This is a genomic window from Edwardsiella sp. A.80236, from assembly GCF_044540725.1.
In the GTDB taxonomy this organism is placed as follows: domain Bacteria; phylum Pseudomonadota; class Gammaproteobacteria; order Enterobacterales; family Enterobacteriaceae; genus Edwardsiella; species Edwardsiella tarda.
The window spans coordinates 230687-346029 of record NZ_JBIUCY010000002.1; the positions used below are offsets into that span (position 1 = coordinate 230687).

95 protein-coding genes, 1 tRNA gene, 2 pseudogenes and 1 riboswitch (2 of these 99 running past the window's edge) are annotated in these 115343 nt (G+C 56.0%); of the genes and pseudogenes, 57 read left to right on the forward strand and 41 right to left on the reverse strand.

Going from position 1 to position 115343, the window contains the following annotated elements; genetic code table 11:
- Positions 1–467: the 3' portion of an envelope stress response activation lipoprotein NlpE gene (gene nlpE / locus ACEQFP_RS03210; RefSeq protein ID WP_005283000.1), read on the forward strand. The gene continues 211 nt to the left of window position 1, outside the view; only the last 467 of its 678 coding nucleotides appear in the window; the start codon falls outside the window, past its left edge; the stop codon is at positions 465–467.
- Positions 468–495: 28 nt separating this feature from the next.
- On the opposite strand, the gene ACEQFP_RS03215 is transcribed toward nlpE, so the two are convergent.
- Both ACEQFP_RS03215 and ACEQFP_RS03220 read right to left on the reverse strand, forming a co-directional pair.
- Positions 496–756 carry a YfhL family 4Fe-4S dicluster ferredoxin gene (locus tag ACEQFP_RS03215; protein ID WP_005283002.1) on the reverse strand — a complete coding sequence of 87 codons (261 nt, stop codon included), beginning with the start codon at positions 754–756 and terminating at the stop codon, positions 496–498.
- A gap of 130 nt (positions 757–886) precedes the next feature.
- Complete coding sequence (locus ACEQFP_RS03220; RefSeq protein ID WP_005283004.1) at positions 887–1738, reverse strand: MurR/RpiR family transcriptional regulator; 852 nt, start codon at positions 1736–1738, stop codon at positions 887–889.
- Between the two features lie 133 nt (positions 1739–1871).
- Between ACEQFP_RS03220 and yfhb the strand changes: the two genes are divergently transcribed.
- Positions 1872–2516, forward strand: a complete 645-nt coding sequence (yfhb, locus tag ACEQFP_RS03225; RefSeq protein WP_068871846.1) for a phosphatidylglycerophosphatase C — start codon at positions 1872–1874, stop codon at positions 2514–2516.
- Positions 2517–2557: 41 nt separating this feature from the next.
- Here yfhb and yiaY read toward each other — a convergent pair whose 3' ends face one another.
- Positions 2558–3709: an L-threonine dehydrogenase gene (yiaY, locus tag ACEQFP_RS03230; protein WP_047060357.1), complete on the reverse strand. Its 1152-nt coding sequence runs from the start codon at positions 3707–3709 to the stop codon at positions 2558–2560.
- Positions 3710–3967: 258 nt separating this feature from the next.
- On the reverse strand, positions 3968–4306 hold the full coding sequence (pspE, locus tag ACEQFP_RS03235; RefSeq protein WP_035598968.1) for a thiosulfate sulfurtransferase PspE: 339 nt from the start codon (positions 4304–4306) through the stop codon (positions 3968–3970).
- Between the two features lie 207 nt (positions 4307–4513).
- On the opposite strand from pspE, the gene tadA reads away from it, so the two are divergent.
- The gene (gene tadA / locus ACEQFP_RS03240) at positions 4514–5032 is read left to right on the forward strand and encodes a tRNA adenosine(34) deaminase TadA (protein ID WP_005294991.1); all 519 of its coding nucleotides are present in this window, start codon (positions 4514–4516) and stop codon (positions 5030–5032) included.
- 7 nt (positions 5033–5039) lie between these two features.
- Here tadA and mltF read toward each other — a convergent pair whose 3' ends face one another.
- Positions 5040–6506, reverse strand: a complete 1467-nt coding sequence (gene mltF, locus ACEQFP_RS03245) for a membrane-bound lytic murein transglycosylase MltF (RefSeq protein ID WP_035598971.1) — start codon at positions 6504–6506, stop codon at positions 5040–5042.
- A 279-nt stretch (positions 6507–6785) separates the two neighbouring features.
- Between mltF and purL the strand changes: the two genes are divergently transcribed.
- The 8 genes from purL to ACEQFP_RS03285 all read left to right on the forward strand — a co-directional run bounded on the left by purL (position 6786) and on the right by ACEQFP_RS03285 (position 18408).
- A complete protein-coding gene (gene purL / locus ACEQFP_RS03250) occupies positions 6786–10676 on the forward strand; it encodes a phosphoribosylformylglycinamidine synthase (RefSeq protein ID WP_098143390.1) in 3891 nt (1296 codons plus the stop codon).
- A 469-nt stretch (positions 10677–11145) separates the two neighbouring features.
- Positions 11146–12561 carry a sensor histidine kinase KdpD gene (locus tag ACEQFP_RS03255; protein WP_005283031.1) on the forward strand — a complete coding sequence of 472 codons (1416 nt, stop codon included), beginning with the start codon at positions 11146–11148 and terminating at the stop codon, positions 12559–12561.
- Between the two features lie 8 nt (positions 12562–12569).
- Positions 12570–13280: a two-component system QseEF-associated lipoprotein QseG gene (qseG, locus tag ACEQFP_RS03260; protein ID WP_074428758.1), complete on the forward strand. Its 711-nt coding sequence runs from the start codon at positions 12570–12572 to the stop codon at positions 13278–13280.
- 3 nt (positions 13281–13283) lie between these two features.
- On the forward strand, positions 13284–14624 hold the full coding sequence (gene glrR, locus ACEQFP_RS03265) for a two-component system response regulator GlrR (protein WP_005283041.1): 1341 nt from the start codon (positions 13284–13286) through the stop codon (positions 14622–14624).
- A 163-nt stretch (positions 14625–14787) separates the two neighbouring features.
- Complete coding sequence (locus ACEQFP_RS03270; protein WP_035598978.1) at positions 14788–16410, forward strand: NAD+ synthase; 1623 nt, start codon at positions 14788–14790, stop codon at positions 16408–16410.
- A gap of 13 nt (positions 16411–16423) precedes the next feature.
- A complete protein-coding gene (glnB, locus tag ACEQFP_RS03275) occupies positions 16424–16762 on the forward strand; it encodes a nitrogen regulatory protein P-II (protein WP_005283058.1) in 339 nt (112 codons plus the stop codon).
- A gap of 249 nt (positions 16763–17011) precedes the next feature.
- On the forward strand, positions 17012–17590 hold the full coding sequence (lpcA, locus tag ACEQFP_RS03280; protein WP_005283062.1) for a D-sedoheptulose 7-phosphate isomerase: 579 nt from the start codon (positions 17012–17014) through the stop codon (positions 17588–17590).
- A 50-nt stretch (positions 17591–17640) separates the two neighbouring features.
- Positions 17641–18408, forward strand: coding sequence for a class II glutamine amidotransferase (locus ACEQFP_RS03285; RefSeq protein WP_005295002.1), 768 nt, complete (start codon positions 17641–17643; stop codon positions 18406–18408).
- Here ACEQFP_RS03285 and dpaA read toward each other — a convergent pair.
- Positions 18379–19101 (reverse strand): peptidoglycan meso-diaminopimelic acid protein amidase, encoded by a 723-nt coding sequence (gene dpaA, locus ACEQFP_RS03290; RefSeq protein WP_047060349.1) that lies wholly within the window; start codon positions 19099–19101, stop codon positions 18379–18381. The genes ACEQFP_RS03285 and dpaA overlap by 30 nt on opposite strands.
- A gap of 305 nt (positions 19102–19406) precedes the next feature.
- Here dpaA and ACEQFP_RS03295 point away from each other — a divergent pair, with 305 nt between their 5' ends.
- Entirely contained in the window at positions 19407–20453 is a 1047-nt protein-coding gene (locus ACEQFP_RS03295) for an FAD:protein FMN transferase (protein ID WP_005283070.1), read from the forward strand.
- A 71-nt stretch (positions 20454–20524) separates the two neighbouring features.
- Here ACEQFP_RS03295 and gadC (ACEQFP_RS03300) read toward each other — a convergent pair whose 3' ends face one another.
- The 3 genes from gadC (ACEQFP_RS03300) to ACEQFP_RS03310 all read right to left on the reverse strand — a co-directional run bounded on the left by gadC (ACEQFP_RS03300) (position 20525) and on the right by ACEQFP_RS03310 (position 25529).
- Positions 20525–21979, reverse strand: coding sequence for a putative glutamine/gamma-aminobutyrate antiporter GadC (gene gadC / locus ACEQFP_RS03300; protein ID WP_370546931.1), 1455 nt, complete (start codon positions 21977–21979; stop codon positions 20525–20527).
- 50 nt (positions 21980–22029) lie between these two features.
- Positions 22030–23481, reverse strand: coding sequence for a putative glutamine/gamma-aminobutyrate antiporter GadC (gadC, locus tag ACEQFP_RS03305; protein ID WP_005283076.1), 1452 nt, complete (start codon positions 23479–23481; stop codon positions 22030–22032).
- A 335-nt stretch (positions 23482–23816) separates the two neighbouring features.
- Positions 23817–25529 carry a pyridoxal-dependent decarboxylase gene (locus ACEQFP_RS03310; protein WP_005295005.1) on the reverse strand — a complete coding sequence of 571 codons (1713 nt, stop codon included), beginning with the start codon at positions 25527–25529 and terminating at the stop codon, positions 23817–23819.
- Positions 25530–26244: 715 nt separating this feature from the next.
- Between ACEQFP_RS03310 and dinB the strand changes: the two genes are divergently transcribed.
- The 4 genes from dinB (at position 26245) to blc (ending at position 30805) form a co-directional block, all read left to right on the forward strand.
- Complete coding sequence (dinB, locus tag ACEQFP_RS03315; RefSeq protein ID WP_035599041.1) at positions 26245–27303, forward strand: DNA polymerase IV; 1059 nt, start codon at positions 26245–26247, stop codon at positions 27301–27303.
- 201 nt (positions 27304–27504) lie between these two features.
- A complete protein-coding gene (gene pepT, locus ACEQFP_RS03320) occupies positions 27505–28758 on the forward strand; it encodes a peptidase T (RefSeq protein WP_005283086.1) in 1254 nt (417 codons plus the stop codon).
- Entirely contained in the window at positions 28755–30116 is a 1362-nt protein-coding gene (gene dcuC, locus ACEQFP_RS03325; RefSeq protein ID WP_005295007.1) for a C4-dicarboxylate transporter DcuC, read from the forward strand. The genes pepT and dcuC overlap by 4 nt, the downstream gene beginning before the upstream one ends.
- Before the next feature lie 140 nt (positions 30117–30256).
- A complete protein-coding gene (blc, locus tag ACEQFP_RS03330) occupies positions 30257–30805 on the forward strand; it encodes an outer membrane lipoprotein Blc (RefSeq protein WP_369115096.1) in 549 nt (182 codons plus the stop codon).
- A gap of 81 nt (positions 30806–30886) precedes the next feature.
- Here the strand turns inward: blc and pepD are convergent, their stop codons facing one another.
- On the reverse strand, positions 30887–32347 hold the full coding sequence (gene pepD / locus ACEQFP_RS03335) for a beta-Ala-His dipeptidase (protein ID WP_097364091.1): 1461 nt from the start codon (positions 32345–32347) through the stop codon (positions 30887–30889).
- 359 nt (positions 32348–32706) lie between these two features.
- Here pepD and gpt point away from each other — a divergent pair, with 359 nt between their 5' ends.
- From gpt to proA, 5 genes are all read left to right on the forward strand, one after another.
- Complete coding sequence (gene gpt, locus ACEQFP_RS03340) at positions 32707–33165, forward strand: xanthine phosphoribosyltransferase (RefSeq protein WP_005283102.1); 459 nt, start codon at positions 32707–32709, stop codon at positions 33163–33165.
- A gap of 195 nt (positions 33166–33360) precedes the next feature.
- Positions 33361–34623 (forward strand): esterase FrsA, encoded by a 1263-nt coding sequence (frsA, locus tag ACEQFP_RS03345; protein ID WP_035599057.1) that lies wholly within the window; start codon positions 33361–33363, stop codon positions 34621–34623.
- Positions 34624–34684: 61 nt separating this feature from the next.
- Positions 34685–35086: a sigma factor-binding protein Crl gene (gene crl / locus ACEQFP_RS03350; RefSeq protein ID WP_035599059.1), complete on the forward strand. Its 402-nt coding sequence runs from the start codon at positions 34685–34687 to the stop codon at positions 35084–35086.
- Between the two features lie 187 nt (positions 35087–35273).
- A complete protein-coding gene (gene proB, locus ACEQFP_RS03355; RefSeq protein WP_005283114.1) occupies positions 35274–36380 on the forward strand; it encodes a glutamate 5-kinase in 1107 nt (368 codons plus the stop codon).
- Between the two features lie 9 nt (positions 36381–36389).
- A complete protein-coding gene (gene proA, locus ACEQFP_RS03360; RefSeq protein ID WP_035599062.1) occupies positions 36390–37643 on the forward strand; it encodes a glutamate-5-semialdehyde dehydrogenase in 1254 nt (417 codons plus the stop codon).
- 71 nt (positions 37644–37714) lie between these two features.
- Here proA and ACEQFP_RS03365 read toward each other — a convergent pair whose 3' ends face one another.
- On the reverse strand, positions 37715–38746 hold the full coding sequence (locus ACEQFP_RS03365; RefSeq protein WP_068871867.1) for an NADP-dependent oxidoreductase: 1032 nt from the start codon (positions 38744–38746) through the stop codon (positions 37715–37717).
- Between the two features lie 216 nt (positions 38747–38962).
- On the opposite strand from ACEQFP_RS03365, the gene ACEQFP_RS03370 reads away from it, so the two are divergent.
- A tRNA-Thr gene (locus tag ACEQFP_RS03370) sits at positions 38963–39038 on the forward strand.
- 179 nt (positions 39039–39217) lie between these two features.
- Positions 39218–39912, forward strand: a protein-coding gene (locus ACEQFP_RS03375) for an IS1 family transposase (protein WP_097364082.1) whose coding sequence is annotated in 2 segments (ribosomal slippage) — positions 39218–39461 and positions 39461–39912 — 696 coding nt in all. Because the reading frame shifts where the segments join, the coding sequence is not laid out codon by codon here.
- Positions 39913–39951: 39 nt separating this feature from the next.
- Here ACEQFP_RS03375 and ACEQFP_RS03380 read toward each other — a convergent pair.
- Positions 39952–40347 carry a cell envelope integrity TolA C-terminal domain-containing protein gene (locus tag ACEQFP_RS03380; RefSeq protein ID WP_162138509.1) on the reverse strand — a complete coding sequence of 132 codons (396 nt, stop codon included), beginning with the start codon at positions 40345–40347 and terminating at the stop codon, positions 39952–39954.
- A gap of 399 nt (positions 40348–40746) precedes the next feature.
- Between ACEQFP_RS03380 and ACEQFP_RS03385 the strand changes: the two genes are divergently transcribed.
- Both ACEQFP_RS03385 and ACEQFP_RS03390 read left to right on the forward strand, forming a co-directional pair.
- Positions 40747–41169 (forward strand): Exc2 family lipoprotein, encoded by a 423-nt coding sequence (locus ACEQFP_RS03385; RefSeq protein ID WP_005295035.1) that lies wholly within the window; start codon positions 40747–40749, stop codon positions 41167–41169.
- Positions 41170–41742: 573 nt separating this feature from the next.
- Positions 41743–45885: a S6 family peptidase gene (locus ACEQFP_RS03390; protein ID WP_370557741.1), complete on the forward strand. Its 4143-nt coding sequence runs from the start codon at positions 41743–41745 to the stop codon at positions 45883–45885.
- Positions 45886–46311: 426 nt separating this feature from the next.
- Here the strand turns inward: ACEQFP_RS03390 and ACEQFP_RS03395 are convergent, their stop codons facing one another.
- The gene (locus tag ACEQFP_RS03395; protein ID WP_172953316.1) at positions 46312–46986 is read right to left on the reverse strand and encodes a type-1 fimbrial protein, a chain; all 675 of its coding nucleotides are present in this window, start codon (positions 46984–46986) and stop codon (positions 46312–46314) included.
- Positions 46987–47420: 434 nt separating this feature from the next.
- On the reverse strand, positions 47421–48311 hold the full coding sequence (locus tag ACEQFP_RS03400) for a LysR substrate-binding domain-containing protein (RefSeq protein WP_005283148.1): 891 nt from the start codon (positions 48309–48311) through the stop codon (positions 47421–47423).
- A 130-nt stretch (positions 48312–48441) separates the two neighbouring features.
- On the opposite strand from ACEQFP_RS03400, the gene ACEQFP_RS03405 reads away from it, so the two are divergent.
- Complete coding sequence (locus ACEQFP_RS03405; RefSeq protein ID WP_035597978.1) at positions 48442–49014, forward strand: hypothetical protein; 573 nt, start codon at positions 48442–48444, stop codon at positions 49012–49014.
- An 814-nt stretch (positions 49015–49828) separates the two neighbouring features.
- On the forward strand, positions 49829–51325 hold the full coding sequence (locus tag ACEQFP_RS03410) for a C69 family dipeptidase (protein ID WP_005283154.1): 1497 nt from the start codon (positions 49829–49831) through the stop codon (positions 51323–51325).
- Positions 51326–51388: 63 nt separating this feature from the next.
- On the opposite strand, the gene ACEQFP_RS03415 is transcribed toward ACEQFP_RS03410, so the two are convergent.
- The 5 genes and pseudogenes from ACEQFP_RS03415 to ACEQFP_RS03435 all read right to left on the reverse strand — a co-directional run bounded on the left by ACEQFP_RS03415 (position 51389) and on the right by ACEQFP_RS03435 (position 54479).
- Positions 51389–52654 (reverse strand): nucleoside permease, encoded by a 1266-nt coding sequence (locus ACEQFP_RS03415; protein WP_035597981.1) that lies wholly within the window; start codon positions 52652–52654, stop codon positions 51389–51391.
- A gap of 335 nt (positions 52655–52989) precedes the next feature.
- Positions 52990–53547 (reverse strand): LuxR C-terminal-related transcriptional regulator, encoded by a 558-nt coding sequence (locus ACEQFP_RS03420; protein ID WP_370557739.1) that lies wholly within the window; start codon positions 53545–53547, stop codon positions 52990–52992.
- A gap of 74 nt (positions 53548–53621) precedes the next feature.
- Complete coding sequence (locus ACEQFP_RS03425; RefSeq protein ID WP_396463902.1) at positions 53622–54188, reverse strand: GyrI-like domain-containing protein; 567 nt, start codon at positions 54186–54188, stop codon at positions 53622–53624.
- Positions 54177–54296, reverse strand: a pseudogene (locus ACEQFP_RS03430) (helix-turn-helix domain-containing protein); the annotation flags it as partial. The pseudogene ACEQFP_RS03430 and the gene ACEQFP_RS03425, both read right to left, overlap by 12 nt.
- 15 nt (positions 54297–54311) lie before the next feature.
- The gene (locus ACEQFP_RS03435; RefSeq protein ID WP_370557737.1) at positions 54312–54479 is read right to left on the reverse strand and encodes a hypothetical protein; all 168 of its coding nucleotides are present in this window, start codon (positions 54477–54479) and stop codon (positions 54312–54314) included.
- 526 nt (positions 54480–55005) lie between these two features.
- Here ACEQFP_RS03435 and ACEQFP_RS03440 point away from each other — a divergent pair.
- Genes ACEQFP_RS03440 through ACEQFP_RS03450 form a run of 3 tightly spaced genes read left to right on the forward strand, consistent with a single transcriptional unit; the run spans position 55006 to position 56813 of the window.
- Complete coding sequence (locus ACEQFP_RS03440) at positions 55006–55605, forward strand: cytochrome b/b6 domain-containing protein (protein ID WP_068870053.1); 600 nt, start codon at positions 55006–55008, stop codon at positions 55603–55605.
- Between the two features lie 9 nt (positions 55606–55614).
- A complete protein-coding gene (locus ACEQFP_RS03445) occupies positions 55615–56403 on the forward strand; it encodes a molybdopterin-dependent oxidoreductase (RefSeq protein ID WP_068870050.1) in 789 nt (262 codons plus the stop codon).
- A 47-nt stretch (positions 56404–56450) separates the two neighbouring features.
- A complete protein-coding gene (locus tag ACEQFP_RS03450; RefSeq protein ID WP_068870048.1) occupies positions 56451–56813 on the forward strand; it encodes a pentapeptide MXKDX repeat protein in 363 nt (120 codons plus the stop codon).
- A 426-nt stretch (positions 56814–57239) separates the two neighbouring features.
- Here ACEQFP_RS03450 and katG read toward each other — a convergent pair whose 3' ends face one another.
- A complete protein-coding gene (gene katG / locus ACEQFP_RS03455) occupies positions 57240–59414 on the reverse strand; it encodes a catalase/peroxidase HPI (RefSeq protein WP_005283179.1) in 2175 nt (724 codons plus the stop codon).
- 953 nt (positions 59415–60367) lie between these two features.
- Between katG and tdcA the strand changes: the two genes are divergently transcribed.
- The 5 genes from tdcA to pflB all read left to right on the forward strand — a co-directional run bounded on the left by tdcA (position 60368) and on the right by pflB (position 67303).
- Positions 60368–61309, forward strand: coding sequence for a transcriptional regulator TdcA (gene tdcA, locus ACEQFP_RS03460; protein ID WP_035598013.1), 942 nt, complete (start codon positions 60368–60370; stop codon positions 61307–61309).
- Positions 61310–61398: 89 nt separating this feature from the next.
- The gene (gene tdcB, locus ACEQFP_RS03465) at positions 61399–62388 is read left to right on the forward strand and encodes a bifunctional threonine ammonia-lyase/L-serine ammonia-lyase TdcB (protein ID WP_005283186.1); all 990 of its coding nucleotides are present in this window, start codon (positions 61399–61401) and stop codon (positions 62386–62388) included.
- A gap of 21 nt (positions 62389–62409) precedes the next feature.
- Positions 62410–63741, forward strand: a complete 1332-nt coding sequence (gene tdcC / locus ACEQFP_RS03470) for a threonine/serine transporter TdcC (protein ID WP_005283191.1) — start codon at positions 62410–62412, stop codon at positions 63739–63741.
- A gap of 32 nt (positions 63742–63773) precedes the next feature.
- Positions 63774–64982 carry a propionate kinase gene (gene tdcD, locus ACEQFP_RS03475; protein WP_370554531.1) on the forward strand — a complete coding sequence of 403 codons (1209 nt, stop codon included), beginning with the start codon at positions 63774–63776 and terminating at the stop codon, positions 64980–64982.
- A gap of 32 nt (positions 64983–65014) precedes the next feature.
- Entirely contained in the window at positions 65015–67303 is a 2289-nt protein-coding gene (pflB, locus tag ACEQFP_RS03480; protein WP_068870040.1) for a formate C-acetyltransferase, read from the forward strand.
- A gap of 77 nt (positions 67304–67380) precedes the next feature.
- Here pflB and ACEQFP_RS03485 read toward each other — a convergent pair whose 3' ends face one another.
- Positions 67381–68013: a nitric oxide reductase gene (locus ACEQFP_RS03485; protein ID WP_068870038.1), complete on the reverse strand. Its 633-nt coding sequence runs from the start codon at positions 68011–68013 to the stop codon at positions 67381–67383.
- 644 nt (positions 68014–68657) lie between these two features.
- Positions 68658–68758, forward strand: a riboswitch (TPP riboswitch).
- Between the two features lie 205 nt (positions 68759–68963).
- Here ACEQFP_RS03485 and thiE point away from each other — a divergent pair.
- On the forward strand, positions 68964–69599 hold the full coding sequence (thiE, locus tag ACEQFP_RS03490) for a thiamine phosphate synthase (protein WP_005283207.1): 636 nt from the start codon (positions 68964–68966) through the stop codon (positions 69597–69599).
- A gap of 141 nt (positions 69600–69740) precedes the next feature.
- Here thiE and ACEQFP_RS03495 read toward each other — a convergent pair whose 3' ends face one another.
- The 7 genes from ACEQFP_RS03495 to lsrA form a co-directional block, all read right to left on the reverse strand.
- Positions 69741–70841: a glycerol dehydrogenase gene (locus ACEQFP_RS03495; protein WP_068870101.1), complete on the reverse strand. Its 1101-nt coding sequence runs from the start codon at positions 70839–70841 to the stop codon at positions 69741–69743.
- A gap of 215 nt (positions 70842–71056) precedes the next feature.
- A complete protein-coding gene (gene lsrG, locus ACEQFP_RS03500; protein ID WP_068870036.1) occupies positions 71057–71347 on the reverse strand; it encodes a (4S)-4-hydroxy-5-phosphonooxypentane-2,3-dione isomerase in 291 nt (96 codons plus the stop codon).
- Positions 71348–71395: 48 nt separating this feature from the next.
- Complete coding sequence (gene lsrF, locus ACEQFP_RS03505) at positions 71396–72271, reverse strand: 3-hydroxy-5-phosphonooxypentane-2,4-dione thiolase (protein WP_370557735.1); 876 nt, start codon at positions 72269–72271, stop codon at positions 71396–71398.
- 26 nt (positions 72272–72297) lie between these two features.
- The gene (gene lsrB / locus ACEQFP_RS03510) at positions 72298–73320 is read right to left on the reverse strand and encodes an autoinducer 2 ABC transporter substrate-binding protein LsrB (RefSeq protein WP_068870031.1); all 1023 of its coding nucleotides are present in this window, start codon (positions 73318–73320) and stop codon (positions 72298–72300) included.
- Between the two features lie 27 nt (positions 73321–73347).
- Positions 73348–74349, reverse strand: coding sequence for an autoinducer 2 ABC transporter permease LsrD (gene lsrD, locus ACEQFP_RS03515; protein ID WP_068870029.1), 1002 nt, complete (start codon positions 74347–74349; stop codon positions 73348–73350).
- The gene (lsrC, locus tag ACEQFP_RS03520) at positions 74346–75395 is read right to left on the reverse strand and encodes an autoinducer 2 ABC transporter permease LsrC (RefSeq protein ID WP_068870027.1); all 1050 of its coding nucleotides are present in this window, start codon (positions 75393–75395) and stop codon (positions 74346–74348) included. The genes lsrD and lsrC overlap by 4 nt, the downstream gene beginning before the upstream one ends.
- Entirely contained in the window at positions 75389–76942 is a 1554-nt protein-coding gene (gene lsrA / locus ACEQFP_RS03525) for an autoinducer 2 ABC transporter ATP-binding protein LsrA (RefSeq protein ID WP_068870025.1), read from the reverse strand. Before lsrA ends, lsrC begins: the two co-directional genes overlap by 7 nt.
- A gap of 250 nt (positions 76943–77192) precedes the next feature.
- Here lsrA and lsrR point away from each other — a divergent pair, with 250 nt between their 5' ends.
- The 4 genes from lsrR to traT all read left to right on the forward strand — a co-directional run bounded on the left by lsrR (position 77193) and on the right by traT (position 81439).
- Positions 77193–78149 (forward strand): transcriptional regulator LsrR, encoded by a 957-nt coding sequence (gene lsrR / locus ACEQFP_RS03530; RefSeq protein WP_370550504.1) that lies wholly within the window; start codon positions 77193–77195, stop codon positions 78147–78149.
- A 136-nt stretch (positions 78150–78285) separates the two neighbouring features.
- Complete coding sequence (gene lsrK, locus ACEQFP_RS03535; protein ID WP_109728645.1) at positions 78286–79878, forward strand: autoinducer-2 kinase; 1593 nt, start codon at positions 78286–78288, stop codon at positions 79876–79878.
- A gap of 19 nt (positions 79879–79897) precedes the next feature.
- Positions 79898–80248, forward strand: coding sequence for a cupin domain-containing protein (locus tag ACEQFP_RS03540; protein ID WP_068870018.1), 351 nt, complete (start codon positions 79898–79900; stop codon positions 80246–80248).
- Between the two features lie 450 nt (positions 80249–80698).
- Entirely contained in the window at positions 80699–81439 is a 741-nt protein-coding gene (traT, locus tag ACEQFP_RS03545) for a complement resistance protein TraT (RefSeq protein WP_005296711.1), read from the forward strand.
- 78 nt (positions 81440–81517) lie between these two features.
- On the opposite strand, the gene ACEQFP_RS03550 is transcribed toward traT, so the two are convergent.
- Both ACEQFP_RS03550 and ACEQFP_RS03555 read right to left on the reverse strand, forming a co-directional pair.
- Entirely contained in the window at positions 81518–81919 is a 402-nt protein-coding gene (locus ACEQFP_RS03550) for a hypothetical protein (RefSeq protein ID WP_005283220.1), read from the reverse strand.
- Between the two features lie 625 nt (positions 81920–82544).
- A pseudogene (locus ACEQFP_RS03555) lies at positions 82545–83127 on the reverse strand (IS5 family transposase); the annotation flags it as partial.
- Positions 83128–83648: 521 nt separating this feature from the next.
- Here ACEQFP_RS03555 and uraH point away from each other — a divergent pair.
- The 3 genes from uraH (at position 83649) to ACEQFP_RS03570 (ending at position 91214) form a co-directional block, all read left to right on the forward strand.
- Entirely contained in the window at positions 83649–84074 is a 426-nt protein-coding gene (gene uraH / locus ACEQFP_RS03560) for a hydroxyisourate hydrolase (protein WP_097364072.1), read from the forward strand.
- Between the two features lie 588 nt (positions 84075–84662).
- A complete protein-coding gene (locus tag ACEQFP_RS03565) occupies positions 84663–86342 on the forward strand; it encodes a ShlB/FhaC/HecB family hemolysin secretion/activation protein (RefSeq protein WP_005283228.1) in 1680 nt (559 codons plus the stop codon).
- 42 nt (positions 86343–86384) lie between these two features.
- Positions 86385–91214, forward strand: a complete 4830-nt coding sequence (locus ACEQFP_RS03570) for a hemagglutinin repeat-containing protein (RefSeq protein WP_396463868.1) — start codon at positions 86385–86387, stop codon at positions 91212–91214.
- A gap of 151 nt (positions 91215–91365) precedes the next feature.
- Here ACEQFP_RS03570 and ACEQFP_RS03575 read toward each other — a convergent pair whose 3' ends face one another.
- A complete protein-coding gene (locus tag ACEQFP_RS03575; RefSeq protein WP_068870009.1) occupies positions 91366–92382 on the reverse strand; it encodes an SLAC1 anion channel family protein in 1017 nt (338 codons plus the stop codon).
- A 552-nt stretch (positions 92383–92934) separates the two neighbouring features.
- Between ACEQFP_RS03575 and ACEQFP_RS03580 the strand changes: the two genes are divergently transcribed.
- From ACEQFP_RS03580 to hypT, 4 genes are all read left to right on the forward strand, one after another.
- Complete coding sequence (locus ACEQFP_RS03580) at positions 92935–94098, forward strand: serine hydrolase (RefSeq protein ID WP_396463870.1); 1164 nt, start codon at positions 92935–92937, stop codon at positions 94096–94098.
- A gap of 183 nt (positions 94099–94281) precedes the next feature.
- Positions 94282–94935, forward strand: a complete 654-nt coding sequence (locus ACEQFP_RS03585) for an oxygen-insensitive NAD(P)H-dependent nitroreductase NfsB (protein WP_035600092.1) — start codon at positions 94282–94284, stop codon at positions 94933–94935.
- Between the two features lie 300 nt (positions 94936–95235).
- Entirely contained in the window at positions 95236–95730 is a 495-nt protein-coding gene (locus tag ACEQFP_RS03590; RefSeq protein ID WP_005283245.1) for a hypothetical protein, read from the forward strand.
- Between the two features lie 121 nt (positions 95731–95851).
- The gene (gene hypT, locus ACEQFP_RS03595) at positions 95852–96769 is read left to right on the forward strand and encodes a hypochlorite stress DNA-binding transcriptional regulator HypT (RefSeq protein ID WP_005283247.1); all 918 of its coding nucleotides are present in this window, start codon (positions 95852–95854) and stop codon (positions 96767–96769) included.
- 52 nt (positions 96770–96821) lie between these two features.
- On the opposite strand, the gene ACEQFP_RS03600 is transcribed toward hypT, so the two are convergent.
- Positions 96822–98123, reverse strand: a complete 1302-nt coding sequence (locus ACEQFP_RS03600) for an anaerobic C4-dicarboxylate transporter (protein WP_005296720.1) — start codon at positions 98121–98123, stop codon at positions 96822–96824.
- An 82-nt stretch (positions 98124–98205) separates the two neighbouring features.
- Positions 98206–98925: an aspartate/glutamate racemase family protein gene (locus tag ACEQFP_RS03605; RefSeq protein ID WP_005296722.1), complete on the reverse strand. Its 720-nt coding sequence runs from the start codon at positions 98923–98925 to the stop codon at positions 98206–98208.
- A gap of 459 nt (positions 98926–99384) precedes the next feature.
- On the opposite strand from ACEQFP_RS03605, the gene ACEQFP_RS03610 reads away from it, so the two are divergent.
- The 4 genes from ACEQFP_RS03610 to ACEQFP_RS03625 all read left to right on the forward strand — a co-directional run bounded on the left by ACEQFP_RS03610 (position 99385) and on the right by ACEQFP_RS03625 (position 102086).
- Positions 99385–99636, forward strand: coding sequence for a DinI-like family protein (locus ACEQFP_RS03610; RefSeq protein WP_005296724.1), 252 nt, complete (start codon positions 99385–99387; stop codon positions 99634–99636).
- A gap of 301 nt (positions 99637–99937) precedes the next feature.
- A complete protein-coding gene (gene modA, locus ACEQFP_RS03615; RefSeq protein WP_005283264.1) occupies positions 99938–100684 on the forward strand; it encodes a molybdate ABC transporter substrate-binding protein in 747 nt (248 codons plus the stop codon).
- A gap of 6 nt (positions 100685–100690) precedes the next feature.
- On the forward strand, positions 100691–101479 hold the full coding sequence (locus ACEQFP_RS03620; RefSeq protein WP_005283267.1) for an ABC transporter permease: 789 nt from the start codon (positions 100691–100693) through the stop codon (positions 101477–101479).
- Positions 101466–102086, forward strand: a complete 621-nt coding sequence (locus ACEQFP_RS03625; protein ID WP_047060303.1) for an ABC transporter ATP-binding protein — start codon at positions 101466–101468, stop codon at positions 102084–102086. Before ACEQFP_RS03620 ends, ACEQFP_RS03625 begins: the two co-directional genes overlap by 14 nt.
- Positions 102087–102099: 13 nt before the next feature.
- Here ACEQFP_RS03625 and ACEQFP_RS03630 read toward each other — a convergent pair whose 3' ends face one another.
- Positions 102100–103146, reverse strand: coding sequence for a sialate O-acetylesterase (locus ACEQFP_RS03630; protein WP_396463874.1), 1047 nt, complete (start codon positions 103144–103146; stop codon positions 102100–102102).
- A 167-nt stretch (positions 103147–103313) separates the two neighbouring features.
- Here ACEQFP_RS03630 and ACEQFP_RS03635 point away from each other — a divergent pair, with 167 nt between their 5' ends.
- Positions 103314–103952 carry a YoaK family protein gene (locus ACEQFP_RS03635; protein ID WP_396463876.1) on the forward strand — a complete coding sequence of 213 codons (639 nt, stop codon included), beginning with the start codon at positions 103314–103316 and terminating at the stop codon, positions 103950–103952.
- Positions 103953–103956: 4 nt separating this feature from the next.
- On the opposite strand, the gene ACEQFP_RS03640 is transcribed toward ACEQFP_RS03635, so the two are convergent.
- The 5 genes from ACEQFP_RS03640 to ACEQFP_RS03660 all read right to left on the reverse strand — a co-directional run bounded on the left by ACEQFP_RS03640 (position 103957) and on the right by ACEQFP_RS03660 (position 109581).
- A complete protein-coding gene (locus ACEQFP_RS03640; protein ID WP_396463878.1) occupies positions 103957–104847 on the reverse strand; it encodes a dihydrodipicolinate synthase family protein in 891 nt (296 codons plus the stop codon).
- 156 nt (positions 104848–105003) lie between these two features.
- Positions 105004–105888, reverse strand: coding sequence for a MurR/RpiR family transcriptional regulator (locus ACEQFP_RS03645; protein ID WP_396463880.1), 885 nt, complete (start codon positions 105886–105888; stop codon positions 105004–105006).
- A gap of 141 nt (positions 105889–106029) precedes the next feature.
- Positions 106030–107511, reverse strand: a complete 1482-nt coding sequence (locus tag ACEQFP_RS03650; RefSeq protein ID WP_005283284.1) for a sodium:solute symporter — start codon at positions 107509–107511, stop codon at positions 106030–106032.
- 93 nt (positions 107512–107604) lie between these two features.
- Positions 107605–108300 (reverse strand): oligogalacturonate-specific porin KdgM family protein, encoded by a 696-nt coding sequence (locus tag ACEQFP_RS03655; RefSeq protein ID WP_005296732.1) that lies wholly within the window; start codon positions 108298–108300, stop codon positions 107605–107607.
- Positions 108301–108426: 126 nt separating this feature from the next.
- Positions 108427–109581, reverse strand: a complete 1155-nt coding sequence (locus tag ACEQFP_RS03660) for an N-acetylneuraminate epimerase (protein WP_109610346.1) — start codon at positions 109579–109581, stop codon at positions 108427–108429.
- Positions 109582–109984: 403 nt separating this feature from the next.
- Here ACEQFP_RS03660 and ACEQFP_RS03665 point away from each other — a divergent pair, with 403 nt between their 5' ends.
- From ACEQFP_RS03665 to ACEQFP_RS03675, 3 genes are read left to right on the forward strand one after another with little or no spacing between them, the layout of a single operon-like run.
- Positions 109985–110215 (forward strand): DUF1656 domain-containing protein, encoded by a 231-nt coding sequence (locus ACEQFP_RS03665; RefSeq protein ID WP_097364063.1) that lies wholly within the window; start codon positions 109985–109987, stop codon positions 110213–110215.
- Positions 110216–110221: 6 nt separating this feature from the next.
- Positions 110222–111079: an HlyD family secretion protein gene (locus ACEQFP_RS03670; RefSeq protein WP_005283297.1), complete on the forward strand. Its 858-nt coding sequence runs from the start codon at positions 110222–110224 to the stop codon at positions 111077–111079.
- A gap of 10 nt (positions 111080–111089) precedes the next feature.
- Positions 111090–113108 (forward strand): FUSC family protein, encoded by a 2019-nt coding sequence (locus ACEQFP_RS03675; RefSeq protein WP_396463883.1) that lies wholly within the window; start codon positions 111090–111092, stop codon positions 113106–113108.
- Between the two features lie 3 nt (positions 113109–113111).
- Here the strand turns inward: ACEQFP_RS03675 and ACEQFP_RS03680 are convergent, their stop codons facing one another.
- A complete protein-coding gene (locus ACEQFP_RS03680; RefSeq protein ID WP_035596491.1) occupies positions 113112–113426 on the reverse strand; it encodes a hypothetical protein in 315 nt (104 codons plus the stop codon).
- Between the two features lie 604 nt (positions 113427–114030).
- Here ACEQFP_RS03680 and yjjG point away from each other — a divergent pair.
- Complete coding sequence (gene yjjG / locus ACEQFP_RS03685) at positions 114031–114705, forward strand: pyrimidine 5'-nucleotidase (protein ID WP_005296742.1); 675 nt, start codon at positions 114031–114033, stop codon at positions 114703–114705.
- A gap of 184 nt (positions 114706–114889) precedes the next feature.
- Here the strand turns inward: yjjG and ACEQFP_RS03690 are convergent, their stop codons facing one another.
- A complete protein-coding gene (locus ACEQFP_RS03690; RefSeq protein WP_005296746.1) occupies positions 114890–115093 on the reverse strand; it encodes a hypothetical protein in 204 nt (67 codons plus the stop codon).
- 210 nt (positions 115094–115303) lie between these two features.
- On the opposite strand from ACEQFP_RS03690, the gene ACEQFP_RS03695 reads away from it, so the two are divergent.
- Positions 115304–115343, forward strand: partial view of a DUF2623 family protein gene (locus ACEQFP_RS03695; protein WP_005283322.1) — the 5' end (the start) only. The gene runs 245 nt beyond the window's last position; only the first 40 of its 285 coding nucleotides appear in the window; it begins with the start codon at positions 115304–115306; its stop codon lies off the right edge, out of view.

Genomic DNA, 115343 nt, shown 5'->3' on the forward strand with positions numbered 1-115343 from the left:
CGCGTGACGGCGATCGGAGCTTCGCCGAGTATGGGCGCTGGCAGCGTACCGCCGACCGCTTAGTCTTGATCGGCAGCGATGGTGAGAAGCGCTATTTCCGCCCGGTGGGGAACGACATGCGCCTATTGGACAGTAGCGGCAACGAGATCGACTCGCCGTTTAACTATACCCTGAAGGCCTCGGCCTCCCCGTTACCGGTGACGGCGATGACCTTCAAGGGAATGTACCTGTATCAGGCCGATGCAACCACCTTTCATGACTGCGCCACCAATAACGTCTATCCGGTGAGCTCGACGGCAACGTTGGAACAGGCCTACCTGAATGCGCGCCCGTCGCCGGGGCAGGCGGTCTATGTCGAAATAGAGGGGCACTTCGCGGTGCTCCCCTCGATGGAAGAGGGACAGGTGGCCAAGACCCTGGTACCGGATGGCGAGGCCCGTTTCGATGCCAGCGGCCACTGCCGCTAAAGGCTAAAGAGGGCGGGCGGAAGCCCGCTTATAATGAGTCGCTGTGGTAGAGTTGGACAAACTTATCCCACAGTTGCTCTTCGCTCTCGATGTGGGCCGGGTCGGGAATGATCGTGTTGTCGATCGGGCACACCTTGAGGCAGGTTGGTTCGTCGTAGTGGCCGACGCATTCGGTACAGCGCGCCGGATCGATCTGGTAGATCTGTTCCCCCATCGTAATGGCTTGATTGGGGCACTCCGGTTCACACATGTCGCAGTTGATGCATTTCTTGGTAATCAGTAACGCCATTCTTTTCTCTTAAAATCTATTAAATATCATCATGATATGTAGATTTCGTCCCTGTCTGCCATCGTACGCGCAGTATTCTTGCACAGTCCGGCTGAGATTGAAAAAGCTTTCTACGCGCGATGTCTTACGCTCAGAGTAGCGTCTTGACCAGATCGCGGCTATCACGAATATGCTGACAGGCCAGGTCGGCGTTCTGTTGCACCAGCCCCATATACAGCAAATCGGTCAGCGCACCCTGGGCCACGCGCGAGGAGATCGCCATTGCCTGGATGGCGTGATCGTCGGTGACGGTATATAGCGTCAGATCGGCTAACTCCTGTAAGGAGTTGGGGGGGAAGCCGGTCAGCGCTAAGACCTGCGCGCCGCAGCGTCGCGCCATGGCGGCGGCCGTGTTGACCTCTTTGCGCTCACCGCTGTAGGAGATGGCCATCAGCACGTCTTGTGGCTGCATGGCATGCGCGCAGGCGATCTGAACGTGTGCGTCGGACTCGGCATAGGCGGCCATACCGATCTGCATCAGTTTGTTGGCTAAGTCTTTAGCGACTAAGCCCGAGGAGCCGAGCCCGGCGATGATGATACGGCGGGCATTGAGCAACATCTTCAACGCCTGTTGCAATTGCTCTTCATGGTTAATGGTCATGGTAGCCTGGAGGGCCGCGATCTTCTCCGCCATCAACTTCTCGCCGACCAGCTTGAGCGAGTCCTGGCGCAGGATGCCGTGGTGGATCGGGGTTTCTCCACTCGGCGTTTGATGACGCATCAGATAGGCGGCGATATCCTGTTTCAATGCCGGAAAACCACGGAATCCAAGCTTCTGTGCGAACTTGACGACGCTGGATTGGCTAACCCCGAGGGTATCGGCCAACTCCTGGGAACTCTGCTTCACTAAACGCTCCGGCGAGGCCAGGATAAAGTCTGCCAGTTTGCGCTCGTTCTGCGCCAGTGAATGATAAAGCTGCTTTATTCTCACCAGACTGCTCATAAATATCCCCTTTGCATGCCAGTCGATAGTTTGCCATAGTCGACGCCATGAACGTAAACCCTGCTTGCTATTGCAGCTCACCACCTCGGTGCGGGTTTGCGCGTCTCTGACGGTGACGAAAGGAGGGCGACCGATGTCACAACGACATCATGCGACGCGTCGGCAGGTATTTTTCGATTTGGACGGAACCTTACACCGCCAAGATCTGTTCGGCTGCTTTTTACGCTTTCTCCTGTGGCGCCTGCCCGCTAATTGGCCCCTGGTAGTATTGTGTCTCCCCCTGGTCGCCGTGGGACTGTTGGCGGGGGGGCGGGCGGCACGGCGGCCGATTAGCTTGTTGCTCTGGAGCATCACGCTCGGCCATAGTGAGGCCACCTTACAGGCGCTGGAGGCCGCGTTTGTCGTCGCGTTTCGCCCCCGCTTACAGCCTTTCCCTCAGGTTCGGGCGCGGCTAGAGGCGTATCTTTCCTGCCCAGAGACGCGAGTCTGGTTGTTGACGGGCTCACCGCAGCAACTAGTCGAACAGGTCTATCGTGATAGCGGCTTGTTGCCTCGTTTGACGTTGATTGGCACACAGATTCGGCGTCGTTATGGTGGCTGGACCTTGACGCGTCGTTGTTTGGGGCAGGAGAAAGTACGCCAGCTGGAGCAGGTACTAGGCCGCCGGTTCCAGCTGTATAGCGGTTATAGCGATAGCCGCCAGGACGACTGTGTATTGCGTCACTGCCGCTTCCGTTATCGGATCGATCGTGACGGCGCGTTACACCGATTACCTTGAGGCGCGCCCCGCCGTGGAGATGGGGAGGCGCGCGATCCGCGTTACAGCGCGGCGCGGAAGATCGCCACGATCTCCGCATGGCTAGCTTGGATCGGGTTGGTTAAGCCACAGGCGTCTTTCAACGCGTTATTGGCCAGGGTATCCAGATCTTCCTCGCGCACCTTTAATTCGCGTAGACCGGCAGGGATCGCCACGTCGTGTGCCAGGCGGCGGATCGCCGCGATACAGGCATCGGCGCCTTGCTCATCGCTCATCCCTTGTACATCGACGCCCATCGCCGCGGCGACATCCTTCAGCCGGCCGGCACAGGCTCGGGCGTTAAACGCCTGGACATGAGGCAGCAGTATCGCATTGCAAACACCGTGCGGCAGATCATAGAACCCGCCCAACTGGTGGGCCATGGCGTGCACATAGCCCAGGGAGGCATTATTGAAGGCCATCCCGGCGAGGAACTGGGCATAGGCCATCGCCTCGCGTGCGGCCATATCGCCCCCCTCATTCACGGCGGTGCGCAGATGGGCGCTGATCATCGTGACCGCCTTCAAGGCACAGGCATCGGTGATGGGCGTCGCGGCGGTGGAGACGTAGGCTTCGACGGCATGGGTCAAGGCGTCCATCCCCGTGGCGGCGGTCAGCCCTTTAGGCATACCGCTCATCAGTTTGGGATCGTTGACGGAGAGAATCGGGGTAACGTGTTTGTCTACGATAGCCATCTTGATGTGGCGTTGCACATCGGTGATGATGCAGAAGCGCGTCATTTCGGAGGCGGTGCCGGCGGTGGTATTGATGGCGATCAGCGGCAGTTGGGGATGCTGCGAGCGATCCACCCCTTCATAGTCGCGGATATCGCCACCATTGGTCGCCACGAGGGCGATCCCCTTGGCGCAATCATGCGGCGATCCGCCCCCCAGGGAGATCACACAATCGCACTGCTGCTCGCGCAGCAACGCCAGCCCTTCGGCAACGTTCTCGGTGGTGGGGTTAGGATGGGTCCCGTCATAGACCACGCTTTGAATGCCGCCCTCGGCTAACAGTGCCTGTACTTCCGCGACGACACCGAGACGATTTAGCACGCTATCGGTGACGATCAACGCTTGGCGGTAACCATACTCTTTCATCGTGGCGGTGGCCTCGTTCAGGCAGCCGCTGCCGATCATGTTCACACTCGGAATAAAAAACGTTGAGGTTGCCATCGACAACTCCTTTCATGTTATTTAATTAACATGAAAGATAGCTGTTTCAGGGTGAATTACAGCGATCTTGCGCACGGAATGGTGAAAATTAAATATTTAGGTAACTAACAAATGTATTTCTTTTGTATTGTTTAGTCATTATTTATTGATTATTTGTTTGTTTTTATTGTGTTTGGCGTATTTTCTTGTCACGGCAGCGAGGAAGAGGGGAAGGGCGGTACGCGCAGTGACTGGGCGTGCCGCCGACTAACTGTGTGATTATTTTACCATCTCTTGGCTTTTTGCTACCTGTTTCAGGCCGCCTTCATTGATGGCGTGCTGGTAACCCATCTCTTGCAATAGCTGTTGCGCCTTGCCGGATTGATGTCCGCTGTTGCAGTACAGATGTAGCGTGTCGTTTTTATCTTGGGTCAGGCTGGCGATGCGTTGTTCCATCTGGCTGAGAGGAATGTTGTGAGCGCCTTTGACGTGCTCTTGCTGGTACTGCTCTGGTACACGGACATCGATCCAGTACTCTGCGGCCCAGAGTGGGGCTGAGGCGGTCAGTAGGCCAGCCAGCAATAGTGCGTGTTTCATGCGCCGAATTTGTGCAAACATCCAGGTATCTCCGGTAAATGGGGGTCATTGGGTGACGATGGGCCGATGGCGTTTTGCCTGGCGATTCGCCAACGCCTAAGCGATAGGCGACATATAGTATGTCTGTGATGTTTTCGCTGTCTGCTGCGATGCCAGCAAAATTGAAATAACGCTAATGGGAGGAGAGGGCTGTGTATAATGCGCGCCGGAAACCGAAGGGGGGATGGTGTGACACAACACGATGATAGTTACTGGATGCGCCGGGCGCTGGCGTTGGCAGAACGGGCCCGAGCGCAGGGCGAGGTACCGGTCGGTGCCGTGTTAGTCCTGGATGATCAGGTGATCGGCGAAGGGTGGAACCGGCCTATTACCCGTCACGATCCGACGGCACATGCCGAGATCATGGCGCTACAACAGGGGGGCGCGGTATTACAGAACTACCGCCTGCTGGAGGCGACGCTGTATGTGACATTGGAGCCATGCGTGATGTGTGCCGGGGCGATGGTGCACAGCCGTATCCGGCGTCTGGTATACGGTGCGAGTGACTTGAAAACCGGCGCCGCCGGCTCGTTACTCGATGTGCTCGGTCACCCGGGAATGAATCATCGCATCGAGGTGTGTGGTGGGGTGTTAGCCGAGGCGTGTGCGGCGCAATTGAGTGATTTTTTTCGCCAACGGCGGGCCCAGAAGCGCGCCGAGCGCGAGGCCCGGCGTCAGGCTGCGCCCGATGAGGGGGCGCAGGAGTAGCCGATCGTTACAGGGTGAGGCGATTGGCACTTAACGGCAGTGCGGCGTTACCGCGTTGCGCTAGCAGTGCCAGACGGGTCGCCTCGGCCGCCTCGCGCTTTTCCTTCTCCTGTAGATAACCGCGTAGGCTGACGGTATAGCGGCGAATATTCTCCACATATTGATAGGCTTCGTGGCCACGGGCGTAGCCATAGTTGAGCCGCTGATAGTATTTCTTCTGGCTCAGCAGCGGCAGACGTTGCTTAACGTCGGCCCAGCTATCGGGATCGCCCCCTTGCTGCTGGGTCAATTGGCGCACATCCAACATATGGCCGTAGCCCATGTTATAGGCGGCCAGGGCAAACCAAATCCGCTCATCTTCCGGGATACTCTCGGGTAGCTTGCTCATCAGACGCTCCAGATAGAGCGAGCCGCCCGCGATACTCTCCTCCGGATCGAGGCGATCCTTGACCCCCAGCCCCTCCGCGGTGGCCCGCGTCAACATCATCAAACCGCGCACCCCGGTCGGTGAGGTCGCCTGCGGATTCCAATGAGACTCTTGATAAGAGACGGCGGCCAATAGGCGCCAATCCATGGTGCGCGCGTGCTGGGTGAAGAACTCTTGCAAGGTCGGCAGCACGTTGTCGATGGCGGCGAGGAAGGTCCGTGTATCGACATAGTCGAAGCTGCCGACATGGCCGATATACTTTTCCTCCAGGCGCGCCAAGGTACCGTCTTCGGCGCTCTGACTGAAGAAGTCGAGCATCGCCGCATACAGGCTGTCGTCTTCATTACGATTGAGGTACCACATCACCGGCTCTTCATCGCTGATATCGAAGGCTACCGCGACCTGGGGATGAATACGCTGGAACAGGGCGATAACCATCGAGTCGGCCACCGTATAGTCCAGTTTCCCGTCGGCCACCTGCTTGAGGAGGTCGTTCGCCGAGAGGCGATCGCTATGCTCCCATTGCAGCTGGGGATACTTTTCCTGGCGATAGTGGTTCAGGGTGGTGATGTGCGCCGAACCGGATTGCACCTTGAGGGTGCCATTCAGTTCGCCGAGGTTGCGCGGACGCGCCTTACCCTGGCGATACACCAACTGTTGTGAGACGGAGTAGTAGGTCGGGCCGGTGCGGTAACGCTGCAGTCGCTCACTGTTGTAGAGCAATCCGGCGGCGATCAGATCGGCATCGTTGCTCTCCAGATCGTCGAACAGCTTGGGCAGGGCGGGGCGCACAGTCACGCGCAGCTTCACCCCCAGATAGTCGGCGAAGCGTTTAGCCAGCTCATAATCCAACCCGGAGAGCGTGTTGCCTTCGCGCTGGTAACTGAGCGGAGAGATGATGGTACTGACGCGCAGCTCTCCACGATCGAGAACCTGTTGTAGCTGATTTTCATTGCCGCTGCGCCACGGAATGTTGGGCCACAGGGCTAACGCTAAAAGCGCGCAGACAATACCGATAAGGTAATAATTATATTTTATACGTTTCAAATAGTTATCCCATGACGGTCTAGCGGGATGCGAGTGCTGGTGTTAAACGTGGAATAAAGGTCAAACCAAAAAAACAGGCGCATTTTGCTTAACAAAACGCCAGTGTGCAACTTTAACCGCATTTTGGGTCAATAAATAGGCGCTCAGGGCTATTTACAAGAAAGGCTACGCAAACGGTTTCGTCGCGCTGGGAGATTCACTATAATGGCGCCGGTTTCCCCCTGTTTCGCCCATTGAGGCGGCTGTAAACAGCTTCCTCGCAGACGAGAGAATTAAATCATCATGGAAATTCTGCGCGGCTCTCCCGCTCTATCGGCCTTTCGTGTTAACCAACTGCTCTCTGCCTGCCGGGATGCATCCCTGCCGGTGAACGCTATCTATGCTGAGTACATGCACTTTGCCGATGTCAGCGCGCCACTGGACTCCGCGGCATACGCGACCCTACAACAATTGCTGACCTACGGGCCGTCGCAAGCCACGCATGCGCTGTCGGGACGGCTACTGTTAGTCACCCCGCGTCCGGGTACCCTTTCGCCCTGGTCCTCGAAGGCGACCGATATCGCCCACCACTGCGGGTTGCATCAGGTTCGTCGCCTGGAGCGTGGTCTGGCCTACTACATCGAGAGTGAGCCGCTAAGCGATGCGCAATGGCAAGCGTTACAGGATCGGCTGCATGATCGCATGATGGAGTGTGTGTTCACCGATCTGGATCAGGCCCAGCAGTTATTTACCCAGCACGAGCCGCAGCCGGTGCAGTATATCGATATCCTGCAAGGGGGCCGGGCCGCCTTAGAGGAGGCTAACCTGCGCCTGGGGCTGGCGTTGGCGCAGGATGAGATGGACTACCTAGTGACGGCGTTCACCCGCCTGGAGCGCAACCCCAGCGACGTCGAGCTGTACATGTTCGCTCAGGCTAACTCCGAACACTGCCGCCACAAGATCTTCAACGCCGACTGGGTGATCGATGGTCAGACCCAGCCCAAGTCGCTGTTCCAGATGATCAAGAATACCTATCAGCAGACGCCGGATTACGTATTGTCGGCCTATAAGGACAACGCGGCGGTGATGGAGGGATCGGCGGTCGGGCGCTTCTTCGCCGATGGCGAGAGCGGGCGCTATGACTTCCATCAGGAACCCGCGCATATTCTGATGAAGGTTGAGACCCATAACCATCCGACGGCGATCTCGCCCTGGCCGGGTGCCGCCACCGGCTCAGGTGGGGAGATCCGTGATGAAGGCGCGACGGGGCGTGGCGCTAAACCCAAGGCGGCGCTGGTCGGTTTTTCCGTTTCCAACCTGCGTATTCCCGGTTTTGAGCAACCTTGGGAGCAGGATTTTGGCCGCCCGCAGCGTATCGTCAGTGCCCTGAATATCATGACCGACGGCCCGTTAGGGGGCGCCGCGTTCAATAACGAGTTTGGCCGTCCCGCGTTACTGGGCTATTTCCGCACCTATGAGGAGCAGGTCGCCAGCCATAACGGCGTCGAGCTGCGCGGTTACCATAAGCCGATCATGCTGGCCGGTGGCCTCGGCAACATCCGGGGCGAACATGTCCAGAAAGGGGAGATTGCCGCCGGCGATCAGTTGATCGTGCTGGGGGGACCGGCGATGAACATCGGTCTGGGCGGTGGTGCGGCCTCGTCGATGACCTCCGGGCAGTCGGACGCCGATCTCGACTTCGCCTCGGTACAGCGCGATAACCCGGAGATGGAGCGACGCTGCCAGGAGGTGATCGACCGTTGCTGGCAGTTGGGCGAGGCCAACCCGATCCGCTTTATCCACGATGTGGGCGCGGGCGGCCTATCCAATGCGATGCCGGAGCTGGTGAGTGACGGCGGTCGCGGCGGGCGTTTCGAGTTACGCGATATTCCTAATGATGAGGCGGGGATGAGCCCGTTGGCGCTGTGGTGTAACGAGTCGCAAGAGCGCTATGTCTTGGCGGTCGCGCCACAGGATCTGCCGCGTTTCGCCGCCATCTGTGAGCGTGAGCGCGCGCCCTACGCGGTGATTGGTGAGGCGACGGAGACACGCGAACTGACCTTAAGCGATCGCCACTTCGCCAACCGACCAATCGATATGCCGCTCGACGTGCTGTTGGGCAAGACGCCGAAGATGACGCGCCGGGTCGATACCCTGCATGCGCCGGCCAATGTCTTGGATCGTGGCGTCATCGAGATCGAGGAGGCGGTTCGACGGGTGTTGCATCTGCCAGCGGTAGCGGAGAAGACCTTCCTGATCACCATCGGCGATCGCAGCGTGACCGGCATGGTGGCGCGTGATCAGATGGTTGGCCCCTGGCAGGTGCCGGTGGCCGATTGCGCGGTCACCTGCGCCAGCCTGGATAGCTACTACGGCGAGGCGATGTCGTTGGGCGAGCGTGCCCCGGTGGCGCTGCTCGACTTCGCCGCCTCGGCGCGTCTGGCGGTGGGAGAGGCGCTGACTAACTTGGCGGCCTGTCACATCGGTGACATTAAGCGCGTCAAGCTCTCTGCGAACTGGATGGCGGCGGCGGGACATCCCGGCGAGGATGCCGGCCTGTATCAGGCGGTCAAGGCGGTCGGTGAGGAGCTGTGTCCGGCGCTGGGTCTGACCATTCCCGTGGGCAAAGACTCCATGTCGATGAAGACCCGCTGGCAACAGGATGGCGAGGAGCGTGAAATGACCGCGCCATTATCGCTGGTGATCACGGCTTTCGCGCGCGTGGAGGATGTACGCCGTACCCTGACGCCACAACTGCACTGCACGCAGCCGAACGCTCTGCTGCTGCTCGATCTGGGTGCCGGGCGTAACGCCCTGGGGGCCAGCGCCTTGGCGCAGGTGTACCGCCAGCTGGGGGATATCCCGGCCGACGTGCGCGACGCCGCGCAACTGGGGGCTTTCTTCGCCGCGATGCAACAGTTGGTGGCGCAGGGGCTATTGTTGGCTTATCACGATCGCGGCGATGGCGGGTTGTTGGTGACCCTGGCGGAGATGGCCTTCGCCGGCCACTGTGCGCTGGATATCGACATCGCCACGTTGGGCGAAGATACGCTGGCGGCCTTGTTTAGTGAGGAGTTAGGGGCGGTGATCCAGGTGGCCCAGACCGATCTGGTCGCGGTGCAAGCCATCTTGGCCGAGCACGGTCTGGCGGCGATTAGCCACGAGATAGGCCAGGCGATGCCAGGCGATCGACTGCATATCCGCCATGGCGCGCAGCCGGTATACGACGAGAAACGCTCGACCTTACGCGCCTGGTGGGCCGAGACCACCTGGCAGATGCAACGCCTGCGTGATAACCCGCATTGCGCCGATCAGGAGCATCAGGGCAAGCTGCTAGAGGAGGATCCTGGGCTAAACGTGGCGTTGAGCTTCGATCCGCAAGAGGACATCGCCGCCCCCTTCATCGCCCGCGGGGCGCGTCCGCGCTTGGCGGTGCTGCGTGAGCAGGGGGTGAACTCGCACGTCGAGATGGCGGCGGCCTTCCATCGTGCCGGCTTCGAGGCGCTGGATGTGCATATGAGCGACATTCTCGCCGGGCGCCTCACCCTGGATACCTTCCAGGCGCTGGTGGCTTGCGGAGGCTTCTCCTACGGCGATGTGCTGGGCGCCGGTGAGGGCTGGGCCAAGTCTATCCTGTTTAATCCGCGTGCACGCGACCAGTTCGCCGCCTTCTTCCAGCGTCCGGAGACGTTGGCGCTGGGGGTGTGTAACGGCTGTCAGATGATGTCTAATCTGCGTAGTTTGATCCCGGGGGCTGAGCTGTGGCCACGCTTCGTGCGTAACGTCTCCGAACGCTTCGAGGCGCGATTTAGCCTGGTTGAGGTCAGCGATAGCCCCTCCCTGTTCCTGCAGGGAATGAGCGGGTCGCGCCTGCCTATCGCGGTGTCACACGGTGAGGGGCGGGTCGAGGTACGCGACACGGCTCATCTGGCGGCCTTGGAGCAGCAGGGATTGGTCGCTCTGCGCTATGTCGACAACTTCGCCCAGGTGACCGAACGTTATCCGGCTAACCCGAATGGTTCGCCGAATGGCATTACCGCCTTGAGCAGCCAGGACGGGCGGGCGACGGTGATGATGCCGCATCCGGAGCGCGTATTCCGCAGTGTGAGCAACTCCTGGCATCCGGCCGAGTGGGGCGAGGATGGCCCGTGGTTACGCCTGTTCCGCAACGCGCGTCGGGCGCTGGGCTGAGCCGGCCTGCGCGGCTGGCGTTTCGGCGCTGGCCGTGCGGTGCGCCAGTCGGCGGTGATCGACTGGCGCGCTGAACAGATTGCTCCTAATATTACAGAATATTAATCGCTGCTACTTTTTATTTGTCGGCAGTTGTGTAACCATATTAGTGGTTGCTCATTCAACTCTTTATGTCAGCGCCTTGATGGCCGGCTCCATAAAACCTCGAATGACGCCATTAGCACGGTGCCTACCGTCCGGAAATATCGATAACAGTCGCTTCGGCGCTTTATCAGGCACAGGACGACACGTTGAGTGAGGCGCTACCTATTCTTACCCTGTGCCAGATTGGCGCGGGTCGCGTACCGGGTTACTCCCCGGTGGCAATCATCAGGCCCGCCGGCTTCGTCCCGTCGGGCTTTTCTCGTTCTGGGCGCTCGGGTAGCATGTGGCGACCCGTTTTCTCGCTTCGCGCCGGGAGTGATGCTGCATGTCATGGCCCCAATTCCCTCGTTCTCTCCGTCAACTGGTCTTGTTGGCCTTCTTGTTGGTGCTGTTGCCGCTCCTGGTGTTGGCCTATCAGGCCTACCAGAGTCTGAATCATCTGAGCGCACAGGCCGCCGACGTCAATCACACGACCCTGAGCGATGCGCGGCGGAGCGAGGCGATGGCGGTGTTAGCGCTGGAGATGGAGCGTAGCTATCGCCAATACTGTGTGCTGGGCGATGAGCGTCTCGCCGCGCTCTATCAGCGTCAGCATGCGCAATATCGCCAACTGTTGGAGCAGCATGCCGCGTTGTTGCCCGATGGGAGTGACTATCGGCAACTTGACGCGCTATTGACGCAATTGGCTCAGCCGCAGTGCGTGAATAGCCTGCCGCAGACGGAGGCCGATGCGGCGCTCGCTCGCTTCTCGCAAGCCAATGGCACGATGGTACAAGCGACACGCAATGTGTTGTTTAGTCGGGGGCAGCAGTTGCAACAGGCAATCGCCGAGCGCGGGCGTTACTTCGGCTGGCAGGCGCTGGTGCTATTCCTGGTCAGCGTGTTGTTGGTCGGGCTATTTACTTGGATGATTATCGGCCCGGTGAAGGATGTCGAGCGGATGATCCGCCGTCTGGGCGAGGGGGAGACGCTGGGGCGGGACACCCCCTTTCGCGGGCCTCGCGAGATCCGTACGCTGGCTCAGCGTATTCTCTGGCTGAGCGATCGCCTCGCCTGGTTGGAGTCGCAGCGTCATGAGTTTTTGCGTCACCTCTCCCATGAATTGAAGACACCGCTGGCGAGCCTACGCGAGGGCACGGCGTTATTGGCCGATGAGGTCGCCGGGCCCTTGAGTGTCGATCAGCGCGAGGTGGTGACCATCCTGGATAGCAGTAGTCGCCATTTGCAGCAACTGATCGAGCAATTACTCGACTACAACCGCCACCTGGCCGATGGTGTCCCGACCTTATCGCCGCTGGATCTGGATGCGCTGGTGCAGCGGGTCGTTTCTGCCCATCGGCTCCCGGCGCGCGCCAAGGGGATGCAGACACAGAGCGATCTGCGTGAGCGCCGCTGTTTGGCGCAACCGGTGTTATTAGAACGGGTACTGGAGAATCTCTACTCCAATGCGGTGCACTATGGCGCGGAATCCGGTACCATTTGGCTGCGTAGCCGTCGGGAGGGCGCGTGCCTGGTGATTGAGGTTGCGAACCAGGGAACGCCGATCCCTGCCGATGAGCAAGCGATGATTTTTGAGCCTTTTTTTCAAGGGAGTCAGCAGCGTAAGGGCGCCGTTAAGGGTAGTGGTCTGGGGTTGAGCATCGCTCGGGACTCACTGCGTCGTATGCATGGCGACTTGCGTCTGGTGGCGGATAGCGAGGCCGATGTCTGCTTCCGCATCGAACTCCCGTTAGCGAGATAACAGTAAGTATGCGTACCTGGTTGCTCCGCGCTCCCTCTCTCCCGCGTTTATGCCGTCTGTTGCCGTGGTTGCTGCTGCTGTTGCTCGGCGGGTGCCGAGGCACTGGCGAGCACAGCGCGAATCCGCCGGGTAGCACCAAGGTCAATGCCAGCACGGTACACGGTGATTATCAACAGGTCGCCTGTGCGACGTTGTGGCGCGAACAGGCGCCGTCGGCGTTGGCCAACGGCCTGTACTGGCTGCGTGCCATGAGTTGCGCGCAACAATTAAACCGCGGCGAGGCTCGCGCTCAGGCCCACCGTTTAGCCGGTGAGAGTTGGTCGGCGGCGTTGAAGCAGAGTCTCTTGATCGGGCGCGCCGAGCCGAGCCTGGCCGAACGTCGCCAAATCCTCGACCGCCTGGCGGCCCTCTATGGCCAATTTCCGCCGTCGTTACAGCCGTTGATCCAGCTATGGCGTAGTCAGCAGGCGCAGATCCTTGCCCTGGCGGAGGAGCGGGCGCGTTATCAACGTCTCCAGAGCAGTAGTGAGGCGCAGCTGGAAGGACTACAGGCGGAGTGCCAGCGCTGGCAGACGCAGCTGGAGGAGACCCAGCGCAAGCTGGAGAACCTGACGGATATCGAACGCCAACTCTCCGCGCGCAAGCAGATCGTGCCAGAAGGTCGAACAGGGGGCGCGGCATCGCCGAACGCCAGCGGCGAGACGAGTAAGGAGCCATAACGGATGACATCAACCCACGCCGCCCAGCTGTTGCTGGTTGACGATGATCCCAGCCTGCTGAAACTGTTAGGCATGCGCCTGAGCAGTGAGGGCTTTCGGGTGGCGACGGCCACCAGTGGGCAAGAGGCATTGCGGCAGTTGGCGCGTGAGCCGATCGATTTGGTGATCAGCGATCTGCGCATGGATGAAATGGATGGTATGGCGTTGTTCAGCGAGATCCAGAAACGCCAGCCGGGGATGCCGGTGATCATCCTGACAGCGCATGGCTCGATTCCCGATGCCGTTGCCGCCACCCAGCAGGGGGTGTTCAGCTTTCTCACGAAGCCGGTGGATCGTGACGCCTTATACCAGGCGATCGACGACGCCTTGAGCCAATCGCGTCCTCAGGGCGGCGATGAGGAGTGGCGCCAGGCCTTTGTCACCCGCAGCCCATTAATGTTACGGCTGTTGGAGCAGGCACGCCTGGTGGCGCAGTCCGATGTGAGCGTGTTGATCAATGGCCAGAGCGGGACCGGGAAGGAGCTGTTAGCACGCGCCATCCACCGTGCCAGCCCTCGCGCCGGGCGAGCCTTCATCGCCATCAACTGTGGCGCCCTGCCGGAGCCACTGCTGGAGTCTGAACTGTTCGGCCATGCTAAGGGCGCCTTTACCGGCGCCGTAAGCAGCCGCGAAGGATTGTTTCAGGCCGCCGCCGGTGGGACGCTGTTTCTCGACGAGATTGGCGACATGCCGTTGGCGTTGCAGGTGAAACTGTTGCGTGTCTTGCAAGAGCGCAAGGTGCGTCCGCTGGGCAGTAATCATGACATCGCTATCGATGTGCGTATCATCTCCGCCACCCACCGCAATCTGCCGAAGGCGATGGAGTTGGGCGAGTTTCGTGAAGATCTTTTCTACCGCCTCAATGTGGTCTCCCTACGTTTGCCCGCGCTCAACCAGCGCCCGGAGGATATCCCCTTGCTGGCGGTTCACCTGCTGCGTCAGGCCGCCGAACGCCACAAACCGCAGGTGCGCAGCTTTTCCAGTGGTGCGATGCGCGCCCTGGTCACTGCCGCCTGGCCGGGCAACGTGCGCCAACTGGTCAACGTGATCGAGCAGTGCGTGGCGTTGACCACGGCGCCAGTGATCAGTGAGGCATTAGTCGAACAGGCCTTGCAGGGCGAGAATAGCGCCTTGCCGACCTTCGTCGAGGCGCGTCACCACTTTGAGTTGCACTATCTGCGTAAGCTGCTGCAGATCACCAAGGGCAACGTCACGCATGCGGCGCGCATGGCCGGACGCAACCGGACCGAGTTTTATAAGTTGTTGTCGCGCCATGCGCTTGATCCAAATGATTTCAAGGAGTAAGGGAGCGGTGATCGCATTCTGAGCGGGAGGTTTTTGGCTCGGTGCGCATTCGTGGGCGCTAAACAAAGTCGTCGGAATGATTTACACTCCCTGCGGATTTTTATCAGTCAGGCTGCGGTATGCCGCGTGCGGCGCCCTGCGGCGTATTGGACAGCGAGTATTTATGAGTCGAACTCTCTCCATTGCACTGGCCCAGCTGAACCTGCTGGTCGGTGACATCGAAGGCAATGCCGAGCGTATGTTGGCCGCCATGGCGCAGCAACAGCAGGCGGGTGCCGATATTGTGATGTTCTCTGAACTGGCGCTCTGCGGCTACCCGCCGGAAGATCTGCTGTATCGCGATGACTTCCATCAGCGTTGCCAGAGCCAGTTGGAGCGTCTGCGCCAAGCCTCCGGGTCGATCGCCGTGATCGTCGGCCACCCCTGGCGTGAGAAGGGGGCGCTGTATAATGCGCTGTCGCTATTCGCCGATGGGCAGCTACAGGCGCGCTATTATAAGCAGCGCTTGCCTAACTACGGCGTGTTCGATGAGATGCGTTACTTTAGCGCCGGCGATACGCCGTGCGTTGTCACCCTGAAGGGCTACCGTTTGGGGCTCCTGATCTGTGAGGATGTTTGGTTCAACGAACCGGTGGATGCGGTCGCGGCCGCGGGTGCCGAGATCTTGTTGACCATCAATGCCTCTCCCTATAACCGCGAAAAACCCTACATGCGTAATACCCTGCTGGCGGATCATTGCCGTCGCACCGGGTTGCCGCTGCTCTACCTGAATCAGGTCGGGGGTCAGGACGAGTTGGTGTTCGATGGCTGCTCCAAGGTCTTCGATGCGCAGGGGCAGTTGACCCACCGTCTCGCCGCCTTTGACGAGCAGGTGACGCAGGTGCAGCTGGTGGAGACTCGGCCGCAACCGATGAGCGATCCGGCCAGCGAACTGCCTGCGTTGGCGCAGATCTACCGGGCGTTAGTCCTGGCGGTGCGCGACTATGTCGGCAAGAACGGCTTTCAGGGCGCGGTGCTGGGACTGTCAGGCGGCATCGACTCCGCGCTCACGCTGGCCATCGCGGTGGATGCGTTGGGCAAGGAGCGCGTGCAGGCGTTGATGATGCCGTTCCGTTATACGGCCGACATCAGCGTGGCCGATGCGCAGGAGCAGGCACAGACCATGGGGGTCGAGTTCGATATCCTCTCCATCGAGCCGATGTTCGATGCCTTCATGGGGCAGTTGGCGCCGCTCTTCGCCGGCACCGAACGCGATACCACCGAAGAGAACCTCCAGGCGCGTTGCCGGGGCGTGGTATTGATGGCGATCTCCAACAAGCGCCGTCGTCTGGTGTTGACCACCGGTAACAAGAGTGAGATGGCGGTTGGCTATGCCACGCTGTATGGCGATATGGCCGGTGGGTTCGATGTGCTGAAGGATGTGCCGAAGACCCTGGTATTCCAGTTGGCCAGCTACCGCAACACGCTGGGCTATGTGATCCCTCAGCGAGTGATCGATCGTCCGCCTTCCGCCGAGCTGGCACCGGATCAGGTCGATCAGGATAGCTTGCCGCCCTATGATGTGTTGGACGCCATCCTGCAAGGCTACGTCGAGCAGGATAAATCGGTGGCACAGCTGGTGGCCGATGGCTTCGACGAGGCGGTGGTGCGCAAGGTGATCCGTTTGGTGGACATCAACGAATACAAACGCCGTCAAGCCGCCGTCGGGCCTCGTATCACGGCGCGTAACTTCGGCAAAGATCGCCGTTATCCGATAACCTCCGGCTTTGGCCGCAAAAACTGGTGACAGAGGAGCAGTGATGAAAAAGATTGATGCGATTATTAAGCCGTTCAAACTGGATGACGTGCGTGAGGCGTTGGCCGAGGTGGGTATCACCGGTATGACGGTGACCGAGGTGAAAGGCTTCGGCCGCCAGAAGGGGCACACCGAATTGTATCGTGGGGCGGAGTATATGGTCGACTTTCTGCCCAAGGTGAAGCTGGAGATCGTGGTGGCCGATGATATCGTCGATACCTGCGTCGAAACCATCATGCAGACGGCGCAGACGGGCAAGATCGGCGACGGCAAGATCTTTGTCTATGATGTGGCCCGCGTGGTGCGTATCCGTACCGGTGAGCAGGACGAAGAGGCGATCTAACCCCATCCTCTGTCATCGAGGACGACGCGTGCTTGACGCGCCGTCCCTCTCTTTTCCGTTTTTCGTTTTTTGGCATTAGCGCGCATTGTTGGCCCGTATTGGCTTATTTTCTGTCGCTATTGGCGGGTAAACGAAAAAAAACGCGCCGCCTTAGGTGTCCATCGTTGGACGCGCCCTCGCTTCTCCTCTCGGGATCGATCCGTTACACTGCATCAGTAATCCGATTGAACTCATTGATGAGGCGTGCCCATGTATCAAGATCTGATTCGTAGCGAGTTAAACGAAGCGGCGCAGACACTGAATAATTTCCTGGCCGATCCGGCCAATATCCTGGCTATCCAACAGGCGGCACAGCTATTGGCCGCCTCGTTTAAGGCCGGTGGCAAGGTGCTCTCGTGCGGCAACGGCGGTTCGCATTGCGATGCGATGCACTTCGCCGAAGAGCTCACCGGGCGTTATCGTGAGAACCGTCCCGGCTATCCGGCGATCGCCATCTCCGATCCCAGCCATCTCTCCTGCGTGAGCAACGACTTCGGTTATGACTATGTCTTTTCGCGTTACGTCGAAGCCGTCGGGCGCGAAGGGGATGTGTTGTTGGGGATCTCAACCTCGGGTAACTCCGGCAACATTATTAAAGCCATCGAGGCGGCGCGCGCCAAGGGGATGAAAGTGATCACCCTAACCGGCAAAGATGGCGGCAAGATGGCGGGAAGCGCCGATGTGGAGATCCGCGTGCCGCATTTCGGTTACGCCGATCGCATCCAGGAGATCCACATCAAGGCGATCCATATCATGATCCAACTGATCGAAAAAGAGATGGCGGCCTGATGGCGTTGGGGCGAGCGTCGTGTTCGCCCCAAGACGAGCGAGGAGCGGGAATGTGTGAGCTGCTGGGCATGAGCGCCAATGTGCCGACGGATATCTGCTTTAGCTTTACCGCGCTGGCGTTGCGCGGTGGCCGTACCGGCCCGCATAAGGATGGCTGGGGGATCACCTTCTACGAAGGGAAGGGCTGTCGCACCTTTAAGGATCCCTTACCCAGTCACAGCTCGCCGATCGCTCGCCTGGTGCGTGAGTACCCGATCAAGTCTTGCGCGGTGGTCTCACACGTCCGCCAGGCGAATCGCGGTAGCGTGGCCCTGGAGAATACCCATCCCTTCACCCGTGAACTCTGGGGGCGCAACTGGACCTTTGCCCACAACGGCCAGCTCGACGACTACCTGACGTTGGCGACCGGTAACTACCAGCCGATCGGGGAGACCGATAGTGAGTATGCCTTTTGCTGGCTGCTGCAGCAGATGCATACCCGTTATCCTCACCCTCCGCATGACGAGCAGGCGCTGTTTCGCTTTATCGCCGCGTGTGCCGATACGTTGCGCCAACGTGGTGTCTTCAACATGCTGCTTTCTGATGGCCGCTATGTGATGGCCTACTGCAGCACGCAACTCCACTGGATCACGCGTCGTGCCCCATTCGGTCAGGCGACGCTGGTGGATGAGGATGTGATGATCGATTTTCAGGCCGAGACAACGCCGGATGACGTCGTCTCGGTGATCGCGACTCAGCCGCTGACCTGCGATGAGTCTTGGCAGCGCATTGCGCCGGGTGAGTTTGCGCTATTCTGCCTGGGCGAACGCCAGGCGTGAGGGCGCGCTGCCAGCAGGCAGGGGGGCGTTAACCACGTAGCGGCCATCCTGCACGTTGACCTGTGGCGGCAGTGCGTGCTGAGCAAAGTATTGATAACCCGGCTGTAATTCGCGCCAGAAGTTAATATAGCTAGAGTTCCGGTGGCGTTGCATATTCCGCTCGGTCATATGGAAGGGGTAGATATTGATGTCTACCAGCATCTGGCCGTTGCGGAAGGCGCTCTGCACGTAACGGTAGATCTCCGAGATCCCGGCGTTGGTCATGGCGTAGCAGCCGACCGAGACGCAGTCACCATGGATCATCAGGTATTTTCCGGAATAACCGTGCGCCTGATCGTAGGGGTTCGGGTAGCCGATGTTGATCGCCTGGTAATAGCGGCTATCGGGTTTGAGATGGCGGGCGTCGATTTGGTAGAAGCCTTCGGGGCTCTTAAAATCGCCTTCGGTACGTTTCGGACCGAGTCCCCCGGAAAACTTACAGATGGGGAAGCGCTTCACCAGCTGATAGCCATTCTGCACTTTCGCGTACAGCTCCAGTTGGCGCTCTTCCTTGAAGATTTGAATATAGACCGGCGATCCTAGCAGGCTATTAACGCCGCTACGCGGCACGGAACCGGACTCGCTGGCGGACGATTTGCACGCAGCCAACGGCAATGCCAGGCATATCGCCAGCAAGGCAACTATCTTACTCATGTAGAACCCTGTCAAAGAAGTAATAGCACGACGTTTTTCGGATAATGTCGATTGACCCACCCTAAAGTGCGCACAGTGTAATCCAGAGCCACCGGCGAGAGTGAGCGTTTTTTTCGCCCGCTATAGCGGAAATTTCCGGCGGCGCACACGAGGCCCTTTTTTATTATGCAAGGTGGGGATGATGGCGTCGGTTTATAACTATTTGGCATGATTGGACGGCGGAGGATCGGACCTCCATAATAGGCGCCTTTAGCGTAAGCGATGGGGCATCCAGCAGGATCGCTCCGCGAGAATAGGCATAAAGCATGATGACACTCCTTCTCTCTGGGCGGGGCACCCTGGCCCGCCTTCTGACGCTGCTGGCGACGATCCTGTTGTTGAGTGGCTGCGGCCCGACGCAGGTCGATCTCGCCGGCAAAACCATGGGGACCTACTATGCGGTCAAATACCTACCGGCTGAGGGGACACCGGCAGCGGCTCAGGTTCAGGCGGAGATCGATCGCCTGCTCGAACGGGTAAACGATCAGATGTCCACCTATCGCCCCGGTTCAGAGCTGAGCCGCTTTAACCAGAGTCGGCGGGTGAACACTCCCTTTCCCGTCTCATCAGATACCGCTCGGGTGGTGAACGAGGCACTGCGTATCAATAAATTGACCGATGGTGCGTTAGACGTGACCGTCGGGCCACTGGTGAACCTGTGGGGCTTCGGTCCGGAGGGGCGCCCCGATCGTGAGCCGTCGCCTTCGCAGATCGCGCAGCGACGTGCCTGGGTGGGGATCCAGCACTTATCGCTACAAGGCAATGCGCTGGTCAAGGATATTCCTGAGTTGTATGTCGATCTTTCGGCAATCGCCAAGGGGTATGGCGTCGATGTGGTGGCCGACTATCTGCAGTCGTTGCACATCGATAACTATATGGTCGATATCGGTGGTGAGGTCCGAACCCTGGGGCATAATGGCGAGAAGAGCCCTTGGCGTATCGCGATCGAAAAACCCTCTACCGGCGCGCAGCAGCGGGTACAGGCGATCATCGAGCCGGGCGCGATGGCGGTGGCGACCTCCGGCGATTATCGCAACTATTTTGAGCAGGATGGGCAACGCTTCTCGCACGAGATCGATCCGCAGACTGGCCGCCCGGTCACGCACCGTCTCGCCTCGATTACCGTGTTGGCGCCGACCTGTATGACCGCCGACGGACTCTCCACTGGGTTGTTCGTCATGGGGCCCGATCGCGCCTTGGCGCTGGCTAACCGGATGAATATCCCGGTGTATATGATCGTTAAGGGTGAACATGGCTTCGAGGAGCGCACCTCGACGGCATTCGCCCACTATCTGGCCGCCGTGCAACCGTAAGTGGGAGGCCCGATAGCCGAGGCTGACACCGGCCTGGAGCTGACGCGCCAGGCTGGTGATGCGCTATCTCGTTAGACGCCGCCATGCGGCTGTGGATGCTGCGCCGTATGACGCTGGCTGTAGGCATGTAACAGCAGCGGCAGCGCGACGAAGCCAACCGTCCCCGCCAACAGGAGCAGGACATAGAGCGCCGGTGAGCCGACCGGGATTTGATCCGGCGGAATAAAGCTCAATACGAAGGCCAATAATGCGGCGGCGAGACCGACGCCTGCCACCAGCCAGACACCGATGCGCCCACCGGGGATGCGGTAAGGTCGAGGCGTCTCGGGCTGGGTATAGCGCAGGGTGATCACCGCAGCAAACATCAGGATATACATCAACAGATAGAGAATGGCGGCCAGTTGGCCGAGGATCTGAAAGGCGGCCTGCACGGAGGGGAGGCAGACCAGCATAATTGCCATCAGGGTGACGATGGCCCCTTGTAACAGCAGGATATTGCGTTGTACTCCGTTATGATTGGCCTCTTGTAGCCAGGTCGGTAGATACCCTTCTCGTCCCACCTCAAACAGGCCGCGTGAAGGGCCTGCGACGATCACTGTCACCTGTCCTAATACCCCGATGGCGACCATCAGCGCCACCACATGGCCGAGCCAAGGCACCCCTAACGAGCTAAATAACAGGTTATAGGCGACTAACAGGCTTTGCACCAGGTTGATGCGATCGGCCGGGATCAATGCGCTGATGGTCAGGGTACCGAGGACCAGCACTACCACGGTCATCAGCGCACTGATCCCGATGGCCAAAGGATAGTTGCGCGACGCGTTCTTCAGTTCACGTACGTGGACGGCGTTGATCTCCATCCCCGAGTAGAACAGGAAGACGCTGGCGGCGAGCACCAGATTGTGCAGATTGGTGATATCGGGAAACAGGGCATGCCAACCGAGGGTAAAGTGGATCGGGTTACCCAACGCGATGTAGGCGATACCGCAGCCGATGAGGATGGCGGCCGGGATCAGGGTGCCGATCATCCCGGCGATGGCGCTGATGCGCGAGGCCGATTTCACCCCATGCAGGTTAATCCAGGTCGCCAGCCAGTAGACGAGGAGTACGATGACTAAGGTATACAGGGCATTGGAGGCGAGGTGAGCGTCGGCACCGGGAAGGGGCAAGGCATAGGCCAGCGCGACGGCGGTGAAGATAAGCATGGTCGGGAAGCAGATGGTGGTTGCCAGCCACTGCAGAAAGATGGCGAGCAGGCCGAGGCGGTCGCCAAAGGCTTGGCCAATCCAACGGAAGACGCCCCCCTTCTGGGGCCAGCCGGTGGCGAGTTCGGCGGCGCATAGCGAAACCGGCACCAGGAAGCATAGAGCGGCGAACAGGTAGAAGAACACCGCCGCCAGGCCATACTCGGCTTCGGCCGCCAGGCCACGCAGGCTGACCACGGTGGTGATGTTCATCATGGCGAAGGTGCCGGCTCCCAGCGTGACCGCCGCCAGTGCAGATTTACTGCTCGATTGCGAAGTCATGATAAGGTTCTCACGCTAATGGGCCGCGCGAGGCGGCCCAGGGCTTGCGGTTATTGCTGATCGCTATTAGCCGGTTGCCAAGAGGGCTTACGGCAGGCGTAAATAATCAGCGGAATGATGAAGAAGCAGATGGAGCCGACGACCAGGATCAGGATGTAGCTGCTCGGGTTGCCGACTGGGATCTGATCCGGAGGGATAAAGCTCAGGAAAAAGGCTACGAGAGAGCCGACGAAACCGGCGCCAGCGATGATCCATATCCCGATCCGTCCACCAGGGACGCGATACGGACGCGGCGTATTCGGCTCTTTATAACGTAGATAGATGGCAGCGGCGAACATCATTATGTACATCAGCAGATAGAGGATGGTCGCGAGCTGTCCCAGGATCTGGTAGGCCGATTGCACCGAGGGCAGCACCACCAGCAGAACGGAGATGATGCTGACCACGATGCCCTGGAAGATCAGAATGTGCTGCTGGACGCCGTGGCGGTTGGTCTTCTGTAAAAAGGGCGGCAGATAGCCGGAGCGGCCAACCTGCAGCAGACCGGTAGACGGGCCCGCGACGATGGCGGTGATCTGACCTAGCACCCCGAAGGCCAGCATCGCGGCCAGTACCTCGCCCAGCCAGTGCAACCCGAAGTGGTCAAATAGCGCGTTGTAAGCGATGAGTAGACTTTGTACCAGGTTGATCTGTTCTTTCGGGATCAGGGTGGCGATACACAGGGTGCCGAAGACAAAGATAACGACGGTGGCGACGGCGGCGCTGATGATGGCCAGCGGATAGTTGTGTGACGGGTTATCGACTTCGACCACGTGGACCGCGTTGATCTCCATCCCACCGAAGAACAGGAAGATACTGGAGGCTAACACCAGATTGTTCAGGTTGGTCAAGTCAGGGAAGAAGTCGGCGGCACGGGCGACAAAATGAACCGGGTTGCCGGTCATCACATATACCAGCGTGAGGATCATCAAGATCCCGGCCGGGATGATGGTCCCGATCAGACCGCCCAGCGTAGCCAGCTTGGCGGATGAGCGGATCCCGCGTAGGGCGACCAGTGTGGCGATCCAGTAGACGAGCAGTAGAATCACGACGGTGTACAAGCGATTCGCTGCCAAATGAGAGTCGACGTCGGGATGAGGGCCGATAAAGGCCAGCGAGACGGCGGCGAAAATCAGTACGGTCGGGAACCAGATCGTGGTAGCGACCCACTGGAGATAGATGGCGACAAACCCCCAGCGATGGCCGAAGGCCTGACCAATCCAGCGGAATACCCCCCCTTTTTGTGGCCAACCCGTTGCTAATTCGGCGGCGACCAAGGAAACGGGAATTAAGAAGAAGACGGCGGCGAACAAATAATAGAAGGCGGAGGTGATACCATATTCAGCTTCGGACGGCAGACCACGTAAACTGACCACCGTGGTAATATTCATGATTGCCAGCGTCACAATGCTGAGCTTGGCGGAAGGTTTCCCTTGCGCCGTAGAGTCCGATGTGGAGGCCATAATTGCTCCTTGATATAACGTGTTTTAGGCGTATCTCATAAGAGCCTATCCCATTAGGCTATTTTATTTGCCATGTTGGCCCTGGGCAGTGCTCACACAAAACTTAACCAAGTTTTGCACGCCCTTCAGGGCGGCCCGAAGGGGGAGCGAAGCGAATAATCCTCACGTATTGCGTGTACGCTTCGGTTGTTCCGCGCTGTCCGTATCCAAACTGGCTGCAACAATACATGCCTACTGGGATAGGCTCTAAGTCAGCTATGCGAAATATAGAGGCATAAAGGCCGGGCTAACCCGGCCTATGCATGGGTACATCTTAATTACGGCATAGCGGCTAATTATTTAGCGCCGAGTACCTCATTACGAGCAGCGGTAACACAGTCAATCACATGCTGCATAATTTCATGTGTTAAATGAACGTTCATCGGGTAAACCTTCAGCGCGAATACCATGGCCTCTGGGTCACTGGCGTCACGATTATATTCGGTGACGCGGAAGCCGGTGCTGAAGCTCATGTACGGAGTATATTGCCCGTTAATTTTCTTACCGCTACGGAACCACTCATACAGTTTGTTACCCACATCCATGGTCAATTTGTTATTGGCCACTAATTGGGATTTATAAGCCGGATCAGTCAGCTCATGTTGATATTGTTGATGTGCCATGACGCCTTCCGGATAAATACGGAACAGGGTGACCAGGCTGTAATCATCCGGGTTGACACAAACGGTATCCGCATTTTCATGCAGTAGGTTACGCAAATAATATTGGTTTTCCAGGATACCGCCCATGATGGCTTGGAAGCCTTCATAGCCGAAGTACTTCATCGTCGCCCAACCAGCCAAGGCGCCGGTTGCGGCACGAGAGACTTCCAGCGTGTAGTCCAGGGGGTTGTACGGAGAACGCGGTTGCAGGTAAGCGGAGCCCGGACGTTTCAGAATGCTTTCGAACTCTTCGGCGTTACGATAGGTGAAGCAGCTGCTGGCGTAAGGCGTAAAGCCGGCTTTATGGAAGTCGAAGCCAATGGCATCGGCATACTTCATCGCTTCCAGTGCGTGGCAGTTGGCTTCGATGAACGGTAACAGTGCCTCGGTGAATTGCAGCGGGTTCTTGGCAAAGTCATATTTTCTAAAGGCCAACCATGACCAACTGGTGACGGCATCGCAGTACAACAGCGCTTTACCGTAAGGGGAGGCGTTCGGATATTGATCCAGCAGTTTACGTACCCCGGCGACCGGGTCAAAGGCGTTGGCATCGGTGGTCCCCATGGTACATACCACGGAGGCGACTGGGATTTTCTTGGCTTGCAATGATTTCAGCACCGCTTCCAAATCTTGCAGATCCATGGCGTTGGTGTCGGGATCGGTCTTGATGCGGATGATGTTATCCATCCCCAACCCCATCCAGTCGGTGCTGTTTAGCATGGTGTAGTGCGCCTGCTGTGAGCACAGTACTTTGGCATCGGTACGGATACCGCTGTGACGGGAGTTAGGCAACACACGGGTCAATGCGTATTTTACATGATAGGTCCAGCAGCCTGAACCCCCATAGGTGTAGACACAGCCTGAATGTTTAGCATCCCAACCGACCAAGTTGGCCAGCATCCCCGCACTTTCCAGTTCGGCGCGGTGCACGTTCCAGGAATATTCCCCTTCTAAGATATTGGGGGAGAAAATCTCTGACATGATAGCCGCGATAATAGAGGCGGTGTTGGCCTGCGGGATCACGTTACACATGGTCAGCGGATGGCCCCAGTTAGGGAGCCCTTCGAACAGCGCGCTGGTTTGTGCGATGACCTGATCGCTGCTGCTCATTTTATCCGCCATTTCAATATCTTTAACTTTATCGAAATCAATAGTCAAAGCCGGATTTTGGCCGAGATAAGCTGGGCCACCATCGTTAGGACGCAGCTTATTCAGATGTTCAATGGCTTTGGCTATAGACTTGGATAAAGGATCATTATCGTCACTGAATGCAGAGGGAAATGCAGAGCACATTTCTTCGCGATATTTGGCCCACTGTTTGTTGCTATTACCGTTATTCGCTTTCATTTGGATGTCCTTGATATGGTCTTTATCACAAGTGTGATAAGCCGCAAACCCATCTCTCAGCGCTAGCTGCGTTGGGAAAAGGAGAACGACCACGGATAGGTAACTAAAAGCTATATTACATATAGTGACTCTATATTTTGGGGAAGCTGTCCCCTCGCTGTAGTTAAACAGCTAACAAAACTGCTGGCGAGGTATCTGCTTAATTATTCATACCCGGCGAGCTAACGTGTTTAATTCTAGCACCACAAAATAAGTCAGTTGAAAATAAATAGTGTAACCATCACAAAGAGCTGATTATGCTGTAATCGAGGCCGATAGTTTCATATTACAAATAAAATAATGATAGGCCGTGATGGTTGTGTGATGGGAATCTCAATAATGGCGCTAGATGATGAGAATGCAAATGCTATGCCTGATTATTTAATCGATTTTGTTTGCTAATTTCTAATGACACAGAGTGGCAGAAGGATGAAACATTGTGAAATGGTTGGTTATCATGATTGATAATATCCGCATGGTGAATTACCCATCGATAAATATTTCTTGGTTAAAATTACATCATAATTAAAGTTTACTCTTATTATTATTTACGACCGTGCGGGAAGCTATCTATTTGGTTATAGTTTATTAGCGTGATGATAAAACGTGGCGGGTTGAATAATAATACACAATGCTGTATATTTATACAGTTATTGATTGAGGGTGGGGCGATCAGATGCGTAAGATCATTCATATCGATATGGATTGTTTCTTCGCCGCGGTCGAGATGCGCGATTTTCCGGCGCTGCGCGAGGTCCCGTTGGCGATCGGCGGCAGCGGCGAGCGGCGTGGGGTCATTAGCACCGCGAACTATGCCGCACGGCGCTATGGCGTGCGTAGTGCGATGCCGACGGCGCAGGCGTTGAAGTTGTGTCCTCATCTGACGTTGCGTCCGGGGCGTATGGCGGTTTATAAGGCTGTGTCGGGGGAGATCCAGCAGATTTTCCGCCGCTATAGCGCCTTGGTCGAGCCGCTATCGCTGGATGAGGCCTACCTCGATGTCAGTGACTGTCCCTTGTTACAGGGCTCGGCGACGCGTATCGCGCAGCAGATCCGCGCCGATATCGCCAACGAGTTACACTTGACCGCCTCCGCCGGCGTGGCGCCGCTGAAATTTCTGGCTAAGATCGCCTCGGATATCAATAAACCCAACGGCCAGTATGTGATTCCGCCCGAGCAGGTCGATGCGTTTGTTCAGGCGTTGCCGTTGGCGAAGATCCCCGGCGTGGGGAGGGTGACGGCGGCCCGCTTGGCCGAACTGGGATTACACCGCTGTGCCGACGTGCGCGCCTACGATCTTGCCACCTTGCTGCGTCGTTTCGGTAAATTTGGCCGTGTACTGTGGGAGCGGAGTCACGCCCGGGATGAACGCGAGGTCAATCCCACTCGGCAGCGTAAATCGGTTGGCGTAGAAAAGACCCTGGCGCAGGACATCAGTGATTGGGCGGCCTGCCAGCAACTGTTAGCGCAGCTGTATCCCGAGTTGGAGCGGCGTTTGGCTCGCGTCCAACCGGATCTGCGCATTGCCCGGCAGGGGGTCAAACTCAAGTTTGCCGACTTTCAATTGACGACGCAGGAGCACGCCTACCCTTATCTCGATCGGGACGATCTGTTCGCGGTGGCGCGCCAGGTCTGGGAGACGCGCCGTGCCGGACGCGGGGTTCGTCTGGTGGGATTGCATGTGATGCTGCCCGATCCGCAACGGCAGAAACAGCTCACACTGGACATCCTCTAGCCGCTCTAGCGCACACTTCTCTCTATCTCGTTAACTCATTATCGCGTTGCGGATAGTTGCAGGCTTATCGCGTGAGTCCCCACCCCCTTATCCCTCCGCCTCCCCACTGGCGTTTTTCTTACCGTTCTTGCTGTCGCTTCAAACTTTTACGAGACCATTACTTTTATAATTCCCGGCGTTGGCATTCAAGGAGTATAAGTAATGGATATTATTGATCGTTTTATTAGTTACACCCAAATTAATACCACCACCGATCGTGACAAGGGTGCGCAGGGCATCATGCCCTCCTCGCCGGGACAATTGCGTCTGGCGCAACGCTTGGGGGACGAGTTGCGTACGCTCGGTCTGGAGGAGGTGGTGGTGAGGGAGAACGCCATCGTCACCGCCACCTTGCCGGCGAACTGTACCGCGTCGTTGCCGACGGTGGCGTTCTTCGCCCATTTGGACACCAGCGCCGAACAGAGCGCCGATACCCATGCCCAAGTCCTGCCTTATCATGGCGGCGATCTGTGCCTGAACGCCGAGCGGCAGATCTACCTGCGTCAGAGCGAGTTCCCCGAGCTGGCTGATTACATCGGCGATGAGCTGATCGTGACCGACGGCACCAGCCTGTTGGGGGCGGATGACAAAGCGGCCATCGCCGCCATCATGAACGCCTTGCAATTCTTGCAGGCTAATCCGCAGATTGCCCACGGCCCGGTCAAGATCGGCTTCGTACCGGATGAGGAGCAGGGGCTACGTGGCGCCAAGGCTTTCGATACCGAGTCGTTCGCTGCCGACTTTGCTTACACCCTGGATTGTTGTGGTATTGGTGAGCTGGTGTGTGAAAACTGGAATGCCGGCGACGTGGAGGTGGTGTTCACCGGCGCGTCGGCGCACCCGATGTCCGCCAAGGGTAAGTTGAAGAACTCGCTGCTGATGGCGCACAAGTTTATTGCCATGCTGCCGCCGGGTGAGGCGCCGGAGTATACCGAGGGTCGCGAAGGATACTATTGGGTGAAGCAGTTAGCCGGCAATAGTGCGCGCACCGTGTTGAAGCTGGATATCCGCGATTTTACCGAGGCAGGCTATCGCCAGCGGATGGCGTTCATTCGCCAACTGGCGGATAGCTGTGCGGCGCTATGGGGCGAGGGGAGTGTCGATGCCCGTCTCTCCGATCGTTATGCCAACGTCGCCAACAGCCTGCAAGGGGAGGCGGCTTTCCCGGTCGAGATCGCGTTACGTGCCTATCAGCGCTGCGGCATCACGCCGCGTCCGGTACCGATGCGTGGCGGCTATGACGGTGCCGTCTTGTCACAGAAAGGATTACCCTGCCCCAATCTATTTACCGGGGCGCATAACTTCCACTCCATCTATGAGTACCTGCCGGTGAAATCGCTACGGGCGGCTAGCGAGGTGGTGGTGGCGGTGATTGCCGAGACGCATGCCCACTTCACCGCCGAGGAGCAGGCATGATCCAGGTGATTATCGCGCTGCTGGTGATCGTGGTGGTGGCCCGCCTGATCCTACGCGGCTATAAGGCCGAGCCGGTGCTGTTGGTGGCTGGCCTGCTGTTGATGTTCTGTACGCAGTTGGCGGGGTGGGGCAATGTGTTGCCCAAGGGCGTCGCCACCACGGGGATCGGCGCGCTCGATCCTTTCGAGGTGGTGCGTGATCTGTTTAGCACTCGCGCCGCCGATCTGGGCTTGATGATCATGGCGCTGATGGGCTTTGCCCACTATATGGATCATATCGGCGCCAATGAGTCGGTGGTACGGGTGGTGACGCGTCCTCTGCGCCGCCTCCAGTCTCCCTATACGCTGCTGTTCTTCTCCTACCTGTTGGCGAGCTTGCTGCAACTGGCCATTCCCTCGGCCACCGGGCTGGCGGTATTGCTGATGGGCACCATGTTCCCCATCATGCTGGGGTTGGGGCTCTCCGCCGCCTCGGCGGCCGGGGTGATCGCCACCTCGCTCGGCGTCGCCTATACCCCAACGGCGATCGACGCCATTCGTGGTGCCAAGGCCGTCGAGATGGATGTGGTGGAGTATGTGCTGTATCACCAGGGGCCCGCCGCCTTGGCGACGGTTCTGGTGGTGGGGATCTGCCATGTCTTCTGGCAGCGCCATTGTGATCGCCGCGCCGGTACGCTGCCGCAGGCGGCGACCCAGCTGCAAGACGATGCGCCCGCTCGCTCTCCGGCCTTTTATGCCCTGTTGCCGATGCTGCCCATCCTGATGGCGGTCGGCTCCTCCAAGCTCTTCGTCAGCGGCATCAACCTGAACATCGTCACGATCGTGATGATCGCCATGGCCCTGTGTATGGCGATTGAGTGGTTGCGTCTGCGTGACTTTAAGGCGGTATGTGACGGTTTCAGCCATTTCTTGAAGGGCATGGGGCAAGCCTTCACCGGCGTGGTTGGCCTGTTGGTCGCGGCGGGGGTCTTTGCCCACGGCATCAAGGTGATCGGCGCCATCGATCAGGTGATACTCTTCGCCGAACATGTCGGGTTGCCGCCCTTCGCCATGGCGATCGTCTTCGCCCTGGTGACCTTTGCCGCGGCGATCATCATGGGGTCGGGTAATGCGCCCTTCCTGGCGTTCGTCGAGTTGATCCCGCAGATCGCCAGCAGCATGGGGGCCAATGCGGTGGCGATGATCCTGCCGATGCAGCAGGCCTCCCATATGGGGCGGGCGCTGTCGCCGGTGTCGGGGGTGGTGATCGCCGTCTCGAGCGGCGCCAAACTCTCCCCCTTCGATGTGGTGCGGCGTACCTCGGTGCCGCTGATCGCCGGCTTTATCTTCCATACGGCGTTGATCGGCCTGTTCTACTGAGTATGGCAGTGCGACGTTAGCGGTCGCGACAGAGGTTGGTTGAGAGGAGGCCGCAGCGCGTAAGGTTGCGGCCTCTTTTTTTGCACTGCCGCAAAGCGGGCTACACTGAGATCATCACTCGCGGGAGGAGGAGAGAGCCGATGAAAGCGTGGCCTGTATTGGCGGTCGCCACTCTGGCATTGCTGGTGGCTGGCTGTCGTTCACCCACACCGCCGCGCGGCGTGGCGCCGTTACAGGGGTTCGACCTCGCGCGTTATCTGGGGAGGTGGTATGAGGTGGCCCGTTTGGATAACCGTTTCGAACGCGGTTTAACGCAGGTGAGCGCCGACTATAGCCTGCGCAGTGATGGTGCGGTCCGGGTGGTCAATCGCGGCTACGATGCGCGCCGTGGGCGTTGGCGCCAGAGCGAGGGACGCGCTGACTTTACGGGCTCGCCGACGCGGGCCGCATTAAAGGTATCGTTCTTCGGGCCATTCTATGGTGGCTATAACGTGATCGCCTTGGATGCGGCGTACCGCTATGCCTTGGTGTGTGGACAGGATCGTGACTATCTGTGGCTATTGTCGCGCACGCCTACGATGCCGCTGGCGGTGCGCCAGGCGTATGTCGACTTGGCCGCGCGACTCGGCTTCCCGACCGCGCGTTTACACTGGGTACAGCCAGAAAATGATACGCCGCCAGCTCGATGAGATGACGGCGTGGGCAATGCGCCCGCCAGGGCGCGCTAAAGGCGCCGCTGGCGATGGGGCGGCTTTGCCGCCCGACGGGTGTTAGGCTTTTTCCGGGATGGCTTTCAGCAGGGCGGTCAGCAACTGCCAGTAACGGCCGACGCTCGGGATATTCACCTGCTCATCCGGTGAGTGCGGCCCGGTGATGGTCGGCCCGATGGAGACCATATCCATCAACGGATAGGGTTTCTTAAACAGACCACACTCCAGACCGGCATGGATCACCATGATATTCGGCAGGGTGCCGAACAGCTTCTGATAGGTATCGCGCACCAGGTGCATCACCGGTGAGTTGGCATCCGGCTCCCACCCTGGGTAGCTGCCTTTGGCCTCGACGCGGGCACCGGCCAAGATCCCCAGAGAGGTCAGCTGGCTGACGACGGCGTCTTTGCCACTCTCGTTGAGTGAACGGATCAGGCAGATGATCTGTGCCTCATTCTCCGCCGTGGTGACGACCCCGAGGTTGAGGGAGGTTTCGACCACGCCTTTCACCTCGTCGCTCATGCGGATCACCCCGTTCGGCGTGCCGTTGAGCAGGGCGATGAAACGTGCCTGGCTGGCCGCATCCAGCGGTTGCAGGGCACTCTCGACATTCTCGATCGTGACGCGTGGGCTTTTCTCCACGGCGCTCAGTTCACCCTGCATGATCGCTTGGAAATGCTGGGCTAGCGTCTGCAGGCGATCGAGGTTAGCCGCTGGCAGCGCCAGGGTCGCGAAGGCTTCGCGCGGGATAGCGTTACGTAGGGTACCGCCGTTGATGTCCAGGACGCGCAGGCCCAGCTCGTCGGCATGACCGGCCAGGAAGCGGCCCAGCAGTTTGTTGGCGTTGCCCAGCCCCAGGTGGATATCGCCGCCGGAGTGGCCGCCCTTCAATCCCTTGATGCTCAGGCGAACCACGCTCATCCCCGCCGGTAGCGTCTCACGCTGTAAGGCCAGGGTGGTGATGACGTCGATGCCGCCGGCGCAGCCCATGTAGACTTCGCCTTCTTCTTCGGAGTCGGTGTTGATCAGGATCTCGCCCTGTAACCAACCGGCCTGCAGACCGAAGGCGCCATCCATCCCGACCTCTTCGGTCATGGTCAGCAGCACCTCTAACGGGCCGTGCATCACGCTATCATCGGCCAGTACCGCCAAGGCGGAGGCCATGCCAATACCATTATCGGAGCCGAGTGTGGTGCCACGGGCCTTGACCCAATCGCCGTCGATATATGCCTGGATCGGATCCTTGGTGAAGTCATGCTGGGTGTCGTTGTTCTTCTGCGGCACCATGTCCAGATGCGCCTGCAACACGACGGGGATACGCTTCTCCATGCCGCGGCTGGCCGGTTTACGCAGCAGAATATTGCCGACGGCGTCGCGCTCGGCATGGATCCCTTTCTCTTGCGCCCAGGCCATGATGTGTGCCGCCAGAGCCTCTTCATGATAAGAGGGGTGCGGAATGGCGCAGATGTTGGCAAAAATCTGCCACAGCGGCTGTGGCGACAGTTGAGACAGTTCAGACATAGTAAGTCCCCTGATAAACGGTTGTGCTGTGAGGGCGCATGCCCAGTGGGTGTCAGGCGAATCAAACGCGGGCGTAACCGCAACCGCTTACGCACCGCCGCTGGCCGCAGAATAAGGTGCGCGGCACAGCCCGATTGCCAGAGAATACCACCATATAGCGCCAGGGGGGCAGACTTTGGCATTAATTAGCACCCGAAGGGAGCGGATAAAGGGAGGAATAGCGCGAGCGCGGCGGCGGTTTAGCGTCATAGTGCTGGTTTTTATCGTGGCTCCTCACTATAATCTCGCGCAACCTTTTTTCCCCCCGACTAATTTATAAGCCATTTAACACTTTGTTATCATTGGCTGGGATATGTTTTATGAGCGAAAAATACGTTGTGACCTGGGACGTGCTGCAGATGCATGCGCGTAAATTGGCTGCCCGCCTGTTGCCTGCCGAACGCTGGACCGGGATCATCGCCGTCAGCCGCGGCGGTCTGGTGCCAGCCGCGCTGTTGGCGCGTGAACTGGGCATCCGCCATGTCGATACTGTCTGCATCTCCAGCTATGACCACGACAACCAGCGTGAGCTCAAGGTGTTGAAATGCGCCGAGGGTGATGGCGAAGGCTTCATCGTCGTGGACGATCTGGTCGATACCGGCGGCACCGCGAAGGCGATTCGCGACATGTATCCCAAGGCTCACTTCGTCACGATTTTCGCTAAACCGGCCGGGCGCCCGCTGGTGGACGACTATGTGGTCGACATCCCGCAGGACACCTGGATCGAGCAGCCGTGGGATATGGCGGTGAGCTTCGTCGAGCCGCTGAGCGGCCGTTAATTCCGCCCTCCCTTAGATAACGCCCGGCGTATTGCTGGGCGTTGTTGTTTCTCCCGCTCAGTAGCCCACCATCCCTGCGTTGCCAATCTCCCATCTTGTCGGGCATGATAGCCGCTATGTCGTATCGTCTATCCTGAATATGGACGATCCGTGTCGCGAGGCGACGAAGGAGTATAGGGAGGCCGCCGTTCCGTTATGAGCGAAATCAATCAAACCCGCGCAAATCTGTCTGAGACTCTATTTAAACCGCGTTTTAAACATCGGGAGACCTCCACGTTGGTCAATCGCGCCAGCAGCGAGGGGGGCCCAGGCATCAATAACGCCCTCGATGGCCGCTCGCAGGCAAACTGGTATCGCATCATCAATCGGGTGATGTGGGCTTGGCGTGGCGCCGACCCGCTGGAAGTCGAGATGGTCTTGGCGCGCATCGCCGCCAGTGACGCCGAGCGTAGCGACGAGCGACTGCTGGATACGGTGGTGGGCTATCGCAGTGGTAACTGGATCTATGAGTGGTCTCATCAGGCGATGACCTGGCAGCAGCGTGCCCAGCAGGAGAGCGTGGCGGCGCGCGCGGGTGATATGTGGTTACAGGCCGCCAACCTATACAGCATCGCCGCCTATCCACATCTGAAGGGCGACGATCTGGCTGAGCAGGCCGAGGCACTGGCGAATCGGGCCTATGCCGAGGCGGCGCGCTTGCAGAGCTTCGAGTTGCGCGAACTGACTTTCCGTATTCCCGATGGTAAGCAGATCACCGGTTTCCTGCATCTGCCGGATGCCGAAGGTGGGCCGTATCCGACGGTATTACTGTGCGGCGGCTTGGATATGTTGCAGAGCGATAGTCATCGCCTGTTCCGTGACTACCTGGCCCCGGCGGGGATGGCGATGTTGACCATCGATATGCCTTCGGTCGGCTTGTCGTCTCATTACACCCTGACGCAAGACTCCAGCCGCCTGCATCAGGCGGTATTACAACAGATGGTCGATCTCCCCTGGGTCGATAGCACACGGATCTCGGCGTTGGGCTTCCGTTTCGGCGCCAATGTCGCGGTGCGGTTGGCCTATCTGGAGCCGCGCCGCCTGCGCGCCGTGGCCTGTCTGGGGCCGGTGGTTCACCATCTGTTGTGCGATGCCAACCTGCATCAACGCGTGCCACCGATGTATATCGACGTACTCGCCAGCCGATTAGGGATGGCCTCGGTATCCGATGCCGCATTACTGACGGAGCTTCGCTGTTATTCATTGAAAACACAGGGATTGCTTGGGCGTCGCTGCCCGACACCCATGCTGGCGGCCTACTGGGATCGTGATCCCTTCAGCCCACGGCAGGAAGCGCAACTGATCGCTAACTCGTCGAGTGACGGCGCCTTGTTACCGGTCGCCGCCTCGCCGCTGTACCAAGGATTCGATCGTGCGCTACGTCAGATTTGTGAATGGATAAATAAGCACTCATCGTAATTACATTGCTTAATTTACGTTTTTTGTTAAAAGAGGGTAACCGCAATAAGGAGCGTGCCCGATGACATTACCTCAAGGTTACCCGAAAGGACGTTTGATCAAAAAATTCATGGCGCTGGGGCCATATCTCCGCGCCGAGCAGTGCGCGGATGATCGTTTCTTCTTCGATTGTCTCGCCGTCTGCGTCAACGTGAAGCCCGATCCGGAAAAGCGCGAGTTCTGGGGCTGGTGGCTGGATCTGCAGGTGACCGAGGATCGTTTTCATTATCGTTACGCCTTGGGGTTGTATGATCGTGCCGGCTGCTGGCAACCGCAGGCGATCGCGGATGAACTGGTGAATGCGCGCCTGCAGCAGACGCTGACCACCTTCCACGGCAATCTACAACGCTTGCTGGATTCCCTCTCGATGCCGCTGCATCCTGCCGATGACGACTCCCTGCGTCTGAGTCGTGCCGAACGCTGACCTGGATCATACGCGAGGCCTTTTCCCGGTTTTGCCTATGCTTTCCCTTTCGCCTGTTGGCATAATGCGCTATGCCTGATAAAAATGCAGGCGGGAGGGAGTGATGGCTGCAGGCCGCCTCCCTCTGGTCAGCGTGCCGGGAACCGCGGTTCCCCCCTTTTCTGTGAAAATACAACGGTTATAGAACATGACGAGTGGCAGTCAAACCCTGGTGGTAAAACTGGGCACTAGCGTGTTGACCGGTGGCTCCCGCCGCCTCAACCGCGCCCATATCGTAGAACTGGTCCGTCAGTGCGCCCAGCAGCACGCCGCCGGACACCGTATTGTCATCGTGACCTCCGGGGCCATCGCCGCCGGGCGCGAGCACTTGGGTTACCCAGACTTGCCCGCCACCATCGCCTCCAAGCAGTTGCTGGCCGCGGTGGGGCAGAGCAGCCTGATCCAGCTATGGCAACAGCTGTTTGCTATCTATGGTATCCACATTGGCCAGGTCTTGCTGACCCGTGCCGATATGGAGGATCGCGAGCGTTTCCTCAACGCCCGTGACACCCTGCACGCATTGATGGATAACCGTATCATTCCGGTGATCAATGAGAATGATGCCGTCGCCACCGCCGAGATTAAGGTCGGCGACAACGATAATCTGTCGGCGCTGGCGGCGATCTTGGCCGGCGCCAATAAACTACTGCTGCTGACCGATCAGGCGGGGTTGTTTACCGCCGATCCGCGCCATAACCCGACCGCCGAGTTGATCCGTGAAGTGAGCGCGATCGACGACACCTTGCGTGGCATCGCGGGCGATAGCGTATCGGGTTTGGGCACCGGTGGCATGACCACCAAGCTTCAGGCCGCCGATGTCGCCTGCCGAGCGGGGATCGAGGTGGTGATCGCTGCCGGTAGTCGGCCGGGAGTGATCGGGGATGTGATCGACGGCGTCTCCGTGGGTACCCGTTTTCATGCCGAGCAGACCCCGCTGGAAAACCGTAAGCGTTGGATCTTCGGTGCCCCGCCCGCCGGCGAAATCGTGGTGGATGATGGGGCGTTGGAGGCGATTGTCACCCGAGGCAGCTCCTTGCTACCGAAGGGGATCCGCGAGGTGAGCGGCGACTTTTCCCGTGGCGAGGTGGTGCGCATCCGTGGCTTGGATGGGCGCGATTTGGCGCATGGCGTCTCCCGCTACAACAGCGACGCATTGCGCATGATCGCCGGACATCACTCGTTGCAGATCAGCGCCATCCTCGGTTATGAGTATGGCCCGGTCGCCGTACACCGTGACGACATGATCGTCAGTTAAGGAGCCATCATGTTGGAAGAAATGGGGAAGGCCGCCAAACGGGCCTCCTATCAGTTGGCGCTGTTGGGCAGCGCCGAGAAGAATCGAGCCTTGGCGCTGATTGCCGACTGTCTGCAACAGGATAGCGCGGCGATCCTAGAGGCGAACCAAGAGGATGTGGCACAGGCGCGCGCCGATGGGCTGAGTGACGCGATGCTGGATCGCCTGCTGTTAACCGAGGCGCGTCTGGCGGCGATCGCCGATGATGTCCGCCAGGTGTGCCGCTTGCACGATCCGGTCGGCGAGATCATCGATGGACGTCGGCTCGACAGCGGTTTGCAATTGCAGCGCCGCCGCGTACCGCTCGGTGTGGTCGGGGTGATCTACGAGGCGCGGCCCAATGTGACTGTCGACGTGGCCTCGCTGTGCCTGAAGACCGGTAATGCGGTGATCCTGCGCGGCGGTAAAGAGACCTGGCGCACCAATCGGGCGACGGTGGCGGCGATCCGGCGTGCGCTGGCCCTGGCGGATCTGCCCCAGGATGCGGTGCAGGTGATCGAGAGTCCCGATCGGGCGCTGGTCAACGAGCTGCTGCGTATGGACCGTTATGTGGACATGCTGATCCCGCGTGGCGGGGCTGGCCTGCATCGTCTGTGCCGTGAGCAGGCGACCATCCCGGTGATCACCGGCGGTATCGGTGTCTGCCATATCTATGTCGAACGGAGTATGGCGATCGAGGCGGCGCTGACGATCATCACCAATGCCAAGACGCAACGCCCGAGTACCTGTAACACCGTGGAGACGCTGCTGGTCGACGCCGCCATCGCACCGACGCTGATGCCGCGCCTCAGCGCCCAGATGCAGCTATCCGGCGTCACGCTGCATGCCTGCCCACGCGCGCTACCGTTACTCCAGGATGGCCCGGCGGCGGTGGTTCCGTTAGATCCGGCGGCGTTGGATGACGAGTGGCTGTCGCTGGATCTCAGCGTGGTCGTCGTGGATGATCTGGAGGGAGCCATCGATCATATTCGTATCCATGGTACACAGCACTCCGATGCCATCCTGACGCGTGATATGCGTGCCGCCGAGCGTTTTGTTAATAGCGTGGATTCGGCGGCGGTATATGTCAACGCCAGTACCCGCTTCACCGATGGCGGCCAGTTTGGTCTGGGAGCCGAGGTGGCGGTCAGTACGCAGAAGCTGCATGCGCGTGGCCCAATGGGGCTAGAGGCGTTGACCACCTATAAGTGGATCGGCTACGGTGACGATCTGGTGCGTGCCTGATCGCGTTGCAACGGCTCCCTATATGGGGGAGCCGTTGCATTAACCTCAGTCTGTCAGCGGGTGGGCTCGACTCAATCGGCCACCTTGACTAACAGCTTGCCGAAGTTTTTGCCCGAGAGCAGCGCCTGTAACGCGGTAACGGCCTGCTCTAACCCCTCGACGACATCCTCCCGATAGTGGATCTGGCCTTGAGCCAACCACTGGCTCATCTGTTGATAGAAGGCCGCATAATGCTGGCCGAAATCTTGACCAATGATAAAACCCCGGATCAACAGCCGTTTTCTTAAGATGGTGCTCATCAGCAGCGGGAGGCGATCGTCGAGGCTATCGTTCGCCACGCTATTGTATTGGCTGATTAGGCCACAGAGCGGCACGCGTGCCCGGGTGTTGAGTAACGGTAGCACCGCATCGAAGACCGCCCCGCCGACGTTCTCATAGTAGACGTCGATCCCGTTCGGGCAGGCCGCCCGTAGTTGGGCGGGGAAGTCGGGCATACGGTGATCGATGCAGGCCTCCAGGCCGAGGGTATCGCACACGTAGCGACACTTCTCCGCGCCCCCCGCGATCCCGACGGCTCGGGCACCGCGTAGACGGGCCACTTGGCCGACGACCGAGCCGACCGCACCGCTGGCGGCGGAGACCACCACCGTCTCACCAGGCTGTGGATCACCGATGGCGGTCAGCCCCATATAGCCGGTGAATCCCGGCATCCCCAGCACGCCGAGTAGCCAGGTGGGGTGTGCCATCCCTGCGGGGACTTTCTGCAAGCCATCGCCATTGGAGAGGGCATAATCTTGCCAGCCACTTTGCGCCAGCACCCACTCCCCAGCCTCATAGTCGGGATGGTGTGAGCACTCGACCCGAGAGAGGGTGCTACCGACCATCACGTCACCCAGCTGCATGGCGGGAGTATAGGAGGGGCCATCATTCATCCGTCCTCGGATATACGGGTCGATAGAAAGGTAGAGGGTACGCAGCAACAGCTGCCCCTGGGCGGGTTGCGGGATGGCCGTCTGTTGTAACTGGATGTCCTGCTCCGTCGGCATGCCACAGGGCCGTTGGCGTAACACGAGACGCCGATTCGTCGTTCCTGTCTGTGTCATCATTTGCTCCTTTGTCGCCGTGTTGTAGAGACTAACAGGGACAGCCTAGAGCAAAATCGCGTGGGGCAATGTGACGGTGTTGACGCTATCTCGCCCCATAGCATGAACGGTGTATTGTCGAGGAAATGACCATTCGTTTTACTAGCCCTTGACGCTCCTTAGGTTTTTCACTATGGTATCTCCCGCACTTCGGGCAACACGCCCAACTCCCTCAGTGCCGATATAGCTCAGTTGGTAGAGCAGCGCATTCGTAATGCGAAGGTCGTAGGTTCGACTCCTATTATCGGCACCATTATTTCATCCAGCATCATCCCCAATCTTCCATTTTTCCTTGTTTTTCGCAGAATTAACTATTTTGTTTATCTGCCGCCATCCACCTTTTGCCATTGTAATCCAAAATTAAAACGGGTACCGGTGATGCCTCTAATTGGTTGAATCGGATGTATAATGCGGGGCTTTTGAGGTTCTCTCATGGCCAGCTTTCCCGTTCATTGCCCCCGTTGTCAGTCTGCTCAGGTTTACCGCCATGGTCAGAACCCTAAAGGCTATGACAGATTTCGATGCCGTGACTGCCACCGCGTGTTTCAGCTCACTTACGCTTATGAAGCCCGTAAGCCGGGCGTTAAAGAGCAGAATACCAAAATGGCCTTCAACGGTACCGGCGTTCGCGATACCGCCAGGACATTGAAAATTGGCATTAACACCGTCATCCGGGCTTTAAAAAACTCGCGCCGAAGCGAATAACGTCTTCACCCGTCGCCCATGCTGATGTGGCGCTTATCTGCGAACTCGATGAGCAATGGCGCTTTGTTGGTAGCAAAGCCCGGCAGCACTGGCTCTGGTACGCGTACAACATCAAAACGGGCGGTGTACTGGCCTATACTTTTTGTCCCCGGACCGATGAAACCTGTCGGGAGCTACTGGCACTGCTCACGCCATTCAACATCGGCATGATAACCAGCGACGAGTGGGGCAGCTATGGCCGGGAGGTGCCGAAGGATAAGCATCTGGCTGGAAAAATATTCACCCAACGCATTGAGCGTAACAACCTGACGCTGAGAACCCGAATCAAAAGACTGGCCCGTAGAAGTATCTGCTTCTCACGTTCTGTAGAACTTCATGAAAAGGTTATCGGAGCCTTTATCGAAAAATACATGTTCTACTAATTGGATGTACCATCGTCAATTTGAGTCTCTATCACGGCATCAAAGATTAACGTCTATTGGAATGTTCTTCAGCTCGTTAGAATCTTTTTCCTGAATACCGTCTGGTACAGTGGGGAATGCAGCGGATGAAATAGTGTACAATAAGGCCATGCATAACGTTAAATCACCGCGTTCTACTGTGGCTATTTTATTTCGTGCATTAAGCCTTAACCTGCATCGTTGTCCTTTATACGCTGATACACCATACATCTTAGATGAAATAATATTCTTTATTTGCCCGATATACTCGGACTGGCTCATATTAGGTTTAGTGTTGTGATAATAATGAACGGTAACAGTATTTGATGGTAAACAATTTGTCGTTGAAGGCTCAGGTGTTTTTTGCACACAACCCGATACTATTAGCATGAATGAAAAAAAGAGTAATGTTCTCATTGCCAGCGCCATGTTAATTTTGGTTAAAATGAAATATGCTTTTCTTCTGCATATTGTTGTAGGATAGCTCTTGTCTTCAATCCATAAAAGGGAAAGTAAAAAACCAACGATACATCTATGTTATATGCTTGTTACTCCAACACATTTAATGACGTATCCACTTGCTAATGGTTTACACAATAGCAAATAAATTCATCTATTTGTGATGCGGCTCACGTTATTAATTTAAAATAAAGATTAATACTCCAGCTTAAATATACATCAAAATATTAAATTCATAAGAATGATAAACAAGACATATACGGTAATGTGTATCATATTGAAAACTGATTAACAAGCGCTATTATAGAGAGATCTCAACACTGTTACTAAGAACATAGCCTCTGGAGATCCCCGTCAATGAAAGGACATGCACGCTCCCTGTACCTCACGTTATTACTCTCAACCATAACACTCACCGCCTGTACACCACACCAGAGTAGTGTAGAACGTCACACTCGGCATTATGTATATACCTCTGATGATGGTTTCGATCCAAACTTTTATGTTCATAAAACAGATACAACAAAAATGTTAATTCCCTTTTTCCAACAATTTTGGGATATGGGAGCAAAGGATAAGGCAGCCGGTATATCGCCAGAAGAGGCTAAGCAGCGAATTAAATACTATCAAAGCGTAGAGTTTCTAAACTCATTAAAGAAAACCAGCCTATTCGCTGGTAGAGAGTATGCTGACAATGACCCTATCCCAGCGAAAGAAGCTAAACTATTTACTGACACGATTTCAAAAGTTTACTTTGATGGCTATGAGGGGAAGAAGTGATATAACGAAGCCCGCTGATGCGGGCTTTTTATTGTATAGAGGGGGATGCTCATCTATTTGATAGATATGATATTATCATCTCAAGTACCCTCTTAGCTTGACCATGCTAGCCCCCTGGTGGAGCCGCGCTTCGCGAGTAACCGTTCTTACCTTCAAAATCAAATGCTCTATCGTGAGTACCTGTCGATCAGAGGCACTCATATCAGTGCTATATTCGGACCAGCCAATTCAGTGTCTTTGTCTAGCTCAAACGAAAACGATACCGTTATCAAACTGGAAGCATAATAGTAATCATTATCCCGTTCCTTCTTGATTTTTGAACTTCGATCTAAATACGAATAATGTGTGATGAACACTAAAATTTTTAGTTAAAAACTCGAGATTGCAGTGATAAATATCACAATAATCACTGCATCATGAATTGATGAAAGATATCTATTACATCTCAGTCATCATGATAGGTAATATGATTTGCTTGCAAATCTTTATGCTTGTGTTTAATTTTTTAGTGTCAGTAATGACACTCTGGTCACCATTGCATAATTATACGAATAAAGTGTGTAAGGATATTCTATGAATAAAATATATGCTCTGAAGTACAGTGCAAAACAGGATGCACTGATTCCTGTACCCGAGTTTGCGACTCGTGTTAAGAAGTCTTCACGCATGAGTCGCACAGCCTTAGCGATAATCCTCGCAACAATAACGATGGGAACAATTAGCTTTGCTCAGGCGTCAGTTGTGAGAGAGGATATTGCTTATCAAACCTTCCGGGACTTTGCAGAAAACAAGGGAAAGTTCGCCGCGAATGCAACTAACATAACGATTTACGATAAAAAAGGCGCGATCGTAGGATATCTGGATAAGGCCCCTATGCCGGATTTTAGCAGTGCTAACTTTCAGTCTGGTATTGCAGCATTGATATCACCGCAATATATCGTCAGCGTTAAACATAACGGCGGCTACCAAAGTGTGAGCTTTGGCAACGGGCAAAACAATTACAATCTTGTTACCCGAAATAACCATCCCTCGTTAGACTTTCACGCGCCTCGGCTCAACAAACTGGTGACAGAGGTTGCGCCTGCATTAGTTACGGATGCCGGTACGGTAACTAACATTTATGCTGACAAAGAACGCTTTCCGGTATTCTATCGGGTAGGCTCAGGCTCACAGCAGATCAAAGATAGGGCAGGGAAAACGGTCTGGATTAGCGGGGCATATGGTTATTTAACCGGTGGCACCGTAGGGTCTCCTTGGTCTTATAACAACGGTAAAATGATCAGCAGCCGCACTACAGATACATTTAACCCAGAACAAGGCCCACTCTCCTCAAGTGGCCTTAGTGGTGATAGCGGCTCCCCTCTCTACGCATACGATACAACTCGGCAAGCCTGGGTTCTGGTGGGAACACTCAGCTCCGGTAGTTCAGGCGGAACGAACTGGGCGGTGATCCAAACCGACTTTACCGACAAAGTAATGCAAGATGATCAGGATGGGGCTATTACGTTCAAGCAAGGGATCTCCCCCTTACGGTGGAAATTCAATGCCGAAGAGGGAACCGGGACATTAGCCCAGGGCGAGGCGAGTTACATCATGCATGGTCAAAAGGGCAACGATCTTAATGCTGGCAAAAACCTGACCTTGCAAGGTAACGCTGGCCACATCGTACTAGAAAACTCGGTTAACCAGGGGGCCGGGGCGCTGACTTTTAATGGCAACTACACGGTTTCCTCAGAAAATGACGCGACCTGGACAGGAGCTGGCCTGAATATCGCCAAAAACGCTGAAGTCACCTGGCAGGTAAATGGCGTATCAGGGGATAACCTGCATAAGATTGGTGAGGGTGTTTTGCGTGTTGCCGGGCATGGGGTTAATCCGGGAGGACTCAAGGTTGGCGATGGTACGGTGATCTTAGCCCAACGTCCCGACGAGAATGGGCAGGTGCAAGCCTTTAGCACTATCAACCTGGCGAGTGGCCGTCCTACCGTCGTACTTAGCGATAGCCATCAGATTAATCCCGACAAGATCAGTTGGGGTTTCCGTGGCGGACGGCTCGATATCAATGGCAACGATATTGCTTTTCGTATCCTCAACGCCGCCGATAATGGTGCAAGCATCGTTAATAGTAGCAAGCAGGCAGCAACGGTTAGCCTGACGCCCTACACGGACACCCATGTTCCGATTAATGAATGGGATGCGAATAAACGCTCTGGCGGTGCAGCCGGATTATTATATATCTACAATAACCCCTACTCACATACGGTAGATTATTTCATCCAAAAGAAAAAAGGATATGGATACTTCCCAACCAATCAAACCACTAACAACGATTGGGAGTTTGTTGGCCATGATAAAGAGAACGCGATTGAGTTAGTAAAATCACGTCGTCCTATCGATGATCGGATTTATCACGGCAATATTGCCGGGAACATTAATCTACAAACCGATACCAGCCACAGCGATGGCGGTCTTATCTTCGACGGCAACATCGATACCCCCGCTGGCGAATGGCGTCACACAAATGGGCGATTGACCCTTCAGGGGCATCCCGTTATCCATGCCTTCAACAGTAAGGGTATTGCAGATACGCTTAAGAACCAGGGCGATAACTCCGTTCGGACGCAACCCACCTCTTTCGATCAATCTGACTGGGAAACCCGAACCTTCCGGCTTAACTCACTGCAACTGAATAACACTACCTTCGAGCTGGCCAGAAATGCCGTCTTTAATGGTGACATTAAGGCCACGCGCTCCACGGTAAGGCTAGGATCGCCAGACCTATATATCGACCTGAATGATGGTACCGGGAAAAAGGTAACCCCACAAAGAGGGGCTTCCATCGCCACAGATTTAGCCGATATGAGTCGCTACCAAGGAAGTGTCACACTACAGGATCAATCCACCCTGACCATCAATGAGATCTTCAACGGCGACATCCAAGGGCAGAACAGTCAGGTGACGGTGAAATCCACGCAGGCACAACTGACAGGCTACAGCAACTTCAGTAAGACCCCGCTCACACTGCAACCGGGGGCTAGCCTGACCGCCAACGGTGGATGGTGGAGCGATGCAACAATCAGCGTTGATCAGGGAGCCAGATTAACGCTTGCAGGCACACCAAATACGGATCAATCCGGCCAAGTCAGCCCCAACTTTTATTCCGCAGACTATGGCCAAGGCTTCCGGTTACGTGGTGATGCGGCGCTGAAATTCTCCCCCTATACCTTCGTCAGCGGTGACATTCAAGGTGAGGGCGCCTCTCGTATCACTATTGGTGGAGACGATGAGATTACGCTGAGCGACAAGCTAAGTCAGGCGGATCGCATGATGTACAGCCTGTTTAATAATTTCCGTAATGTCTATGCTGGCCAGGTCACGCTTCCGCAAGGACAGATGAGCATGAGCGATACGCTCTGGCAAATATCAGGCCATTCCCATATGGGGGCACTGCATATGCAGCGCTCGCTCGCTGGCTTTACCGGCAAGGCATTTAGCACACTCACGACCGACACGTTACAGGCTAATCAGTCGGCTTTTGCACTGAAAACCGATTTGCAAGATAGCGATAAGCTCGTCATCAACAAACGGGCGGAAGGGCGAGATAACACGCTGCTCGTGAATTTCTTGCGGCAACCGTCAGTGGACACGCCACTGAATATTCCCTTGGTCACAGCTCCCGCCGGTACCGATCACGCGCTGTTTAAAGCGGCTAATCGAGTGATTGGTTTCAGCTTGGTAACACCCACGATCCGCAGTGAAGAAAAGGACGGTCAGGTACAGTGGATACTCGATGGCTATCGCTCAGCTCCCGATAAAGGCTCGGCCACCTCAGCCAACAGTTTTATGGCGATAGGGTATAAAAACTTTATGACCGAGGTGAACAACCTGAATAAGCGTATGGGTGAACTACGTGATACGCAGGGGGCGGATGGTCTGTGGGTGCGTCTCATGAACGGCGCCGGCACCGGTGACGTCGGCTACTCCGATCGGTATACCCATCTTCAAACGGGCTTTGATAAAAAGCATCGTCTCGCTAAGGGTGATCTATTCACCGGGATACTGATGAGTTACACAAATAGCAGCGCTAGCGGGCAGGCTTACACCGGAAACACCCACTCACTCGGGGGCGGCTTATATGCATCGATGCTGTTTGACTCAGGTGCTTATCTGGATGTGATCGGCAAATATGTTCACCATGATAACGACTATAATGCCCAGTTCGCCAATCTTGGCAAGCGGAGCTATGGTACACACTCATGGTATGCTGGCGTGGAGGGGGGATACCGTTACGCACTCACTGAAAGCCTGTATATCGAACCTCAGGCTGAACTCGTATATGGCTCGGTCTCGGGTACGACACTGAAATGGAGCGATAACGGTATGGATGTCTCAATGCGTAATAAGACTTACAACCCGCTGATCGGACGCACCGGGGTCGCATTAGGTAAAACCTTGAGCGGTGAGGGATGGCGTGTCACGGCGCGAGCAGGAATCGACTGGCAATTCGATCTGATCGCTAATGGTGAAACGGCATTACGTGATGCCTCTGGCGAAAAACGTTTTACCGGTAAAAAAGACAGCCGAATGTTGTACAACCTGGGGATGAATGCGGAGGTCAAAGACAATACCCGCTTTGGGCTGACGTTAGAGCGCTCTGCATTTGGTAAATATAATATAGACCATGCAATAAACGCTAACTTCCGTTACACCTTCTAATCCCCCTATCGAAAACAGCGCCAGCTGGCGCTGTTTTCCTCAAAAGAAAGGATATTTAGTGACTCTTGTGAATTAATGTTATTGCAATCATTTGAATTGTTTTGTTAGGGCTTGCGCGGTACGACTCACATTGTACCTATGGACTACTCTTAACTTCTGCGGCTGCTGTCATCCTGGCAGCCGCATTTTTTCTTGCCTGACAACAGCAATCGCCAGCAGGGCTGTTTAGCCAAAATCTGATTTATTCATAGGTAGTCGTCTCCTGTTTGCCCAGCTAAATATGTTGTGGTGGATTTACAGACCATCAATTGCAGCCATAGATCTGGACTTTGCCGAGGTGATGTTGGACTGCTCCCACCCCGCTAGACGCTCCTACCCTATAGTTACACGATACGCGCGCCGTTGCGCGTGAGAGGGTGACGCTCGCTAGTTATAGACGAATTCATAAGTAAAGGTCGTACTGAGATTCTCTGCATCAGTCGTGGGCGTATAGTCTAACGGCGATCGAGTGATTACCATATTGATGGTAAATTGTTCGCTCTCTGAGGCAGGGGTAAACAATAGGCCTTCTCTCTGGTTGTCATAATTAGGTATGGCAACACCCCCATTCGTGTTTATGTTGAGCGACTTGACGACCTCTCTAGTGACACTCCGCCATTGCTCACTATTGATGGTTTTAGCAAACAAGATTAAACGGTACTGTAATATACTTAAATTCTCACCGCCAAAACTATAAACAAAATTCTGACCATGCGGTTGTACCCTTAGTTTAAATAAAAGTGGTGTATCGGCACATTGTGATACCGTAAAGGTAAAGGGGAGTGTGACTAACACGTCATTAAAGCTGGCGGTCCTTACCTGAGCCTGGCTGAGGGTAAACTCATCGCTGTTTTTGTCGACCGATATGGCGCAGCTGCTGTTAATCAGATGGCCGGTAACATTGATGGTGCCGCTACCGCCGGGTACGGCGAAGCCAGAGATCAGGGAGGTATCTCCACTCGAGGGCTCCGCACCCCACGCCGCCGTACCACTTAATCCCACGGCCAGGGCCATCGCTCCGATGCCGCCCATCCACCCCCGATGATTCCGTTGATCTGCCATAAGCTCTCACTTAAATATATTAATTGTTTATGGGTTAATGCCATCGCCCCGGCGCGCTGCCGTAATCCATCGGTGCATGGTTAGGATGTGATAATATAAGACAATTATCTCAAAGAATATTATTTATACTGTTACATCCTTCGCCAGTGGACGCCATATTTGCTATGTCGTCAGGCTGAATTTTCAGAGAAAGTGAGATAAGCAGGGTTGGGATGTATTAGTAATATTTTTTAGATTGTACCGTTATATTTTATTTATCTATTTTAAAGCGACAGGGTCGCCTTGAACTGGCGACCTGCGTTATTGAATATATCGAACGTTTGCGGAGTGGCAGCATCAGATCTCGCCTCATCCAGCAATAGGGATCGCCCCGTGGCAAAGCGGAAGCTCAGCATCGCCCACGGGTGCCATGACCACACACCCCGGATATCTCCTTAGAAAAACGCCATATGCCGCAGCAGCCAGTCACGCAGTGCCGCGATATCGGCGCGCTGCGCCATCTGTTGCGTCGTGACCAGATAGTAGTTTGCGCCGGGTAGCGACATCGTGAAGGGTGCCGACAATACCCCGCGCTGCAGGAGATCCCGCGCCAGCAACTCGCTGGCAATGACCACGCCCTGGCCCGCAACCGCCGCCTGTAGCGCGTGCGTCTCGTCGCTGAAGGTTAATCCTGAGTCAATATTCAGCTGCGCTGGCCCGTAGCGGCGCTGCCAGTTTTCCCAGCTCGGCGAATCGGCCGGCACGTGGCGATGTTCGACATGGAATAGGGTTACATTACGTAAATCCTCGATCCGGGTAATGGCCAGTGTCGGGCTGGCGACGACGATAAAACGGTCTTCGTACAGCAAGGTGCAATGCAGATCGCACTCCGGCGTTTCACGATAGCGAATGGCGACATCCACGCCGCGCTGCTTGAGGTCCACACGCTCGATGCTGGTATGCAGTCGCAGATCGATGGCGGGAAGCTCCGCTTTAAATTCCGCCAAGCGTGGTACCAGCCAATGCGTTAAAAAATTGGAGGTGGTGGTGACGGTCAGCGATGGCGACGGCTGAGAATGGACAATTTGCTCGGTGGCATCTTCCAGTGCACTAAACGCACGCTGAGTTCCGGCAAAAAGGATTTCGCCGCTGGCAGTAAGCGTTACGCCCTGGGCGCTGCGCTCACAGACCCGGCACTCCAGCACCGACTCCAGGAGCCTGATCTGATGACTCACCGCCGTCGCGCTGACGCCCAACAGGTCAGCCGCGCGTTTAAAGCTGTGGCAGTGGGCAACGGCGTGAAAGGCGCGCAGCGCCCCTAGCGGCGGGAGGCGGTTTTTTTTCATGGCTGAGTTTTTCTCATCTATGGCTGAAATCTATGCGTTTGTCTGGCTGATTATATTGGAGGTAGGCTACCGGCGAGTCATGTTAACACTGAATTTAATTCATCAGTGTATGAGAATATCTGGAGCGAAAATGAGTATTTGCCTGAATCCACATACCGCGAGGGCGACAACGGGTGCTGATCGGCGCACGCAGATTATCGCGCTGAGTAGCGTCATCGCCGCGGGAGCCTTGTTATTGGATGTATCTGCCGTATTGGGCGTTGTCGGTTGTCTGGTATTGCTTCTTGCATTGATGGCTGCCTTTATCGCGGGTCATCTCCTCACTCGTTGGCAACCCTGGCCAGCGCGTTACTGCCTTGCGATAGCGCGTTATGCCTTTTTGCTGTCGGCGGCGGGTTGGCTGTTGTTATTAATCGCTTGGAATGGTGCATGCGACTGGCTGGAGTTCGTGCCTGGGGTCGTGATGGCGGGATTAGGGCTGGGTATCGCTTGGCGAAATAATGACGTAGAAAAAAAGGCGCAGGGGATGATGGCGCATGCGGTGACGCTCGTCAGCATCGTTGTTATCACCCTGGCGACCCTGCTAACCCATCACTACGCCGAGGTGGGAAGAGGCGGTTTCGCTTACGCACTGGCGGTGCTGGTCGATCTGGCGTTACTGGGGGGGGTACTGGTGAAGGTCCGTGAGCAGGATTTAAAATAAGTTAATTTATAGCCCAGCTACCTGAAGATATCTGATGCGTGTTATTCAAATAAAAGCTTTACTTATAGCGCGGCCGCCGCTCTTTTCTGCTGTCAGCGTGGCGCGATAATTCGTCACTCATTCTTTTCAAGAATGAAATGTTCTACGGAATAAGACGATAAGTAAATCGAGTATTAATCAATGGTTAACGTTGGGTGTGGTGAACTCTATCGGTTATCAATGCACCAAAATAAATAAGGGAGGCGGCAGCATGGTAGGACAGTCGCCTAACTTACGCCGCTTAATAGCAGTATGATTTACATAGATGTAACCATGCGGGAATTTATTTCCTTACTAGGTTAATAGGAAAAAATGTGTGAGGAGGCTTGGGATATCGCTATCACCGGGGGGGCGTCAGACTCTGCTGGGGTTATATGGGGTTAATCAATTGATATTGCTAGGTGACCATTATATTAAACGCTGGGAGGTTCTTCTTTAATCGTATGTGTTTCCTGGTGATGTTTTACCGCGGGTGAGTCATAAACTCGCTTTACTTTTATTATCTGAATTCGCGAAGAGTGTCACTGAATCTCACTATAAGCTATTGCTATTCTCAATTTCAGTTCGTGAAACATCCTGCATACCTCGGTATTGGCTGCGTAATAAAATAGCGAAATAGATAGTGCATGCTATCTAAAAGACGCTAAGGCGTGAGCAGATATTTGGAGAAAACGTGGACAGGGGCGTTTATCTCTCTGGCGGACGACGTCAGTCTCCGTATTTAAGGAAATGGTGTGTTTCCGGTGTCTTATAGCGTAATGATGAGGGATACGTAATGTTTGCGTTTAAAAAGTGTCTGATTGCACTTTCAGTTAGCTTGGCCACGGTGTCTTCCGGTTTTGCGTGTACGACGTTGTTGGTGGGCAATGAGGCGTCGGCAGATGGCTCCATGTTGGTTGCGCGGAGTGCAGACAGCGATGCGCTGAAAGCACAACACTTCGTGATTCATCCGGCGAAACAGAATCAGACCGGCGTATACAGTACCAAAGCACATAACGGTGCGAATGATTTTACCTGGCCTTTACCCAAAAACTCCTTGCGCTATACCACGGTACCCAACTGGAAAACGCAGTTACATGGCGCGACCGGTTTTAACGAGTTGGGGGTTGGCGTCAGTGGCACCGAGTCTATTTTCGCCTCGCCAAAAGCCTTGGCCTTTGACCCCTATGTAAAAGATAAAGGCATCACCGAAGACGATATCCCCGATATTCTGTTATCTCAGTCGAAAACGGCGCGTGATGCCGTCGCTTTACTGGGGAATATTATCGAAACCACCGGCGCGGGAGAGGGATTTGGTGTGGCCGTGGTGGACAAGAACGAAATCTGGTATCTGGAAACCGGCACCGGCCATCAGTGGATGGCACAACGCCTACCGAATAACCAGTATTTTGCTACAGGTAACCAAGGTCGCTTGCAGGATTACGACCCGAAAAATCCAGACATGATGGCCTCCAAATCCCTTATTTCGTTTGCTAGCGAAAAAGGGCTTTATAATCCGGAGCGCGACGGGAAATTTAACTTCTCTAAAGTGTATACGCGTGATGATGAGCGTGATCGTAACTATAACGATCCCCGCGTTTGGAGTATCCAGAAGATGTTTAATCCTTCCGTCAAACAGGATGTGGCTGACGGTCGCCAGTTCCCCGTCTTTATGACGCCAGAACATAAAATGACCTTGAATGAGGTGAAAGCGGTGTTGCGTAGCCACTATGAAGGCACGGCACACGACCCCTACACGAATGGATTGAACGGCAAAGAGCCTTGGCGCCCGGTGAGTGTATTCCGTACCTATGAGTCACACGTGATGCAGGTTCGCCCCTGGCTGCCAAAAGAGATCGGCGAAACGACCTATGTTGGCTTAGGGATGGCCGATCTGACCGCATTTGTGCCGTATTACAGTGGATTGAAAGCCTATCCGGCGAATTACTCGATAGGGACGGATAAAGCGGATGATAAGTCTATCTATTGGAAATACCGTAAGCTACAGACGCTGACCATGACGGATTATCCGAAGCTCGCCCCTATCGTTAAGAAAGCGTACCAGGCGTGGGAGGATAAGGTTGCGAAGGAGCAACAAGAGGTTGAGGCGAAATATCTGCAAATGGCGAAAACGAATAAACCGGCCGCCGATAAGATGCTAAATGACTTTAACCTACGGATTATGGCCGATGCCGAAAAACTGACGGACGATCTGACCAATCAGCTTTTTACTATCCGTACCAAAGATATTCAGTCCGATATTTTCTTTTCTAACGCAACGAAGAAGGACTGAGTCCTAATCTCAGCAATCGGCTGGCGCATCGGGGAGTGTGCCAGCCGCTCTTTTCGCAGAGGGTTATCGCCCCTCTTCCTGCACTGGCCGCGGCTCCTCAATCGCCACAATCTCCTGATCCGATTCGCGGAACAGCAGCATAAACAGCAGGGCGATGACGAGGATCATCAAGGCGCCAAAGGTCCACATACCGGTCCAATCAAAAGTCAGGCCATTGATGGGCTCGGGGTAGGCAAACATTTTCTCCATCATGACGCCGCCGAGGCGGTAGCCGAGCAAACTGCCAAATCCTTGGCAGCATAGCGTAATCAGTCCCTGTGCGGCGGTACGCATATGCGCCGGTGCCTTTTTGTCGACGTAGATATAGGCCGTGACGTAGTAGAAATCATAGCTGACACCGTGTAGCAGGATGCCGAGGAAGAGTAGCGCATAGCTGAATAAGTGATCGACGCCGCCATAGATGAAGAAACCATAACGCATGGCCGCGGTGAGTAACCCTAACAGTAGTACCCGCTTGATGCCGAAACGCCGGGTGAAGAAGGGCAGGGCCAGCATGAAGAAGATTTCGGAAAATTGGCCGAGCGTCATCCATCCCGTCGCGTTCCTCATGCCCACTTCGGTCAGATAGCCGTTCGCAAAGATGTAATAGAACGCCAGTGGCATCGCAAAGAGGAATGAGCAGACAAAGAAGACCAGGAAGTTTTTATCGCGCAGCAGTACCAAGGCGTCCAGGCCGAGCATGACCTTCATGTTCAGCCGGCCACGGCGTTGTGGGGGCGTATCGGGGAGAGTGAGGGCGAAGAGGCCGAGTAGGACGGAGCTGGCGGCGGTGATCAGCAAAGGGATATGGGTAGCGGAGATATCGGCGTAACCCAATAACGACGGGAGGAAGCCGCAGACGAGGCCGGAGCCGATCCAGCCGAGCGTGCCCATGACTCGGATGCGTGGAAAGTCACGCTCAACATCGGCGACATTCGCGAAGGCGATGCTGTTGGTCAATGCGATGGTAGGCATATAGGTCAGCGAGTAGGCCAGTAATAGCGGAAAGAAGCCGCTAAAGTGGGTCTGCTGTGCAGCCAGATAGATCAGAAGCGCGCCGAGCAACATCAACACGGCCAGAACCTTCTGTGCCGAGAAGAAACGATCGGTCAGCGAGCCGATCAGGATCGGAGATAAGATGGCAGCAATCGCCGTACAGGCATAGGACCAGCCGATCTCGCCGGCGCTAAAACCATTTTTATGTAGCCATAGCCATAGCGGGACGAACCAGGCCCCCCAAATAAACCATTCCATAAACATCATCAGCGACAGCTTCGCTGTAGTCTTCATTGCGCGATCCTTCGGCAGCAGTAGAGAACCCGTAACAATAGCATCGGTATTGATAGGTTAGATATCTGATTAATCCACTTATCCGATGATTGCGTGCTGAGTCGGTTGGCTGAAGGTGCCTCGTTACGGGGCAGCGTCCGCGGTAAGGGAAGGATAGGATTACATTTTTATCATCACTGGGTATTTTTCTGTGTGTGCGTCGCCTTTCCGTTGGGCTCGCTGAATGTGCCGGAGCTCAAGCCATGTGATTGCGTGTCGAGTGAATGCCCTCCGCCTAAAGGCGTGCTCTCAATCGGTACAGGAGCGCCAGCGGCGTCGTGCGCACCGGCCTATGGTTATCCACCACGCCTTGATGTCTGAGCCCGGGATGCTAATGTTGGTATGACTATTTTTTTTGGCGCTAACTTAACCTGATTGATCCAGTTGTAATACGCTATCTTATTTTTAAATTTTAATTTTTGAAAAATATTGCTTTTCATACTGTAAATTGTCTTTCGATTTAGCGAGAATTGCTTAGCAATTGCGTGGATGCTGTAATCTGACTTGATGTAACACAGTAGTCTTTTCTCTATAGAACTAAGCGACTCCATCATGATGCAATACTTACAGACGCTCGTATTCTGTGTAATGCTATACTGTGCAATGATTTTACCTTTCACATCATCTAATGGATCGTTGTAATAAATATATTTACTACTCTCATCATGCTGATACTTTTTGCCAATATACAGCATAGTGCTTTCATCAGAGAGCATGCATAGGCACCTGGTATAGGCAAAATCTTTATCAATAAATGTAATGTTAAATGATCGCTGACACTCGTGACTGAGATCCTCGATGAGTCGCCGCAAGCTAACAGCATAAAATTTTGGAATACCAATAAAATCAAGCATGATAACCTCGATTAATTCACTCTAATTATTGTAAGTAATGCTAATGAGAGATAGCCCTGGTGCTGGCCTCTGTTTTACTCTATCGGGATATAGTGCTCTAATTTTATTTTTTGCACCGTCTGATCCGTGTCCGACTCGTTAATATAGATAAAGCGTTCAATGTCATGCCCAATTCTTCTAACAAAAGCGTGTTTGCTTAAAACTTCCATATACAGGCGAAGAGAGAAGACTTGGTATTGTTCCCAATTACCAGTAAAGTCAAACTTGATATATTTACCTGGCTCGATACAGCTGGATATCATCATACCGTCAGATGATGGTACTTTGTCACCTTGAATACCAATAAAGCTGGATATGGCAATGGCGTCATCTCTCTTATGGCAGGGCGCGAAGGATGATGTGCAATAGATATCCTGTCGCCATTGTCGCATCGCCTTGAGGATCCGCAGTCCTTTCTGTGGGCTGATGATCGCAGGTAACTTACTGGTGGATAGTTGATAGTTACTCTGCTGCCCAATGAGTCGTTTATAGGGAAGCCAGCAGATATCGAATCTAATACTCTCATGTGAACCTAAAGGGAGTTTAGGCTGTAACTTAGCGAGATACCATGTTTTGTTACGCCGGTAGCCTCGTGGATTCAGGCCAAAAGCCTTTTTAAACTCTCGACTATACGATTGCACCGAATCGAATCCTGAACTGAGTGCAATGTGTGTAATCGATTGTGAGGTGAGCCGCAAGAGCATCGCTGAGCGACTGAGTCGACGTTACCGGATATATTTCCCCAGGGTGATATTGTACTTTTCTTTAAAAAAGTTATGCAGGCTGCGGTTAGAGTATCCAGTCACGATAGATAAATCATCAATTGTGATGTTTTTATCGCTATTCTCCTCTATCCAGTTCACCATTGAGCTTATAATGATCTCCTTCATCATTTTTATTTCCTTGAGTAACAACTGAGGCGCTGCATAGCACAGTGCAACATCAGCACTTTACAAGATGGTAACAATTATTTTGTTGTGAAACTTAGCTTTTTATGCATAGCACGTAGATAAAATTTATTTAGATAAAACATAAAATAAACTCTCTATTGCTATGAGGATGATAGTCCATTGGAGAACGATATTAATATCGCACTTGGCGATAAATATATAATTATTGTGTGGATTTGGTTCTGTTCTATGCTGAGGTCCAATAACCGGGTGAGAGCAGTATTGTTATCGGCCATTTTTTGCTAGTGCAGGGCGCTTAGCGTGATTCTGCCAGCGCTCCAGGCGCAATGTATGGCGGGTGGAATAACGACGTTAGTCGTGGGAGCGATCGGCTGAAGTGGGGTTATCCGCGGCTATCAAATATTGATGTATGCAATCTTTATGCAAGAAGTTATCACGTTTTGTTTAAGGATTTTTTCCTCAGCGATGGCGTAGAGTGAAAAACACCCGATGCCATAGGAATAACAAGATGAAAGAGACTCGCTCGCGGCCGATTCACCCGCTATGGCTACGTGTCTGTCACTGGATTAATGCTTGCGCTATCGTCTTGATGATCTTCAGTGGGTGGCGCATTTACGATGCGTCACCGCTATTTAATTTCTCTTTTCCTCGCGCGTATACCTTGGGGGGATGGCTCGGTGGCGCTTTACAGTGGCATTTCGCCGCGATGTGGCTGCTGGTGATAAACGGGGCCGTGTATCTGGCCCTCAATCTGTTGACCGCTCGCTGGCGCCAGCGTTTCGGGCCCCTCTCATTACGGCAGATCGGCCACGATATGGTCGAGGCCTTACGTGGGCGCTTGTCTCATGGTGACCCTTACCATTACAACGCCGTGCAGAAGTGTGCCTATCTCGTCGCCATCCTGGCGGCCTTAATACTGGTGCTTTCCGGCTTGGTGCTGTGGAAGTCGGTACAGTTTCCGCTGTTACGAACTTTATTCGGTGGGTATGAAGTGGCGCGTTATATCCATTTTTATGCCATGGCTGTGCTCTGTGTTTTTCTTGTGTTGCATCTACTGATGGTGGCACTGGTGCCGAAGACATTGGTTGCGATGATCCGGGGTCGCTGAGGAGTAACGATGAATAAGCAGTCTAGCGATTTGTCGGCGAGTGATGCCCGACTACTCATCCAGGACGCCCAGCGCCTAGTCGCGGCGCGTTTGTCTGGATCGACCCGCCGCCGCTTCTTACGGCAGGGATTGACCTTGGGGGGAATCGCCATGCTCACGGGCTGTGATCTCAGTGATAACCCTGATGTCGAGAATGTATTGAGTCGGATGTCGCGCTTCAACGATCGCGTGCAGGGCTGGCTCTTTAACGGTCAGCGTTTAGCGCCTGAGTATACGCAAGCCGAAATAACGCGCCCCTTTCCCTTTAATGCCTTTTACACAGCAGAGGCGATTCCCCAGATTGTCGCCGACGATTACCAACTAACCATTCATGGGTTGGTGGGTGATAAGCGCAGTTGGCGTTTACCGGCACTGTATCGTCTGACGCAGTACGAACAGATTACTCGCCATATCTGCGTCGAGGGCTGGAGCGCCATCGGCCGTTGGGGAGGCGTACGGCTGCGCGACTTTCTACAACTGATCGGCGCCGACAGGCGCGCGCAATATGTCAGTTTTCGCTGTGCCGATGACTACTACACCAGTATCGATATGGCCTCCGCATTACACCCGCAGACGATCCTGGCGTTGAGCTGGGATGGTCAGATATTACCCCCGGAGTATGGCTATCCGTTGAAATTACGTATTCCGACCAAGCTGGGTTACAAAAATCCAAAACAGATTGTTGCCATCGACGTTACGAACCGCTTTCCCGGCGGTTATTGGGAAGATCAGGGCTACAACTGGTTTGGCGGTAGTTGATCGGCTCGCTACTCCTATTCACCGAGAAATCACTAAAGGAAGTAAACATGAAAAAAATACTCGCAACCGTATTGGCTGGCTCCTTGCTGATGGCTTTCTCCGCCGCGTATGCGGCAGATAGCATGGCGAAGGATGCAATGGGGCACGATGGCATGAAGCAGGAGCGTGCCATGTCTCACGAGGGGATGAGTCAGGATAAGATGAAGAAAAAGGCGCCCATGTCCCACGATGGCATGAGTAAGGCTCCGATGAAGAAGCAGGACGCGATGTCCCACGATGGCATGAGCAAGGCTCCGATGAAGAAGCAGGACGCGATGTCCCACGATGGTATGAGCAAGGCTCCGATGAAGAAACAGGATGCGATGTCCCACGATGGCATGAGCAAGGATAAGATGAACGAGGGAATGTAAGCCCCGTGTTGTTGGACGGAGCGGAAATAACAGACGCTGGCGCCATGCGGTTGCCGGCGTATTTTTTTATCTGGTCGGGAGACGGCGGCGTGCGATATAGGCTGGACTCGCGCGGCGATGTCAACGCGTCTTATGCCGGTTAGCGGGCGAATCGGCTGGGTATGGGGGGAGTGACGGAGTGCGAGGGGCCGGTGATCGCTCGGCGCATCTAGGGAGCCAAGATCGCCACATGAGAAGGCTGAATCTTCATGTTATCGCGTGTTATGGGTGAGGCGTGCGGAAGAGGCCAGCGAGCGGCGGGTAGAGCGAGAAGGGAACGTTTGTGTGCGCAGTAAGACTCAGTACGACGAGGAAAAAGCAAGCGGGCAGCGTTGCTGCCCGCTTGGATCAGATTAACCGGATAAGGTTAAACGTGGTTGCCCTAACTTAGCGCAGATCGTAGCGATCAGCGTTCATAACCTTGTTCCAGGCGGCGATAAAGTCACGGACAAACTTCTCTTTATTGTCGTCCTGTGCGTAAACCTCGGCATAGGCACGCAGGATAGAGTTGGAACCGAAGACCAAGTCTACACGGCTAGCAGTCCATTTCTTGGTACCGTCAGCACGATTGCAGATTTCATACAGATTGCTACCGGTCGGCTTCCAGGTGTAGGCCATATCCGTCAGGTTAACGAAGAAGTCGTTGCTCAGGACGCCGACACGGTCAGTGAAGACGCCGTCTTGGCTACCGGCATAGTTGGCACCCAGTACGCGCATCCCGCCAACCAAGACCGTCATTTCACAGGCGGTCAGGCCCAGCAGTTGAGCACGATCCAGCAACATCTCTTCGGCGCTGACGACATAGTCTTTCTTCAGCCAGTTGCGGAAGCCATCGGACAGCGGCTCTAGAACTTCGAACGATTCTTCATCGGTCATCTCTTGGCATGCATCGCCACGACCCGGGGCAAACGGAACGTCTACCGCGACACCGGCCGCTTTCGCTGCCTGCTCAATACCAACATTACCGGCCAGCACGATCACATCGGCGACGCTAATGTTGAATTCGGCGGCGATCGGCTCCAGTACGCTCAGTACCTTAGCCAGACGAGCCGGTTCGTTGCCTTCCCAATCTTTCTGCGGTGCCAGGCGAATACGAGCGCCGTTAGCGCCGCCGCGTTTGTCGGAACCACGGAAGGTACGGGCGCTATCCCAAGCGGTGCTCACCATGTCGGCGATGCTCAGGCCACTGGCTGCGATCTTGGCTTTCACTGCGGCAACATCGTAATCCGTGCGGCCAGCCGGTACCGGATCTTGCCAGATCAGGTCTTCTTGCGGTACGTCCGGACCAAAATAACGGGATTTCGGCCCCAGATCACGGTGGGTCAGTTTGAACCAGGCACGGGCGAAGACTTCGGAGAAGTAAGCCGGATCCTGGCGGAAACGCTCGGCGATCTGACGGTAGGCCGGGTCGACTTTCATCGCCATATCCGCATCGGTCATGATCGGGATGGTACGACGTGACGGATCTTCAACGTCGGCCGGCATGTCTTCTTCTTTGATATCGATCGGAACCCACTGCCAGGCACCCGCCGGGCTCTTCGTCAGGGTCCACTCATGACCGAACAGCATATCGAAGTAGCCGTTATCCCACTGAGTCGGGTTAGAGGTCCAGGCGCCTTCGATCCCGCTGCTTACCGTGTCACGGCCAATGCCGCGTGAGGTGTGGTTCATCCAACCCAGGCCCTGCTCTTGCAGATCGGCACCTTCTGGCGCTTCGCCCAAGTTAGCGGCACTACCATTACCGTGGCATTTACCGACGGTATGGCCACCGGCAGTCAGTGCCACCGTTTCTTCATCATTCATCGCCATACGGGCGAAGGTCACGCGCACGTCGTTGGCGGTTTTTTGCGGATCCGGATTACCATCAACCCCTTCCGGGTTGACGTAGATCAGGCCCATCATAACGGCGGCCAGCGGGTTTTCCAGATCGCGTTCGCCGGAGTAACGGCTGCCTTCGCTACCGCTCGGTGCCAGCCACTCTTTCTCTGAACCCCAATAGGTATCGATTTCCGGGTGCCAGATATCTTCACGACCAAAGGCGAAACCGAAGGTTTTCAGACCCATGGACTCATAAGCCATGGTACCAGCCAGAATGATCAGATCCGCCCAGCTGATTTTGTTACCGTATTTTTTCTTGATCGGCCACAGCAGACGACGTGCTTTATCCAGGTTAACGTTATCCGGCCAGGAGTTGAGCGGAGCGAAACGTTGGTTACCGGTGCCAGCACCGCCACGACCATCGGCGGTACGATAAGAGCCAGCGGAGTGCCAAGCCATACGTACCATCAGGCCGCCATAGTGACCCCAGTCAGCCGGCCACCAAGGTTGGCTATCGGTCATCAGTGCACGCACATCATTTTTCAGCGCTTCAACATCCAGCTTCTTCAGCTCTTCTCGGTAGTTGAAGTCCTTCCCCATCGGGTTGGTTTTGGTATCATGCTGATGCAAGATATCCAGATTCAGGGCATTCGGCCACCAGTCTTTTTTAGACATGCTCGAAGACGTCATGCCACCATGCATGACCGGGCATTTACCGCCAGAAAATTCGTTCTTGTTTCCCATTTCTCGCACCTTCAGTAAATTTATGGAGTACCGCTCAGGCTATTACTACGAATAATGCACTGTGTGATGGAGCACTGCCTTCTATAAATCAGTGGCCATTATACCCGCCTACTGAAATTTGTATTGCGCCTAGACTCAATTTCAGAAATAGGGATGGCCAATTGATTCTTAAGTCTCGATAGGCCCTTGCCACTATTTAAATCCATTAATTACTTTGTTTATCGATTGAGGTGAACAACCGAAAGGTAGCCAATAACGTCAGAGTACGGTGTCGCTTCGTTCGATGTTAGGGTTCCTCCCCCAGCAAGGGTAGTCCTGAAGTCAGGAATTCGCTATAAATCATAAAAATATATTCGATGTCGGGGTGCTGACGAAGCGGCGGTCGTTACCTGGTCGAGGCCTGTGTCGTCGGGATGGAAGGCCGTTATAGGCGTGTTCAATTAAACAGCAAACTGCTGATTTTCCCTCGTTCGCAGTTAAAGCATCTATTTTTATATGAAAGCATGATTTTTTGTATGCGTTTATGTGGGTTTTGTTGGCATAAAACTTGGTTGGGCTATGCGCTAGGGGCGCCGGGGTCGACATTGCTCTGATTGCCGGAGGAGGGCGGCCTACCTCGAGGCGATAAAATGCAACGCGAGAAATGCTATATTATTTTTTCTTATCCGCCATTCATTTTTCTTAAATAAGAGAATCCTATGCTCAATGCGTTAAAAGTTTATGCTTGTCGCCATGCATTAAATTTATTGCCATAACCATAGGTTATTCCCCTTTATTTTCTTGATTAGCGTCATATAAATGTGTTTTATTTTTTATTTACTTAATTGATTTATAAGAGATAAATATTTGTATCAAATCGTGCTGGATATAATTTGTGAGCAGTAACACATCTCCCTAATATCTATATTTAGTAGAGTCTGACTACACCGATTGAGGGAATAAGTACGATGAACATGAATACGTTTATTCTGCCCAAAACACAGCAGTTGGTTGTCTTCCAAGAGGTGATTCGTTGTGGCTCAATCGGTGCTGCGGCTAAGCGCTTGGGGATTTCACAGCCAGCCGTGAGTAAAACCATCAGTGAAATGGAAGAGTACTTTGGCATTGAAATTATCACGCGGAAAAATACTGGCGTAACGCTAACTAGCGCGGGGCAGGTACTGCTCTCCTACGCCGAATCGATTACCCGTGAAATGAAAAACATGGTCAGTGAGATCAATGGATTGAGTTGTAGTAGTGTGGTCGATGTGGCTTTTGGTTTTCCCTCTCTAATCGGTTTCACCTTCTTATCTAGCATGATTAAAATCTTTAAGGATGTGTTTCCGAGCGCGCAGGTATCGATGTTTGAGGCACAACTCTGCACCTTTCTCCCGGCGATTCGTGATGGTCGTTTAGACTTCGCCATCGGCACCTTGAGTGATGATATGCAGTTACAAGACTTACATGTCGAGTCATTATTTGAATCGGAGTTTGTCGTCGTTGCCAATAAGTCGCGCAGTGCGCATTCACCGACCACGCTCGATGCCTTAAAAGATGAGCAATGGGTATTGCCACAGACGGATATGGGTTATTACAAGCAGTTATTGATGACCCTGCAAAAACATCATGTCAGTAGCGCCAATATCATTAAAACCGACTCGGTGGTAACCATTTATAACTTGGTATTGAATGCTAATTTCTTAACCGTGATCCCCTGCGATATGACTTCACCATTTGGTTCCAATCAATTTACCACTCTGGCGATTGAAGATAGCTTACCCATCGCGCATTACGCTGCCATTTGGTCGAAAAACTACCGAATTAAACGCTCCGCTTCGTTACTGGTCGAGCTGGCCAAGCAATATTCACCGAGTCATTGCGCACAGTTTAAACCTTTGGCGAGTATTGCCGATTAATTTTTACAGGATAGCTTGCGGCCAGTGTCAGCCGTAAGTTTAGTATTGTCGTTAATTTTGAATATATATTTACTCTTAGTGAGGATACCATGCATATTACCTATGATCTTCCGGTCAGTATTGACGATATTCAAGCGGCAAAAAATCGTCTGCAGGGGAAGATATATAAAACTGGCATGCCACGCTCGAACTATTTAAGCGAGCGCTGCCAGGGAGAGATATTTCTGAAGTTTGAAAATATGCAACGTACGGGGTCATTTAAGATTCGTGGCGCATTCAATAAACTCTGCTCGCTAACGGAGCAGGAGAGACGAAAGGGTGTGGTGGCGTGTTCGGCGGGTAACCATGCTCAGGGGGTGTCACTCTCTTGCGCCATGCTCGGTATTGACGGCAAGGTCGTGATGCCGACCTGTGCGCCGAAATCGAAGGTCGCCGCAACCAGTGACTATTCTGCCGAGGTCGTGCTACACGGCAATAACTTCAACGACACCATCGCTAAGGTGAGCGAGATCGTCGAGATGGAGGGGCGGATATTTATTCCTCCCTATGACGATGCGCTGGTCATCGCCGGGCAAGGCACGATTGGTTTGGAGATTTTAGAGGATCTCTACGACGTCGATAACGTGATTGTCCCGGTCGGTGGTGGGGGGTTGATCGCCGGGATTGCTTTGGCGGTTAAATCGGTGAACCCGACCATTCGAGTGATCGGTGTGCAGTCAGAGAATGTGCACGGCATGGCGGCCTCTTACTACGCGGGTGATATTACGTCGCACCGGACTAATGGCACATTGGCCGATGGTTGCGATGTCTCTCGCCCCGGAAACCTACCCTTTACCATCGTTAGCGAACTGGTTGATGACATGGTGTTGGTGAGTGAGGAGGAGATCCGTAACAGCATGGTTGCGCTGATCCAGCGTAACAAGGTGATTACCGAGGGCGCTGGCGCGTTGGCCTCTGCCGCCTTACTGAGCGGTAAACTCGATCACTATATCAAAGGTAAGAAAAGCGTCAGCCTGATCTCTGGCGGCAATATCGATCTCTCCCGTGTTTCCCACATCACCGGCCTGGTGGATGCCTGATCCTTTTGAGAGGAATTAACGATGAGTAACACTGACAGTGTCGTCGTGAGTCAAGCTGAGTCAACGACTTGGCGCAAAACAGATACACGCTGGGTTTTAGGGTTATTCGGTACGGCTATCGGTGCCGGGGTACTATTTTTCCCCATCAGCGCCGGTATTGGCGGCTTATTACCGATCATCTTTATGTTGATCTTGGCTTTCCCCATCGCCTTTTTATGTCACCGTGCGTTGGCGCGCCTATGCCTCTCTGGACGCGGCGTATCGGATAATATTACCGATACCGTCGATCAGCATTTTGGCCCTACCGGCGGGGTGGTGATCACCTTCCTTTATTTCTTTGCCATCTGTCCCTTGCTATGGATTTACGGGGTGACGATCACCAATACCTTTATCGCCTTCTGGGAGCATCAACTCCATATGCCGGCGATTAACCGAGGTCTCGTGGCATTACTGATCCTGATGCTGATGGCTTTCTTTATCTACTTCGGTAAGGATCTGATGGTTAAGGTTATGAGCTATTTAGTCTTTCCCTTCATCGCCAGCCTGGTGCTTATTTCGTTATCGCTGATCCCCTATTGGACCTCCGATGTGCTTACCCGCTTCGATATGCAGAGCCTGAGTCTGTGGGGGGGCCAGGGTATTCTGGTGACGGTCTGGTTAGGGATTGCCATCATGGTCTTTTCCTTTAACTTTTCACCGATCGTCTCCTCGTTTGTCGTCTCGAAGCGTGAGGAGTATGAGACCGAGTTTGGCCGCGACTTCACCGAACGTAAGTGCGCGCAGATTATCTCCCGCGCGAGTGTGTTGATGGTCGTGGTTGTCATGTTCTTTGCCTTCAGTTGCCTGTTTACCCTTTCTCCTCAGGATATGGCACAGGCCAAGCAACAGAATATTCCGATCCTCTCTTATCTGGCTAACCACTTCAGTTCGTTGGGCGATGGGAAATCGACCTATGCCACCGTTTTGGAGTATGCCGCGTCAATCATTGCGCTGGTCGCTATTTTTAAATCCTTCTTTGGACATTATCTGGGGACCTTGGAGGGGTTAAACGGTCTGATCATCAAGTTCCGCTATCACGGTAATAAGGCCCAGGTACCGATGAAGAAACTTAACATGCTTAGCATGGTGATCATCATGGGATCGACGTGGTTCATCGCCTATATCAACCCCAATATCCTGGATCTTATCGGTGCGATGGGGGCGCCGATCATCGCCTCATTATTGTGTCTGCTACCGATGTATGCCGTATGGCGTGTGCCAGCCCTGTCGAAATATAAGGGCCACGTAGATAACTACTTCGTCACGATTATCGGCCTGCTCACCATCCTGAACATTGTCTATCAGTTGCTGTAATGCTCTTCAAACGACATAGCGGGAGTTATTCAATGCATGAGTTTCCTGTGGTTCTGGTGATTAACAGTGGCTCGTCGTCGATTAAGTTTTCGGTGCTCGATGCGACGAGCTGTGAGCTATTACTCGCGGGGATAGCTGAGGGGATTAACGGGGGAAATGCTCGTCTCTCGGTTAATGGCGGCGAGGCCGTTAAGCTGACACAACAGGGCTATGAGCCGGCCTTGGCGGCCATTGTTGCCGAGTTGGAGAAGCGTAATTTAAGCGATAGCGTCTCTTTAATCGGTCATCGGGTCGCGCATGGCGGCAACCTCTTTAAGCAGTCGGTGATCATCGATGAGAGCGTGATGGCGCAGATCCGCCAGATCGCCCCCTTGGCTCCGCTGCATAACTACGCCAATCTGAGCGGCATAGAGTCCGCTAGACACCTGTTTCCAGGTGTGACGCAAGTTGCGGTGTTCGATACCAGCTTTCACCAGACCCTGGAGCCAGAGGCGTGGCTGTATGCGCTGCCTTACCGCTATGCCGAAGAGTATGGCGTCCGGCGTTATGGGTTTCATGGCACCTCACATCGCTACGTGGCACATCAAGCCCTCGGGTTATTGGACCTCCCTGAAACGGATTCGGGGTTGGTGATCGCCCATCTCGGTAATGGAGCCTCCGTGTGTGCGGTGCGTAACGGGCGTAGCGTAGACACCTCTATGGGGATGACGCCGCTGGAGGGGTTAGTGATGGGGACGCGTAGCGGTGACGTTGACTTCGGGGCTCTCGCCTGGATTGCCGAGCAGACGGGGCAGTCTCTCGCCGATCTCGCGCAGATGGTCAATACGGAGTCGGGGTTGCTGGGGATTTCCGGCTTATCTTCGGATCTCCGAGAGCTGGAGCAGGCGGCGCAGGCGGGCCATCGCCGCGCCTACTTGGCGATCCGCACCTTTGTGCATCGCGTCGCTCGTCATATCGGTGCACATGCCGCTTCGCTACATCGCCTCGATGGCATCATTTTTACCGGGGGTATCGGTGAAAACTCGGCGCTAGTCCGGCGCTTGGTGATGGAGCACCTGGCGGTTTTCGGCGTCCGAGTCAATGAGGCACACAACAATCTGTCCGCCAGCGCCGGTAATCGCGTGGTGTCGAGTGACGACTCCGCCGTGCCTTGCGCCGTAATCCCGACCAATGAAGAGAAGATGATCGCCCTCGATGCCTTACGTCTTGGGGCGATGCAGGCTGCTACGCACTATGCCTAGTTACTGGCTTGTCGGTTAAAGAGAGTCTTTCCATGAATATGAAGAGTGAAGTGCGCATCGATAGCGATGCGTGGCGCGGTTTTGCCGGTACGGAGTGGAAAAACGAAATTAATGTTCGTGATTTCATTCAAAATAACTATACGCCTTATTACGGTGACGAGTCATTCTTGGCCCCGGCGACGTCAGCGACGACGGCATTATGGCAAAAGGTGATGGCGGGGATCCGCGTCGAGAATGCGACCCATGCGCCGGTCGATTTTGATAGCAATATCGCGACCACCATTACGGCACATGCTCCGGGTTATATCACGCGCGATCTGGAGACCATCGTTGGTCTACAGACCGATCAACCGCTCAAGCGTGCACTGCACCCTTTCGGGGGGATCAACATGATCCGCAGCGCGTTCCAGGCTTATGGTCGGGAGATGGATCCCGCCTTCGAATACCTATTCAGCGATCTGCGGAAAACGCACAATCAGGGGGTATTCGACGTCTACTCACCCGAGATGCTGCGCTGCCGTAAATCGGGGATCCTGACCGGTCTGCCGGATGGGTATGGCCGTGGACGCATCATCGGCGATTATCGCCGCGTAGCGCTGTATGGCATCGCCTACTTGGTGCGTGAGCGTGAGTGGCAATTCGCCGATCTTCAGCCCCGACTCGAACGCGGCGAGGATCTGGATGCGGTGATCCGCCTGCGGGAAGAGTTGGCGGAACAACGCCGCGCTTTATTGCAGATCCAGGAGATGGCGGCCAGCTACGGCTATGATATTTCTCGTCCGGCCCGCTCTGCTCAAGAGGCGATCCAGTGGCTCTATTTCGCCTATCTGGCGGCGGTGAAGTCGCAGAACGGTGGGGCGATGTCACTCGGACGGACTGCAACCTTCCTCGATATCTACCTCGAACGCGATCTGCGTGAAGGGGTGCTAGACGAGGTACAGGCGCAGGAGCTGATTGATCACTTCATCATGAAGATCCGCATGGTGCGCTTCCTGCGTACGCCGGAGTTTGATGCGTTATTCTCGGGCGATCCGATCTGGGCGACGGAGGTGATTGGGGGTATGGGGCTCGATGGCCGCACGCTGGTGAGCCGCACCTCGTACCGCTACTTACACACGTTACATACTATGGGACCCGCGCCTGAGCCGAACCTGACTATCCTCTGGTCGGAGTCGTTACCGCCAGATTTCAAACGTTATGCGGCGCGTCTCTCTATTCAGACCTCGTCGTTGCAGTATGAAAACGACGATCTGATGCGCGCTGACTTCAATAGTGACGACTATGCCATCGCCTGTTGTGTCAGTCCGATGGTGATTGGCAAGCAGATGCAGTTCTTTGGCGCTCGCGCCAACCTGGCCAAGACCCTGTTGTATGCGATCAATGGCGGCGTCGACGAAAAACTGAAGATCCAGGTCGGACCGCAGCGGGCGCCGTTGATGGATGAGGTGCTGGATTATGAGACGGTGATCGCCAGTCTCGATCACTTTATGGATTGGTTGGCGGTACAGTACATCAGTGCGCTGAATCTGATCCATTATATGCACGATAAATACAGCTATGAGGCGGCCTTGATGGCGCTGCATGATCGCGATGTGTATCGCACCATGGCTTGCGGCATCGCTGGCCTGTCAGTGGCGGTAGACTCCCTCTCCGCGATCAAGTACGCCAAGGTGAGACCGATTCGTGATGAGCAGGGGCTGGCTATCGACTTCGCCATTGAAGGTGAGTATCCGCAGTACGGCAATAACGATGATCGCGCGGATCGGATTGCCTGCGAACTGGTGGAGCGTTTCATGAAGAAGATTCAGGCGTTGCCGACCTACCGCCACGCGGTGCCGACGCAGTCGATTCTGACCATTACCTCGAACGTGGTCTATGGGCAGAAGACCGGTAATACCCCCGATGGGCGTCGTGCGGGAATGCCGTTTGCTCCGGGGGCTAACCCGATGCATGGCCGCGATCGCTGCGGGGCCGTGGCTTCATTGACCTCAGTGGCCAAGTTGCCCTTTACCTATGCCAAGGATGGTATCTCTTATACCTTCTCCATCGTCCCGCAGGCCTTGGGCAAGGAGGAGGAGACGCGTAAGACGAATCTGGTGGGACTATTGGATGGCTACTTCCACCATCAGGATGGGGTGGAAGGGGGGCAACATCTCAACGTGAATGTGATGAATCGGGAGATGTTACTGGATGCGATCGCGCATCCAGAGAATTACCCCAATCTGACGATTCGCGTATCGGGTTACGCCGTGCGTTTTAATGCGCTCACGCGAGAGCAGCAGCAGGATGTCATCTCACGTACCTTTACCCGTTGTTTCTAACGCTTAGTGTGGAGGCGGGCGTTGAGTCGTCTATGTCGCGGGGCCGTCCTTCTGGGCGGCCTCATTTTTTCTATTTTCTATGCCTTGGATGCGCGTTGTCGCCGTAAATATCGCTCGTGGTTCAACATGTGCAACGTGATAAGAAACAGGCCGATCAGAAACGGGCATTCATATAACTCTTCAATCAGATCTCGGTAAGGGCTCGCACTGGATAGGAGAGGGTGGGCAAGCGCGCGTTGATGCTCGACGGCGTCGGCACCGGCGAAGGCCAACACTACCGCCACCAGGCGCCATATGGGGATCGGGTGCAGACGGTAGCGTGCGGCGATGGCACGACGTAACTGGGAGGAGAGTAGCGAGAGTAGCAGTGCGGCGATCAGTAGGGCAGCGATGCCATGAAAGAGTAGCCGTGGCCCATGGGGGAAATAGACCCGCCCCCAACTGATGCTGCGCCCTAACAGGGTGAGCCACCATAGGGTAGCCCAGTACCAGAAGCGGCGGTCATCCACGTCGAGCCGTTCGCGCCAGCAACGGTAGGGGATAAACAACACGACAAAGGCGAGCCATAGCGCCTGTCCCTGCTCAATATAGTCAATCGATGAGGCTAACCATGCGGGCTCGCCGGATGGCGGCAGCCAGATGGCATAGAGTGTGATCGCGATAATCATAATAAATAGGAATATATCACCGAGTGATATCGTTATTTTCATTATCTACTCTGTTATTTTTATTCGCGGCTTGTTGCGTATTGCGCTGGACGGCTCCTTATCTTGAGATATAACTGGATTGGGCTGGCTTTTCCATATTATTCATTTCGGTTATTTTTATTTTCTGGTTTATTAAAGTGAATGTATTTTATTATTTTCTATATTTTATTTATTTTGTTCTTATAGCTAATAACTTGGCTGTTATGCAGTTACACACACAGGTAAGCAGAATTTAATATGCTGATATTTATTGCTTGACATGGGGTGTTGGTGTTTCCTGACGAGGTTGACTGGTGGGTGGCCTAGCCATGTCGTTCCGCGTGGTGAGTGAGGTCATTATGACGGCGGCCTGGCTGACAGAATAAATAGACCCTGTCTTTTGATAACAGCCAGTTGCAGACGGGGAGGGGATCGCGACACCGTTATTGTTGCCATCTCCCCGATTCGTCCTCGCGGGGGACGCCCCCGATCGTTGGCTTGCCAGATTGAGCGATAGCGGCGCGCGTTGCCGCCTCTGAGAGGGGCGCGCCGAGCGTGGCGGGGGGAGACGCCGGCGCGTGATGTCGTGGCGATTATCCTCCCTCGCCGCTTGAGATCGCGCCTGTTAACGCGTAGTTTACCCTGCTGCCCCGCTCGCCGAGCGAGGCGTTATCTTGTCGGAGTGCCCCGTTGGGCTGAGACCGTTGATTCGGGATCCGCAGAACCTGATCAGGCTGATACCTGCGAAGGGAACAAGCGTCTTCGTGTTATCACCTCACGTCAGGTGAAAGCCTCTCTGGCGTTATCCGTCGTCCGACAAACTGCATTTCCGCCTTAGGGGCGGAGGATGTCATTCGTTCAAGTCCCCGCGCCGACAGGTCTATCTCGCCTTGTCCAGCGCGTGTCGCGCCCATGAATCGGCGTCGATTCCCCCTAGGGGGAGTCCGCCTCGTTTTACGCAAGGAGAATGCCTGATGTATCAGCCTGATTTCCCGCCGGTGCCCTTTCGCTTAGGCGCCTATCCCGTGGTCGACAGCGTCGAGTGGATCGCTCGCCTGCTGGAGGCCGGGGTGCGAACCTTACAGTTACGCATCAAGGATCGCGATGACGAACAGTTGGAGGAGGCGGTGAAGGCGGCGATTGAGCTAGGTCGTCGTTATCAAGCCCGGTTATTTATCAACGACTATTGGCGCCTGGCGATCAAGCACCAAGCCTATGGCGTACATCTCGGTCAGGAGGATCTGGCTGCGACGGATCTGGCGGCGATTCGGGCGGCGGGATTACGCCTGGGGGTTTCTACTCATGACGATATGGAGATCGAGGTCGCACTCGCGGCGCGTCCCTCGTATATTGCGTTGGGGCAGGTCTTTCCCACCCAGAGCAAGCAGATGCCTTCGGCGCCGCAAGGGATCGCACAGTTGGCGCGTCACATTCAACGTCTGGGTGATTACCCGACTGTCGCCATCGGGGGGATCACTCTGGCGCGGGTGCCTGCGGTATTGGCGACCGGTGTCGGCAGTGTGGCGGTGATCAGCGCCATTACCCAGGCGGCGGATTGGCGCGAGGCCACGGCACACTTGTTGGCGCTGGCTGGTGCCGGGGGCGAGTGAGCCGCCTAGGCCGATACGACGTCAGCTAACGGCAACGAGGCGTGCCTCATTGGCTTTATGGTGGCGTTAGCTGGGTGGCGTAGGCCTCTCCAGCATCAGGACACGGATTAGGCGGGGCGTTGAGTGGCCCCGCCATGAGGCTTACGCTAACCAGGCTCGCCCTAACCGATCGGCGGCCAGGATCGCGGCGTAGACCTGTGCCGGTGTGACGCTAAAGGGCATGTTATGGATGGTCTCGCCCTTGGCGCAACTGGCTTGCGCCACGGCCATAATCTTCTCGTTCAGTTGCGGTCCATCCTCGATCCCCAACTGTGCGAGGGTGACGGGGAGCCCGACCCGTACACAGAAATCGAGTACCGCCTCGATCTGCTCGCTGTCGCTGTTTTGTAGCACCAACTGGCATAGCGTGCCGAAGGCGACCTTCTCCCCATGGTACATCTTATGGCACTCTTCCAGCACCGTCAGGCCGTTGTGGATCGCGTGAGCCGCGGCGAGCCCGGCGCTTTCAAATCCTAGCCCACTCAAGTAGGTATTGGCCTCGACGATATTATCCACCGCAGGCGTGGCGACGCCCGCCTCGACGGCCAGCTTCGCTTTGAAGCCCTCCTCGAGTAGCGTTTCATAACAGAGGCGAGCCAGCGCTAATGCCGCCCGCGTTGACTCGCCACCCGCCATGCTGATGGCATGAGAGTCGACACAGGCCTGGGCTTCGAAGTAGGTGGAGAGGGCATCCCCCATCCCCGCGACCAGCAGGCGTACCGGCGCCTTGGCGATGATCGCCGTGTCCATTAACACCATATCGGGGTTAGTCGGGTAGATCAGATATTCCTCGAACTCGCCATGCTCGCTATAGATCACCGAGAGTGCGCTGGTCGGTGCGTCCGTCGAGGCGATGGTTGGCACGATCAGTACCGGTACGCCTTGGTAGTAGGCTAAGGCTTTCGCGGTATCCAGTGTCTTGCCGCCACCGATCCCGATCACGCCTTGGCAGCCAAGGCTCTTCAACTCGGCACCCAAGCGATCGATCTCCTTCCGGCAGCATTCACCGGCGAAGCGGGAGAAATGCCCCTCCACCCCGGCCTCGCGCAAGCTGGTGGCTACCGTGTCTCCGGTCAGCCCCATCACGAAATCGTCGGCGATGACAAACTGGCTACTGGCTAAGAGCTTGGCATACTGCCCGATGGACTGTAGCGCGTCGGGTCCCTGAATATACTTGGATGGTGATTGGATGACTTTTAACATCATTACACTCCTGTCAGGAAAGAAAGTCGCGGGGAAGAGGCGCGAGGGCCCCCCTCTCTCTGGCGATTATGCCGTAGCATTCAGCCGGAAGACATGCGCTGGGTTAGGTTATGCCGATCGACTAACGATCGTTTGATGAACGGGAAGGGTGTGGGGTGAGCGTACGCAATATCCGCCCCCTTAACTACGGGGAGCGGAGTGTGAAGCGCAACGGATTAGGGCATCAGGCCGATAAATACGGTTTTTTTGCGGGCTTCGCTCATCAAGGGGGCTAGCTGTTCGACACAGGTACGGTAGTGTGCGGTCGTCTTGTGATAGGCTACAGCGGCCTCGTCGACATAGGCTTCATAGATGTAGAAGCGGCTTGGCACCTGTGGATCTTGCAGGACATCGAAGCGTAGGTTGCCGGGTTCTTGAATTGAACCCTGATGGTTATGGCGAAATACTCGAATAAATTCGGCAATCTTGTCGGGATGCACGTTGATTTCGACCAGTGTGACATGCATGACGGATCTCCTGAATGTGCGGAGCGGTGTTAGTCCGCTCCACATCAATTAACCTTGTTCGCTGAGGAATAACTGGTAGGCATGCTCGGCATTTTCGTGCTGATGCACTACGGTGTGTACTGCTTTCAGCATGGCAATCGGGGCATGGGATTGGAAAATGTTGCGTCCCATATCCACCCCTGATGCCCCTTGATCGATGGCACGCCAGCACATCTCCAGCGCCTCTCGCTCCGGCAGTTTTTTACCCCCGGCGATGACGATGGGTACCGGACAACCTGCCGCGATACGTTCAAAACCTTGATCGACGTAGTAGGTCTTGATGATCTGTGCACCCATTTCTGCCGCGATGCGGGTCGCCAGCGAGAAATAGCGTTGATCGCGGACCATCTCCTTACCGACCCCGGTGACGGCCATGGTAGGCATGCCAACGCGTATGCCGGCATCGACCAACTGAATAATATTTTTAATTGACTGATGCTCATGCTCACTGCCAATGTAGACTTGCGCGGCGACGGCACAGGCATTCAGGCGTACGGCATCATCCATGGCGACGGCGATGGCTTCATTGCTTAATTCCGTCAGGATGGAGTTGGCGCCCGAGGCTCGTAGGACAACGGGCTTGTTGCTGGTCGGTGGCACGCAACTGCGTAAGATCCCTCGGGTACACATCAGCACATCGGTATGGGCGAATAGGGGCGCGATGTTGACGTCGATGCGTTCTAGTCCAGTCGTGGGCCCCTGAAAGTAACCATGATCGAAGGCCAACATCACGGTATGACCGCTATACGGGTTAAAGATACGTGATAGGCGGGACTGCATCCCCCAGTCTAGCGCACCGCATCCCTTGAGGTTGAATGGGGTATTACGCTGTGGGGTGTCGAGGTGAAAGTCTTTGCCGTCTTTAATGTCGTCTAAATCTGCCATGATAGGCTCCTAGCCATTAGGGGCATTTAAAAATCGTATTGATCAATGTTGTCTTTAGTGAACACGACGCGTTGCGGCAGTAGCACGATGCCATTGTCTTTGGCTTCATAGTGATAGCCCTGCACACTGTTTGGTGAAACTTCCACCATCCCGACACCGGGAATATCCAGTTTGTCGCCGACTTGTAATGCTCCTTTTTTCAGCAATGTATTGGCGACATAGACCGAGATTTTCCCCTGTTGGACGACATCCCACAGCCCAAACTCTTTTACCGTGCCGCGTTTGACATAGGGACGCATCACATTTGGCGTACTGAAACCGACGATGGCGATATGGTCGCGTTTAAGGTTTTCAGCCGCCTGTGCAGCGGCAGGCAGCGCATTAGCATCGGGGGCGATGATGACATCCAGATCGGGATAAGCCTTGATGATGCCCTCCGCGGTTTGTAAGGATTTCGTGGCATCGTTATAGCCAAACTGAGTGGTAACGACCTTCCAACCTGGATAATCTTTGGCGATTTTTTCCTTGGCCTCTTTTACCCATTGGTTTTGATCCGTTACGGTCGGACTAGAGTAGAAGAAGGCAACCTTCGCTTGGGGCTTCTGAACTTGGCGTGCCGCCATATCGACCAACATGCCGCCTAACTGTGTTGGTGTGCCTTGATCAATATAGTAAGAGCGGCACTCTGGTTGGGTATCCGAATCCCAGGTCAATACCTTGACGCCGCGTTGCATCGCTCGCTTCAAGGCGGGGCACAAACCGTCTGGCGAGACAGCGGAGACGATGATGGCGTTATAGCCTTGGTTGACGAAGTTATTGATCAGTTGAACTTGACCGGGGACGCTAGGCTCCGTAGGACCGTCATAAGTCACTTCCACACCGAGGGCTTTACCTGCCTCTTGAGCTCCGTTACCGCCGCTGGTGAAAAATCCAACGCCGACGAGCTTAGGAATAAAGGCGATGCGCTCCGCCGCTTGTACGCTTAGCGTCGCGCAGGCGAGGGAGAGGGCGGTAAACAGCGCGATAGGTTTGATACTGGGTTTACTCATTTGCTTCTCCTGGTTTGCAACGGGACATCAACCTTGCCGTACGGTTCGCCAACGCATGATCCAGGCGCGGATCTGGTGGCGATGTAGGCTGAGGGATCGACCAACGACAACAACGATGAGCAGTGCGCCAGCAAGCGCACTGGAGATCTGATTAGGTACGCCCGCCATCTGTAACCCCTGTTGCAGATAACCAATCAGGAGTGCGGCGATGGCGGTGCCGATGATGGAGCCTGCACCGCCGTAGATGTTGGCTCCTCCTAGGACCACGGCGGTGATCGCTGGCATTAAAAAAGCATTGCCGAGATCCGAGCGCGCCGAACCGAAGTAGGAAACTAGTAGGATAGCGGCGATAGCGGAGGCTAACCCGGTCAGGCCATACAACGCATAGAGAGTCGGCTGAATGGCGATAGCGTTATATTGGGTGACGCGTTGGCTTTGACCAAACAAGAACACATTACGGCCAAAATGGGTGCGGTGAAGTAATAAGGCGAAGAACAATACACAACACAAGAAGAGAAGTAACGGTAATGGCAGGCCGAATGGCGCCAAGTTAGCGAAGTCGGTGAAGGCGGCGGGGAATCCGCCAATCCCTTCATAGCCAGTTGCGCCAGCGATTCCCGACAACAGTAGCGCGCTACCAGCGTACAGATACATCGTTCCCAGGGTGATCACCAACGGATTGACACCGGTATAGAGGATTAAGCCGGCGTTCAGGAGACCACATGCTCCCCCCAGCAGCAGTGTGAGCGGGATGGCAAGATGAAGCGGTACCCCAGCTTGAAATAATACCCCCAGCGCGATGGCACATAGGCCGATAGTCGAGCCAAAGGAGATATCGATGCCTCCGCTGACAATGACCAGGGTGAGCGGCAGGGCGACGATCCCAATACAGATGAAGTCACTGGTACTAAAGAGTAAGACATTCAGATCCAACATGCGTGGATTGATGAGCCCAAAGGCGAGTAGTTCGAGGATTAATAGGGCAGCCAACGCCCATTCCCAACCATAACGCTGCCAGTTACACCTCATGCGGCCTCCTTCTTCTCATCGGTTTTCGATGTCGCACAGACCGAAGGATCGCGGAGAGATCTCTCGGTAGGCGGCATGAAACGGGCATATTTTTGCTGACGCAGGTTTTTTGCTAATGCCTGGCGTAGACGGCCATCGAAGATCAATACGGCGAGCAGCACCAAGCCGGCAATAAAGTCATTCCACCAGGCCGGGATGCGCAATAGCACCAGTACGCTGTCGATTTGGGTGAGAAAATAGGCTCCGAGTAGGGCGCCGATAATGCTACCTGAGCCACCTAAGAGGCTAATCCCGCCAAGCACACAGGCGGCTATGGCTTTCATCTCCAACCCGGTTCCGGTTTGATTCGGGATAAAGCCGATCTGTGCGGCAAAGACGATCCCGGCAAGCGCTGCCATGATGCCGTTAAGGGTGAAGGCGAGGAGCCGTACCCGTTCCGTCGCGATGCCAAGTTGGCGAGCGCCCTGTAGATTGTCACCGGTTGCGTAGAGGCTGCGTCCCGATGACGTCTTGGCTAGCCACCCTGCGATGATTACCATCAGAATTAGGGTCAGCCAACCGATAGGAGAGAGACCAAACATCCATGGCGCGGAGAGCTGTTTTAAGTCGGCGGGCAGTCCCTCGATCCATTTACCCCCGGTCCACAGCAACATAACGCCGCGATAAAGTCCAAGGGTTCCCAGGGTGGCGACAATCGCCGGGATTTTCAGCCAAGCAACTAGCATACCGTTGAAACAACCTGCTGCGGCGCCTAGTAGTAGCGCCAGGAGGCAGGCGAGAGGCAGGCTGTAGCCAGTATTGAGCGCGAGGCCGAGTAGTACCGCGCACATTCCGGTGATGGAACCGACGGAGACGTCGATATTACGGGTGAGCATGACCAGCGTCGCACCGATGGCGAGTAGCATCAGGATTTGTGCGCTGTTAAAGATCATTCCCAAAGTCGATAATGTGAGGTAACGGCGATCGAATATTCCAGGTAACAGAAAGAGCAATAACACGGCTAACAGCGCGGTAAGCTCTCGATTGGTTTGGATCAGTTTCAACATACGGCCTCCTGCTCACCTTGTACTGAGCGACTACGTGGTGCTTGTCCGAAGGCGACTTGCATGATGTTTTCGGCATTGATCTCCGCGCCACTTAAGGCATCGGGATAGATCGACCCTTGATGCATTACGTAGACTCGATCAGCCAACTGTTCGATTTCTTCCAGATCGGAGGAAATAAACAGCACCGCAACATGCTGTTGCGCGATACTGCGCAGCAGCTGGTAGATATCTTGGCGGGCGTTGACATCTACGCCACGGGTAGGCTCATCGACGATGAGCAAGCGTGGCGCAGCCTCCAGACACTTGGCGATCAGGAGTTTTTGTTGGTTGCCGCCAGAGAGGGTCCGTACTGGTTGATGTGGTGAGGAAAGGCGAATATCGAGCGCGCGCCGATAACGTTCGAGCGTGGCTTCATCACGTCGCGGTTTAGCCCAGAAGCCACGAGCATTATGTGTCAAGGCACAGACATTCCAGGCCAGAGATGCATCCTGATATAAACCGGAGGATTGGCGATCCTCGGGCAGGTAAACAAGTCCGCGCTCCAGACGTTGGCGACAGTTCAATATGCCGATAGCCTCACCGAGGAGGTGGATCTCTCCCGAGGAGGATGGCCGAATGCCGTAGAGTGTCTCCGCGAGCTCACTGCGTCCTGATCCAACGAGTCCCGCCAGCCCCAAGATCTCACCAGCTTGTACCGTCAGGGTCACCTGCATAAAACCTTCACCACTGAGATTCTCGACTGTCAACACCGTACTGCCTAGCGGCTGGAGCGGGCGACTTCCGGGCAGGTCCAACCATAGCCGTTGTTCTGCTTCGAGTGGGATAGCTCGTGTACCGGGAGTCATGGCTTGAATGATGGCGTCGTTACTAAGGTCTGTGGTGGCACCACTGAGAGCAATGACACCATCACGCATGACGCTGATGCGCTGCGCCAGTCGGCGGATTTCTGGCAGTTTATGAGAGATGAATACAATGCCTACGTGCTGTTGCAACAACTCATGCAATAACGTGAACAGACGTTCGCTTTCGGCTGGGGTTAGTGAGGCGGTAGGCTCATCAAGGATCAGGATTCGTGAGTCGCGCATCAGTCCACGCATGATCTCGACTATTTGCCGGTCGGCAACATCTAGCGTCCCAGCGATACTCTTCGGATCGAGTTGGCAGCCGAGCGCGACTAGGAGACGGGACATTTTAGCAGGCAAGCCGGGCCCGCTCAGGCCGAACAAAATATTCTCCTGCACCGATAGGCTGGGGAAGAGCAATGGCTCCTGGGGAACCAGGTAGATCCCTAATTGGTGAGCTTTCGCCGGTGTGAGTGAACTACAGGGCCGGCCATCGATCTCGAGGCTGCCGCTATCGGCGGCGATAATACCGGCAATTACTTTCATCAAGGTCGACTTACCCGCGCCATTACCACCGAGCAGGGCATGAACCTCACCGTGTTGCAGCGTAAAATCGACGCCTTTTAAGACATCTACACCCGAATAGCTTTTGCAAATATTTCGCGTGCACAGTAAGGGAGGAGTAGCCGGGTGCTCGCTATGCATGTGGCCTCCGTTCACCCGTGGTACGGGTGGTATGATTGAACAAATGTTTTTATGAAAAATAATTGTTCATAACCTTAGTCAAGAGGTGGCGATAAAACCATCACCGCGATCACGTTTTGTGAAGAAATGATTTTTGTTGGATAACTTGTTCAATTGCGATGTTGAACTGTGGCTATAATCACAGTTATTCGCCACGATTAACTGAACAATTGTGTCCATTATGTATAAATGTTCAATGTGAAGTGAAATTATGATGACGAATGAAAGCGGGATACTGGAAGGTGGTATGTGCGAAGAGGAGCAGGTGGCGCGTATCGCTTGGTTCTATTATCACGATGGCTTGACGCAGAGTGAGATTAGTGAACGTTTGGGGTTAACACGGTTAAAGGTCTCTCGCCTACTAGAGAAGGGGCATCAAAGCGGCATCATTCGCGTCCAGATTAACTCTCGCTTCGCTGGTTGTCTTGAATACGAGGATGCGCTGCGCCAACGCTTCGAGCTTCAGCGCGTACGCGTCTTGCCCGCTTTGCCTGGCGCGGAAAATAGCGGTCGTTTAGGGATCGGAGCTGCGCATATGTTGATGGAGACACTGCAACCCCATCAACTGTTGGCGGTGGGGTTTGGCGAGGCGACCATGAATACCTTAAAGCGATTGAGCGGCTTTATTTCTGCTCGCCAGATTCGTTTGGTGACGCTTTCCGGTGGAGTTGGTCCTTACATGACGGGGATCGGGCAGTTAGATGCGGCCTGTAGCGTCAGCATCATTCCAGCGCCATTGCGCGCGTCCTCTGCGGCGATCGCACGGACATTGCAGAATGAGAACAGCGTGAAGGATGTCATGTTGACGGCACAAGCGGCTGATGCCGCAGTAGTCGGCATTGGAGCCATCAATCAGAAGGAGCAGGCAACCATCCTGCGTGCCGGCTATATCACCGCAGGGGAGCAATTACTGATTGGCCGTCAGTCTGCCGTAGGCGATATCCTTGGTTATTTTTTTGATATAAAAGGGAAAATAATTCAAAACATGCAGATTCACGACGAGTTGGTTGGGTTGAGTCTGGCCGCGCTCTCGACGATCCCGCAGGTTATCGGGGTCGCTGGCGGTGTGCATAAAGCAGAAGCGATCATGGCAGCGATGACCGGAGGGTATATCAATGGATTGGTCACGGATCAAGAGACTGCGGCTCATATATTGGCCTTAGCATAACTGCTTTATTGTAGAGCATATCGCGAGACGATGGCGGGTGATATCCCTTTGACCCTAGCGGGGAGAAGGATGGAGTGAATGATTGGGAGATGTAGCGCAGTGAGTTGATATTAATCATAAGCCGAGGATGAACACGATGGCGCAATGTGGAACTGATACGGAAGCGAGTGGCTACCTGATGGCACTGGATGCTGGTACCGGTAGCATCAGGGCAGTCATTTTTGATCTCCAGGGCAATCAAGTCGCATTGGGGCAGGCCGAGTGGTGCCATCTAGCGGTGCCCGATGTTCCCGGTTCGATGGAGTTCGATTTGGTGCATAACTGGCAATTAGCTTGCCAGTGTATCCGCCAGGCACTCCATGCCGCGGGGCTGGCACCGCAGGCGATCATCGCGGTCGCCGCGTGTTCGATGCGGGAGGGTATCGTGATCTATGATGCGGAGGGTGAGCCTATCTGGGCCTGCGCCAATGTTGATGCACGTGCCGCTCATGAGGTCAGTGAGCTCAAGGAGTTGCATGATAATAGCTTCGAAAGTGAGGTTTATCACTGCTCCGGTCAAACGTTAGCGTTGAGCGCGATTCCTCGTCTGCTATGGCTCGCTCATCATCGTGGTGATATCTATCGTCGTGCCTCAACGGTCACGATGATCAGCGATTGGTTAGCCTATATGCTGAGTGGCGAGCTGGCTGTCGATCCGTCGAATGCTGGGACCACCGGGTTATTGGATCTACAGACGCGCAACTGGAGGCCGAGTCTGTTACAAATGGCCGGATTACGCGCCGATATCCTGTCGCCGGTTAGGGAGAGCGGCATGCCGCTGGGGGCGGTAACGACGACGGCTGCCGCACAGTGTGGTTTGCGGCCAGGAACCCCGGTGATCGTTGGCGGAGGAGACGTACAGCTCGGTTGTCTCGGTCTGGGCGTTGTCCGCCCCGCGCAGACGGCAGTGCTGGGGGGGACTTTCTGGCAGCAGGTGGTAAATATGCCGTATCCGCTGACCGATCCCAATATGAATGTCCGCATCAATCCTCATGTGATCCCCGGTATGGTGCAGAGTGAATCCATTAGCTTTTTTACGGGGCTGACCATGCGTTGGTTCCGCGATGCCTTCTGCGCCGAGGAGAAGCTGATTGCTGAGCGTTTGGGGATGGATGCTTACACCTTATTGGAGGAGATGGCCAGCCGTGTGCCCGCGGGTGCCTATGGAGTTATGCCGATTTTCTCTGATGTGATGCGCTTCAAGCGCTGGTATCACGCGGCCCCTTCTTTCATCAATCTGAGTATCGATGCGGAAAAATGTAATAAAGCTACCCTATTCAGAGCATTGGAAGAGAATGCTGCCATCGTCTCTGCCTGCAATCTACAACAAATCGCCGATTTCTCGTCAGTACAGGCCGATGCATTGGTCTTTGCCGGTGGCGGTGCGAAAGGGAAGCTTTGGAGCCAGATTTTGGCGGATGTCACTGGCTTGCCGGTGCGTGTTCCGGTGGTGAAAGAGGCTACCGCCTTGGGCTGTGCCATCGCCGCTGGGGTCGGTGCCGGGGTCTATTCTTCACTGGCGACAACAGGTGAAGCCTTAGTACGTTGGGAGCGTGAGCATCATCCTAATGCACAGCATGCCGCAGTATACCAACAGGCGCGTAAGACCTGGCAAGCGATCTATCAAGATCAGCGCGGACTGGTGGATGAGGGGCTCACCACGTCGTTGTGGAAAGCACCTGGGCTGTGAGAACGAGAGGAGGTGGATGATGAATAAGAGCAACGAGCAGTGCCATGAGTACCGCTTCGGCGATAGTGGTCCAAAGTACCTGATCCGGGGGCCTCAGTGTGACATGGGTGTGGTCATGCTACAACCGGGGCAGTCCTTCCCTAACCATCGTCATCAGGAGTCTTGTGAGATTTTCTATACTCTCAGTGGTGAGGTTTATCTCTATCTGGAGGGGGAGCCTCATTTATTGCGTCCCGGTGATGTATTGCAGTGTGAACCGGGTGAGGCCCATTTCTTGGTAAACCGGGGTGAGCAGCCGTGGAAGGGGGTATTTATCAAGTCGCCGCATCGTCTAAACGATAGTCATCCCGCTGAGCCACCGGCCTGGTGAGCCGCACTACCGTGTCATATACCGTGCCTGCGTTGGGAGTGAGCTCGGCGTGGGCCTCGCGTAGCCATTAATCTTCCGTGCCATGTGAAATAGAGCGGGAACTTTTTGACGTGCGCTGATGGGCTGTTTGAGGGGATAAACCTGGTCATAATACACGGTATTTATGATGCATCTTTTCTGGTTATACAAAATGAGCGAGTGATAACTGTCTTTACTTTATCAAGGTGCTTAACCCTTTAGGAGTAATTAGCTTGGACGGTCCTGTAAAAATACAGATGACTCGTTTACTCTCTATTTAGATTCACCTCGGAATACTCCTGATTCAGGCTCATTTTTTGTCAGTCAATTTGCCTTGCTGACAATCCCATTTCTATAATCGTCACACTTTTTACCTACCATGGCACTAGGCCATGGATGCATTTTATTGACCTCTGAGAGAAGCGATTCATCATGCAACGCCATTATAAAAATACCGCTATTGTCGCCTTGGTTGCGGCCTGTCTGTTGTTGTCAGGTTGTGGTGCGATGACCACGGCGATTAAAAAACGTAATCTGGAGGTGAAGACCCAGATGAGCGAGACGATTTGGTTGGAGCCGTCCAATCAGAAAACGGTTTATCTCCAGGTCAAGAATACTTCCGATAAGCCTCTGAGCGATCTACAGCCGCGTATCGCGCAAGCGATTCAGGCCAAGGGATATCAACTGGTGAGTGATCCCGACCGCGCCTATTACTGGGTTCAGGCCAACGTGCTACGCGCCGATCGTATGGATCTGCGTGAGGCGCAGGGGCTACTAAATCAAGGCTACCAAGGGGCGGCGATGGGGGCGGCATTGGGCGCTGGGATAACGGCTTATAATACCACCTCGGCAGGGGCGACGTTGGGGGTCGGTTTGGCGGCGGGGCTGATCGGTCTGGCGGCGGATGCGATGATTGAGGACGTCAACTACACCATGGTGACGGACGTACAGATCGCCGAGCGCACTACGGCTAAGGTGAGCACGGACAACGTGGCGGCATTGCGTCAGGGTACCTCTGGCGCGAAGATTCAAACCAGCAGTGTGCAGGGCGGCAATCAGCAACGCTACCAGACTCGTATCGTCTCTAGCGCCAATCAGGTCAACCTGAAGTTTAACCAAGCTGAACCGGTACTCGAAGCGCAACTGGCGAACTCTATTGCCGGTATTCTGTAAGCGTTACTCCTCCTGGTGAGGGGATAACGCAAAGCGCCCCGTCGATGACGGGGCGTGATGTTTTCGCAGAGGGCTCGGTTAGGCGCGCAACTCCATCATATCGATCCATTGTGGCAAGGGGACGATGGCGCCGGGGCGATAGCGGAGCTGCAGCGAACCCAGCAAGTGTGCCAGTTGGCTTTGCACCGCGGGGAGATTTTCTCGTACATGCGGTACCACCAGAATATGCTGTTCGAACCAGCATTGCTGGTTTTCCGCGAAGCCGCGATTAAATTCACGCAGCCACTCTTCGATTATTTTCGGGTTACGCCGTAAGATCTGGCTTACCTGCTCACGGGTTTCGCTGACTGGGAATACCAAGGTGCGCATAAGATTGAGGGCATCATCGCGATCCACCACCCTCAGCACGATGGCCGATGCGGCATCGCTACCCTGTTGGCTATTTATCTCGGGGGCTGCTAGCGTTGCGGACTGAACCATGGGAACTCTCCTTGAGAATATGAAGATACTGGTCTGATGACGCCATGCGTCATTGGTCTGCTAACAAGATTAGCGCATCCTTTATGGGGTTACCTCTCGCCATATCACATTGATGTCATGGCGTATCCGGTCAGCGATGTTGCCAGCGTGGCGAGTTATTTCTGAGAGTCGTTTTCCGCATCACTATCATTATGGTGATAGTGGTCTTATTATGCTGTATTTATAGGGAAAACTCCGCCGCTAGAAATATATGGCTTAGGCGCCAACCAAGCTTATTCACCGTGGCGTGTCGATAATAAATCCAATTGGAAATTATTCATTTTTTGAACGCAATCCATTGCCTAAGCTTGGTGACATCGCGCTGTTTGATATATGCACGGGTGAGCGTGGTGAAAATTATCAATTTGATTAGATTTCTACTAATTTATATTATAAATAAAGGCTAATCTTAAAAAAAGATTAGCAAGGGTTAACTTTGCGCGGCCTTCTTAGCTATTGCCATCCCAGGACGATAACGATAATTCCACCGACTGATTGCGATAGCCCGGTGGATAAGATGAGTCACGCTTTAATTGGTAGACTGCGATGGGTGACGATCTGGGGCGTAACAAGCCGTGTGGGGCGAGTGACACCGCCGGGTGTCGTAAGCACCACCCGCCGCCGCTGACCTGATTTTCCGCGGGATCTGCCGGGTAAGTCCGGGGAGGGTTTTTGCATCGATAACGTTGTTCTACGATAGATCCGTACGGATAACTTCACGTGTTTTGCTGTCAACGGCCAGTACAGCTTTCGCCCGATACGACGGCGTTCCTTAGTGTGTTTTTTGATTCTCCATTCATCTTCGCCGCAGACCTTCAATCCGGTGGAATCCATCATCCGATGCGCTACTTCACCTAGGATGGGCGTTTTAAAGCAGACGTTAACCGACGTAGCTCGCTTGATGACTCGGGTATAATCCGGGCGGCGTAACGAAACGCTTATCAGGGCAAAATGGAATCCATACAGCCCTGTGCAGTCCATTGGGGCAGCCGGAATGTGCGTTTAATCACCAGAATCGTCGTGGTGGCGTGGGTGGAATAGCGCCGATATCTCCCCCGTGATGACGGTACTGCTGACTCATACCAGGCCTGGATCGCCTCGTCATCCAGCCAGCAAGTGACGGAGCCACGATTGACGAGGGTTTTGTTGTCGTTGCGCCAGTGGGGGATCCTGAACTCCTGCTTTGCTCCGGGACGACCCGTGTTAGCAAATGACGCGTGATCGGCTCCTTCAACTCAGCAAGCGTTCGATGCATTCAACAAAGCCCAGAGAAGTGTATTACGTCCCCATCGGGAGCGAGGCTATGGCCGCCTGATTTCCCGGATTTCACCCTCTTCCACAAAACCGCGGTGCAGTTCAAAGCACCTATTTGGTCATAAATCCTGGGCCTGCTTATACCCGTAAAATATCTGAAGCGAACGGCGGATTAATACAAAGGGATCAGAGTCAACCCCCACGCCGGTCAATTCGAACCGGTGATGTGGAGGGGGCGACTCTATATTTAAACCCTAGAGTACACCCTACCGTGGTGATGTCAGTCAAAGGCAACTATATCAATGAATTGTGATTATGTTATTCATTCAGCATGATTTAAATATCACAAAAAAGTTAACTTTTTCTTATTGACTGCATTATGTTGATTGCATTATTAAATATTCTCCAACAATGTATTATTGAGTGAGTTAAAAAGATGAATAAATATTTAAGACTTTCTCTGGTCGGGATGGTGCTTTCCGCATCCTCAGTTTCATTCGCTGCACAGACGGAAGCTGCTAAAAATCCCATTAGCGTTCATGTGTTGAACCTGAAAACGGGGGTGCCGTCTGAAGGTGTTAGCGTGATCCTGGATAAAAAAGAGGGGGATAAATGGGTCAAGCTGAATTCGGCTGTTACGAGTCAGGATGGGCGCATTAATGCTCTATATCCAGTTGGCAAAGATATCGAGCCAGGCGATTATCGAGTGATCTTTGAAACGGGTAAGTATTATGCCAATCATAACGAAGATACTTTCTTCCCTGAAATTCCGGTGATCATTCATGTGAAAAAAGCCGGTGAGCACTACCATATACCGCTACTGCTGAGTCAGTATGGATACTCAACATATCGTGGAAGCTGATGAGCTGACTCCACAGAAATCATGTATAAAAAGACGCCGGCTAGGCGTCTTTTAGGATTGGTGATTTACAGTGATTTTATCCTGCAACGGGAAAACGTGGACTGGCCATACCCCGGAAGATGATCTTGAGGCCTGTAAGCATGCCTTGTGGTGAGGACAGAATTTTTATGGCTCTGGGGGGAGTCCATCGATTTAACATTAATGGGCGGTTTTAATCTGGACATATAATCTGTTTGATATAGTTATAATAACTATAATTATAGTTTTGCTATGTATCAAACACCCTATTAAAAATATTAGCTACTGCCATGCGTTCAATAAATTAACGTGAATGTTATCTGCGCTTAGTACGTAACCGATTAACTAGACATTCAATGAGCTAACTCGTGCTCATATCTTAAACCGTTATGAAATGGATGCTAAAAATATCATCAATTTAATTAGATTATTGTTGATTTATATTACAAACAAAGAATAGTCTTAAAAAAAGATTAGCAAGGATTAACTTTACGCTGCTTTTTTAGCCATTGCCGCCCAAGGACGATAACGATAATTCCACCGACTGATTGCGATAGCCCGGGGGATAAGATGAGTAAAACTTTAATTTGTAGACTGCTATGGGTGACGATCTGGGGCGTAACAAGCAGTGTGGGGGCGAGCTCCCAGTGGGACAATACACCGACCGATGAGTCGCGCCGAGCGTTACAAAACAGTACCCGGCAGCTTAATTCATTGCTGGAGCAGCAGACGCTGCAACGCCTAACCAAACAACAGCATGCCGTGCCCTCCGTCGCAGGCGCGGATCAATTACGTGATATCGACACCTGCCTACCGATCAGTGGGGTTTATTTAACCGGGATTACGCTATTGTCCTTGCACGATCTCGCGGCATTGGATGCGCTACCGACGAACTGTATTAGTAGTCGAGATGTTAACCGGTTAGCCAAGCAAATTACCGCCTTATATTTGGATAAGGGGTATATCACGGCTCGGGTACAGTTTTTGCGCCCCAATGCGCGTGGTGAGTTAGGCCTACGAGTCACTGAAGGGTATATCGAGCGTATTGAGGGTGGCGATCGGGGCGTCAACCGGCGCTGGCTGTTTCCTGGCTTGATCGGTAAGCCGTTGCGCTTAAGCGATCTGGATCAGGGATTGGATCAGGCTAATCGTCTGCGCTCGAACCACGTCAGCATGGATATTTTACCGGGTGAGCGGGTCGGCGGCTCGGTCATTCGCCTGTATAACCAACGCAGTCGTCCCTGGCAGGTGAGCACCTCGTTGGATAACACGGGTCAGCAGGGGACCGGAGAGTGGGTGGCGCGTGGTAATGCCACGCTGGATAGCCCCTTAGGGCTCTCCGATTTCGCCAGCTTGAGCCTCTCTTCGACGCTGGCGCGACCTGCGGAGCGTTATAGCCGCAGCTATATGCTGTTTTATTCGCTGCCTTACGGCGCCTTGACCTTCAGCGGATTCGCCAGTTTTTCGCACTATCTGATGTATCAGCCGTTGCTGCATACCCGTATTCGTCTGGATGGTGCGTCCAGCCAATATGGCTTGCGTGTCGATGGCGTGATTCAGCGTAGCCAGCGGCAAATTAACACGTTGAGCGCCCAATTAACCGCGAAGCGCATTCGTAACTACTTACAGGATGATCTGCTACAGGTTAGCAGCCCGACACTGAGCGTGGTGGAGCTTGGGCTTAACCATCTGCATGTCTTGCCATACGGGCTGGCGACGGGAAATCTCAGCGTAGAGCGAGGGGTGCGCGTGCTGGGCGCCGATCGCGGACGACTGCGCACTGGGGCAGAGGCGCAGTACACCAAGCTGAAGTTGGCCGCCTCGTTGAGCCAAGGTTTCACGCTGCTCGGCGCAGACTACCGCTTCTCTAGCCAATGGTATGGGCAATACAGTCGGGATCCGTTGCCGGGTATCGAATGGATCAGCCTGACGGATCACAGTGCAATACGTGGATTCAAGCGGGGCAGCCTGTCGGCGGATAACGGTTGGTATTGGCAGAATACGCTGTCGCGTCCGGTGACGTGGCGTGCGTTGACGCTGACACCGCGCCTCGGTGTGGATGTCGGCCGCGTGCGGTCGAGTATCGGCCAGCAAGGATGGCAGAGTGGCGTCGGCGCCGTGGCGGGCGTGACGCTGAATATGATGTCCGCGCAGCTCGACATTGAAGTCGGACGCGCCCGGGCGCTTGCCAATCATAACTTTCCAAAACAATCGACTCAGTTACTTACGCAGTTTTCTTACTCCTTTTAACCCGTTCTCGACGTTACTTGACGTCGACATGAGGTAATCTCTATGGCATATCAACATTTTAAACTCTCTTCAGCCGGACGTTTGGCGACCATTATCGCCATCTCCTTCGTCGCCTGTAGCAGTTTTGCCGCGGGTATCGTCGCGGATGGTGGGGCATTGGGTCCAGGGGTGGCGACGGCAGCGAATGGCGCCCAAGTTGTCAACATCGTTAAGCCGACGGATCAGGGACTCTCCCATAACCAGTATCAAGACTTTAACGTCAACCGGCCCGGCGCGGTATTCAATAACGCCTTGAGCGCCGGCCAGTCACAGCTGGCGGGGCAACTGGCCGCCAACCCGAATCTGAACGGGCACAGCGCCAGCGTGATCCTCAACGAGGTGATCAGCCGTAACCCTTCGTTGCTGCTCGGTCAACAAGAGGTGTTTGGCATGGCGGCGGACTATGTCTTGGCTAACCCCAACGGCATTACCTGCGACGGCTGCGGCTTTATCAATACCTCTCGCTCCTCGCTGGTGGTGGGTAATCCGCTGATCGAAAACGGTATGTTGCGCGCCTATTCTACGCTGAATAATCACAACCTGTTGCAGATCGGGAGCGGCGGGGTGACGGCAGAGCGCGTGCTGGATCTGGTGGCCCCGCGTATCGAGAGCAACGGCGCCGTACGCGCCGAGGCGATTAATGCCATCAGCGGCAACAATCGGCTGACGCGCGATCTGACACAGATCGAGGCCGCCCCTAACGATACGGCGTTAGACAGCTACTACCTGGGCAGCATGCAGGCCGGACGCATCCGCATCATCAATACCGCCGAGGGGAGTGGGGTGAAGTTGGCGGGTAGCCTCCAGGCCGAGCAGGCCATCACGGCCAAGGCGAAAGATCGCCTGGCGCTACAGTCGGCGCAACTGCGTGGCGGGGATGTGACGCTACAGGCGAAGACTCTGCGCGCCGAAGGTACCCTCACCGAACGTACGACACAGAGTAGCGGCAAGGATAACTATCAGAACTACCGCGGAGGGATCGATGTTCACGCGAGCCAGCAGGAGCAGGGGTACCGGCGTACGGAGATCAGCGGCAAGAACCTGACGCTGGTGGCGGCGGAGAGTAACCATCTGACGGCGACGGATCTGCGCGGTGACGATGTGACGATCCAGGGTGGCGACGTCTTGCTGGATGGCCAGCTCCTGACGCAGCGCCAGGAGCAGACCGACAATCGCTGGTTTTACTCCTGGCAACATGACGAGACCCGCCGTAACAGCCAACAACAGGCGCAGACGGGGCGGATTGAGGCGCGCCACAACGTCAATCTTAGCGCCACGCGTGGCGACTTACGCCTGGAGGGCAGTGAGGTGAAGGCGGGGCAGGATATCCGGCTACAGGCGCAGGGCGACATCGCGTTGCGTGGCGTACGTGAGCACGATGAAAGCCAGCTGACGGGCTATAAGCGCAACGAGGGCGCCAGCCTGAATAGTGGGCGCTGGCAACAGCGCCAGAGCGAGGAGCGTCTACGTCAGGTCAGCCTACGCGCCGGCCATGATGCGGCGTTGCAGGCGAAGGGCAACCTGAACGCGCAAGCCGCACAGATCCAGAGTGGTAACGATGCCGAGATCGCGGCGGCGGGGACGGTGACGCTGGATGTGCAGAATGTCGCGAACCGCAAGAGCGAGGTCGATAATCACACCTATTGGGGCGGCATTGGCGGCGGCGGTGAGCGGGACAATAACCATAGCCAGGAGCGCAGCCATGCCAGCGAGGTCGAGAGCGGCGGTACGCTGACGATCAGCGGCGGGCAGGGCGTGACGATCAGCGGCAGCCGTGCGCAGGGCGGGCGCGGCGGGGTGGTGCAGGCGCGTCAAGGGAATGTAGTCATCGATCATGTGGTGAATACCTCGAGTGAGCAGGATAACAGCCGGCGCGGCGGTGCCTTCAACATCACCACCGCCTCCCAGCAGCGTAAGGAGAGCCATGAGCAGTTGCGCGCCAGTCAGCTGACGTCGGACGTGAATCTGCGGGTGCAGAGCGCGGGGGATATTCAGGTGCAGGGCAGCCAGGTGGCGGGTGGCGGACACGTTGACCTGAACGCGGGTGGCCGCGTCGATGTCAAGGCGGCGGCGGGAGTCGATAGCCGTGACGAACAGAGCACCTCGCTACATGCCAGTGCCTACGCCAAAAAACAGGGCGACAAGCAGTACCGCGTCGGCCTGGGACTCGAGCATACGGCCCAGCAGGAGACGAGCCAGAGCGTGACGCATCGAGGTAGCCAGATCCAGGGCGCTAGCGTCGCGCTGACGGCGGGTGATGATGTGCAGTTCACCGGCTCGCGGCTACAGGCTAACGCGGGTGATGCGCAGATCAGCGGTAAAAATGTGGCGTTTGTGAGCGCCGAAGATAGCCAGGAGAGCCGTAGCCAGAAGCAGACGGCGGGGGGCGGCCTCTATTATACCGCAGGGATAGATAAGGCGGGCAGTGGGTACGAGGGGCACTACAGCACCAGCGATAGCCAACAGAAGCAGACGCGTGCGCGGGGCAGTAGTAGTGAGGTTAAGGGGAACTTGATCATCAACGCGCAGGATACGCTGACTCAGCAAGGCGCAAGCCATCAGGTCGGCGGCGCTTACCGCGCGCAGGCGGCCAGCGTCACGCAGCTGGAGGCCCATGATCGCGACAGTAGCCGTAGTCAAGGTACCCGGGTCGATGCCGAGGTTGGGGCCAACGTTGACTACAGTGCGGTAACTCGTCCCCTGGCTGGGGCGGCACAGAAGGTTGCTAGCCTCGATGTGAATGGTGCCATCGATGAGGTGGGTAAGGTGGGCAAACCGAACCTGGGGCTGGATATCGGCGCCAACGGGGGGACGAAGACGGAGAGCCGTAGCGAGAGTCGAGCCAAGACGACCCACATCCAGGCTGGCTCCATCGAGGTCACGGCGCGCGACACGATCCACGATCGTGGCACGCAATACCGTGCCAATACGGGGGGTGTGACGCTGCAGGCGGATAACCACCGCTTCGAGGCGGCAAGCGACAGCAGCAGCAGCCAGAGTAGCGCGGTCCAGGGCGGCGCCACTCTACGTGTCTACACCACCACGGGTAAGGATATCGGTGTGACGGCCAGTGGCCAGGGGGAGAATCGCCGCCGTGAGGAGCAGCACTCCCAGGCACAGAGTGGGTCGATCCAGGCGCAATCAGGTATCGGTATTCGTCTGGGGCAGGCGGGGAACTATCAGGGAACGGCGTTGGATGGCGGTCAGGGCAAGACGCAGATCCACAGCGCAGGCGATCTGCATATCGCTCAGGCCACAGATAGCCACAGCACTCGTCACCAAGGCTTCGATGCACATGCGCGTGCCAGCGGCGATATGAATAGCGGCAGCGCGGCGTTAGGCGGCGGGCAGGATAATGGCCAGCAGAGCAACACGCAGGCGCATGTCGCCTCGATCCGTTCCGCAGGCGGCGTGACCCTAGAGAGCGGCGGTGCGCTGACCCTACAGGGCGCTCAGGTCGACAGTCAGGGGGATGTCACCCTGCGAGCGGCGGATCGTTTAGATCTGCGTCAGGCCGACGCGCAGCGTCAACAGGAGGGCAGCGTGTGGTCGGGCGAGCTGAGTGGTGGCGGTGGTCGCAGCAGCAGCGGCGACAGTAAGAGCCGGAACGGTAGCCTCGGTGCCAAGGCGGGTGTGACGATGCAGCATGAACAGCAGAGCACCGCGCAAGGGGGACGGATCAGCGGGGCGAATGTCACCCTGAGCGCCGGGAGTGAGGCACGCGATGCGTTGCACCTGCAAGGGACTCAAGTCAAGGGCAAGGCGGTGACACTGAATGCCCAGCAGGGCGGTATCGTGCTGGAGTCGGCCAAGGATAGCCAGGTGAAAAATAACTGGGGCTTTGAGGCGACGGGGAGTCTATCCGCCAGCCAGAGCGAGAGTAAGGATGCGCAGGGGCAGGCCGATCCGGCGACACGGCAGAACCGCCATACCCTGAATAGCGGGCTGAAGGTTAATGTGGATCAGCAAGATCAGACGAAGCAACATAACACGCAGATCCACGCCGAACAGGTGAACGTGTCTAGCCACGATGATACTCGACTGGCCGGTGCGCGTATCGAGGGCGAGCGCATTACGGGCAAGATCGGCGGCGATCTGCATTTGGAGAGCCGTCAGGACAGTGAACGCGCTACCCAAGTCAATGCCGGGTTGACCTTCGGGCATAGCAACGATGAGGGGGCGAGCAAGACGGCGAAGCTGTCGAAAGTTGCCACGCCGCATCTTTCACAGAAGGTACAGGGCAAGCTGGAGGGGGCTATCGATCGAGCCAGTGACAAGGTGACGGAGAGCTATAACAGTGCGGTGCGTCGCCTGGACAAGCGCCAGGACACCAGCGGTAGCGTCAGTTTCGATAAGGCCAACGAGCGGGTGACCCTGCCGGAAACGTTGAGCACAGAGAAGCCGCAGGCGGCGCGCTGGGATCGGGCGGCACGCAGCGTCGGCAACGGGGTGAAGTCTTCGCTGACCGGCGCGCCAGGCGCACAGGGAAATCTGCATGTCGAGGGCAAGCGGGTGGACAATCAGGCGGTCGAGCAGCAGTCCGCGCTCATGGGGCGGCAAGGGGTTGACCTGCAGGTCGATGGCGATACACGCCTGACCGGCGCGCTGATCGAGAGCTCGGAGGGCGCGGTCAACCTGAATGGGAGCCGCGTGGTGCAGCAGGATCTGGCCGGGCACCGTTATCAGGGCAGTGGTAAGGGCGAGGTTCCGCTGAGTGTCGGCGGGCTGACCGGGGTGGTGAATAAGCTGGTGACCAAAGGGGAGCTCCCGCTGAGCGTCTCGGTCGACAGCAGTCAGGCCGACAGCCACAGCGCGTTGCGTAGTAAACCCTAACGCACCAGCATCGTGACTCGACGACGGCGGCCAATAGGCCGCCGTTTTTTGTCTCTGACAGCCCTCCTGCTTGGCAGGGGATCTGCACAGCAGTCAGAGATAAAGCCCTCTCCGTTTGCGATACGCCTGTTAGAGGGCGTTGGCACGGCGCTTAACCGGCCAGGGCGCGTAGTCGTCCGCGTAAGCTGCCGTGTAACGTGGCGAGCAGCAGCCAGAACAACAGCAGGGTGACGCCGGCCAGCAGAAATAGGGCGATGGCGTGGCTCACGGGATTGGGGTGATGCGCGGCGTAACGCAGGGCACACCCCACGCTGGAGGCGAGCGGAAAGCCCACCGACCACCATGACAGACGGAAGGGGCAGGTGTGTGCTAACACTCGGACGCGCGGGATCAACACGCACAGCATAAACAGCGTCAGCATGTACAGGGCGTCGGCGAAGCGATCCATATGACCGAGGGTAGTGACATAGGCAGAGAAGCCGACGGAAAAGGGGGCCAGGAGGATCAACAGCGAGGGCTGTAGGGCGGTAGGTAACGGAGCCTCGAATAGCAGGCGGGCGAAGATCAGGGTAAACAGCGGTAGGGCAAAGAATAGCCCCACAGCCAGGGCGAATAACATGAGCTGCGTATAACCCTGAAGGTGCAGGGCTGGCATGGCCAAGGGCAGGTCGATCAGCCCGACTACCGGCACGATCCAGGCCGGGGTCGCGTGCGCCGTCTGCTGGCGTTGCGAGAGCCAGCGTGTCACGCTATACCAGGCAAACAGCACCATGCCGCTGGCGCCGATGACCCACAGTATTCTGGCCAACACGAGGCTGTAGTCGGCCAGAATCAGCGGCAGCAGCAACAGGCTGATCAGCGGCGTAGCAAAGAGATTGCCGGCGATCGGGTGATGAAACTCGGCGAGGACGGCGGCCGGACCGCTGATAGCCTTGATCAGGTAGGCCACGCTTAACACGACGAAGATGAGCAGGGCCAGCAGGCCGATGCCTTGGGCTGGCCAGCGAGGAAAACCATACAGCTGAGCAGCCAGTTGCCAAGCGGCGGCCAGCCCCGCCATTCCCATGACACTGCCAAATAGCGCGATGGGGAGATAATCGAGGGTACTGCGCCGCATGGCGGCGATCGGTGCGCCCAATGCGCGCAGGGAGTCTTCTGTCTTTGCCATAAAATGTACTCCAACGTCATCGTTATTGTTATCGCGCGCTGAACGCGCCGCCGCGGGCGAGCAGGTCGCCGTGTCGGGCTAAGACAGGCGGTCGTCACTCGAGGTGTGTCGGGGCAAACGGGCTTATTAGGGCGCGATGATTGATGCAGCCTAGTGGCTATTTCCAGGGAATTCAAATCATAACGCGCATTATTTGCCCGATTTTCGAATAAATACGCGCAGACAATAAACAGCGACTTTCTCGCAAGATAGTGACCTCGCCGCCGAGGTATCCTCACTCGGATCTGTGCCCGCTCGCGCCTCGTGCGCATCACGGGACATCGCCCCTTTTTCATTCGCCCGCGGCACTCCACGCAGAAACAACGATTATTATTTTTTCGGCATTATTGGCATTTTGTATTGGTATTCGCGGTTTTCATTACAAATAACATCGGCTGAATTGTTTTTTTTACACTTGTTGACGCTATGCCTCGCCACTTTTGTTAAGAATAGCCGCGCCTAATGCGGCTCCCGCCGTTGCATGACTCTCAACTTAAATAATGAGGCAGTGTTTTGAATACAGCAGCCAAGATCCCGCTGGCCCTACTTTTTTTGGCCGGCGCCGCCCAGGCGCAGAGCGCCTTCCCGCTGGTTCCCCCCCATATCGATGCCGCCTCCTGGGTATTGATGGACGCCCAGACCGGACAGATCCTGGCGCAGGGAAATCCCGATGCCCGGCGTAATCCTGCCAGCCTCACAAAGTTGATGACCAACTATGTGGTGGAGCGCGCGTTGGATCAGGGGCGGATCGGGTTAAACGATCCGGTGCCGATCGGCAACGATGCCTGGGCGACGCGCAATCCCAGCTTTAAGGGATCCTCGCTGATGTTTCTGAAACCGGGCGATAAGGCGACGGTGAGCGATCTGATCCGCGGGATCATCATCGACTCGGGTAACGACGCTTGTGTCGCCTTGGCCGACTATGTCAGCGGCGATCAGGCGGGTTTCGTCCGCCTGATGAATGGTTATGTGCAACAGTTACACCTGCAAAATACCCACTTCGAGACGGTGCATGGCCTGGACGCGCCAGGGCAGTACAGCAGCGCGCGTGATCTGGCGCAGCTGGCGCGCGCCATCATTCTCCACGAGCAGCCTTACTACCATTTCTACGCGCAGAAGAGTCTGAGCTGGAACGGTGTGACGCAGAATAACCGCAACGGGTTGTTGTGGGATCAGGATCTGCATGTCGATGGCATGAAGACCGGCCATACCGCCAGCGCCGGCTTCAACCTGGTCGCCTCCAGCATCGACCCGCACGGCCAGCGCCTGATCGCCGTGGTGATGGGGGCCGACAGCAGTCGGGGGCGTGAGGTCCAGGCGAAGAAGCTGTTGCAGTGGGGCGAGCGAAACTTCGAGACGGTGCAACTGGTGGCGCGCGATCGGGCGATCACGAGCCAGCAGGTGTGGTATGGTCAGCAGAAGACGGTCGCGCTGGGTAACCCGCAGAATATCTACTACACCTTGCCCAAGGGCGAGCTACGTGATATCAAAGTCGATTACACCCTCAACCATGATTACTTGGAGGCGCCCCTGGCGCGTGGCCAGGTCGTCGGCCGCGTGAACTACCTGTATGACGGTAAGAGTATCGGCAGCTACGACTTGCGTACCCTGGCGCCGGTTGCGGAGGCGGGCTGGTTCTCGCGCCTGGAAGATTACATCGCGATCAAGATAGGTTAAGCCTTCAGCCTCGCTTGCACGCCGTGGATACGCGCCGCATTGCGGGATGACCATGGCGTGCGGGCCGCATTGGTGCGCCCGGATTGTCCTTGCTGGCGATGTCGTAAACAGGCTAGTCTGATTTTACCCCGTGCGCCATGCTTGTGCTGCCGGGCAAGTCTTCGTTTAATCAGGAGTGTCACGATGGATATCATTTCCACGGCGTTATCCCGTTATTCCACCAAGGCGTTCGATGCCGAGAAAAAGATCAGCAGTGCGGATCTCGACAGCGTTAAGGCGTTGCTGCGTTTGAGCCCTTCCAGTACCAACTCTCAGCCCTGGCATTTTATTCTGGCCGGTAGCGCCGACGGTAAGGCGCGTATCGCTCGAGCGACGGCGGGAGTCTATGAATTTAACCAGCATAAAATCTTGGACGCATCGCACGTGGTGGCGTTCTGTGCTAAGACCGAGATTGACGAAGCGTACCTACAGCACCTGTTGCGCCAGGAGCAGGCCGATGGCCGTTTCGCCACTCAGCAGGCGATGGAGACGCAGCATAAGGGGCGCGCCTATTTCGCCTATATGCATCGTGATACGTTACAGGACGCCGGGCAGTGGATGGCGAAGCAGGTCTACCTTAACTTGGGTAACTTCCTGTTAGGGGTCGCCGCATTAGGGATCGATGCGGTACCGATCGAAGGGTTCGACAGCGCGCTGCTCGATGCCGAGTTCGATCTGCCGCGCCAAGGGTTGACCAGCGTGGTGCTGGTCGCGTTGGGGTATCGTCGTGCCGATGATTTCAACGCCGACCTGCCCAAGTCGCGTCTACCGTTATCCGAGATCCTGACCGAGTGCTGATGCACTGACTCGATAACAGAAGAGGGCTACGTGCCTGCGTAGGGACGTAGCCGTGACATTCCGCCGCCCGCCTTGGTCCTGTCTTGGCTTGATGTCGCATTCGTGAGGTGTGCCATCCCTCCTCTACCTTCAGCTTTCTGTCCTCAGCGCTGTCCGCCGCACGTGACGCTTTAGCCCCTGTGCCTTTTTCGGGTAACCCCCCGGCCGTGGGGGGACAGGCGCGGGTAATCGCGTTATAACGATAACACGGAGCCCTCGTCGCACCCGGCGAGGACGGAGCATTCAGTAAGGGGAACACTCATGAACGTGATCGCCATTCCGGGCAAAGTGCCCGCCACCCAAGGGTGGATAACCCAGGTCGCCGAATCATTGCATCTGCCTGCGTTGACACTACAGGTACACCGTTTCGCCGCTTGGCAGCAGCCGCAGGCACCGTTTGATCTCCAGGCAGAGCTGGCACAGATGCCGCAGGGTCACTACGATCTGTTGCTGTCTAAGTCTATCGGCACGCTGGCCTGCGTGTTGACGCCGGCGCTTCAGGCGCAGCGCATCGTGTTTATCGGCGTGGCGCTATCCCTCTATAGCGAGCCACAACGTCAGGCCTTGCAGGCCTTGGCGGAGCGCCAGCCGATGTTGATCATCCAGCAGGAGGCCGATCCCTTTGGCCACTATCAGGAGCTGGCGCAGCTGTTGGGCGATCGCGCGCAGTGCCGCTGCGTGGCAGGCGACGATCACCTGTACAACGATGTGGCCGAGCTCGGTCAGATCATCCGTACCTGGTTGGCGCAGGCCTAAGCCTCATCACGCAGGATCGGTTTCGCGCGCTTACTCGGCGCGACATTCCCCCGCACGCGTAACAGAGTGCGCTATACTGGCGCGCACGATATTGACGGTGAGGCGAGGGAGATAGGCAGATATGGAGCGGGGTGGCGACGGACAGGCGCATAACATTGAGACCAAGTGGCTGTATGATTTCTTGATGCTGGAGGCGTGCCGCAATTTCTCGCAGGCCGCCTTGCGGCGCAACGTCTCGCAGTCCGCCTTTAGCCGCCGTATCCAATCCTTGGAGCAGGCCTGCGGCGTGGTGTTGTTCGATCGCGCCGTGTCGCCGTTACCGCTCACGGAACAGGGGAAGATTTTCCACTCCCAGGTGCGTAACCTGCTCCAACAGCTGGAGAGTAACCTGGCGGAGTTGCGCTCCGGCGGCGATCCGGCGCAGCAGCGCATCACGATCGCGGCGGCGCACTCGCTCTCCTTAGGGCTGTTACCCTCGTTGGTGAAGACGCTACCGGCGCAATTTAGCTACACCGTCGAGGCGATCGATGTCGATCGGGCGGTCGATACCCTGCGCGAGGGCAAGAGCGACTTCATCTTCTCTTACCATGACGATAACCTGTTGCAGACGCCGTTCGCGCACATTCATCTATTCTCTTCGCAACTCTTTCCGGTCTGCGCCGCCGATGCGTATGGCGCACCGCTGTATCGCCTGGATCAGGCCGATGCACCGTTGCTGAACTACAACGCCAACTCTTACATGGGGCGTCAGGTTAATCGCCTGTTGGCACGCCATCCTGCCTTGACCTTCCGTACGGTCTTTGTCTCATCGATGAGTGAACTCTTAAAGCAGGTGGCGTTGGATGGTTCGGGGATCGCCTGGTTGCCGGGGTATGGTATTCGTCAGGAGTTGGCGCAGGGGCGTTTGGTAGCCCTCGATGAGCACGACTTACTGATCCCGATCGATGCCTATGCTTATCGTCTCGATACCCGCATGAGTCAAAGCGTCGAGCGCTTCTGGCAGGCGTTGCGCCAACAGTTTACCCCGCAGGAAGAATGACGCCCCAGCCGGAGGGCCGGGGCGTGGTCGTACGCGTGTAGCTGGGCGTGGATCAGACGACTAACGGGGCGATGAGGAAGCCGAAGGCGACGCCGGCGACGATGCCGCCCAGTCCCGGTAGCATGAAGGGGTGGTTCAGGATGTACTTACCGACGCGGGTGGTGCCGGTGGTATCAAACTCCATCGCCGCCAGCGAGGTTGGGTAAGTCGGCAGGACGAAGACCCCGGTCACGGCGACGTAGGAAGCCAGAATCGCCCAGGTCGGCATGTCGAGTGCGACGGCCAGCGGAATAATCAACGGTGTGGTGGCCCCCTGTGAGTAGAGCAGGGCACAGGTGAGGAACAGCACCAGCGCCAGCAGCATGGGATAGGCGCGCAGCACGTCACCCGCGATGAACTTGATTTGATCCATGTGGGCATCGACGAAGGTGGTACCCAGTGTCACGATCCCCAGGATCACCGCCAGCGAGCTCATCCCCGAACGGAAGGTGGGTGTCATGACGATGGCATCGCCATTCGTCTTGCAGAATGGCACCATCAGGCAGGTACAGGAGAGCATGCAGATGATGATGATGTCTCGGGTACCCATCGGCTTGCCGATGTCGAATCCTGGGCGCAGCTGGGGGAAGGCGGCCAAGATGACGATGGCGACCGTCGCCAACAGGAACAGGACGACGGAGCGCTTGGCTTGCGGGGTGTCGACGTCTTGTTTCTCCTGATACTTGCGTACCAATCCCTTCTGCAGACGTTCCAGATACACCTCGTCGTCCTGTAGCTCGCAACCTTGGCGTGAGGCGATGAGCGCGGCGACCATGGCGGCGACGAATGAGGCCGGTAAGCAGACTGCCATCACCTGAATGAAGGTGACGCCATTGCCCTCCATGATGGTCAGCATGGCAGCCATGGCGGCACTGATCGGTGAGCCGGAGATGGCAATCTGTGAGGCGACCACGGAGCCGGCCAGGGTGCGCGAGGGGCGGATCCCAGAGTCTTTCGCCACCTCGGCGATAACCGGCAAGGTGGAGAAGACGATGAAGCCCGTGCCCGCCATGATGGTCATCGACCAGGTGATGATCGGAGCGATTATATTGATATATTTAGGGTTACGGCGCATGAAGGTCCCGGCGAGCCGTACCAGGTAGTCCATCCCGCCCGCCGCTTGGAGCGCCGAGGCGGCGACCACGACGGTCATGATGATCAGGATGACGTCGACCGGGGCAGAGCCGATGGGGAGGCCGAAGCCGAGGGTCAGGATCGCCAATCCCAAGCCGCCGCATAAACCGATCCCGATCCCGCCCATGCGGATCCCGAAGAAGATGGCGCCAAGCACCACGATGATTTCTAGCCATACCATAAAAGGCCTCCAGAGGCAGTCAATTGCCATTAAACGACACAAAGCGAGAAGAAACGGGTCGGCGCTGCCGACGCCGGATGGGTTATTGCGTCAGGAGGCGATCGCTGCCGACGCGTTGTTCGTACCAGCGGATACCGGCGCGCACCAGGGCACCGGTCGACTCGATGTAGCGTGACGGTTGTGCCTTCATCGCCTCGGCCAGGATCACCGGTACTTCGGTACAACCCAGTACGATGAGTTGGGCGCCGCGCGCGAATAGGGCGGCGGCCTGCTGCTCCATCATGGCGCGGGCACGTGCCGCGTCACCGGCCTTCAGGGCATAAATGCTCGCCATGACCTGCTCTTGACCTGGCTTATCGGGGCGGATACAGCACAGACCACGCGCCTCGATGGCCTGCTGATACAGCCCCATGTACAGCGTGGCATCGGTCGCGAGGAGGCCAATCTTCTGTTGGCCGCTGGCGCAGACCTCCTCCATCGTCGCCTCGACGATGTTGAGTAGCTCGACATGGCACGATTGACGCAGCTCCTTGAACCAGAAGTGAGCGGTGTTGCACGGGATGACGATGCACTCGGCTCCCGCTTGCTCCAGGCGTTGCAGGTAGTCGCACATCTCCGGCAGAGGAGAGCGGCCCGACTGCATCAAGGCGGCCGTGCGATCCGGGATATCCGGTATCGAGGAGATCAGCAGCGGAATATGCTGCTGATCGCTGCGCGCGTTGCTAAAGGTGATGAACTTATTGAAGAGATCTGCGGTGGCGGCCGGTCCCATGCCGCCCAAAACGCCAATTAATCCTTTCACCTCGTTTCCCCTAGGTTGGCTGAGTACGTTGCTCAGACTGGTATGTTGAATCGTCACGATGCGTTTAGGCACCTTGCCCTTCAGTGTCGACAGAGTGGGGGGCGATCGGAAATGCAATAATGCGATGGTTAATGCATTAAATGCATTATCTAGCGAGTGCTCAGCGAGGTTATCGACAGGAAATCTAGTAATGGTGCTATTTTGAAAGGGTTTTATTGACGATGGTGCCATGGCGTCGTGATGCGTAGAATCGTTTATCTATGCAAATCATGCATTATTCGCTACGAAATAGGAGCAGGTTAGCTCGCGTGTGGCTCAGGGCGACCGACCAGGAGGGCAAGGAGAGAACAGAGAATAAAATCATACTGATGGCGCAGGGGGATGAATGGATTGCATTGTCTAGGGGGAGCTTTTACACTCAAAAGCGACCTATTCACCACCCTTATCGAGGAGTCTGTCATGGATATTAAAATCAGTATCGCTGATGCCAGTATTGCGCCCCTGTCGCAACAACAGTATCAGGCTTATGTCGCAGAGCTGGAGGCGCGGGTGAAGGAGGTCTATCCGGAGAGCCAGGTACTGATCGTACATGACTGCGGCGAAACGTCTTTCAGCGCCAGCGGCTTCCACGATAACGACGAAGTCCGCATCGTAGTGCATGAGTTGCAGCAAGATGTCCGGCAGAATGGTCATTGGCGTAAACAGTCATAACCGAGCGTGCGTTGGGAGCGGCCCTCAACGACCGTTCCCCGCCTATTCGCACGCCATCCCCCTCGCTCTCCGCTCCCTCAACATCACCGCCTACCCCGCCCGGTAACGGTCTATTTTTCTTGTCGTGGTCGACGCACTCGCCGCTCTTATCGCCTGGTACTGAGCGTGTGCAAGTGGGGCGCCTATGGCGCGAAAAGGTCGATGACGATCACGTTGCCCTGGTTTAGTCGTTGTCGAACCATCGTAATATATTTACATATATAGCGATTGATTATTCATCTTACCGTAAGTGAGGGAGTCTATGGGCTGGGGAAAGGCTATCGGGGCGGTGCTATTGTGTGGCTGGGGGGCGCTGGCGACGGCGGCGGAATTGCATCTTTATGCCGGGGCCGGGCTGCGCGAGCCGGTCGAGGCGGTGGTGGCCGCCTTCGAGCAACAGAGCGGCCATCGGGTGACGGTCGAATATGGCGGCTCCGGGCAGTTGCTGACTCGGATCAATTTGACCCAGGCGGGTGATCTGTTTCTGCCCGGCTCTGCCGACTATGTCGAGCGTCTGCGCGCCCAGGATCGCATCGCCTTCTCCGCGCCGTTGGTATTGCATACCCCGGTGATGGTGGTACGCCGCGCCAGTCCAGGCCAGGTTACGACCTTCGCGCAGTTGGCGCAGAGTCCATTGAAGATCGGTATGGGGGATCCGCAGGCCATCGCCTTGGGGCGGAGCGGTGATGCCTTGTTGGAGGCCAGCGGTTATGGCCCGGCCTTACGCGACAAGGTGGCCGTGCAGGCGACGACCATTAAGCAATTGCTGTTATATGTACTGAATGGCGACGTAGATGCGGCGGTGATCGGGCGAGCGGACGCGATGCGTCATCGCGATCAGTTGCGCCTGCTGCCGACGCCGCCCGGCGTACCGCAAGAGGTCGCGACCATCGCCGTGCTGAAGAGTAGCCCTGCGCCGCAGGCGGCGCGCGCCTTGGCTGACTACTTTGCCTCACCGGCGGGGATCGCCGCATTTACCGCACGCGGCTACTTGCCGCTGGCGGAGTAGCGGGGGATGCGCATACTGGCATTGCTGCCGTTGCTGATCCTGTTGTTGTTCATCGTCGGCTCGTTGGCCGCCCTCTTGGGACAGCTTGAGGTGACGACGCTGAGCACATTACTGCGTGATGCGGAGATCCGTTTTGCATTCGGTCTCTCGCTGGCGACGGCCCTGCTATCGTTGCTTTTAGCCTGCGTGATCGCCTTGCCTGCCGCGTGGGCATTGGTACGCCTCGATCTACCGGGTAAGCGTTGGATTAATCTGCTACTCGATTTACCGATGGTGACGCCGCCGCTGGTGACCGGGATCGGCCTGCTGCTGTTATTAGGGCAACAAGGCATGGTGGGCAGTTGGTGGCCGGCGCTGGCGCAGCGACTGTTCTCGCCATTGGGTATCGTCATCGCGCAGACCTACGTCGCCAGCGCCATTCTGCTCCGTAGCGCCAGTGCCGCGTTGGCCGCTATCGATCGTGCCTGGCTGGAGACGGCTCATAACCTGGGGTTGGCACCGTTGGCCACCTTTCTGCTGGTGGAGATCCCGTTAGTGTGGCGCGCCCTGGTGAGCGGGGCGGTACTGGCGTTGTCGCGGGCGCTGGGGGAATTCGGTGCGACCTTGATGTTGGCGGGTGCGACGCGGATGAAGACCGAGACGCTACCGATCGCGGTGTATCTCAACATTGCCGGTGGCGATTTCTCCGCCGCCGTCGGTTGTGCGTTACTGCTGATCGTGCTGGCGTTTTTGCTGCTGTTGTTGCTGCATGGGATACGTCCCCACGCCGAGGAGGGACGACGTGCTGCATGTTGAAGGATTACAGTGCGCCATTCTGCGTGAGATCAGCCTGACGGCCCCCGCCGGGCGCTGTACGGCTATTTGCGGCGCCTCGGGCAGCGGTAAGACCACCCTGTTGCGCGCCATCGCCGGTCATCTTCCTTACCGAGGGCGCGTGCAGATCGCCGGCCAGTGCGTCGATGGGCTACCCGCCTGGCGTCGTCCCTGCCGTCACCTCAATCAGCGTCTATACCTCTTTCCTTTTCTCACCGTGGAGCAGAACCTGGCACTGGCGCAGTTCGCCGCCGGACAGACGCGCCATGCCGAACCACGCCGAGAGCTCCTGCAGGCCTTAGAGGTCGATCATCTGGCGCGGCGCTATCCAGGGCAACTGTCCGGCGGCGAGCAGCAGCGTGTGGCATTGGCACGCGCGTTGGTGAGCGCGCCAGCGTTGCTGCTGTTGGACGAGCCGTTCTCCAGCCTGGATTGGCCGCTGCGCCGCCGACTGTGGCAGGTGTTACGTCAGTTGCAGTCTCGCCGCGCCCTGACGTTACTCTTGGTCAGCCATGAACCGCGTGAGGTCGCGGCGTTGGCCGACGGCGGCTACTGTTTGCAGCAGGGGTGCCTGACGCCCGATGATTAAGGCATACGCGCAGCTAGCCGCCTGTCGTTTCCGCCGGGAGTGGTGCGTGACGCAGAATGGCGGCCACCAGACGCTCAGGGATCAGCGAGCGCCGAGCCGGGGCACTAAAGTGGGCGGCGCGTAGCGCGGTGGTCCAGTTGCTCGCATCGCGGGAGGCGGCGCCGTAATAGTGCATCGCCGGGTTATCGGGATCGTCGGCTGGCGCATTACTCGGTGTCGCCATCCCTTGTGCGTCATACATCAAGGGGACGAAATGCAGCGCCGGCAACGGACAGTGCCGGTAGGCGCCGTAGATCGTCGCATACTGCCGTGGGTAGGTCGTTTGCCAGTACGCGCAGGTATCGCCGCAGATCCAGGGCACCCGATCCGCCCGCCCCCCGGCCATCTGTGGCGCCATATCGGCCATATCGGCGCGGAAGCGCGCGACCATTGCCTGGAACAACGCCGGCTGGCGAGCGTACTCTGCCGTCGTCAGATCAAACTCCCCCTGCATCCAGATCAGCGCCAGCAGACGGTTGTCGGGGTTATGGCGCAACGCGGCCCGAGTCCGATCGCGCAAATCCTGGTAGAGCGGGGTCGCTACCCCCCAGCGACAGGCGTCCGCCGTCGCACCGCGTGCGGGATGATAGGCCCCCAGGTTTCCCTGCGTGAAGGCCGAGCCGCCCCGTGCGCACGGCACGATCAGGATCCCCGCCTCGGCAGGTAGGTAGGGGAGTAGAGTCTTGCCGATATGCAGCGCCTGTGCGACGCAGCCATACTCGCCACGTCGCGCATCGGCATGCGGATGGGTGAAGCGGCTCATGTCCTGCACATCGTGTGGGCAGTGATCCAAGGCGATCACTTGATTGTAATGGCAGGGGGGACCATAGGGGGTCTCCGTGGCGCGTCGTGCCAGCTGTTTAATGCGCGGATGTGGCGCGTCCAGGGTGTCGGGTAATGGCATGCCTTCGCCATAGGCCATCGCGTTCGACTGCCCGGCGATGGGCAAGACATAGTAGTAACGCGGCGTCGTAGGCGCTATCGTTACGTTATCGACGCTGCCGGTTGGCTGAGTCGTCATTGCTCCTCTCCTGTTTCCCACGTTATGCCACGGGCGTCTGGTGAGACGGCTCCGCGAGGAGGCTGTTCGCCTGCACATTCGCCCATCCGCGTTGCCACGGCTATCGACTATGCTGTAGTTAGGTGCCTCACCCGATGGGAGGCGGGGTGCGCCATCGGGAGAGGGGGATGGATAAGCGTATCCAGGTACTGTTATTGCTCACGCTGGTCGGCGGTTTCGCCGATGCTGGCGCTTTTGTGTTATTAGGCACCTTTACCGGCCATATTACCGGCAACGCCGTGTTGGCGATGATCTACCTGGCTCAGGGTCATTGGCGCACCCTGGGCTACTGTGCTATCGCCTTGTCCTGTTTTTTAGCGGGCACCTTCCTCGGTAGCCGCTGGCGCCAGCGGTGCCAGATCGACAACATGCCACGGCATATCGCGCCGTTGTTAGGGGGGCAAGCGCTGCTCATGCTCGCCGGGAGCGGGCTATGGCTGATGGGCAGCGGAGCCGGCTTCATCCTATTGCAGGCGCTGGCCTTAGGACTACAGAATGGCGTGGTCCAGAGCCTGCGTAGCGCCAAGGTTCACTCGACCTATATCACCGGCATGTCGACCTCATTGATCAACAGCCTGGCGAACGGCTGCCAGCCGCAGGAGCGTGCGTTGCGCCGAACGCTCCTGCGCGGCATCCTCGCTTTCGTCGTCGGAGCGCTACTGGGTGGCGTATTGACCGAGCGCTTCGCCGTGCTCGGTTTCCTTGCGCTGCTGCTACCGTTATTGGCTGCCGCACGCTTGAGCCAGCGTCTGCCTGATGAGGGATAGCGCGCTATTGCCAGGCGATGGCCTGTAACTTGGCCAGGGCATCGGCCTTCTGTTGCGCGCTCAACGGGCGCAACGGACGGCGTGGATCGCCGACGTCAATGCCGTGCAGTTGCATGGCGACTTTCCCGGCGGCGACACCGCCATATTCGACCAGGACCCGGATGATGGCGATCACGCTATCCATGCAGCGAGCCACATCCTGCATGTCACCCCGGCGGAAGCTTTCCATCAGGCGCAGGTAGAGTGGCGCGGCATAGTTGTAAGTGCTACCGACCGCACTGGTGGCCCCGCAGGCCAGTCCTGCAGGCATGAATTCGTCGACGCCGAATGGGATGTCAAAACGCCCCTGTTCTACCCGCAGGCAGCGTTGATACTCATACATATCGTTGGCGTTAAATTTCATACCGCTGAGGTTGGGAATCCGCGCGGCGGCCTGGATCAGGAAACGCTCCATATCGATGTTGAGGCCAGACATACTGGAGTGGTAGTAGTAGAACCCCTTATCCGGGGCCGCCGCTGCCACCAGTTGGCAGTACTCCACCAGATCCTCCACGCTGCTGGGCTTGAAGAAGCAGGGGCCGATGACGGAGGTGGCCATGATATCCAGCGTGTTGGCATGACGAGCCAGCGTCGTGGCATCGGCGATGCTTAGCGCACCGGTATGTATGATGAGATCCAGTCTCCCGTGGCTGGCGTCGACCCAGCGCTCGGCGATGCCCATCCGCTCTGCGACCGAGCAATGGATGCCCTCACCGGTGGTACCCAACACATAGGCACCGCTCACGCCACTGGCGATCAGATGGTCGGCAATCTGATCGATCACCGGATAGTTGACGCTGCCGTCGCTGTGGAAGGGGGTATGGGGCGCGGCGATTAAACCCGTTAGCTTTTTCATTCCAGCCTCCTTGTCGGAGTTATGTTGTTTTGGTTGGTGTACAAATGGAGTTTTACTCCATTTTAGATGGCGAGTGACGCCGAGGCAACCGCCGCATGAGGTCACGACATATGCGTGACATAAAATGTGACCATGCGCGCTGTTGCTGGCGGAACGTTACAAGGACTTGGCGCTACGCAGGGCCTCTAGGGTACGCAGCTTTTGCGCGCTGCGTTGTGGCTCGGCCTGAACGAGTAAGGTATACAGGAGATCCAGCACGAAGAGTTGGGCGGTCTTGGTACCGATCGAGTCACCCTGCAGTTTGCCCTGTTGGTTACCGTTAATCAGGCTGATATCGGCGTAACGCATCAATGCCGAGCCGAGGTTGTGGGTTAAGGCGATCGTGCACGCGCCCGCCTCATGCGCCAGCTTGAGGGTCTGTACCGTCTCCGGTGAGGCGCCGGAGTGGCTAATGGCGATGGCGACGTCACCCGGTTGCAGCAGTGTGGCCTGCATATACATGAAATGGTTGTTGCTGGTGCTGTTAACGCGGTAGCCGATGCGCATCAGCTTGTTTTTCATGTCCTCTGCGGTGATGCCGGAGGAGCCGACGCCGCAGATAAACAAGGTGTTGGCCTGGCGAATCGCGTCTACCGCCGCCTGTACCTGGGCCATATCCAACAGATTCAGCGTCTCCGACAGGACACAGTTGATCGCATTCTGGAGCTTACGGCCGATAGTCAGCAGATCGTCATCATCGGCGATTTCAGCGTCGAGCAACGGTGTTTCTTCATCGTCGTTGCGCGCCAACTCGATCGCCAGATCCAGTTTAAAATCTTGGAAGCCCTTGTAGCCGAGGGTGCGGCAGAAACGGATCACCGTCGCCTCTCCGGCCTGTGTGGCCTGCGCCAACTGGGCAATCGAGAGCTGGCTTACCTGTGTGGGCTCGGCCAGGATATAGTCGGCGATGCGCTGAGACACGCGTGTCAGGCTGTTGCGCATAGCGGAAAGGGTATCGAGGATCTTACCGGGTTGTAGTCGAATCTGCTGAGAATCCTTCATGAGAGGGCGCCTTGATTGATGAACAGCACCGTCCGGCGGCGCGGCAACAGGGGGTTGCGGTATCGGGAAGTAGCGTAGCAAATAACGACGGCTAAAAAAAGAAGCCCGGCGCTGCCGGGCTGGGCGGGCAGAGGGGTGACGTTAAGCCTGATCCTGGTCGAGGCGGAGTTGTTTCGCGGGGGGGAATAACGGCGCGCTGAGCCCGCCCGCGATCACGACCGCCAGCGCCCCGATGACACCGTAGAAGAAGAAGTTGAGATCGCTGGCGTAGCGTGCCAACAGCACCGCGATGACGCTCACCAGGATGCCGACGACGGCACTGCCGGCGTTGGCGCGTTTACAGAAGATCCCCAGCATAAACAGGCCCGTCATCGGGCCGCCCATCAGACCAATCAGGCTGTTGAAGGCGTCCCACACCTCCGATTCGTTGGCGTACACCAACCACAGCGTGGCCAGGCTGCTCAGCAAACCGGCAATGATGATCACCAAGCGCGCCAGCTTCATTTTCTGCGCCGTGCTGCGCTCTTGGCGGCTGAGACGCACATAGATGTCGGAGTTGAAGCAACTGGAGATACTGTTCAGGCTACTGGAGATGCTGGACTGTGCCGCGGCAAAGATGGCGGCGATGATCAACCCGGCGATGCCGCTTGGCATCTGCGTCACCACGAAGAGTGGCAGGATGCCGCCGCTGTTGAACTCTTTTGGCAGCAGTTGGGGATGCTGCTGGTAGTAGACAAATAACGCCGAGCCGATGGCGAAGAAGATGAGGGGCATAACGGCGACCAGCTTGGCGTTGGTGATCAGCGTCCGCTTGGTCTGCTCGATGGAGTCGGTGACGATATAGCGCTGAACCACATCTTGGCTGGCGGTAAACTGCTGGATGTTGGCGAACAGGAAGCCAATGGTCAGCACCGGGATGGTGCTATCGGTCCAGCTCCAGTGCCATTGGCTGGCCGGGAAGAACTTGTCGGCGCTAGCGGTAGCGTGGTAGATCTCGACGATCCCACCCTCCACCTTCCAGCAAATCATGAGGAGGATCAGCAGTGCCCCCAGAGAGAGCAGCAGGCCTTGGATCACGTCAGTCCAGATCACCCCTTCGATGCCCCCCATCCAGGTATAGATGATGCATAGGATGCTGATCAGCAACACCAGTAGCGTGGGATCGAGGGTGATGAAGGGCCGTAATGCCAGTACGGTCAGGTAGGTGATGATGGCGACCCGTCCGATATGAAACAACATGAAGGAGAGACTGGCGAACAGGCGGCTACGGACATCGAAACGCGCCTCCAGATACTCATAGGCCGAGGTGATCTTCAACTTGCGGAAGAACGGAATATAGAAGTAGAACACCAGCGGCAGAATGGCGATCACCAAATATTGGCCGATGATGAAGGTCCAGTCGGAGGTGTAGGTTTTGGCCGGGATCGACATGAAGGTGATGGAGCTGAGGGTAGTGGCGAACACGGAGATGCCCGCGGCCCAGCCGGGGATCCGACCGCCGGCACGAAAATAGTCATCCGCTGTTTTCTGCCGTTTCGCAAAGTACATGCCCACCGACATGATTGCCAGTAGGTAACAGAACAGGACGGTGTAGTTTAGCCATCCGAAGTCATGAGCTTGCATATGTCACTCCTGTCATTGGCTGGGAGAACGCGCCGTGGTGCTATGTGGCGTGTTAGTACAGGCGCCGTGTCCCTGGCGCCTGCGGTGGGAGGATTAAAAGTGATATTGCAGTCCTACACGGTAGCGTGTCTGACGTGCATCGCTATTTTTATTGACTGCGACGTTGCCGACCTCAATATAAGGCGTGAACATTTCATTGATCCGATAAGAGAAGGCGACGTTATGTTCGTAGTTAGTCTTCTTATTGTCATATTTCAGCGCATCGCTATACATTTGTGTGTAGTTATATTCCACACGCGCGGAGTTGAAGTTGTAGCCGATATATCCATCCAGGCGATTCGTCTTTTCATCATCACTGCCATCTTGTGTCTTGCGCGCATAGTCGTAACGATAACGCCCGGCGAGGTAGAGGCCATTGTCGAAACGGTATTGCGCGCGTAGATAGGGTTTATAGATGGCGGTGTCGCTACCACTTTCAAAGATAATACCTGGCTGTAGGCTGATATTCTGATTAAGTTGGTAGTTATAACTCAGTCCCATTTCTACGGCGTTGGTGACGAGGTCACTCAGAAACTTATCTTGTTCGCTATTTACCCCACCCGATTTAACGCTGGCATCGACATAGAAACCGATGCCATTGGCAAAGCTTTGAATAATCGCGATACGATCTTTATGAATACGTGTCGTGTCGGCATATTCATGGCGAAAATCTAATGTAGTGGCGGAGAGCGCACAAGGGAGGCCTAATGTGGCCGCCGCCAAGGTCAGCGAGATAATTTCTTTTTTCATTTTATATTCCCAGAGATATTGATAAGTATTTTTTGATAATTGGTCGTCTGTTACCCTCCGCCATAGCGCATCGCTAGCGTGCGCTATGGCGGTCATACAAAGAAAATGGCTACGGCATCGCCGTGATTATTCGATGGTGAGATGACCGTTGCGCAGACTCAGGCCAATGACCGAATCCACCGCTTGACCCTGTGATGTCTCACCGCCGATCAAGTACAGCGTCTCGCCATCGCTGATCGTGACCCCATAGCCCAGCGGCTGTGGGAGCTCGCCGATGGCACGCCAGGTCTCGCCGTGTTGAGCGAAAATCGCGCGTTGATAAGTCTTGGTCAGTCCCTGATGGGCGTAGTAGTGGTGCTGACGGTAGTTAGCCCGAGCGCCGGGGAAATTGGCCCCGCCAGCCACCAGTAAGGTGCCATGGCTGTAACCCGCGTAGGCCCCGGCGAGTCCCTCTTGGAGCGGGGCTCCCGGAGGGGCAGGCAACCGGGCCTCTCCGGTCCAGCGTAACTTGTCCTGTGACCAGAGTCCGTAATGGATAGCGTCGGTACGCAGACCCGGCTTGATCTCACCATTGATTAGCGTGATGCGTTCGCCGCTACGGACTAGAGCCGAACCGGCCGTACCGGCAAAGGGAGTAATGCCTAAGGCGTGCCACTGATTATTTTTCGCATCGTACAGCAGCGCCTCGCGGCTAAAGAAATAGTCTTCGCTAGGCTTATTAAAATAATTTTGGATAATGGCTTCGCTAGCTTTTTTATCGTCTTTATGCGCGTTGATATCACGCAGATAGCCATCAAAGATGGCCTTATTGACGCCGCCGAGCAATAGCCCCTGATTTGCGTTGAGGGCGACACCAGCATGGCCGACCAATCCGCGCGGAGGATGGCTGGCAATTTTCTGCCAGCGATCGTTGGCCGGATCATAACGATAAATATCACTGAGTACCGAGGGCGTCGCATCTTGCTCCGTCACGTTACCGCTACCACCAAAGACATAGAGACTATTATTCAGCGCCAGGGTGATGGCCTGATCGCGAGGGCTACCGGGGAATTCAGCGATAGGTTGCCAACGTTTCTCCTCGGATCGTTTATCCAGGCGATACCAGGATTTATTCGCACTACCTAAACCAATATAAATAACTTCATTGAGGATGGCGCCGGTTCCCGCCTTGAGAGGTTGGGGTAAGCGCGGTAGCGATTCCGCGCGCAGTGTCGGAATAACTGCAAGTGAGACGACTAAGGCGGCGATCAGCCGCGTAGTAGACGGTGTTAACCCAGACATAAACACTCCTATGATAAAAGAGTAATGACGCGTAAATAACACGATGACGGTTCCAGTTGTGGCACACTCGTCGCCCCTACGCGGCATGATGACGCTGTCTTTGTAGTATTGCTCCATTATAAAATGATCTTTGGAGTAATCCTTCAATATGTTTAGCGATGAAATGTGAGAGAGTTCAAAAAGCAATCTATGGCTTTATTGTCTGGCGTAGGCGGCGCTCATCACTGGGCATGGGCCTGGTCGGCGAAGAGAGGAAGAAGGCACAGAAAAATAATCGTCAATTATACTTTGCGTGCTAACATTATCTCACGTTGATTAATTACTGCCTGCTGTCACTCACTTGCCGCGCGTACGCTACCTATCAGGCGCAGGGTGAGAAGGCGGGGGAGTTTGCGGTGTAGCGATGGTGATGTCTCCCTTTTTCCCCCTGAGCGATTTGGTCGTCGGGGCCGCGTTGTACTTTCCGCCGCTATTTAAGGCGATCGCCCTCGGGTTATTCGGCTGGTTGCTACTGCATCGCCTGTTGCGCGCACAGCTCTATGGCGGCGCGATCTGGCATCCCACGCTGTGCGATCTCGCGTTGTTGGTGATCTGCATCGTCCTGGCCTTTGCCCTGCTCCTGATCGGCGGATAGCGTCTCATGAAACTGCACTCCCTCAAGTACTTCTCTAGCGTGATTGTCTGTGCCATTGCCCTGTGTGCGGGTGGCTGGCTGTGGAATTATTACATGCAGTCGCCTTGGACCCGCGATGGCCGGGTGCGCGCCGAATTAGTCACGATTACTCCGGAGGTTTCCGGTCGTATCGCGCAGGTCGCGGTCCGTGATAACCAGGCGGTGGTGAAGGGCCAGTTGCTCTTCACCCTCGACAGTCAGCCGTTCCTTATCGCGCGCGATCGTGCCAATGCCGCGTTGATGCGCGCTCAGAGCGATCTGGAGAAGGCGCAGCATGAGGCGGCGCGGCGTGCTCGGCTGCCAGCACAGGTGATCTCGGCCGAGTCACTAGATGAGGCTCGCCTCACTGCGCAGGCGATGCAGGCCGCCTATCGGGTAGCCAAGGAGGAGGTGGCGCAGGCCGAATGGGATCTGGCTCATGTCCGTATCCTCGCGCCGACGGATGGTTTCATCACCAACCTACAGACGCGGGCCGGTAATTATGCGCAGGTGGGAACGCCGCTGGTGGCACTCCTTGATCGCCATTCGTTCTATGTGATGGGGTACTTCGAGGAGACGAAGCTGCGCCATATCCGCGTGGGGGATCGCGCGGATATTCAGTTATATGATGGTGATAGGCCATTGCGTGGGCGCGTGGAGAGTATTGGCCGGGCTATCTACGATCAGAGTGCCGACCGCGGCGCAGATTTGCTCTTGAGCGTCAAGCCGAGCGTTCCGTGGGTTCGCTTAGCCCAGCGAGTACCGGTACGGATCGCCCTGTCCGATATCAAGCCGGATACGCTGTTGGTGTCGGGCATGACCTGCACCATCGTCATTAAACCGTAAGGACGGCGGAATGGGGCTGCAACTGGCAGGATGGCGTCAGTCGCCATGGGGCAGGGCGACGGCCGGGCAATGGCGTTACGCGTTGCGTAACACCCTGGCTATGTGTCTGGCGTTGTGGATCGCCTTTGCCTTGAACCTCGATGAGCCTTACTGGGCCTTTACCTCGGCGGCGGTGGTCAGCTTTCCGACCATCGGCGGGGTGATCAGCAAGAGTCTAGGGCGCATCGCCGGCAGCCTGTTGGGCGCCGGCGCGGCGATGGTGATCGCCGGCCAATGCTTGAATGACCCTTGGCTATTTACCTTCTTCATTTCCGCCTGGATTGGCTGGTGTACCTACGTCGCGAATCACCACCGTAACAACGTCTCTTACGCCTTCGCGCTGGCGGGGTATACCACGGCGATCATCGCCTTTGCCTGCGTGAACAGCGGCGATAGTCAGCAGATCTTCGACATCGCTCAGGCGCGGGTGTGCGAGGTGATCACCGGTTTGCTGTGTGGCGCCGTGATGATGATGATCCTGCCGAACGACACGGATGGCAGCAACCTGCTGAGCGCCTTACAGCGTATGCATCAGCGCCTCATGGCACATGCGGCGATGCTATGGGCCCCACAGACGGAGGAGGACTTACGCGTGGCGCATGAGGGGGTGATCCGCCAGATCTTAACCCTGGATCTGCTCCGTATTCAGGCCTTCTGGAGCCATTATCACTTTCGGCGCCATAATCCCTTACTCAATACGTTACTGCATCAACAGTTGCGGATGACCAGCGCTATCGCTGGCATTCGTCGCATGCAGCAGAATTGGCCCGATGCTCCGCCGGGTGTGGCGGAGGTATTAGCGCAGATCGTGGCGTGTCTCTCGCAGCCGGGAGGGGATGCCTATCAGACGGCGCGTCTGCTGGCGCCGTTGTATGCTGAGACCTCGGAGCGGGTGCGCCTGCAGGCCTTTAGTCAACGGGTGCAATACTTCGTCCAACTCTATCTGCACAGTGAGCGTTGGTTACGCTATCTCGCTCAGACGCCGCAGGATGGGAAGACGCATGGATTCCCCCCTGCGCCGACGACGCCATCCCTGACACACTATACCGACAGCATCGAAGCCGCCTATAACGGGCTACGCACCGGCTGCGCGCTACTGGTAGGGTGTGGTTTTTGGATTCTGACGCAATGGGATAGCGGCGCCTCGGCCTTGGCCATCGCTGCCGTCACCTGCGTACTTTACTCCAGCGTCAGCTCGCCGTTGAGTAGCCTGATGACACTATTCAAGGCGATGATCATGTTGTCGATCTTCTGTTTCCTGCTGAAGTTTGGCCTGATGATTCAGATCGCGTCGTTTTGGCTATTCTGCGCGCTACTGGCGCCGATCCTGTTGACCATGCAACTGCTTAAGCTGCAGAGCGCGCGCCATGCGGCGTTGTGGGGGCAGGTGATCGTGTTCATGGGCTCTTTCTTGGCGGTGACGAATCCGCCGCAGTATGACTATGCGAGCTTAGTGAACGGCACCATCGCCAAGATCGTCGGTGTCCTGTTGGCGGCGCTCGCCTTCCAGCTTTTGCACCCTAGCTCGGATCGACGGAAGAGTCGGCGCATCATTCGTGCGATGCGGCGTGACTTTATCGAGCAGTTGAGCGCCCAGCCGCGCCACAGCGAGGCGCAGTATGAGTCGTTGATTTACCATCGAATGAGCCAACTGACGCAGAGCCCGGATCGCCTGGCTCATCACTGGTTGCTACGCTGGGGCACCGTATTGTTGAACTGTAGTCATATCGTTTGGCAGTTGCGTGGCTGGGAGAGGCATGCCGATCCCTTGGAGCGGGTACGGGATCGTTGCCTACGCTACCTGCGCGGTATCGTCAACGAGCAGGGGGTTCGCCAGGAGCGATTGAGCCAGACGCTGGCACAATTGTCGCTGATGAGCCACGCTCTGGCTGGCCATCCGGATCCCAGCGCACGCGAGCTGGCCGGGGTTATCTGGCGTCTCTGCTGCGCGCTGACTCCGCTACGCGAAGCGATAGCGGATGAGGCTTAAGCGCTAGGCTAGGTAGAGGCTATTCAGACAATCGCTCTGTTTTTCCACCGGCAGGAAGCAGCGGATCAGCAGCTGTAGATCGATCTTCTCACCGACGAACATCACTTGCAGATAAGGCGCATCGCTGATAGTGATGCCGTGTAGCGCACAAAAATCACGCATCTCCTCACTAATCTCTAGCAGGGATAACAGTAGGCGGTAGCGGGGAGGCGGCGGTGTAGAATGCTGCTTCTCTGCAATCTGATCGATCAATGAGCGTAGACGCGGTGCATTATTCAACCCCGGACTGCGGGGGGTATGCCATCTTCGGGAGGCCATAGAACTATCCTGATGCTGACGTTTTTCTTATCGTATTGATCGTCGTTGTCGGTCTTACGCTGACGCAATGGCGCGATGGCCGCAGTGAGATGCGGCGCCGTAGGCGGGGGCGCAAGGCGACGAACGACGAAAGTCTATCGGTCAAAATGGCCATGAGTAAGCATAGCCATAAAAAGAGTCCGGCGCCTGTATAACAAGAGTCTTTGGCCAGCGTCAAGGCGCTTTTAGCAAGAAAAGAACTAATAAAAACATGGAGCTGCATATTTTCATTCAGATTTTTCGCGGAATGTGCTGCCTGGGTCGTTCGCGCTAGGTCGTTCGCCGCCGATCATACCGGTCGTCTGAATGATCATCGTGATTTAACGGAAACTAGCAGCATGGCGCGGTAACCTTATCGTGCGGGTAGCGGACACCTCGTCGGGGTAGGGGCATCTCACGATTCTATGGCACAATGAGCGGCCCTCAGCCTCCACTGTTGCGTGGACGCTGGGGCAATGTCGCGTTCGGAATGTGGTTCGTTCAGTGTGTCATGGCCTTTCTCCGCCGGCGAGCGATAGCGTCGCCTGACGGAGTGGGGAAGAGAGAGAATGGAATAAATAACGTTATGAAATACAGTTGGATTTTGTTTGATGCGGATGAAACCCTGTTCCGTTTTGACGCCTATCGCGGGCTACGCCTGATGTTTTCTCGCTTCAATGTCGATTTTAGTCTGGAGGATTACCAGACTTACGAGGCCGTGAATCAACCACTATGGGTCGATTACCAAGAGGGACGCATCGATTCGCAGCAGCTGCAAGAGCGGCGCTTCGCCGAGTGGGCCACGCGTTTAAATACGGCGGCGAGCGTTATCAATGCAGCCTTTATTCAGGCGATGGCGGAGATTTGCGAGCCCTTACCCGGGGCGCGAGAGTTAGTGCTGTCACTGCGTGGGCGGGTGCGTATGGGGATCATCACTAACGGCTTTTCCGCGATGCAGAATGAGCGTCTGCAACGTACCGGTCTGAGCGATGTCTTCACGCCGCTGGTGGTCTCGGAAGAGGTGGGGGTGGCTAAACCGGACGTGGCTATTTTTGAGCATGCCTTCGCGTTGATGAATAACCCGCCCCGTGAGCAGATCTTGATGGTAGGGGATAACCCGCACTCCGATATTCTCGGCGGCATCAATGCCGGTATTGATACCTGTTGGTTGAATCCGCGCGAGGAGCCGATGCCGCAGGGCATCACACCGAACTATCAGGTTGGCTCATTACACGAACTCCAGCAGATGTTACTGGCGTAAACCGCAGGGCAGCACGCCATAGCGCCGGATATCCGGAGGCCAATATGGCCCATCAGCAGAGAGACGGCGCAAAGGCGTGCGAGGCGGTATAGATGATACAGCCTAGCGAAAAGGGCGGCAGGTCAGCGAAACGGGCGCCGCGATAGCAACCGGCGGCGTTGTGCGCGGGGAGGGATGGCGGAGGTTAACGCTGGCGCTGGGATTTGGCCCATTGCACTTTTTGCCAGTCTTCGCAGCAGTCGCTGTCGCAGAAGTTGCCTGTCGGGATCGGTGCGTGACAGTTGTAGCAGTAGCCGGTAGGGGCCATGCTGGGTTTGTGACGGTTAGCCAGCGCCAGATCGCGTTCCAGTTCTTCCAGCGCGCTAGCGTTGTCAAATTCGTCTGCCATAGAAATACCTCAACATTTGTAGATAGGATGGACCGGCGCCGATTATACCGATTTCTGAGCGTAGCGTGGAGTGCCGAAGGTACGATTCTTGATCTTTCGGCGCGCTTGGCGTTGCAGAGGGAGGGGGTACGCCTTTTGTGGGATAGCGCCTTTCGTGTCATTCGTTATATAATTTCGTTTATAACGATAGGGCTGGTCTAGGGGGGCGCGATGAAGAATCACTTTGGCGATGGTGTCATGGATGGGGTGA

What these genes read in the sequence shown, in the direction of transcription:
- ACEQFP_RS03215 (WP_005283002.1), bottom strand. Translation starts at nt 756, where the DNA reads ATGGCGTTACTGATTACCAAGAAATGCATCAACTGCGACATGTGTGAA.
- ACEQFP_RS03220 (WP_005283004.1), bottom strand. Translation starts at nt 1,738, where the DNA reads ATGAGCAGTCTGGTGAGAATAAAGCAGCTTTATCATTCACTGGCGCAG.
- yfhb (WP_068871846.1), top strand. Translation starts at nt 1,872, where the DNA reads ATGTCACAACGACATCATGCGACGCGTCGGCAGGTATTTTTCGATTTG.
- yiaY (WP_047060357.1), bottom strand. Translation starts at nt 3,709, where the DNA reads ATGGCAACCTCAACGTTTTTTATTCCGAGTGTGAACATGATCGGCAGC.
- pspE (WP_035598968.1), bottom strand. Translation starts at nt 4,306, where the DNA reads ATGTTTGCACAAATTCGGCGCATGAAACACGCACTATTGCTGGCTGGC.
- ACEQFP_RS03255 (WP_005283031.1), top strand. Translation starts at nt 11,146, where the DNA reads ATGTCATGGCCCCAATTCCCTCGTTCTCTCCGTCAACTGGTCTTGTTG.
- qseG (WP_074428758.1), top strand. Translation starts at nt 12,570, where the DNA reads ATGCGTACCTGGTTGCTCCGCGCTCCCTCTCTCCCGCGTTTATGCCGT.
- glrR (WP_005283041.1), top strand. Translation starts at nt 13,284, where the DNA reads ATGACATCAACCCACGCCGCCCAGCTGTTGCTGGTTGACGATGATCCC.
- ACEQFP_RS03270 (WP_035598978.1), top strand. Translation starts at nt 14,788, where the DNA reads ATGAGTCGAACTCTCTCCATTGCACTGGCCCAGCTGAACCTGCTGGTC.
- glnB (WP_005283058.1), top strand. Translation starts at nt 16,424, where the DNA reads ATGAAAAAGATTGATGCGATTATTAAGCCGTTCAAACTGGATGACGTG.
- lpcA (WP_005283062.1), top strand. Translation starts at nt 17,012, where the DNA reads ATGTATCAAGATCTGATTCGTAGCGAGTTAAACGAAGCGGCGCAGACA.
- ACEQFP_RS03285 (WP_005295002.1), top strand. Translation starts at nt 17,641, where the DNA reads ATGTGTGAGCTGCTGGGCATGAGCGCCAATGTGCCGACGGATATCTGC.
- dpaA (WP_047060349.1), bottom strand. Translation starts at nt 19,101, where the DNA reads ATGAGTAAGATAGTTGCCTTGCTGGCGATATGCCTGGCATTGCCGTTG.
- ACEQFP_RS03295 (WP_005283070.1), top strand. Translation starts at nt 19,407, where the DNA reads ATGATGACACTCCTTCTCTCTGGGCGGGGCACCCTGGCCCGCCTTCTG.
- gadC (WP_370546931.1), bottom strand. Translation starts at nt 21,979, where the DNA reads ATGACTTCGCAATCGAGCAGTAAATCTGCACTGGCGGCGGTCACGCTG.
- gadC (WP_005283076.1), bottom strand. Translation starts at nt 23,481, where the DNA reads ATGGCCTCCACATCGGACTCTACGGCGCAAGGGAAACCTTCCGCCAAG.
- ACEQFP_RS03310 (WP_005295005.1), bottom strand. Translation starts at nt 25,529, where the DNA reads ATGAAAGCGAATAACGGTAATAGCAACAAACAGTGGGCCAAATATCGC.
- dinB (WP_035599041.1), top strand. Translation starts at nt 26,245, where the DNA reads ATGCGTAAGATCATTCATATCGATATGGATTGTTTCTTCGCCGCGGTC.
- pepT (WP_005283086.1), top strand. Translation starts at nt 27,505, where the DNA reads ATGGATATTATTGATCGTTTTATTAGTTACACCCAAATTAATACCACC.
- dcuC (WP_005295007.1), top strand. Translation starts at nt 28,755, where the DNA reads ATGATCCAGGTGATTATCGCGCTGCTGGTGATCGTGGTGGTGGCCCGC.
- blc (WP_369115096.1), top strand. Translation starts at nt 30,257, where the DNA reads ATGAAAGCGTGGCCTGTATTGGCGGTCGCCACTCTGGCATTGCTGGTG.
- pepD (WP_097364091.1), bottom strand. Translation starts at nt 32,347, where the DNA reads ATGTCTGAACTGTCTCAACTGTCGCCACAGCCGCTGTGGCAGATTTTT.
- gpt (WP_005283102.1), top strand. Translation starts at nt 32,707, where the DNA reads ATGAGCGAAAAATACGTTGTGACCTGGGACGTGCTGCAGATGCATGCG.
- frsA (WP_035599057.1), top strand. Translation starts at nt 33,361, where the DNA reads ATGAGCGAAATCAATCAAACCCGCGCAAATCTGTCTGAGACTCTATTT.
- crl (WP_035599059.1), top strand. Translation starts at nt 34,685, where the DNA reads ATGACATTACCTCAAGGTTACCCGAAAGGACGTTTGATCAAAAAATTC.
- proB (WP_005283114.1), top strand. Translation starts at nt 35,274, where the DNA reads ATGACGAGTGGCAGTCAAACCCTGGTGGTAAAACTGGGCACTAGCGTG.
- proA (WP_035599062.1), top strand. Translation starts at nt 36,390, where the DNA reads ATGTTGGAAGAAATGGGGAAGGCCGCCAAACGGGCCTCCTATCAGTTG.
- ACEQFP_RS03365 (WP_068871867.1), bottom strand. Translation starts at nt 38,746, where the DNA reads ATGACACAGACAGGAACGACGAATCGGCGTCTCGTGTTACGCCAACGG.
- ACEQFP_RS03380 (WP_162138509.1), bottom strand. Translation starts at nt 40,347, where the DNA reads ATGAGAACATTACTCTTTTTTTCATTCATGCTAATAGTATCGGGTTGT.
- ACEQFP_RS03385 (WP_005295035.1), top strand. Translation starts at nt 40,747, where the DNA reads ATGAAAGGACATGCACGCTCCCTGTACCTCACGTTATTACTCTCAACC.
- ACEQFP_RS03390 (WP_370557741.1), top strand. Translation starts at nt 41,743, where the DNA reads ATGAATAAAATATATGCTCTGAAGTACAGTGCAAAACAGGATGCACTG.
- ACEQFP_RS03395 (WP_172953316.1), bottom strand. Translation starts at nt 46,986, where the DNA reads ATGGCAGATCAACGGAATCATCGGGGGTGGATGGGCGGCATCGGAGCG.
- ACEQFP_RS03400 (WP_005283148.1), bottom strand. Translation starts at nt 48,311, where the DNA reads ATGAAAAAAAACCGCCTCCCGCCGCTAGGGGCGCTGCGCGCCTTTCAC.
- ACEQFP_RS03405 (WP_035597978.1), top strand. Translation starts at nt 48,442, where the DNA reads ATGAGTATTTGCCTGAATCCACATACCGCGAGGGCGACAACGGGTGCT.
- ACEQFP_RS03410 (WP_005283154.1), top strand. Translation starts at nt 49,829, where the DNA reads ATGTTTGCGTTTAAAAAGTGTCTGATTGCACTTTCAGTTAGCTTGGCC.
- ACEQFP_RS03415 (WP_035597981.1), bottom strand. Translation starts at nt 52,654, where the DNA reads ATGAAGACTACAGCGAAGCTGTCGCTGATGATGTTTATGGAATGGTTT.
- ACEQFP_RS03420 (WP_370557739.1), bottom strand. Translation starts at nt 53,547, where the DNA reads ATGCTTGATTTTATTGGTATTCCAAAATTTTATGCTGTTAGCTTGCGG.
- ACEQFP_RS03435 (WP_370557737.1), bottom strand. Translation starts at nt 54,479, where the DNA reads ATGATGAAGGAGATCATTATAAGCTCAATGGTGAACTGGATAGAGGAG.
- ACEQFP_RS03440 (WP_068870053.1), top strand. Translation starts at nt 55,006, where the DNA reads ATGAAAGAGACTCGCTCGCGGCCGATTCACCCGCTATGGCTACGTGTC.
- ACEQFP_RS03445 (WP_068870050.1), top strand. Translation starts at nt 55,615, where the DNA reads ATGAATAAGCAGTCTAGCGATTTGTCGGCGAGTGATGCCCGACTACTC.
- ACEQFP_RS03450 (WP_068870048.1), top strand. Translation starts at nt 56,451, where the DNA reads ATGAAAAAAATACTCGCAACCGTATTGGCTGGCTCCTTGCTGATGGCT.
- katG (WP_005283179.1), bottom strand. Translation starts at nt 59,414, where the DNA reads ATGGGAAACAAGAACGAATTTTCTGGCGGTAAATGCCCGGTCATGCAT.
- tdcA (WP_035598013.1), top strand. Translation starts at nt 60,368, where the DNA reads ATGAATACGTTTATTCTGCCCAAAACACAGCAGTTGGTTGTCTTCCAA.
- tdcB (WP_005283186.1), top strand. Translation starts at nt 61,399, where the DNA reads ATGCATATTACCTATGATCTTCCGGTCAGTATTGACGATATTCAAGCG.
- tdcC (WP_005283191.1), top strand. Translation starts at nt 62,410, where the DNA reads ATGAGTAACACTGACAGTGTCGTCGTGAGTCAAGCTGAGTCAACGACT.
- tdcD (WP_370554531.1), top strand. Translation starts at nt 63,774, where the DNA reads ATGCATGAGTTTCCTGTGGTTCTGGTGATTAACAGTGGCTCGTCGTCG.
- pflB (WP_068870040.1), top strand. Translation starts at nt 65,015, where the DNA reads ATGAATATGAAGAGTGAAGTGCGCATCGATAGCGATGCGTGGCGCGGT.
- ACEQFP_RS03485 (WP_068870038.1), bottom strand. Translation starts at nt 68,013, where the DNA reads ATGAAAATAACGATATCACTCGGTGATATATTCCTATTTATTATGATT.
- thiE (WP_005283207.1), top strand. Translation starts at nt 68,964, where the DNA reads ATGTATCAGCCTGATTTCCCGCCGGTGCCCTTTCGCTTAGGCGCCTAT.
- ACEQFP_RS03495 (WP_068870101.1), bottom strand. Translation starts at nt 70,841, where the DNA reads ATGTTAAAAGTCATCCAATCACCATCCAAGTATATTCAGGGACCCGAC.
- lsrG (WP_068870036.1), bottom strand. Translation starts at nt 71,347, where the DNA reads ATGCATGTCACACTGGTCGAAATCAACGTGCATCCCGACAAGATTGCC.
- lsrF (WP_370557735.1), bottom strand. Translation starts at nt 72,271, where the DNA reads ATGGCAGATTTAGACGACATTAAAGACGGCAAAGACTTTCACCTCGAC.
- lsrB (WP_068870031.1), bottom strand. Translation starts at nt 73,320, where the DNA reads ATGAGTAAACCCAGTATCAAACCTATCGCGCTGTTTACCGCCCTCTCC.
- lsrD (WP_068870029.1), bottom strand. Translation starts at nt 74,349, where the DNA reads ATGAGGTGTAACTGGCAGCGTTATGGTTGGGAATGGGCGTTGGCTGCC.
- lsrC (WP_068870027.1), bottom strand. Translation starts at nt 75,395, where the DNA reads ATGTTGAAACTGATCCAAACCAATCGAGAGCTTACCGCGCTGTTAGCC.
- lsrA (WP_068870025.1), bottom strand. Translation starts at nt 76,942, where the DNA reads ATGCATAGCGAGCACCCGGCTACTCCTCCCTTACTGTGCACGCGAAAT.
- lsrR (WP_370550504.1), top strand. Translation starts at nt 77,193, where the DNA reads ATGATGACGAATGAAAGCGGGATACTGGAAGGTGGTATGTGCGAAGAG.
- lsrK (WP_109728645.1), top strand. Translation starts at nt 78,286, where the DNA reads ATGGCGCAATGTGGAACTGATACGGAAGCGAGTGGCTACCTGATGGCA.
- ACEQFP_RS03540 (WP_068870018.1), top strand. Translation starts at nt 79,898, where the DNA reads ATGAATAAGAGCAACGAGCAGTGCCATGAGTACCGCTTCGGCGATAGT.
- traT (WP_005296711.1), top strand. Translation starts at nt 80,699, where the DNA reads ATGCAACGCCATTATAAAAATACCGCTATTGTCGCCTTGGTTGCGGCC.
- ACEQFP_RS03550 (WP_005283220.1), bottom strand. Translation starts at nt 81,919, where the DNA reads ATGGTTCAGTCCGCAACGCTAGCAGCCCCCGAGATAAATAGCCAACAG.
- uraH (WP_097364072.1), top strand. Translation starts at nt 83,649, where the DNA reads ATGAATAAATATTTAAGACTTTCTCTGGTCGGGATGGTGCTTTCCGCA.
- ACEQFP_RS03565 (WP_005283228.1), top strand. Translation starts at nt 84,663, where the DNA reads ATGAGTAAAACTTTAATTTGTAGACTGCTATGGGTGACGATCTGGGGC.
- ACEQFP_RS03570 (WP_396463868.1), top strand. Translation starts at nt 86,385, where the DNA reads ATGGCATATCAACATTTTAAACTCTCTTCAGCCGGACGTTTGGCGACC.
- ACEQFP_RS03575 (WP_068870009.1), bottom strand. Translation starts at nt 92,382, where the DNA reads ATGGCAAAGACAGAAGACTCCCTGCGCGCATTGGGCGCACCGATCGCC.
- ACEQFP_RS03585 (WP_035600092.1), top strand. Translation starts at nt 94,282, where the DNA reads ATGGATATCATTTCCACGGCGTTATCCCGTTATTCCACCAAGGCGTTC.
- ACEQFP_RS03590 (WP_005283245.1), top strand. Translation starts at nt 95,236, where the DNA reads ATGAACGTGATCGCCATTCCGGGCAAAGTGCCCGCCACCCAAGGGTGG.
- hypT (WP_005283247.1), top strand. Translation starts at nt 95,852, where the DNA reads ATGGAGCGGGGTGGCGACGGACAGGCGCATAACATTGAGACCAAGTGG.
- ACEQFP_RS03600 (WP_005296720.1), bottom strand. Translation starts at nt 98,123, where the DNA reads ATGGTATGGCTAGAAATCATCGTGGTGCTTGGCGCCATCTTCTTCGGG.
- ACEQFP_RS03610 (WP_005296724.1), top strand. Translation starts at nt 99,385, where the DNA reads ATGGATATTAAAATCAGTATCGCTGATGCCAGTATTGCGCCCCTGTCG.
- modA (WP_005283264.1), top strand. Translation starts at nt 99,938, where the DNA reads ATGGGCTGGGGAAAGGCTATCGGGGCGGTGCTATTGTGTGGCTGGGGG.
- ACEQFP_RS03620 (WP_005283267.1), top strand. Translation starts at nt 100,691, where the DNA reads ATGCGCATACTGGCATTGCTGCCGTTGCTGATCCTGTTGTTGTTCATC.
- ACEQFP_RS03630 (WP_396463874.1), bottom strand. Translation starts at nt 103,146, where the DNA reads ATGACGACTCAGCCAACCGGCAGCGTCGATAACGTAACGATAGCGCCT.
- ACEQFP_RS03635 (WP_396463876.1), top strand. Translation starts at nt 103,314, where the DNA reads ATGGATAAGCGTATCCAGGTACTGTTATTGCTCACGCTGGTCGGCGGT.
- ACEQFP_RS03640 (WP_396463878.1), bottom strand. Translation starts at nt 104,847, where the DNA reads ATGAAAAAGCTAACGGGTTTAATCGCCGCGCCCCATACCCCCTTCCAC.
- ACEQFP_RS03645 (WP_396463880.1), bottom strand. Translation starts at nt 105,888, where the DNA reads ATGAAGGATTCTCAGCAGATTCGACTACAACCCGGTAAGATCCTCGAT.
- ACEQFP_RS03650 (WP_005283284.1), bottom strand. Translation starts at nt 107,511, where the DNA reads ATGCAAGCTCATGACTTCGGATGGCTAAACTACACCGTCCTGTTCTGT.
- ACEQFP_RS03655 (WP_005296732.1), bottom strand. Translation starts at nt 108,300, where the DNA reads ATGAAAAAAGAAATTATCTCGCTGACCTTGGCGGCGGCCACATTAGGC.
- ACEQFP_RS03660 (WP_109610346.1), bottom strand. Translation starts at nt 109,581, where the DNA reads ATGTCTGGGTTAACACCGTCTACTACGCGGCTGATCGCCGCCTTAGTC.
- ACEQFP_RS03665 (WP_097364063.1), top strand. Translation starts at nt 109,985, where the DNA reads ATGGTGATGTCTCCCTTTTTCCCCCTGAGCGATTTGGTCGTCGGGGCC.
- ACEQFP_RS03670 (WP_005283297.1), top strand. Translation starts at nt 110,222, where the DNA reads ATGAAACTGCACTCCCTCAAGTACTTCTCTAGCGTGATTGTCTGTGCC.
- ACEQFP_RS03675 (WP_396463883.1), top strand. Translation starts at nt 111,090, where the DNA reads ATGGGGCTGCAACTGGCAGGATGGCGTCAGTCGCCATGGGGCAGGGCG.
- ACEQFP_RS03680 (WP_035596491.1), bottom strand. Translation starts at nt 113,426, where the DNA reads ATGGCCTCCCGAAGATGGCATACCCCCCGCAGTCCGGGGTTGAATAAT.
- yjjG (WP_005296742.1), top strand. Translation starts at nt 114,031, where the DNA reads ATGAAATACAGTTGGATTTTGTTTGATGCGGATGAAACCCTGTTCCGT.
- ACEQFP_RS03690 (WP_005296746.1), bottom strand. Translation starts at nt 115,093, where the DNA reads ATGGCAGACGAATTTGACAACGCTAGCGCGCTGGAAGAACTGGAACGC.